General features: G+C 72.7%; 95 protein-coding genes, 1 tRNA gene, 1 rRNA gene and 1 other RNA gene (1 of these 98 only partly in view). 35 read left to right on the top strand and 63 right to left on the bottom strand.

Features of this window, described 5'->3' with window-relative positions:
* Together ACZ51S_RS14310 and ACZ51S_RS14305 are read left to right on the top strand one after the other, a co-directional pair.
* Positions 1–820, top strand: the 3' portion of a protein-coding gene (locus tag ACZ51S_RS14310) for a PTS transporter subunit EIIC (protein ID WP_388940988.1). Its footprint begins 482 nt before the window's first position; only the last 820 of its 1,302 coding nucleotides appear in the window; the start codon falls outside the window, past its left edge; its stop codon occupies positions 818–820.
* A 242-nt stretch (positions 821–1,062) separates the two neighbouring features.
* Complete coding sequence (locus tag ACZ51S_RS14305; protein ID WP_467896556.1) at positions 1,063–2,319, top strand: PTS transporter subunit EIIC; 1,257 nt, start codon at positions 1,063–1,065, stop codon at positions 2,317–2,319.
* Positions 2,320–2,423: 104 nt separating this feature from the next.
* Here ACZ51S_RS14305 and ACZ51S_RS14300 read toward each other — a convergent pair whose 3' ends face one another.
* Positions 2,424–3,176 carry an MBL fold metallo-hydrolase gene (locus ACZ51S_RS14300; protein ID WP_468475048.1) on the bottom strand — a complete coding sequence of 251 codons (753 nt, stop codon included), beginning with the start codon at positions 3,174–3,176 and terminating at the stop codon, positions 2,424–2,426.
* Positions 3,177–3,390: 214 nt separating this feature from the next.
* Between ACZ51S_RS14300 and ACZ51S_RS14295 the strand changes: the two genes are divergently transcribed.
* A complete protein-coding gene (locus ACZ51S_RS14295; protein WP_388940981.1) occupies positions 3,391–3,801 on the top strand; it encodes a hypothetical protein in 411 nt (136 codons plus the stop codon).
* Between the two features lie 239 nt (positions 3,802–4,040).
* Here the strand turns inward: ACZ51S_RS14295 and ACZ51S_RS14290 are convergent, their stop codons facing one another.
* From ACZ51S_RS14290 to clpS, 8 genes are all read right to left on the bottom strand, one after another.
* Positions 4,041–4,490, bottom strand: a complete 450-nt coding sequence (locus ACZ51S_RS14290) for a DUF7144 family membrane protein (RefSeq protein ID WP_468475049.1) — start codon at positions 4,488–4,490, stop codon at positions 4,041–4,043.
* Positions 4,491–4,713: 223 nt separating this feature from the next.
* Entirely contained in the window at positions 4,714–5,664 is a 951-nt protein-coding gene (locus ACZ51S_RS14285; RefSeq protein WP_468960871.1) for a PLP-dependent cysteine synthase family protein, read from the bottom strand.
* Positions 5,664–5,951 (bottom strand): MoaD/ThiS family protein, encoded by a 288-nt coding sequence (locus ACZ51S_RS14280; RefSeq protein ID WP_388940971.1) that lies wholly within the window; start codon positions 5,949–5,951, stop codon positions 5,664–5,666. The genes ACZ51S_RS14285 and ACZ51S_RS14280 overlap by 1 nt, the downstream gene beginning before the upstream one ends.
* An 81-nt stretch (positions 5,952–6,032) precedes the next feature.
* Positions 6,033–6,140 (bottom strand): putative leader peptide, encoded by a 108-nt coding sequence (locus ACZ51S_RS14275; RefSeq protein ID WP_311736929.1) that lies wholly within the window; start codon positions 6,138–6,140, stop codon positions 6,033–6,035.
* Positions 6,141–6,217: 77 nt separating this feature from the next.
* Entirely contained in the window at positions 6,218–6,640 is a 423-nt protein-coding gene (locus ACZ51S_RS14270) for a M67 family metallopeptidase (RefSeq protein ID WP_388940968.1), read from the bottom strand.
* 142 nt (positions 6,641–6,782) lie between these two features.
* Entirely contained in the window at positions 6,783–8,228 is a 1,446-nt protein-coding gene (locus ACZ51S_RS14265) for an amino acid permease (protein ID WP_468475050.1), read from the bottom strand.
* 351 nt (positions 8,229–8,579) lie between these two features.
* Entirely contained in the window at positions 8,580–9,182 is a 603-nt protein-coding gene (locus ACZ51S_RS14260) for a DUF2017 domain-containing protein (RefSeq protein ID WP_468475051.1), read from the bottom strand.
* A complete protein-coding gene (gene clpS, locus ACZ51S_RS14255) occupies positions 9,182–9,496 on the bottom strand; it encodes an ATP-dependent Clp protease adapter ClpS (protein WP_388940960.1) in 315 nt (104 codons plus the stop codon). Before clpS ends, ACZ51S_RS14260 begins: the two co-directional genes overlap by 1 nt.
* Before the next feature lie 81 nt (positions 9,497–9,577).
* On the opposite strand from clpS, the gene ACZ51S_RS14250 reads away from it, so the two are divergent.
* Positions 9,578–10,909, top strand: a complete 1,332-nt coding sequence (locus ACZ51S_RS14250) for a nicotinate phosphoribosyltransferase (protein ID WP_468475052.1) — start codon at positions 9,578–9,580, stop codon at positions 10,907–10,909.
* Between the two features lie 180 nt (positions 10,910–11,089).
* Entirely contained in the window at positions 11,090–11,686 is a 597-nt protein-coding gene (locus ACZ51S_RS14245) for a nicotinamidase (RefSeq protein WP_468475053.1), read from the top strand.
* Positions 11,687–11,744: 58 nt separating this feature from the next.
* Here ACZ51S_RS14245 and ACZ51S_RS14240 read toward each other — a convergent pair whose 3' ends face one another.
* Together ACZ51S_RS14240 and ACZ51S_RS14235 are read right to left on the bottom strand one after the other, a co-directional pair.
* Positions 11,745–12,059 carry a hypothetical protein gene (locus tag ACZ51S_RS14240; RefSeq protein WP_468475054.1) on the bottom strand — a complete coding sequence of 105 codons (315 nt, stop codon included), beginning with the start codon at positions 12,057–12,059 and terminating at the stop codon, positions 11,745–11,747.
* A 112-nt stretch (positions 12,060–12,171) separates the two neighbouring features.
* Positions 12,172–14,526 (bottom strand): immune inhibitor A domain-containing protein, encoded by a 2,355-nt coding sequence (locus tag ACZ51S_RS14235; protein ID WP_468475076.1) that lies wholly within the window; start codon positions 14,524–14,526, stop codon positions 12,172–12,174.
* A 465-nt stretch (positions 14,527–14,991) separates the two neighbouring features.
* Here ACZ51S_RS14235 and ACZ51S_RS14230 point away from each other — a divergent pair, with 465 nt between their 5' ends.
* On the top strand, positions 14,992–15,321 hold the full coding sequence (locus ACZ51S_RS14230; RefSeq protein WP_468475055.1) for a hypothetical protein: 330 nt from the start codon (positions 14,992–14,994) through the stop codon (positions 15,319–15,321).
* 69 nt (positions 15,322–15,390) lie between these two features.
* Here ACZ51S_RS14230 and ACZ51S_RS14225 read toward each other — a convergent pair whose 3' ends face one another.
* Both ACZ51S_RS14225 and ACZ51S_RS14220 read right to left on the bottom strand, forming a co-directional pair.
* Positions 15,391–16,116: an RDD family protein gene (locus ACZ51S_RS14225; protein WP_468475056.1), complete on the bottom strand. Its 726-nt coding sequence runs from the start codon at positions 16,114–16,116 to the stop codon at positions 15,391–15,393.
* 84 nt (positions 16,117–16,200) lie between these two features.
* Positions 16,201–17,646, bottom strand: a complete 1,446-nt coding sequence (locus tag ACZ51S_RS14220) for an RDD family protein (RefSeq protein ID WP_468960868.1) — start codon at positions 17,644–17,646, stop codon at positions 16,201–16,203.
* A gap of 288 nt (positions 17,647–17,934) precedes the next feature.
* Here ACZ51S_RS14220 and ACZ51S_RS14215 point away from each other — a divergent pair, with 288 nt between their 5' ends.
* Positions 17,935–18,417, top strand: a complete 483-nt coding sequence (locus ACZ51S_RS14215) for an SsgA family sporulation/cell division regulator (RefSeq protein WP_468802095.1) — start codon at positions 17,935–17,937, stop codon at positions 18,415–18,417.
* Positions 18,418–18,449: 32 nt separating this feature from the next.
* Here ACZ51S_RS14215 and ACZ51S_RS14210 read toward each other — a convergent pair whose 3' ends face one another.
* A complete protein-coding gene (locus ACZ51S_RS14210; RefSeq protein ID WP_468475059.1) occupies positions 18,450–19,820 on the bottom strand; it encodes an FAD-binding oxidoreductase in 1,371 nt (456 codons plus the stop codon).
* Positions 19,821–19,916: 96 nt separating this feature from the next.
* Here ACZ51S_RS14210 and ACZ51S_RS14205 point away from each other — a divergent pair, with 96 nt between their 5' ends.
* The gene (locus tag ACZ51S_RS14205) at positions 19,917–21,425 is read left to right on the top strand and encodes a tetratricopeptide repeat protein (RefSeq protein WP_468475060.1); all 1,509 of its coding nucleotides are present in this window, start codon (positions 19,917–19,919) and stop codon (positions 21,423–21,425) included.
* 292 nt (positions 21,426–21,717) lie between these two features.
* Here the strand turns inward: ACZ51S_RS14205 and hppD are convergent, their stop codons facing one another.
* Positions 21,718–22,863, bottom strand: a complete 1,146-nt coding sequence (gene hppD / locus ACZ51S_RS14200; RefSeq protein WP_388940933.1) for a 4-hydroxyphenylpyruvate dioxygenase — start codon at positions 22,861–22,863, stop codon at positions 21,718–21,720.
* Positions 22,864–22,992: 129 nt separating this feature from the next.
* Here hppD and ACZ51S_RS14195 point away from each other — a divergent pair, with 129 nt between their 5' ends.
* The 4 genes from ACZ51S_RS14195 (at position 22,993) to ACZ51S_RS14180 (ending at position 25,800) form a co-directional block, all read left to right on the top strand.
* The gene (locus ACZ51S_RS14195; RefSeq protein ID WP_125816769.1) at positions 22,993–23,463 is read left to right on the top strand and encodes an Lrp/AsnC family transcriptional regulator; all 471 of its coding nucleotides are present in this window, start codon (positions 22,993–22,995) and stop codon (positions 23,461–23,463) included.
* 77 nt (positions 23,464–23,540) lie between these two features.
* The gene (locus ACZ51S_RS14190) at positions 23,541–24,218 is read left to right on the top strand and encodes a helix-turn-helix domain-containing protein (RefSeq protein WP_468960865.1); all 678 of its coding nucleotides are present in this window, start codon (positions 23,541–23,543) and stop codon (positions 24,216–24,218) included.
* A gap of 65 nt (positions 24,219–24,283) precedes the next feature.
* Positions 24,284–24,508: a hypothetical protein gene (locus ACZ51S_RS14185; protein ID WP_468475062.1), complete on the top strand. Its 225-nt coding sequence runs from the start codon at positions 24,284–24,286 to the stop codon at positions 24,506–24,508.
* Positions 24,505–25,800, top strand: coding sequence for an MFS transporter (locus ACZ51S_RS14180; protein WP_468960863.1), 1,296 nt, complete (start codon positions 24,505–24,507; stop codon positions 25,798–25,800). The genes ACZ51S_RS14185 and ACZ51S_RS14180 overlap by 4 nt, the downstream gene beginning before the upstream one ends.
* Here the strand turns inward: ACZ51S_RS14180 and ACZ51S_RS14175 are convergent.
* Both ACZ51S_RS14175 and ACZ51S_RS14170 read right to left on the bottom strand, forming a co-directional pair.
* A complete protein-coding gene (locus ACZ51S_RS14175; RefSeq protein WP_468802098.1) occupies positions 25,730–26,527 on the bottom strand; it encodes a S16 family serine protease in 798 nt (265 codons plus the stop codon). The two genes, ACZ51S_RS14180 and ACZ51S_RS14175, sit on opposite strands and share 71 nt — an antisense overlap.
* Before the next feature lie 55 nt (positions 26,528–26,582).
* Entirely contained in the window at positions 26,583–27,224 is a 642-nt protein-coding gene (locus ACZ51S_RS14170; protein ID WP_007264382.1) for an IclR family transcriptional regulator, read from the bottom strand.
* A gap of 369 nt (positions 27,225–27,593) precedes the next feature.
* On the opposite strand from ACZ51S_RS14170, the gene ACZ51S_RS14165 reads away from it, so the two are divergent.
* The gene (locus ACZ51S_RS14165; protein WP_468475064.1) at positions 27,594–28,613 is read left to right on the top strand and encodes a hypothetical protein; all 1,020 of its coding nucleotides are present in this window, start codon (positions 27,594–27,596) and stop codon (positions 28,611–28,613) included.
* A gap of 70 nt (positions 28,614–28,683) precedes the next feature.
* Here ACZ51S_RS14165 and ACZ51S_RS14160 read toward each other — a convergent pair whose 3' ends face one another.
* From ACZ51S_RS14160 to ACZ51S_RS14145, 4 genes are all read right to left on the bottom strand, one after another.
* Entirely contained in the window at positions 28,684–30,471 is a 1,788-nt protein-coding gene (locus tag ACZ51S_RS14160) for a DEAD/DEAH box helicase (protein WP_468802100.1), read from the bottom strand.
* 157 nt (positions 30,472–30,628) lie between these two features.
* Positions 30,629–31,033, bottom strand: coding sequence for a type II toxin-antitoxin system death-on-curing family toxin (locus tag ACZ51S_RS14155; RefSeq protein ID WP_468477978.1), 405 nt, complete (start codon positions 31,031–31,033; stop codon positions 30,629–30,631).
* The gene (locus tag ACZ51S_RS14150; RefSeq protein WP_468477979.1) at positions 31,030–31,236 is read right to left on the bottom strand and encodes a hypothetical protein; all 207 of its coding nucleotides are present in this window, start codon (positions 31,234–31,236) and stop codon (positions 31,030–31,032) included. The genes ACZ51S_RS14155 and ACZ51S_RS14150 overlap by 4 nt, the downstream gene beginning before the upstream one ends.
* 31 nt (positions 31,237–31,267) lie before the next feature.
* Positions 31,268–32,800, bottom strand: coding sequence for an MFS transporter (locus ACZ51S_RS14145; RefSeq protein WP_468802101.1), 1,533 nt, complete (start codon positions 32,798–32,800; stop codon positions 31,268–31,270).
* Between the two features lie 193 nt (positions 32,801–32,993).
* On the opposite strand from ACZ51S_RS14145, the gene ACZ51S_RS14140 reads away from it, so the two are divergent.
* A tRNA-Cys gene (locus ACZ51S_RS14140) sits at positions 32,994–33,065 on the top strand.
* Positions 33,066–33,135: 70 nt separating this feature from the next.
* Here ACZ51S_RS14140 and ACZ51S_RS14135 read toward each other — a convergent pair.
* The 12 genes from ACZ51S_RS14135 to ACZ51S_RS14080 form a co-directional block, all read right to left on the bottom strand.
* Positions 33,136–33,834, bottom strand: coding sequence for a hypothetical protein (locus ACZ51S_RS14135; protein WP_468802102.1), 699 nt, complete (start codon positions 33,832–33,834; stop codon positions 33,136–33,138).
* On the bottom strand, positions 33,831–36,164 hold the full coding sequence (locus ACZ51S_RS14130) for a hypothetical protein (RefSeq protein WP_468888151.1): 2,334 nt from the start codon (positions 36,162–36,164) through the stop codon (positions 33,831–33,833). Before ACZ51S_RS14130 ends, ACZ51S_RS14135 begins: the two co-directional genes overlap by 4 nt.
* A gap of 6 nt (positions 36,165–36,170) precedes the next feature.
* Positions 36,171–36,593 carry a hypothetical protein gene (locus ACZ51S_RS14125; RefSeq protein WP_468477983.1) on the bottom strand — a complete coding sequence of 141 codons (423 nt, stop codon included), beginning with the start codon at positions 36,591–36,593 and terminating at the stop codon, positions 36,171–36,173.
* Positions 36,594–36,633: 40 nt separating this feature from the next.
* The gene (gene mycP / locus ACZ51S_RS14120; protein ID WP_468960859.1) at positions 36,634–37,836 is read right to left on the bottom strand and encodes a type VII secretion-associated serine protease mycosin; all 1,203 of its coding nucleotides are present in this window, start codon (positions 37,834–37,836) and stop codon (positions 36,634–36,636) included.
* A gap of 20 nt (positions 37,837–37,856) precedes the next feature.
* Positions 37,857–39,254, bottom strand: coding sequence for a WXG100 family type VII secretion target (locus ACZ51S_RS14115; RefSeq protein WP_468960856.1), 1,398 nt, complete (start codon positions 39,252–39,254; stop codon positions 37,857–37,859).
* Positions 39,254–39,739 carry a DUF2563 family protein gene (locus ACZ51S_RS14110; RefSeq protein WP_468802106.1) on the bottom strand — a complete coding sequence of 162 codons (486 nt, stop codon included), beginning with the start codon at positions 39,737–39,739 and terminating at the stop codon, positions 39,254–39,256. The genes ACZ51S_RS14115 and ACZ51S_RS14110 overlap by 1 nt, the downstream gene beginning before the upstream one ends.
* Positions 39,740–39,824: 85 nt before the next feature.
* Positions 39,825–42,158, bottom strand: coding sequence for a xanthine dehydrogenase family protein molybdopterin-binding subunit (locus ACZ51S_RS14105; protein ID WP_468802139.1), 2,334 nt, complete (start codon positions 42,156–42,158; stop codon positions 39,825–39,827).
* Between the two features lie 50 nt (positions 42,159–42,208).
* Positions 42,209–44,311 carry a (2Fe-2S)-binding protein gene (locus ACZ51S_RS14100; RefSeq protein WP_468802107.1) on the bottom strand — a complete coding sequence of 701 codons (2,103 nt, stop codon included), beginning with the start codon at positions 44,309–44,311 and terminating at the stop codon, positions 42,209–42,211.
* The gene (locus ACZ51S_RS14095) at positions 44,308–45,168 is read right to left on the bottom strand and encodes an FAD binding domain-containing protein (protein ID WP_468477988.1); all 861 of its coding nucleotides are present in this window, start codon (positions 45,166–45,168) and stop codon (positions 44,308–44,310) included. Before ACZ51S_RS14095 ends, ACZ51S_RS14100 begins: the two co-directional genes overlap by 4 nt.
* Positions 45,169–45,591: 423 nt before the next feature.
* On the bottom strand, positions 45,592–47,232 hold the full coding sequence (locus tag ACZ51S_RS14090; protein ID WP_468477989.1) for a beta-N-acetylhexosaminidase: 1,641 nt from the start codon (positions 47,230–47,232) through the stop codon (positions 45,592–45,594).
* A 193-nt stretch (positions 47,233–47,425) separates the two neighbouring features.
* Positions 47,426–47,710 (bottom strand): DUF3039 domain-containing protein, encoded by a 285-nt coding sequence (locus ACZ51S_RS14085; RefSeq protein WP_007264396.1) that lies wholly within the window; start codon positions 47,708–47,710, stop codon positions 47,426–47,428.
* Positions 47,711–47,738: 28 nt separating this feature from the next.
* The gene (locus tag ACZ51S_RS14080; RefSeq protein ID WP_388940877.1) at positions 47,739–48,299 is read right to left on the bottom strand and encodes a YqgE/AlgH family protein; all 561 of its coding nucleotides are present in this window, start codon (positions 48,297–48,299) and stop codon (positions 47,739–47,741) included.
* Positions 48,300–48,561: 262 nt separating this feature from the next.
* Here ACZ51S_RS14080 and murA point away from each other — a divergent pair, with 262 nt between their 5' ends.
* Positions 48,562–49,899 (top strand): UDP-N-acetylglucosamine 1-carboxyvinyltransferase, encoded by a 1,338-nt coding sequence (gene murA / locus ACZ51S_RS14075; RefSeq protein ID WP_388940874.1) that lies wholly within the window; start codon positions 48,562–48,564, stop codon positions 49,897–49,899.
* Between the two features lie 150 nt (positions 49,900–50,049).
* Here murA and ACZ51S_RS14070 read toward each other — a convergent pair whose 3' ends face one another.
* The 4 genes from ACZ51S_RS14070 to ACZ51S_RS14055 all read right to left on the bottom strand — a co-directional run bounded on the left by ACZ51S_RS14070 (position 50,050) and on the right by ACZ51S_RS14055 (position 55,939).
* Positions 50,050–50,331 carry an HU family DNA-binding protein gene (locus ACZ51S_RS14070; RefSeq protein ID WP_007264399.1) on the bottom strand — a complete coding sequence of 94 codons (282 nt, stop codon included), beginning with the start codon at positions 50,329–50,331 and terminating at the stop codon, positions 50,050–50,052.
* A 307-nt stretch (positions 50,332–50,638) separates the two neighbouring features.
* On the bottom strand, positions 50,639–52,063 hold the full coding sequence (locus ACZ51S_RS14065; protein WP_468888140.1) for an NAD-dependent malic enzyme: 1,425 nt from the start codon (positions 52,061–52,063) through the stop codon (positions 50,639–50,641).
* 507 nt (positions 52,064–52,570) lie between these two features.
* On the bottom strand, positions 52,571–54,877 hold the full coding sequence (locus ACZ51S_RS14060; RefSeq protein ID WP_468888138.1) for a HelD family protein: 2,307 nt from the start codon (positions 54,875–54,877) through the stop codon (positions 52,571–52,573).
* 534 nt (positions 54,878–55,411) lie between these two features.
* Positions 55,412–55,939 carry a GNAT family N-acetyltransferase gene (locus ACZ51S_RS14055; RefSeq protein WP_468477992.1) on the bottom strand — a complete coding sequence of 176 codons (528 nt, stop codon included), beginning with the start codon at positions 55,937–55,939 and terminating at the stop codon, positions 55,412–55,414.
* A 58-nt stretch (positions 55,940–55,997) separates the two neighbouring features.
* Here ACZ51S_RS14055 and ACZ51S_RS14050 point away from each other — a divergent pair, with 58 nt between their 5' ends.
* Complete coding sequence (locus ACZ51S_RS14050; RefSeq protein ID WP_468802110.1) at positions 55,998–56,741, top strand: TIGR04222 domain-containing membrane protein; 744 nt, start codon at positions 55,998–56,000, stop codon at positions 56,739–56,741.
* 535 nt (positions 56,742–57,276) lie between these two features.
* Here ACZ51S_RS14050 and ACZ51S_RS14045 read toward each other — a convergent pair.
* The 5 genes from ACZ51S_RS14045 to ACZ51S_RS14025 all read right to left on the bottom strand — a co-directional run bounded on the left by ACZ51S_RS14045 (position 57,277) and on the right by ACZ51S_RS14025 (position 62,276).
* Entirely contained in the window at positions 57,277–57,882 is a 606-nt protein-coding gene (locus ACZ51S_RS14045) for a CGNR zinc finger domain-containing protein (protein WP_468960851.1), read from the bottom strand.
* A 120-nt stretch (positions 57,883–58,002) separates the two neighbouring features.
* Complete coding sequence (locus ACZ51S_RS14040) at positions 58,003–58,554, bottom strand: GNAT family N-acetyltransferase (protein ID WP_468888130.1); 552 nt, start codon at positions 58,552–58,554, stop codon at positions 58,003–58,005.
* A 9-nt stretch (positions 58,555–58,563) separates the two neighbouring features.
* Positions 58,564–59,715, bottom strand: coding sequence for a uroporphyrinogen-III synthase (locus ACZ51S_RS14035; protein WP_468477996.1), 1,152 nt, complete (start codon positions 59,713–59,715; stop codon positions 58,564–58,566).
* A gap of 120 nt (positions 59,716–59,835) precedes the next feature.
* On the bottom strand, positions 59,836–61,209 hold the full coding sequence (locus tag ACZ51S_RS14030) for a nitrate/nitrite transporter (protein ID WP_468477997.1): 1,374 nt from the start codon (positions 61,207–61,209) through the stop codon (positions 59,836–59,838).
* A 98-nt stretch (positions 61,210–61,307) separates the two neighbouring features.
* A complete protein-coding gene (locus ACZ51S_RS14025) occupies positions 61,308–62,276 on the bottom strand; it encodes a LysR family transcriptional regulator (RefSeq protein ID WP_468477998.1) in 969 nt (322 codons plus the stop codon).
* A gap of 84 nt (positions 62,277–62,360) precedes the next feature.
* On the opposite strand from ACZ51S_RS14025, the gene ACZ51S_RS14020 reads away from it, so the two are divergent.
* Together ACZ51S_RS14020 and ACZ51S_RS14015 are read left to right on the top strand one after the other, a co-directional pair.
* Positions 62,361–63,686 (top strand): MFS transporter, encoded by a 1,326-nt coding sequence (locus ACZ51S_RS14020; protein WP_468477999.1) that lies wholly within the window; start codon positions 62,361–62,363, stop codon positions 63,684–63,686.
* 93 nt (positions 63,687–63,779) lie between these two features.
* Positions 63,780–65,159: an SH3 domain-containing protein gene (locus tag ACZ51S_RS14015; RefSeq protein WP_468802112.1), complete on the top strand. Its 1,380-nt coding sequence runs from the start codon at positions 63,780–63,782 to the stop codon at positions 65,157–65,159.
* Positions 65,160–65,230: 71 nt separating this feature from the next.
* Here the strand turns inward: ACZ51S_RS14015 and ssrA are convergent.
* The 5 genes from ssrA to ftsE form a co-directional block, all read right to left on the bottom strand.
* Positions 65,231–65,619: a transfer-messenger RNA gene (gene ssrA / locus ACZ51S_RS14010) on the bottom strand.
* Between the two features lie 110 nt (positions 65,620–65,729).
* Positions 65,730–66,215: an SsrA-binding protein SmpB gene (gene smpB, locus ACZ51S_RS14005; protein ID WP_388940842.1), complete on the bottom strand. Its 486-nt coding sequence runs from the start codon at positions 66,213–66,215 to the stop codon at positions 65,730–65,732.
* A gap of 18 nt (positions 66,216–66,233) precedes the next feature.
* Positions 66,234–67,427: a S41 family peptidase gene (locus ACZ51S_RS14000; RefSeq protein ID WP_468960847.1), complete on the bottom strand. Its 1,194-nt coding sequence runs from the start codon at positions 67,425–67,427 to the stop codon at positions 66,234–66,236.
* Positions 67,428–67,494: 67 nt separating this feature from the next.
* Positions 67,495–68,463 (bottom strand): permease-like cell division protein FtsX, encoded by a 969-nt coding sequence (ftsX, locus tag ACZ51S_RS13995; RefSeq protein WP_388940837.1) that lies wholly within the window; start codon positions 68,461–68,463, stop codon positions 67,495–67,497.
* Between the two features lie 16 nt (positions 68,464–68,479).
* Entirely contained in the window at positions 68,480–69,169 is a 690-nt protein-coding gene (gene ftsE, locus ACZ51S_RS13990; protein ID WP_007264414.1) for a cell division ATP-binding protein FtsE, read from the bottom strand.
* A 228-nt stretch (positions 69,170–69,397) separates the two neighbouring features.
* Here ftsE and ACZ51S_RS13985 point away from each other — a divergent pair, with 228 nt between their 5' ends.
* Positions 69,398–69,586, top strand: a complete 189-nt coding sequence (locus ACZ51S_RS13985; protein WP_468478002.1) for a hypothetical protein — start codon at positions 69,398–69,400, stop codon at positions 69,584–69,586.
* A gap of 165 nt (positions 69,587–69,751) precedes the next feature.
* On the opposite strand, the gene prfB is transcribed toward ACZ51S_RS13985, so the two are convergent.
* The gene (prfB, locus tag ACZ51S_RS13980; protein ID WP_388940832.1) at positions 69,752–70,861 is read right to left on the bottom strand and encodes a peptide chain release factor 2; all 1,110 of its coding nucleotides are present in this window, start codon (positions 70,859–70,861) and stop codon (positions 69,752–69,754) included.
* 315 nt (positions 70,862–71,176) lie between these two features.
* On the opposite strand from prfB, the gene ACZ51S_RS13975 reads away from it, so the two are divergent.
* Positions 71,177–72,217 carry an isopenicillin N synthase family dioxygenase gene (locus tag ACZ51S_RS13975; RefSeq protein ID WP_468478003.1) on the top strand — a complete coding sequence of 347 codons (1,041 nt, stop codon included), beginning with the start codon at positions 71,177–71,179 and terminating at the stop codon, positions 72,215–72,217.
* 29 nt (positions 72,218–72,246) lie between these two features.
* Here ACZ51S_RS13975 and ACZ51S_RS13970 read toward each other — a convergent pair whose 3' ends face one another.
* Complete coding sequence (locus ACZ51S_RS13970) at positions 72,247–73,512, bottom strand: serine/threonine-protein kinase (RefSeq protein ID WP_468960845.1); 1,266 nt, start codon at positions 73,510–73,512, stop codon at positions 72,247–72,249.
* Positions 73,513–73,694: 182 nt separating this feature from the next.
* Positions 73,695–75,467, bottom strand: a complete 1,773-nt coding sequence (locus ACZ51S_RS13965) for a serine/threonine-protein kinase (RefSeq protein WP_468960843.1) — start codon at positions 75,465–75,467, stop codon at positions 73,695–73,697.
* A gap of 450 nt (positions 75,468–75,917) precedes the next feature.
* On the opposite strand from ACZ51S_RS13965, the gene ACZ51S_RS13960 reads away from it, so the two are divergent.
* The 5 genes from ACZ51S_RS13960 (at position 75,918) to ACZ51S_RS13940 (ending at position 85,057) form a co-directional block, all read left to right on the top strand.
* A complete protein-coding gene (locus ACZ51S_RS13960) occupies positions 75,918–78,890 on the top strand; it encodes an FtsK/SpoIIIE domain-containing protein (protein ID WP_468478006.1) in 2,973 nt (990 codons plus the stop codon).
* Between the two features lie 105 nt (positions 78,891–78,995).
* The gene (locus ACZ51S_RS13955; RefSeq protein ID WP_468802116.1) at positions 78,996–80,381 is read left to right on the top strand and encodes an ABC transporter substrate-binding protein; all 1,386 of its coding nucleotides are present in this window, start codon (positions 78,996–78,998) and stop codon (positions 80,379–80,381) included.
* Between the two features lie 4 nt (positions 80,382–80,385).
* Positions 80,386–81,735 carry a carbohydrate ABC transporter permease gene (locus ACZ51S_RS13950; RefSeq protein WP_468888113.1) on the top strand — a complete coding sequence of 450 codons (1,350 nt, stop codon included), beginning with the start codon at positions 80,386–80,388 and terminating at the stop codon, positions 81,733–81,735.
* On the top strand, positions 81,732–82,667 hold the full coding sequence (locus tag ACZ51S_RS13945) for a carbohydrate ABC transporter permease (RefSeq protein ID WP_468960839.1): 936 nt from the start codon (positions 81,732–81,734) through the stop codon (positions 82,665–82,667). Before ACZ51S_RS13950 ends, ACZ51S_RS13945 begins: the two co-directional genes overlap by 4 nt.
* Positions 82,668–82,801: 134 nt before the next feature.
* A complete protein-coding gene (locus ACZ51S_RS13940; protein WP_468960837.1) occupies positions 82,802–85,057 on the top strand; it encodes a bifunctional glycosyltransferase/CDP-glycerol:glycerophosphate glycerophosphotransferase in 2,256 nt (751 codons plus the stop codon).
* 22 nt (positions 85,058–85,079) lie between these two features.
* Here ACZ51S_RS13940 and ACZ51S_RS13935 read toward each other — a convergent pair whose 3' ends face one another.
* The gene (locus tag ACZ51S_RS13935) at positions 85,080–85,697 is read right to left on the bottom strand and encodes a TetR/AcrR family transcriptional regulator (protein WP_468478011.1); all 618 of its coding nucleotides are present in this window, start codon (positions 85,695–85,697) and stop codon (positions 85,080–85,082) included.
* Positions 85,698–85,866: 169 nt separating this feature from the next.
* On the opposite strand from ACZ51S_RS13935, the gene ACZ51S_RS13930 reads away from it, so the two are divergent.
* Complete coding sequence (locus ACZ51S_RS13930) at positions 85,867–86,766, top strand: ABC transporter permease (RefSeq protein WP_468478012.1); 900 nt, start codon at positions 85,867–85,869, stop codon at positions 86,764–86,766.
* Entirely contained in the window at positions 86,759–87,529 is a 771-nt protein-coding gene (locus ACZ51S_RS13925) for an ABC transporter ATP-binding protein (protein WP_468478013.1), read from the top strand. Before ACZ51S_RS13930 ends, ACZ51S_RS13925 begins: the two co-directional genes overlap by 8 nt.
* A 72-nt stretch (positions 87,530–87,601) precedes the next feature.
* Here the strand turns inward: ACZ51S_RS13925 and ACZ51S_RS13920 are convergent, their stop codons facing one another.
* The 5 genes from ACZ51S_RS13920 to secA form a co-directional block, all read right to left on the bottom strand.
* Positions 87,602–92,569 (bottom strand): NAD-glutamate dehydrogenase, encoded by a 4,968-nt coding sequence (locus tag ACZ51S_RS13920; RefSeq protein ID WP_468478014.1) that lies wholly within the window; start codon positions 92,567–92,569, stop codon positions 87,602–87,604.
* Positions 92,570–92,936: 367 nt separating this feature from the next.
* Positions 92,937–93,605 (bottom strand): HAD family hydrolase, encoded by a 669-nt coding sequence (locus ACZ51S_RS13915; protein ID WP_468478015.1) that lies wholly within the window; start codon positions 93,603–93,605, stop codon positions 92,937–92,939.
* On the bottom strand, positions 93,602–94,102 hold the full coding sequence (locus ACZ51S_RS13910; protein WP_468478016.1) for a DUF6912 family protein: 501 nt from the start codon (positions 94,100–94,102) through the stop codon (positions 93,602–93,604). The genes ACZ51S_RS13915 and ACZ51S_RS13910 overlap by 4 nt, the downstream gene beginning before the upstream one ends.
* Positions 94,103–94,196: 94 nt before the next feature.
* Positions 94,197–94,646, bottom strand: a complete 450-nt coding sequence (locus tag ACZ51S_RS13905; protein WP_468478017.1) for an Rv3235 family protein — start codon at positions 94,644–94,646, stop codon at positions 94,197–94,199.
* 1,569 nt (positions 94,647–96,215) lie between these two features.
* Entirely contained in the window at positions 96,216–99,011 is a 2,796-nt protein-coding gene (gene secA / locus ACZ51S_RS13900) for a preprotein translocase subunit SecA (RefSeq protein WP_468171627.1), read from the bottom strand.
* Between the two features lie 226 nt (positions 99,012–99,237).
* Between secA and ACZ51S_RS13895 the strand changes: the two genes are divergently transcribed.
* Together ACZ51S_RS13895 and ACZ51S_RS13890 are read left to right on the top strand one after the other, a co-directional pair.
* Positions 99,238–99,819, top strand: a complete 582-nt coding sequence (locus ACZ51S_RS13895) for a GNAT family N-acetyltransferase (protein ID WP_468802122.1) — start codon at positions 99,238–99,240, stop codon at positions 99,817–99,819.
* A gap of 15 nt (positions 99,820–99,834) precedes the next feature.
* A complete protein-coding gene (locus tag ACZ51S_RS13890) occupies positions 99,835–100,995 on the top strand; it encodes a winged helix-turn-helix domain-containing protein (RefSeq protein WP_468961138.1) in 1,161 nt (386 codons plus the stop codon).
* 18 nt (positions 100,996–101,013) lie between these two features.
* Here the strand turns inward: ACZ51S_RS13890 and ACZ51S_RS13885 are convergent, their stop codons facing one another.
* From ACZ51S_RS13885 to mtrA, 6 genes are all read right to left on the bottom strand, one after another.
* A complete protein-coding gene (locus ACZ51S_RS13885) occupies positions 101,014–101,748 on the bottom strand; it encodes a response regulator (protein ID WP_468171621.1) in 735 nt (244 codons plus the stop codon).
* Positions 101,749–101,934: 186 nt separating this feature from the next.
* Positions 101,935–102,630 carry a ribosome hibernation-promoting factor, HPF/YfiA family gene (hpf, locus tag ACZ51S_RS13880; RefSeq protein WP_007264438.1) on the bottom strand — a complete coding sequence of 232 codons (696 nt, stop codon included), beginning with the start codon at positions 102,628–102,630 and terminating at the stop codon, positions 101,935–101,937.
* A 363-nt stretch (positions 102,631–102,993) separates the two neighbouring features.
* Positions 102,994–103,752, bottom strand: a complete 759-nt coding sequence (locus tag ACZ51S_RS13875) for a ComF family protein (protein ID WP_468960835.1) — start codon at positions 103,750–103,752, stop codon at positions 102,994–102,996.
* Positions 103,753–103,828: 76 nt separating this feature from the next.
* Positions 103,829–105,709, bottom strand: a complete 1,881-nt coding sequence (locus ACZ51S_RS13870) for an LpqB family beta-propeller domain-containing protein (protein WP_468478020.1) — start codon at positions 105,707–105,709, stop codon at positions 103,829–103,831.
* Entirely contained in the window at positions 105,696–107,663 is a 1,968-nt protein-coding gene (gene mtrB, locus ACZ51S_RS13865) for an MtrAB system histidine kinase MtrB (protein ID WP_468478021.1), read from the bottom strand. Before mtrB ends, ACZ51S_RS13870 begins: the two co-directional genes overlap by 14 nt.
* 1 nt (position 107,664) lies before the next feature.
* Positions 107,665–108,354, bottom strand: a complete 690-nt coding sequence (gene mtrA / locus ACZ51S_RS13860; protein WP_189747360.1) for a two-component system response regulator MtrA — start codon at positions 108,352–108,354, stop codon at positions 107,665–107,667.
* Positions 108,355–108,587: 233 nt separating this feature from the next.
* Here mtrA and ACZ51S_RS13855 point away from each other — a divergent pair, with 233 nt between their 5' ends.
* From ACZ51S_RS13855 to ACZ51S_RS13830, 6 genes are all read left to right on the top strand, one after another.
* Complete coding sequence (locus ACZ51S_RS13855) at positions 108,588–109,847, top strand: hypothetical protein (RefSeq protein WP_468802125.1); 1,260 nt, start codon at positions 108,588–108,590, stop codon at positions 109,845–109,847.
* 7 nt (positions 109,848–109,854) lie between these two features.
* Entirely contained in the window at positions 109,855–110,535 is a 681-nt protein-coding gene (locus ACZ51S_RS13850; RefSeq protein WP_468888091.1) for a DUF4129 domain-containing protein, read from the top strand.
* Positions 110,532–111,773 carry a DUF4350 domain-containing protein gene (locus ACZ51S_RS13845; RefSeq protein WP_468960832.1) on the top strand — a complete coding sequence of 414 codons (1,242 nt, stop codon included), beginning with the start codon at positions 110,532–110,534 and terminating at the stop codon, positions 111,771–111,773. Before ACZ51S_RS13850 ends, ACZ51S_RS13845 begins: the two co-directional genes overlap by 4 nt.
* On the top strand, positions 111,770–112,732 hold the full coding sequence (locus ACZ51S_RS13840; protein WP_468802127.1) for an AAA family ATPase: 963 nt from the start codon (positions 111,770–111,772) through the stop codon (positions 112,730–112,732). Before ACZ51S_RS13845 ends, ACZ51S_RS13840 begins: the two co-directional genes overlap by 4 nt.
* A complete protein-coding gene (locus ACZ51S_RS13835) occupies positions 112,732–114,042 on the top strand; it encodes a DUF58 domain-containing protein (RefSeq protein ID WP_468802128.1) in 1,311 nt (436 codons plus the stop codon). The genes ACZ51S_RS13840 and ACZ51S_RS13835 overlap by 1 nt, the downstream gene beginning before the upstream one ends.
* Before the next feature lie 62 nt (positions 114,043–114,104).
* Positions 114,105–114,701 carry a Uma2 family endonuclease gene (locus ACZ51S_RS13830; protein ID WP_468478027.1) on the top strand — a complete coding sequence of 199 codons (597 nt, stop codon included), beginning with the start codon at positions 114,105–114,107 and terminating at the stop codon, positions 114,699–114,701.
* Positions 114,702–114,800: 99 nt separating this feature from the next.
* Here ACZ51S_RS13830 and rrf read toward each other — a convergent pair.
* Positions 114,801–114,882, bottom strand: a 5S ribosomal RNA gene (rrf, locus tag ACZ51S_RS13825); the annotation flags it as partial.

The following is a 114,882-nucleotide window of genomic DNA, read 5'->3' as shown; positions in this document are numbered from 1 at the left end:
GTTCTGGCAGCGCTACCACCGGGTGAAGCTGGTCGACTGGCTGGGCTTCTTCAACGGGCGCCGGCTGGTCCCGATCATCATGTCGTTCGTGGCGATCGCCTTCGCGGCGCTGTGCCTGTGGGTGTGGCCGCCGGTCGGTGACGCGCTGGAGGGCTTCTCGGACTGGCTGGTGGGCCTGGGTGCCTGGGGAGCGGGGATCTTCGGTGTCGCGAACCGGGCGCTGCTGGTGATCGGCCTGCACCAGTTCCTGAACGTGCCGGTGTGGTTCCAGTTCGGCAGTTACACCAAGCCGGACGGGGCGACCGTCCATGGCGACATCAACATGTTCCTGGCGGGCGATCCGGATGCCGGGCAGTTCCTGAGCGGGTTCTTCCCCATCATGATGTTCGCCCTGCCGGCGGCGGCGCTGGCGATCGCGCACTGCGCGAAGCCGCAGCGGCGCAAGGAGGTCGGCGGGCTGATGCTGTCGGTGGGCCTGACGTCCTTCGTCACGGGGATCACGGAGCCCCTGGAGTACTCCTTCCTCTTCGTGGCGCCGGCGCTGTACGTGGTGCACGCGGTACTGACGGGCGTGTCGATGGCGGTGACGTGGGCGCTGGGGGTGCACGACGGGTTCAGCTTCTCGGCCGGTCTGATCGACTACGTCATCAACTGGGGGCTGGCGACGAAGCCCTGGCTGATCATTCCCATCGGGCTGGGTTTCGCGGTCGTCTACTACGCGGTGTTCCGCTTCGCGATCACGAGGTGGGACATCCCCACGCCGGGCCGGGAGTCGGACGAGGAGATCGCCGCGATGCAGGCGGAGAACACCAAGGCGTGACGCACCCCGCGACACGGGGCCGGGGCCTTCGGATCCGTTGATCCGGAGGCCCTTCCTCTTGTGGCGCAGGCCACAGGAAATCGAAGGTTCCTTATCTAACCCCGACCGTGCTACAACTGGTCTACACCACCCAATGGTGTAGACCATGCGGCTGCCGAGCGGCCTGTGGTCCCCCTTTTCCGAGACGCCGCCACCCCCGTTTTCCATGTCCCCAGGCAGCGCCTTGTCCTCTGGAGGAACCCATGTCCACAGCGACCGCTGCGGAGAAGAAGAAGGGCGCTGGCGTGATGGCCGTCATGCAGCGCATCGGCCGGAGCCTCATGCTCCCCGTTGCCGTGCTGCCCGCCGGCGCTCTGCTCATCCGCCTCGGCCAGGACGACATGCTCGGCAAGGCGTCGCTGCCGGACTTCATCAACAAGATCGCCACATACATGGCGGCCGGTGGTGACGCGATCATCGGCAACATGGCGCTGCTGTTCGCCGTCGGCATCGCGATCGGCTTCGCCAAGAAGTCCGACGGTTCGACGGCCCTGGCCGCCGTCACCGGTTACCTGGTCTTCCAGAAGGTGCTCGCCACCTTCACCGACTCCAGCCTGCCGAAGATCGCCAAGGTGGTCGACGGCAAGGTCGCGATGGTCGAGGCGCCCGTGGACGCCAAGGTCCTCGGCGGTGTCGTGATGGGCCTCGTCGTCGCCCTGCTCTACCAGAAGTTCTACCGGACCAAGCTGCCGGACTGGGCGGGCTTCTTCGGCGGCCGCCGTCTGGTCCCGATCCTCTCGGCCTTCGCGGGCCTGTTCATCGGCATCCTCTTCGGTCTGATCTGGCCGGTCCTCGGCAAGGGCATCCACGGCTTCGGTGAGTGGCTGGTCGGCTCCGGCGCCGTCGGCGCGGGCATCTTCGGTGTCGCCAACCGCGCGCTGATCCCGGTCGGCATGCACCACCTGCTCAACTCCTTCCCGTGGTTCCAGGCGGGCGAGTACAACGGCAAGAGCGGTGACATCGGCCGCTTCCTCGCCGGCGACCCGAGCGCCGGACAGTTCATGACCGGCTTCTTCCCGATCATGATGTTCGCCCTCCCGGCCGCCTGCCTGGCGATCGTCCACTGCGCCCGCCCCGAGCGCCGCAAGGTCGTCGGCGGCATGATGTTCTCCCTCGCGCTCACCGCGTTCGTCACCGGTGTCACCGAGCCGATCGAGTTCACCTTCATGTTCATCGCCCCGGTGCTGTACGCGGTCCACGCGGTCCTGACCGGCGTGTCCATGGCTCTGACCTGGGCGCTCGGCATGAAGGACGGCTTCGGCTTCTCCGCCGGCGCGATCGACTTCTTCCTGAACCTGGGCATCGCCACCAAGCCGTGGATGCTCGTCCTGGTGGGTCTGTGCTTCGCGGCCCTCTACTACGCGATCTTCCGCTTCGCGATCACCAAGTGGAACCTGCCCACCCCGGGCCGCGAGTCGGACGAGGAGCTCGCCGAGCTGGCGAAGGCCGAGGCCAAGTAGGACGCCCCGGGGCCCCTGCGGCCCCGCGGCCCGTAGGCGGCACCGCGCGACGCGGCCCCCGCTCTCCCGGAAGGGAGGCGGGGGCCGCGTCGTACTCCCGTGCGTCAGACCTCGTACTCGGCGCCCGCGTACGCGAGGTCGACCGGGCCGCCGTAGACCGCCCGGGCGTCCGCCAGGTTCTGCGCGGCGTCCGTCCACGGCGGGATGTGCGTCAGCACGAGCCGGCCGACCCGCCCGTCGCGCGCGTACTCGCCCGCCTCGCGGCCGTTGAGGTGGAGGTCCGGGATGTCCTCCTTGCCGTGCGTGAAGGACGCCTCGCACAGGAACAGGTCGGCGCCCTCCGCCAGCATGCCCAGCTCCGGGCAGACCCCGGTGTCGCCGGAGTACGCCAGTACGCGCCCGCCGTGCTCGACGCGGATGCCGTACGACTCGACCGGGTGGCAGACCTTCTCCGTGCGGACCGTGAACGGGCCGATCTCGAAGACGGCGGACTTCAGCGTGCGGAAGTCGAAGACCTCGCTCATCGAACGCTCGTCGGGGACGTCCTCGTACGCCGTGGTCAGGCGCTGCTCGGTGCCCTCGGGGCCGTAGACGGGGATGGTTCCGCAGCGGCCGCCCTCGTGCCGGTAGTAGCGGGCGACGAAGTACGCGCACATGTCGATGCAGTGGTCGGCGTGCAGATGGCTCAGGAAGATCGCGTCGAGGTCGTAGAGACCGCAGTGGCGCTGGAGCGCTCCGAGGGAACCGTTGCCCATGTCGAGGAGCAGCCGGAAGCCGTCGGCCTCGACGAGATAGCTCGAACATGCCGAATCCGCGGCCGGGAAGGACCCCGAACAGCCGACGACGGTGAGCTTCATGGAGCGTGAACCTCCGTGGACGGTCCGTGGACGGAATGCGGGCCGTGCGTGGGTCGAGCGTAAGGCGCGAAACCTCCGGTCGCTCCTCCGCGGCGGGCCGTTGTGGGGGGAATCACCTGCCGTGTCACCCAGGGGAGCGACGCGGGGTACGCGCGTTGCCGTTCCGCCGTGCCGTTGCCGCGCCGGGCGCCGCCCGCACGGCTACGGTCGGAACATGGACACGTCGTGGTGGCCCGCTGTGCTCGCGGCGGTCGCCGTGGCGGTGGTGGTGCTGCTCCCCCGGCGGCGCACGGCGGTGACGGTGGCGCCCCCGCCCCGCGGAACGGCGCCGCCGCCGCGGGTGCGGCCGGGCGAGCTGTGGCGCCTGGCGGACGGCCGGACCTGCCTGGTGCTGGCGGTACGGGCGCACCGGGCGCGGGTGGCCTGGATCGTCGGGAAGTACGACGACCGGCGGGCCGGGGTGATCCCGCTGCCGCCGGGGACGGCCGGCGCGCACGGCAGGGGCGGGTTCCTGGAGGCGGACCGGCCCGAGGAAGTGTCGCTGTGGGAGTTCCGCAGCCCGCTGGGGACACTGGACCCGGTGCTGTGGGACGAGGCCAAGGGGCTGGGAGGCGGTGCGGGGTGATCCGGCTGCGGCGCGTCTACGATCCTCCCGAGCCGGGGGCGGACGGCGTGCGGTCCTCGTGGACCGGCTGTGGCCCCGGGGGTTGTCGAAGGCGGCGGCCGCGGTGTGGGGGCACCTCCCAGCGGTAGCAGTTGCTGGGCGACGCCGGCGGGGCGTGACGGCGCGCCGCACCCGCCGCGGGAACGCGGGGATGCGGCGCGGAGCCGGGGCCGGGGCCGGGGCGGCGGCCGGACGCCGCGTCAGAGGCGGGCGCCGGGCCTGTCCGTGCACAGCGCCCAGATGACGAACACCCCGACGGCGATCGCGATGAGCGCCCACAGGGGCTGGTAGGGCAGCCACAGGAAGTGGAACAGCACCGAGAGGGCGGCCACGACGACACCGGCGGTCCGGCCCCACGGGGCGCCCTTGAGGATGCCGACGCCGACGACGAGGACGACGGCGCCGAGGACCAGGTGGATCCAGCCCCACGCGGTGAGGTCGAACCGGAAGGTGTAGTCGCCGACCGGCAGGTACACCTCGTCCCGGGCGAGGGCGGCGATGCCCTCCAGGACGCTGAACAAGCCGCTGACGGCCATCAGGACACCGGCGAAGGCGGCACCGCCGCCGGCCCACGCGGCGGCGGGGCCCGGTCCCGGGCCGGCGGCGCCGGCCGGGGCCGAGGGGGAGGTACTGCCCGGGGTGGTGGTCATGTCGCCACCTTCCTGCTGGGGGAACCGGTCGTACCGAGCGTGCGCGCGGGGGACCGGCCGGGCGACCCGGCGGGGCCGGCCGGGTGAACCGCCGTTCCGCCGCCGGCCCCGGACCCCGGGGCCGGGGCCGCGGCGGGCCGGGACGCGGGACGCCGCCGGGGCCGCGTACCGCGGTCCCGGCGGCGTCATCGGGCCGTGCCGTTGCGTGCCGTGCGTACGGGCCTCAGGCCCAGAGCTGGCCCTGGAGGACCTCGATGGCCTCTTCCGTGGTCGCCGCCGTGTAGACGCCGGTCGACAGGTACTTCCAGCCGCCGTCGGCCACGACGAAGACGATGTCGGCGGACTCCCCGGCGGCGACCGCCTTGCGGCCCACGCCGATCGCCGCGTGCAGCGCGGCTCCGGTGGAGACGCCCGCGAAGATGCCCTCCTGCTGGAGGAGTTCCCGGGTGCGGGTCACCGCGTCGGCCGAGCCGACCGAGTAGCGGGTGGTGAGCACCGAGGCGTCGTACAGCTCGGGGACGAAGCCCTCGTCGAGGTTGCGCAGGCCGTAGACGAGGTCGTCGTAGCGCGGCTCGGCGGCGACGATCCGCACTCCGGGGACGTTCTCGCGGAGGTAGCGGCCGACGCCCATGAGGGTGCCCGTCGTGCCCAGGCCCGCCACGAAGTGGGTGATCGACGGGAGGTCGGCGAGGATCTCCGGGCCGGTCGTGGCGTAGTGGGCGCCCGCGTTGTCCGGGTTCCCGTACTGGTAGAGCATCACCCAGGCGGGGTTCTGCTCCGCCAGCTCCTTCGCCACCCGTACGGCGGTGTTCGAACCGCCCGCGGCCGGCGACGAGATGATCTCGGCTCCCCACATCGCGAGAAGGTCGCGGCGCTCCTGCGAGGTGTTCTCCGGCATCACGCACACGATCCGGTAGCCCTTGAGCTTCGCGGCCATCGCGAGCGAGATGCCCGTGTTGCCGGAGGTGGGTTCCAGGATGGTGCAGCCGGGGGACAGTCGGCCGTCCTTCTCCGCCTGTTCGACCATGTGGAGCGCGGGGCGGTCCTTGATCGAGCCGGTCGGGTTGCGGTCCTCCAGCTTGGCCCAGATGCGGACGTCGGCCGAGGGGGACAGTCGCGGCAGGCGCACCAGCGGGGTGTTGCCGACCGCCGCGAGGGGGGAGTCGTACCGCATTACTTCGAGCCGCCGGCCACGGCCGGGAGGATGGTGACGCTGTCGCCGTCCTTGAGGGCGGTGGAGATGCCGTCGATGAAGCGGACGTCCTCGTCGTTGAGGTAGACGTTCACGAAGCGGCGCAGCTGGCCGCCGGCGTCCTGGTCGACGAGTCGCTCTCGGATGCCCTTGTGGCGGGTCTCCAGGTCCGCGAACAGCTCGGAGAGGGTGGCGCCCTCGCCGTTGACGGCCTTCTCGCCGTCGGTGTAGGTGCGGAGGATGGTCGGGATGCGGACCTCGATGGCCATGGCAGGCTCCAGTGTCGTGAAAGGGGCGAAGGAGTGTGCGGGCGCGCGTTCGTGCTGCCCCGCGCGGAGGGGGCCGGGTGCTCAGGCGGCAGGACAGATGGCGCTGGCGAGGCGGCACAGGTCGACGTGCAGCCGCGCCACGAGCAGCAGCCTGCCGGGCGTCTCGATGCTCACGTCGTGGGAAACCATGCGGTCATGTTAACGATTCCCGGTCCCCCGTTTGGAGTGTGATCCCGCATCGTGGACGCCATCGGCTCACATGGTGGTCAGTAGGCGGCCACGACCTGTACTTCTTCCTCCGTGATCACGCCGTCGACGATCCGGTAGGAGCGGAACTGGAACTCGCCGAGGCCGTCCTGGTCGGCCGTGGATACCAGGACGTAGTGCGCGCCGGGCTCGTTCGCGTACGTGACGTCCGTGCGCGAGGGGTAGGCCTCGGTGGCGGTGTGCGAGTGGTAGACGATCACGGGGTCCTCGTCCCGGTCGTCCAGTTCGCGGTAGAGCTTCAGCAGATCCTTCGAGTCGAACTCGTAGAACGTGGGCGAGCGGGCCGCGTTGAGCATCGGGATGAACCGCTCGGGGCGGCCGGTGCCCGCCGGGCCGGCCACCACGCCGCACGCCTCGTCCGGGTGGTCCTTGCGGGCGTGCTCGACGATCTGGTCGTACAGGGCCTGGGTGAGGGTCAGCATGGGCCACAGGATAAGCAGACGGGCCCTCTCGTACCGAGGAGTGGTACGGGAGGGCCCGAATGGTGGACACGATGCCCCGGGCGCGGGGCCCGGGGCGTGTTTCCCGGCCGTGACGGCTGCCGGGGGGCTCGGATTCCGCGGGTCAGCGGGTGACCTTGTTGAAGGCGGCTCCGCGCGGGTTGCGGGCCTTGAGGACCAGGTAGGAGACCCCCAGGACCAGGCCCCACAGCGGGGCGCAGTAGAGCGAGACGCGGGAGTCCTTGTCGACGCCCATCATCACGATGACCATGCCGATGAACAGCAGGGCGAACCAGCTGGTCCAGGGGGCGCCGGGGGCGCGGAAGGAGGACTGGGGCAGCTCGCCGCGGTCGGCCTTGGCGCGGTAGCGGATCTGGCAGACCAGGATCATGACCCAGGCCCACATGCCGGAGATGGTGGCGAAGGAGACGACGTAGTCGAAGGCCTTGCCCGGGGCGACGTAGTTGATCCAGACGCCGACCAGCATCAGGGCGGCGGAGAAGGTGGTGCCGACCAGCGGGGTGCCGTTCTTCGTGAGCTTGGTGAAGAACTTCGGGCCCTGGCCGTTGAGCGCGAGGTCGCGCAGCATGCGGCCGGTGGAGTACATGCCCGAGTTGCAGGAGGACAGGGCGGCGGTCAGCACGACGAAGTTGACGATCGCGGCGCCGACGCCGAGGCCCATCTTCTCGAAGGCGAGGACGAAGGGGCTCTCGCCGGCCTTGAAGTTGGACCACGGGATGACCGACATGATCATAATGAGCGCGCCGACGTAGAAGACGGCGATGCGCCACGGCACGGTGTTGATGGCCTTGGGCAGGGTCTTCGCGGGGTCCTTGGACTCGCCGGCGGTCACGCCGACCAGCTCGACCGCGAGGAAGGCGAACATCACGATCTGCAGGGTCATCAGCGTCTCGCCGATGCCGTGGGGGAAGAAGCCGCGGTCGCTCCACAGGTTGGAGACGGAGGCGGTGGCGGCCGCGTCGGAGAAGCCGATGGTGAGGATGCCGGCGCAGATCAGGATCATGCCGACGATGGCGGTGACCTTGACCATGGAGAACCAGAACTCCAGCTCGCCGAAGAGCTTCACGGAGATCAGGTTGGCGGCGTAGAGGATCACCGTGAAGATCAGGGCGTACGCCCACTGCGGGAAACTGTCGTCCGTCCAGTACGCCATGTACTTCGCGGCGGCGGTGACCTCGGTGATGCCGGTGACCACCCAGAACAGCCAGTACGTCCAGCCGGTCGCGTACCCCCAGAACGGGCCCAGGAACTCGCGGGCGTAGTCCGAGAAGGAGCCGGAGACGGGGCGGTACATGAGCAGTTCGCCCAGGGCCCGCATGATGAAGAAGATGACCAGTCCGGCGATGGCGTAGGCCAGGATCAGGCTCGGTCCGGCCTTGGAGATCGCCTTGCCCGCTCCGAGGAACAGGCCGGTGCCGATGGCTCCGCCGATCGCGATCATCTGGATCTGGCGGGCTCCGAGCGCCCGGTGGTAACCCTCCCCGTCGCCCTCGCCCCGACCGCCCTCGCCGGGCGTCCTGTCGTGCTGCTCGACCTGCACAGAGGTCATGTTTTGGTGCGCCTTTCTCCACGCCGACCCGCGCCTGGAACGGCTGCGGATCGGGTCCTCGATCCCCCCGGATACGGATGGAGTTGCACGCCGGCGGTCAGCCGGTTCGAGCGGGCCGGGGGACATGGGTGGCGTCCCGTCGGCGATCGTGAAGATTTATCACGGGCTTAGGGGTGGGAAAAGGGCGCAGAAGCGGCCTTCGGCCCGGTCATACCGGGACATGGGCGCCGAAATGGATCAGATCACCGCATGGCGGTGATCTGATCGTTATCCGGATTTGAGCGTCCGCTGAGCGAACGCGAAGGTGCATTTGACGTTCGCCGACCGTCGGCCCCGGCCGCCCGCGCGCGGTCAGAGGGTCTCGATGAGCGTCTCCTGGAGCCCTCCCAGCCAGAGGTACGCCATCACCATCGGCTTGCGCGGGTCGTCGTCCGGGAGCCGGAACAGCATCGCGCTCTCGTCGTCCTCGGAGATGTCGAGCCGGGCCGCGATGGTCAGCCGCAGGTCGTTGAGCGCGCCGAGCCAGCGCAGCGGCAGCTCGCCGGTCAGCTCCAGCACCGCCGCCCCGTCGCCGGCCGGGGTGAGGGCGTCGAGGCTGCGCACGACGGCCAGCGCGTCCTCCCGCTTGCGGGTGCGCAGGTCGTTCTCGGTGAAGCGGCGGAACTCCGCCGAGCGGGCCCGCAGCTCCTCGGCGTCCTGCCCCGGACGCGGGCCGTCGGGGCCCCCGTAGGCGTCGGGGAAGAGCCGGGCCAGCGCCGGGTCGGACGGGGGCTCGGTGGGGCCGTCGGAGGCGAACAGCGCCGCCAGCGGGTCGGCGTCCTCGGCGGGTTCCGGCCCGCCCGGGCCGATCAGCTCCAGCAGCTGCACGGCCAGCGAGCGCAGGATGGAGATCTCGATCTCGTCCAGGGCCACGGCGGCCCCGCCGCCCTTCAGCGGCTCGAACACGCCGCCCATCAGCCGCGGTCCTGCGAGAGGGTCGCCCAGAGCCCGTATCCGTGCATGGCCTGCACGTCCCGCTCCATCTCCTCGCGGGTGCCGCTGGAGACGACCGCCCTGCCCTTGTTGTGGACGTCGAGCATCAGCCTGGTCGCCTTGTCCTTGGGGTATCCGAAGTACGCCTGGAACACGTACGTCACGTAGCTCATGAGGTTGACCGGGTCGTTGTGCACCAGGGTCACCCACGGGACGTCCGGTTCGGGGACCGCGAAGGTCTCCTCGGCGGATTCGGTGCGTTCGATCTCAATAGGAGCAACACTCACTCGTCCCATGCTGCCACTGTGGCGGGCCGGTCGCACAAACGGACCCCCACATCTCGTCAGTTTGACGAAATGTGCGCTAGCATCCGTGACATGAACCCTGCGGACCTGGGCCTGCCGGTGGACGTGCCGTCGACAGCGCTCTTCACGGATCACTACGAGCTGACGATGCTCCAGGCAGCCCTGGCGAACGGCACCGCCGACCGCCGCTCGGTCTTCGAGGTCTTCACCCGGCGGCTGCCCGAGGGGCGCCGCTACGGGGTGGTGGCGGGCACCGGGCGCGTCCTGGACGCCGTCGAGAACTTCCGGTTCGACAGCGCGGTACTGGAGTTCCTGCGGGACCGGGCCGTGGTGGACATGCGGACGCTGGACTGGCTCGCCTCGTACCGCTTCTCGGGTGACATCTGGGGTTACCCCGAGGGGGAGGTCTACTTCCCCGGATCGCCGGTCCTGCGGGTCGAGGGCAGCTTCGCCGAGTGCGTACTGCTGGAGACGGTGATCCTCTCGATCCTCAACCACGACTCCGCCATCGCGGCGGCCGCCTCCCGGATGGCCTCGGCCGCCGGCGACCGGCCGCTGATCGAGATGGGGGCGCGCCGGACGCACGAACTGGCGGCGGTCGCGGCCTCGCGGGCCGCGTACGTGGGCGGCTTCAGCTCCACCTCGGACCTCGCGGCCGGCTTCCGGTACGGGATCCCGACGGTCGGCACCAGCGCGCACGCCTTCACCCTCGTGCACGACAGCGAGCGGGACGCCTTCACCGCGCAGGTCACCTCGCTGGGCAGCGGGACCACCCTGCTGGTGGACACGTACGACGTCGCGGAGGCGGTCCGCACGGCGGTGGACGTCGCCGGGACCGGCCTGGGCGCGGTGCGCATCGACTCCGGCGACCTGCTGCTGGTGGCGCACCGGGTGCGCCAGCAGCTGGACGAGCTGGGCGCCACGGGCACCCGGATCGTGGTCACCTCCGACCTGGACGAGTACGCCATCGCCTCGCTGGCGGCCGCGCCCGTGGACGCGTACGGGGTGGGCACCCAGCTGGTGACCGGCAGCGGGCACCCGACGTGCTCGATGGTCTACAAGCTGGTCGCACGGGCGGCGTCGGCCGACCCGAAGGCGCCGCTGGTGCCGGTGGCGAAGAAGTCCTCGGGCGGCAAGACCTCCGTCGGCGGGCGCAAGTGGGCGGCGCGCCGGCTGGACTCCGAGGGGGTCGCGGAGGCGGAGGTCGTCGGCACCGGACCGGTCCCGGCCGCGCTGGCCGACGCGCAGCTGCTGGTCCAGCTGGTGAAGGGGGGCGAGGTGGTGGCCCGCGAGCCGCTGGAGGCCGCCCGCGACCGCCACCGCACGGCCCGCGCCGGGCTGCCCCTCTCGGCGACCCAGCTCTCCCGCGGCGAGGCCGTGCTCCCGACGGAGACCCTTTACTGAGGCCCCCTCGCGCGGCCCGGCCCCGGCGGGCCCGCTGCGCGGAGCGGGGCGCCCGCCGGCCCCCGCGGCCTTCCCCGGGGGTCGGTCCCGCAGTTTCGGGAAGGGGCGGGGTGGGGCAAGAGCCCCCGCGGGGCCCGCCGCACCGCACGACCACACACACCGACCCGAAGGACACGCGACATGCACCGCGCACTGATCGTCGTCGACGTACAGAACGACTTCTGCGAGGGCGGCAGCCTCGCGGTCACCGGCGGGGCCGACGTCGCCGCCGCGATCACCGAGCTGATCGGGCAGACCACCCCCGGCTACCGGCACGTCGTCGCGACGCGGGACCACCACATCGACCCCGGCTCGCACTTCGCCCGGCCCCCGGCCGAACCGGACTACGAGACTTCCTGGCCGGTGCACTGCGTCGCCGGGACCGAGGGCGTCGGTTTCCACCCGAACTTCGCCCCCGCCGTCGCCTCCGGGGCGGTCGCCGCGGTCTTCGACAAGGGCGCCTACGAGGCCGCGTACAGCGGTTTCGAGGGCACCGACGAGAACGGCCGGGGCCTCAGCGAATGGCTGCGGGAGCGGCACGTGAGCGAGGTCGACGTGGTCGGCATCGCCACCGACCACTGCGTGAAGGCCACCGCCCTCGACTCCGCCCGCGCCGGCTTCACCACCCGCGTCCTGCTGGACCTGACGGCCGCCGTGGCCCCGCACACCACCGAGAAGGCGCTGGAGGAGCTCCGGGCGGCCGGCGTGACCCTGGTCGGCGGCCACCGGAGCCGCTGAGACGGCCGGCGAGGCTGCGGCGGCCGGGCGCCGACGCCCGGAGCGGCCCGAGCCCGGCTCAGCCGCCCAGGAGGGCGCGGATCGGGTGCCAGAGCTCCTGCTCGCGGTCCGGGGCCCCGCGCCACAGCAGGCCGTCGGGGTGGTGGAGGACGGCGGTGACCTCGTCCGGGGTGGGGGGCTGCGCGTTGCCCCGCAGGTACACGGCCCGCATGCCGAGGTTCCGCAGCCTGGTCAGGGCGCGGGCCCGGTTCGCCGCGTGTACCAGTACGCGTACGTTCCCGTCGTCGCCGCCCTCCGCGGAGGGCGGCCTCGGCAGCGTGAGCGCGACCACCACGCTGCCGCCTGGCAATCTGACGAAACCTCCACCGGGCATGATCTTCAGCTCCCCCGTCAACAAGAACAGTCGCCCACGCATCTAAACGCGATCGGCCGCCGCCCGCTAGGGGGCGACGGCCGATCATGCTTTGACCTGCGGCTTTACCTAATCACTTGACAGCGGGGCCGACCTCGATCGTCATCTGGAGGCCGTCGTAGGTCTCCTTCGCGATCTTGATCTTGGTGTTGGTGTCAGTGACCTTCACCGAGCCGGTCGGGTTCTCCTCGTAGTAGTACTTGCCCTTGTGGTCGTCGAAGACCATGTTCGCGGGCTTCGGCTTGACGAAGAGCGACTCGCCGTTCTTGTGCAGGGTGAACGCGTCCGTGGAGTACGCGCTGAAGGTGGCGTCGTACGGCTGGATCTTGTTCCGCAGCAGGGTGCCGTCCGACCACTTCATCGGCTTGGCGTTGGCGTCCACCGGCAGGATCAGGCCCTGGCCCGGGTGCTGGCTGGTGTTGTTGTCCTTCTGGGACTTGTCCCACAGCCAGATCAGCAGACCGTCCTGGTAGGGGTAGTGCTCGACCCAGCCCGGCTTGGTGTTGGCCCAGCCGAAGTTGTACGGGCCCACCTTGAGGGTGGAGTCGTACGAGACGTAGCGGCGGTTCTCCACGATGTAGTACTGCGGGTACTCCTTGGTGAAGCCCGCGCCGATCCGCTCGAAGCCCTTGCCGGTCCAGCCGTTGTCGCCGTTCTCGGCGCCGTCGGTGAACAGCGCGGCGCCGTCCGCGGTCAGGGTGACGGCGTCGGCCGTGAAGCCCTTGCCGCCCGCGCCGCCGTCCGTCTGGTAGCGGAAGCGGAGGTCGACCTTCTTGCCCGCGTAGGCGTCCAGCGGGAAGTTCAGCGCCTTCCAGGCGCCGGAGGTGCCGGTCAGCGACGGGCTGCCGGAGGCGTCGGCCGGGATGGCCGCACCGTCGGCGGTGCCGGCAAGGGCGGTCCAGGTGGCACCGCCGTCCGTGGACACCTCGGTGTAGAGGAAGTCGTAGTCGGCCTCGATGTCCCACCAGCCCTTGAGGGAGAGGGCGGCGGACTTCTTGCCGGTCAGGTCGACCGAGCGGGTCAGGGTGTTCTTGAGGTCGTCACCCATCTGGCTCCACCACTGCGAGGAACCCTCGGCGGGGGCGACGATGTCGGTCTTGACCTGCTTCTTCGGCAGCTCGACGACCAGCGCCTGCTTGTCCTTGGTGTTGTACTCGGCCACGCCCAGCTTGTGGGTGGACTTCGTCGCGGCCTTGGCCGTGTCGTAGTTCAGCCAGCCCAGCTGGAGCTTGTCCCAGGCGGTCATGTCGCCCGGGAGGTCGCCTATGGAGTCCTTGCCCTGGCCGAGCCAGGAGCCCGCGGACATCAGGGACCAGAAGCCGACCGAGTTCTCGCCGCCACCGGAGGTGTCGTAGAGGTCCGGCAGGCCGAGGTCGTGGGCGTACTCGTGCGCGAAGACGCCCAGGCCGCCGTTCTCCGGCTGCACCGTGTAGTCGCCGACCCAGATGCCGGTGTCGCCGATCTGGGTACCGCCGGCCTTGTTGTTCGCCGGGCCGGTCTTGCCGACGTCCGTGCCGTACGCGTACCAGCGGTGCGCCCACAGCGCGGTCTTGCCCTGCGCGCCGCCGCCGGCCGACTCGTCCTCGCCCGCGTGGACGATCTGGAAGTGGTCGATGTAGCCGTCGGGCTCGTTGAAGTTGCCGTCGCCGTCGAAGTCGTTGCGGTCCCACTGGTCGTACTGCGCCAGCTGGGCCTTGATCTGGGCGTCGGTCTTGCCGGCCTTCTTCTGGGCCTCCGTCCACGCGGTGACGCCGTCGCGGACGGTGTCCCACACGTTGGAGCAGTTGGACTGGCCGCAGAAGTTCGAGCCGTAACGGGCCTCGTTGTACGGGACCTTGACCCAGTCGGAGACCTCGCCCTCGACCGAGTAGCGGCCCGAGGAGGTCTTCTCGTAGTAGGTCTTCAGCGACTCCTTGCCCTGGCCCGTACCGAAGTACAGGTCCTGGAAGTACTCGCGGCTGAAGTCCTTGCGCCAGGCCGTGCTGTTGTTGGTCGCGCGGTCGGGCTGCGCGATCGTGTTGTGCAGCGGGCCGGGGGTGCCCCCGTACTTCGGCTCGGCCGGCTTCGGGCCCTCGGGGCCGTCGGGGTCGTGCATGGTCGTGTTGTCGACCTGGTCGCCGAACTCCACGAGGATCGTGAAGATCTTGTCGGTCTTCTCGCGGCCCAGCTCGACGTACTTCTTGTCGTCGAGCTTGACGACCTTCGAGGCACCGCGCTGCTCGACGTTCTTCTTGCCCGCCAGCACCTGGTCGAGGGCTGCCTCGCGCGCCTGCGCGTTCTGCTTGCTGAACGGGGTTTCGAGGTTGTGCTGGACCTGCTCCTTCGCGGGCGAGCTCGGGTCCTGCTTGTCGACAGCCGGAGCGTTGCCCCAAGCGGTGGTGGCCTGGGCCGTGGTGAAGAAGGCGCCCGAGGCCGCGGTGGCGGCCATGGTCACGCCGACGGCGGCGGCGCGCAGCGCGCGACGCCTGGTGGAGTTTCCGGTCACTTGATGTCGTTCCCCTCCCGCGGCCGCAACGTGGGTCGGAACGTCTCCATAGGAGCGGGGGGTTCCGCGCGGCGCGCGTCTCAAGTGACGACATTTGACCGGAGAGTCTAAAGAAAAGACAGACCTTGACTTCTTCCTTACAACTGCACTATGCGGTCAGCGAGTTCCGCTATTCGGACGTTCCGTCGCCATACCGCCCCATCCGGGGCGAAGACCTCCCGCCGGCCCGGGCATTCCGGGTATTGCGACCAGGCGTGCGACGCCGTGCGCCCCCTCCGTGCCCCGGCACCGTGGGTAAGTTCACGCTTACCTGTCACTCCGTCCGGGCAAGCCCTGGGGGAGTCACTTGACGCGTGCGCGATCTGTTGAGGCGACTCCCCCCTCCATGCCTCGAGGACGGAAGAAGCCATGCCGCGTCCGACTGCCGCACAGCTCGTCTACGGCTCCGCCACCGTCGTCGTGTCGACGATCGCCCTGCTGCTGCTCTCGCGGACGAGCACCGGGATCGGAGTCGCGGTCATCTCGGCCGCCGCGCTCGCCCTGGGACTGCTGGTCGCGCTCACGGTCGCGGTCCCCCGCCGGCGCCGCGGCCGGCACGCGGCGCGGCGGCCCGGCGGGCAGGGCGCGGGGGCGTCCGCCGGACGGGGGGCCGCGCCCTCCGGGACGGCCGCGGGGGCGGACGCCTCCCGGGTGCCCGGGCCCCGCACGGCCTCCGCGGACCACCGCGTCCACCACTGACCGGACACCGGCGCGGGCGGCCGCCCCCACCGGGGTCGGCCGCCCGCGCGTGTCCTCGTACCACTCGGTTCAAGAAGAGCTGACCACCACCGTCTTGGCGACCTTGTCGTGGAGCCCCTGCCGGTACGGCTTGTCGACGAGCATCGACACGATCAGCGCGAGCGGCCACAGGCAGAAGCAGCACACCAGCGTCGGCAGCCAGAGCACCACCGCGCGGCCGAGCGCCGGACCGGAAGGGGGCACGCTGCCGTCGTTGAGCATCGCGACGCGCAGACCCATCACCCTCTTGCCCAGGGTCCGGCCGTTCTTCCGCGTGAACCACCAGTCGTAGCCGATGTACGCGACGATCGCGATCAGCGTCCACACCAGACCCGTGCCGCCGTACGACTTCGAGATGACGGCGGTGACGTCCTCGCCCTCCTCGGTGTCCACGACGTAGCGCCTGTTGCCGAAGGGCAGTTGGATGAGGAACAGCGGCACCGCGATGATCAGCGTGTCGAGCACGCGTGCGACGAGCCGCTTCCCGAAGTCGGCGAGCGGGGGCATCCCGGCGAGCGGGTCGGGCATGCCGTAGCCGCCTCCTCCGCCGCCGTACGGGTCTCCGGGTCCGCCACCGCCGTACGGGGGCGGCGGCGGGGGGTAACCGCCGGGAGGCGGGGGCGGGGGGTAGCCGCCGCCACCGGGGGGCGGCGAGCCGTACGGCGAACCGCCCGACGGAGGTGTCGGTTCCTGGGGCTTCTTGAGGAACGGGTCGTCCTCGGGCGGCTGGCCCGGCGGCGGCTGATCGGTGCTCATGGCCCGAGTCGAACCCGGCTCCGCCCGCCCCGCAACGCGGCCGCGTCCGTCCGGGGCACGGCCCCGGCACGCCCTCCGGACCGGTCAGCGGGTCACGTACGTCCCGGCCGCCCGGTCGTGCCAGGCCCGCCGGCGCGGCCGGTCCACCAGGCACCACAGGCTGCCCGGCAGCCCCAGGAACGCGAACACGAGCCAGCGGCGCAGGGCCGCGCCGAAGGTGGGCGGGCGCAGGGTGGCGGCGGCCAGCACGCGCACGCCGAACAGCTTCTTGCCCGGGGTGCGGCCCCAGCGGGCGGTGGGCAGGGCCTCGTAGAGGACGCCGAAGAGCAGGACCGCACCGAGTACGAGGCCCAGGTGCCCGGCGGTGGTGGCGTCGAGCAGGTACACGGTGGTGGTGCGCCCGCTCGCCCGGGCCGCGTCCACCTTCGCCTCCAGATGGGCCGTCACCCGGGGTACGAGGGGCAGCGCCACGGCCGCGGCGACCCCGGCGTGCACGAGGGCGTCCACCAGCCGGGCCGCCCCCCGCCGCCCCAGCCCGGCGGGCCGCGCGGCCCGCTCCGCCATCCGCTCGAAGACGGCCCGGGTGTCCTCCCGGACGGGGGCGGGCGCGTCGGCGGCGGCGGGCTGCGGGGCGGGCGGCTCCGGGGCCGCGGGCTGCGGGGCGGGCGCGGAGGCCGTGGGGCGGGGCCGGGCGGTGGGCTCCGGGGCCTCGCGCGTCGCCGGGATCCTGCGGTCCGGCGCCGGCGCCGGCGCCGGCGTCGGTTCCGGTTCCGGCTCCGGTTCCGGCTCCGGTTCCGGTTCCGGTTCCGGCCGCCGGGGCGGGGCGTCCGGTACCGCCTCCGGCCAGCTGGAGGTGAGGCCCGAGGTACCGGCGCCCGGGGCGTCGGGCCAGGCCGGCGGGCGGGCCGAGAGGATGCCCACGCTCTCGGCGGCGGCCTGCGCCGGGAGCCTCTGCGCGCCGGCCGCCGCCGCTGCGGGCCGGGCCAGGGAGATCCCGGCGGCGGGCCGGACGGGCTCGGACTCCGCCGGCTCCCCCCACGAGACCCGCGCGTCGCGGGGGCCGCCGAAGCCGGCCTGGTGGACGGGGTCGACCTGCCACCCCGCCTGCCCCCGTCCCGCAGCGGGACCGGCCCCGGGACCGGCCCCGGCCTCGGGCTCCGGCGCGGGCCACCCGGCGCCGGCCGGACGGCCCGCGCCGCCCGGGGCCGCGCTCCGGGCCCGGTCCGCTTCGGCGGCCCGTACCGCGCCCGCGTAGCCCCCGTCGGGCCCGGGGGCGGGCGCCCGGCCGGACGGGGGCGGCGGCTGCCGGTTCGCCGCGGGGCGCGGGTCCCGCAGGGCCGCCGTCATCGAGGTCTCGTCCAGGAACACCGGCCCCGTCTCCTCCACGCGAGCGGCGGCGGGAGCGGCAGGACGGCTCGTACCCGGAACCCAGGACGTTCCGTTCCAGTACCGGACGTACCCGGGGATGGACGGGTCGGGGTAGTAGCCCTCGCGGGCCGCGTGCTCTCCGTCACCAGGGGAGGCCGTCAATGTCCCCAACTCCGATCGTGGCTCGAGGCTTGTGCAGGGGAGGACCAAGGGGAGGACCATAGCCAAGAACCCCCTGTCGGCAGGTCCGGTAACGGGAGATTCCAAGCCTTCGGGCGAACCTCACCCCGCCTCCGCCCCCGACGACGGGTTTCGGTCAGCCGACAGATTCCGGCCAACCTGACATTCGTCGCGGAAACCCGCGTCATACCCGGGCACGAGGGTGCTCTCTCCTCGTGCGGGGCGACGACCGCCCCGCGTCCGCCTGCGAACGCCCGAAGTGAGGCCGCCATGCACCACCACCCCGTCGTCGAGCGCGAACTGGAACTCAAGCTGGTCCTGTCACCCGAGCGCAGCATCCCCGTCCCCGCCAAGCTGCTGTACCTCACCGACGACCCCTACGCCGTGCACGTCACCTTCCACTCCGGCTCCAGCATGCCGGTCAACTGGACGTTCGCCCGCGAGCTGCTCGTCGAGGGGGTGTTCCGCCCGTGCGGCCAGGGAGACGTCCGGATCTGGCCCACGAAGATCGGCGGCGAGTCCGTCCTGTGCATGGCGCTGAGCTCCCCCGACGGCGACGCCCTCCTGGAGGCCCCGGCCGGTGCGGTGTCGGCCTGGCTGGAGCGCACCCTGCGCATGGTCCCCCCGGGGACGGAGGCGGAGCGGCTCGGCCTGGACGACGCCCTGGCCGCACTGCTCACCCCCACCCCCGCCGACGAGCTGTGGCTGCGCGACCCGTGGCCCTCCGACGAGCCCGCGGACGGCGACCTGTGACCCGCCGCGTCCCGCCGCGCACGGGGCGGCCGTCAGAAGAGCTTGCCGGGGTTCAGCAGCCCGAGCGGGTCGAAGGCCCGTTTGACGGCGCGCTGCATCTCCAGGCCGACCGGCCCCAGTTCCCGTGCCAGCCACTCCTTCTTCAGCACCCCGACTCCGTGCTCCCCGGTGATGGTCCCGCCCAGGGACAGCCCCAGGGCCATGATCGCGTCGAAGGACTCCCGGGCGCGCCGCGTCTCGTCCTCGTCGGCGGGGTCGAAGCAGACCACCGGGTGGGTGTTGCCGTCGCCGGCGTGCGCGCAGACGCCGATGAGCAGGTCGTGTTCCGCGGCGATGGCGGCCGTCCCGTCCAGCATCTCGGCGAGCCGCGACCGCGGGACGCACACGTCGTCGATCATCGTCGCGGGCCGCAGCGCCTCCAGGGCGGTGAGGGACATCCGGCGGGCCCGGAGCAGCAGTTCCGTCTCCGCCTCGTCCTCGGCGGGTACGACGGCGCTCGCCCCGGCGGCGGCGCAGAGCCCGCCGACGGCCGCCAGGCCGGCGGGCGCGTCCGGGGTGTCGAAGGCGGCGAGCAGCAGTGCCTCCGTGCTCTCGGGCAGGCCGATCTTCCCCAGGGCGTTGACGGCGCGGACGGTCGTACGGTCCATCAGCTCCAGCAGCGAGGGCGTCAGGCCGGCCTCCATGACGGCGCAGACGGCCTCGCAGGCGGCCGCCACCGAAGGGAACTCGGCGGCGAGCGCCAGCTGCCGGGGCGGCGCCGGCCGCAGCGCGAGGACGGCTCCGACCACCACGCCGAGGGTGCCCTCGGAGCCGACGAACAGCCGCGTCAGGTCGTACCCGGCGACGCCCTTGGCGGTACGCCGTCCCGTGCGCAGCAGCCGCCCGTCGGCCAGCACCACGTCGAGGCCGAGCACGTACTCGGCGGTGACCCCGTACTTCACGCAGCACAGCCCGCCGGACGCGGTGCCGATGTTGCCGCCGATGGTGCACTGCTCCCAGCTGGAGGGGTCGGGCGGGTAGTACAGGCCCTGTTCGGCGACGGCCCGGGAGAGGACCGCGTTGACCACGCCCGGCTCGACGACGGCGATCCGGTCGACGGCGGACACCTCCAGGATCCGGTCCATCTTCACCAGGGACAGCACGATGCAGCCGTCGGAGGCGTTGGCACCCCCGGAGAGGCCCGTGCGGGCGCCCTGCGGGACCACGGGGACCCGTAGGGCGGTGGCGGTGCGCATGACGTGCCGGACCTGCTCCACGGTCCGGGGAAGGACGACGGCGGCCGGGGTGCCGGCGGCGCAGAAGCCGGCCGTGTCGCGGGCGTAGGAGGCGGTCACCTGAGGGTCGCTCAGCAGTGCCTCGGGCGGAAGTCCTTCGCCGAGCCGGGCCATGAGATCGTCATCCATGGGGCCACAGTGGCAGCCGGGGCCATCGGTGTGAACACGGCCGCGACCGGCTTCGGACACCTCGGCGCGCTCTTCATATTGACGCACAGTGAGCGCATGCACGGTTTCGACGAGCAATCCCAGCAGCCCGCGCCACCCGTGAACTTCACCGGCCGCAAGACGGTCGTGGCGGCCGCGGTAGCGGTGGTCCTCATCGCCGGGGCCCTGCTGATCCGCCCGGCCCGCACCGGTGACGACGCACGCCCTCCGGGGCCGAGCGAACGGGCCGCGTCGGCGGTGGGGATGGGCGCGCCGGCGGCGGCGGTGGACCTGACGGCGCTGGTCGCGGACCGGGAGAAGTGGGTCGCCGCGCACCCGCGGGACGACGCTTCGTGGGCGGTGCTCGGCTCGGCGTACCTGGAACAGGCCCGGCGGACGGCCGATTCCGGGTGGTACCCGAAGGCGGAGAAGGCGCTCAAGCGGTCGCTGGAGGCCCGCCCCGCCGAGAAGGGCAACCTCGACGCGATGACGGGCATGGGCGCGCTGGCCGGCGCCCGGCGGGACTTCGGGACGGCGAGGAAGTGGGGGGAGCTGGTACGGGCGCAGGCGCCGCGGCGCTGGACGGCGTACCCGGTCCTCGTGGACGCGTACACGGGCCTCGGCGACTACAAGGCCGCGCAGCGGGCGATGGACCGGCTGATGGAGCTCCGGCCGGGCCTGGCCGCGCACCTGAGGGCCGCTCAGGTGTACCGCGACCGGGGCTGGCGCGAGGACGCGGTGGTGGCGCTGGAGGCGGCGGGCGGGGAGGCGAAGTCCCCGGCGGAGAAGGCGCACGTGCTGTTCCGGCTCGGGGAGCTGGCATGGGAGCGGGGCGACCCGGGCGAGGCACTGCGCCAGTACGAGGGCGCGCTGCGCACCGATCCGGCGCAGGGCGAGGCGCTCGGCGGCCGGGCCAGGGCGCTGGCCGCGCTGGGGCGGGGCGGGGAGGCCGTACGCGACTACCGGCTGGCGCTGGGACGCACCCCGGTGCCGCGGCTGGCGCTGGAGCTGGGGGAGCTGCTGGAGTCGCTGGAGCGGCCGGAGGAGGCGCGGGCGCAGTACCGGTCCCTGGCGGCGCTGGCGGCGGCGGGCGAGGCGAACGGGGTCAACGAGGAGGTGGTCCTCGGCCTGTACGAGGCGGACCACGGCGATCCGGCCCGGGCCGTACGCCGCCTGTCGGCGGAATGGGCCCGGCACAAGAGCGTGCAGGTGGCCGACGCCCTGGGGTGGGCGCTGCACCGGAACGGCGAGGACGAGCAGGCCCTGGAGTACGCGAAGAAGGCGACCGACCTCGGGCTGCGGAGCGCGGAGTTCTCCTACCACCGGGCGGTGATCGAACGCGGCCTGGGCGACGAGGCGGCGGCCCGCCGGAGCCTGCAGACGGCGCTGCGCACGAACCCGGTCTTCTCTCCGCTGCGGGCCCCGCTGGCGCAGGAGGCCCTGTCGGCCATCGGCCAGCCCCCGGCGGGCGGCCCGGAGAACATGCGGCCCCGCACTCCGTGGGTGGCCCCGGACCTCCCGGAACCGAACCCGCCGAAGCCGAAGCCGAAGCCGGCGACGGCCAAACCGAAGCCCGCCACCACCTGAGCCGCCCGGCCGGCGCCTGAGCCGCCCCCGAGCCCCGCAGCCCCCTCCCGCCCCCGCAGCCCCCTTCCAGCCCCGCCGGCGCTTGAGGCCCCCCAGCCCCGCCGGCGTTTGAGGCGCGGGGGTCTGGGGGCGGAGCCCCCGGAACGGGGGTCCGGGGCACAGCCCCGGGGAACGGGCGAAGGGCGGGGCGGGGAGCAGCCCGCGCAGCGGCGCCCCCCGCCCCGGGCCGGACAGGCCAACGGCCCCGCCGGAGACAACCGGCGGAGCCGCATCACCCCCGGGGGCGAACAACCTAAAGGTTGCCCCGCTTCTCCTGCTCCCGCTCGATCGCCTCGAACAGCGCCTTGAAGTTGCCCTTGCCGAAGCCCATGGACCCGTGCCGCTCGATGATCTCGAAGAACACCGTCGGACGGTCCTGCACCGGCTTGGTGAAGATCTGCAGCAGGTAGCCGTCCTCGTCACGGTCGGCGAGGATCTTCAGCTCGCGCAGCTCGTCGATCGGCACGCGCGTGTCGCCGACCCACTCGCCCAGCGTGTCGTAGTAGGTGTCCGGCACGGACAGGAACTGGACGCCCGCGGCCCGCATGCTCCGCACCGTCGCGACGATGTCGTTCGAGGCGAGCGCGATGTGCTGCACGCCCGGCCCGTTGTAGAACTCCAGGTACTCGTCGATCTGCGACTTCTTCTTCGCGATCGCCGGCTCGTTGATGGGGAACTTCACCTTCTTGGTGCCGTCCGCGACCACCTTCGACATCAGCGCCGAGTACTCGGTCGCGATGTCGTCGCCCACGAACTCCTTCATGTTCGTGAAGCCCATGACCTTGTTGTAGAACGAAACCCACTCGTTCATGCGGCCCAGCTCGACGTTGCCCACGCAGTGGTCGATCGCCTGGAAGGTCCGCTTGGCGGGCGGGGCCACCATCGGCTCCACGGCCACGTAGCCCGGCAGGTAGGGGCCGGTGTAGTCGACGCGCTCGACGAGGGTGTGGCGGGTCTGGCCGTACGTGGCGATCGAGGCGAGCACGACGGTGCCGTTCTCGTCCTTGACCTCGTACGGCTCGTCCAGGCCGCGCGCACCCTGCTCGACGGCGTACGCGTAGGCCGCGCGGGCGTCGGGGACCTCGATGGCGAGGTCGATGACGCCGTCGCCGTGCTCGGCGACGTGCTCGGCGATGAAGCGGCCGTGGTCGGTGGTCGCCTTGATGACCGAGGTCAGGACGAACCGCGCGGAGCCGTTGGTCAGGACGTAGCTGGCGGTCTCACGGCTTCCGTTCTCCGGTCCGGAGTAGGCCACGAGCTTCATGCCGAAGGCGGTCGAGTAGTAGTGCGCGGCCTGCTTGGCGTTGCCGACGGCGAAGACGACCGCGTCCATGCCCTTCACCGGGAAGGGGTCTGCCTCACGCGCGGTCTGCGGGGTGGTGTCCAGGGTCTCAGTCATAAGCGCAGATTCCCGCCCTTCCACAAGCTGCGCAATAGTTTCCTTTTCCGCTGTACAGATTGCCCAGCGCGGCCCCAGCATGACTGAAGGATCTGTGCAGTATGCGCAGCCGATCGAGGAAGGGTTCCCATGGGTATCGACGAGCTCGACGGCCGTCTCATCGTCCTGCTGGCGCGCGAGCCCAGGATCGGGGTCCTGGAGGCGTCGCGCCGGCTCGGCGTGGCGCGCGGCACGGTGCAGGCGCGCCTGGACCGGCTCCAGTCCAACGGGGTCATCCGCGGCTTCGGGCCGCAGGTGGACCCGACCGCGCTGGGGTATCCGGTGACCGCCTTCGCCACGCTGGAGATCAAGCAGGGCCAGGGGGCGGACGTACGGGCCCACCTGTCGGGCGTCCCCGAGGTGCTGGAGCTGCACACGACGACGGGGCACGGGGACATGCTGTGCCGGCTCGTGGCCCGGTCCAACGCCGACCTCCAGCGGGTGATCGACCGGGTGGTGGGCTTCGAGGGGATCGTCCGCGCCTCTACGGCGATCGTCATGGAGAATCCGGTCCCCCTGCGGATCATCCCGCTGGTGGAACAGGCGGCGGCGGACGGCTGATCCCCGCGGCAGAGTTCCAAAGAAGTGGTTGCAAAGAAACCCTTGCACAGAAACCTTTGCAACCCTACGCTTGGGGCATGCCCGAAAAGAACGCCACTCCCGAACCCAGCCCCGCACCCCGCCCCGCCCCCGAACCCCCTCCCGAAAGCGAGCCCGCGGCGGCGACACCCGCACCACCCCCGGAGCCCAAGGTCCGGACGCTGGACTCCCGCTCCCTGCGGGGCCTCGCCCACCCCCTGCGCATGCGGCTGCTCCGCGCCCTGCGCATGAGCGGCCCGGCCACCGCTTCACAGCTGGCGGAGCGGCTCGGAGAGTCCAGCGGGGCCACCAGCTACCACCTGCGCCAGCTCGCCGCCCACGGGTTCATCGAGGAGGCGCCCGAGCGGGGCAAGGGCCGTGAGCGCTGGTGGAAGGCCGCGCACGACGGCACGCGCCTCGACGACTCGCTCGCCCTCGACGACAACCCCGAGACGCGAGGGGCGGCCGAGGTCTTCCTGGCCGAGATCATGAAGATCCACACGCAGGAGCTGACTTCCTGGCTCGGCGAATCGGTCGACTGGTCGCCGGCCTGGCGCGGTTCCAGCGACCTCAGCGACTTCACCCTCCGTCTGACCGCCGGGCAGACCCATGAACTGGTCCACAAGCTCCACGAGCTGATCAACAGTTACCGGGACCTGCCGCCCGCCGGGAACGCGGAGGAGGTGGAAACGGTCCGCATCCACACCCACGCCTTCCCGCGCCGCACCACCGAATAGCCCCTCCCCTCCCCTCTCCCCCTTCGCTCCGCCGCATCCGCCGCATCCGCAGAAGGAGTCCTGCCATGCACGCCTTCACGCACGCCCAGATCCACGCCGCCCGCACCGCCGCCCTCGCCGCCGAGGCCGCCGCCTGGCACCTCGCCCGGGAGGCCGCCCCCAGCCCCTCCCCGGTCCTGCCCGCCCTGCCGGCCCTGCGCAACCGCCTCGGCGAGGCCCTGGTCGCCGCCGGCATACGCCTGATGCAGCCGGCCCACGTCCACCACCGGATCCGGCAGCACGCCGCATGAGCCGGCGGCCCTTCGCGGCGGTCCTGGCGGCCAACACGATCTCCATAGCGGGGAGTTCCCTGACCCTGATCGGCGTCCCGTGGTTCGTGCTCCAGACCACGGGCAGCGCCGGACGAGCCGGCGTCGTCGCCTTCTGCGCCACCCTGCCGGTGGTGATCGCAGCACTCGTCGGCGGCCCGGTCATCGACCGGATCGGCCGCCGCCGGGTCTCCGCCGCCTCGGACGTGATCTGTGCCCTGTCGGTCGGCGCGATCCCCCTCCTCCACTCCGCGGACCTGCTCGAGTTCTGGATGCTGTGCGCGCTGATGGCCGTCGGCGGTCTCGTGCACACCCCCGGCCTGACCGCCCGCTACGTCCTGCTGCCCAGCCTCGCCGAGCACGCGGGCACCACCATCGCCCGGGCGGCGAGCCTCTACGACGCCGTCTCGCGCGGGGCCCGGATGATCGGCGCCGCGGTGGCGGGCGTACTGATCTCGGTGTTCGGAGCCGAGACCGTCCTCCTCCTGGACGCGGCCACCTTCGCCGCGTCCGCACTCCTCGTCTCCGCCTTCCTGCGCGGCGTCCCGGCCGCGGAACCCCAGCGCACCCGGGAGAGACCCTCCTTCGCCGCCTACCGCGCCGAGCTCGCCGAGGGCTGGCGGTTCCTGATCCACTCACGGCTCCTGATGGGCATCACCCTCATGGTGATGACGACCAACGGGCTGGACCAGGGCTGGTCCTCCGTCCTCCTGCCGGTCCACGGCCGCGAGGACCTCGGCGGCGCCACCACCCTCGGCCTGATGGTCTCCCTCTTCGGCGGCTTCGCCCTGCTGGGCGCCCTCCTCTACGGCGCCTGGGGCGAACGCTTCCCCCGCAGAGCCGTCTTCGCGGGAGCCTTCCTCGCCTCCGGGGCCACCCGCTACGTGGTCGCCGCCGTCACCGACACCCCGCTGCCCCTCGCGGTCACCATGGCCCTGGCCGGCCTGGGCGCGGGCGTACTCAACCCGATCCTGACCACCGTCGTGGCCGAGCTCGTACCGGAGGACCTGCGCAGCCGTGTCTCCAGTGTGAGCATGGCGGGCGGCGAGCTGGCCATGCCGATGGGCGGCCTCGCGGCGGGCCTCCTGGTCGACGGCTTCGGGGTGACCACGGCCCTGCTCCTGTTCGCCGCCGTCTACCTCCTGGCGACCAGCGCCCCGCTGCTCTTCCCCGCCTGGCGCGGTCTGAACGCGAAGCCGTCCGTCAGCAGGACGGCACGTTCTCACTCCGGTTCAGCGCCCGAAGCGAGTTCACCGCGTCCGTCAGCGAAGTGACGGGGATCAGCTGAAGCCCGTCGGGGAGTTCGGACTTCGCGTCCGAGCACTCCGCCTTCGGCACGAGGAACACGGTCGCCCCGTCGCGCCGCGCGGCCTGCGTCTTCAGGCCCACTCCGCCGACCGCGCCGACCGTGCCGTCGGCGCTGATGGTTCCCGTGCCGGCGATGCTGCGGCCTCCGGTGAGGTCGCCGCCGCTGCCGTCGCCGACGAGCTTGTCGACGATGCCGAGGGTGAAGAGGAGCCCGGCGCTCGGGCCGCCGACGTCGGCGAGGTCGAGCCGGACCTTGATGTCCTTGGGGTCCTTGCGGAGGTAGCCGAGGGCGGCGGTCACGGCGGCCGACTGCGACTGGGCCATTTCCTCCAGGTTGTGCTCCTCGATCTGCCGGTCGCTCCCGCCCGAGGGATAGACGGACTCCCTGGGCATGACCGCCTCGTCGCCCTTGAACCAGTGGTCGATCAGCTCGTGCAGCGTCATCGTCGAGGAGGGGCCGGTCGCCCGGATGGTGGTCATCCGGAGCTGGCCCTTGGTGTCCCGGACCGGGGCGCCGGTGACGGTGATCACCGGCTTGCCCTGGTCGGTGCCCAGCACGTCGGCCGTGGGGCCGGGCACGGCCACCACGAAGGGCAGCGGCGCGAGGGCCGCGACGGCGAACAGTCCGAGGACGGGCGCGGCGCAGACGGCCAGGGCGGCGGGACGCGGCAGACGTGTGAGGCGTGAGAGCACCCGGTCAATCTACCGACCCGGACCGCCCGGCCCGCGCCGCCCGTGTCCGCGCCCCTCAGCGCAGGGCGTCGGCGACCTCGCGGGCCGCGTCGACCACGCGGGGCCCGACCCGCTCCGGCACGGCGTCGGCCAGCATCACGACGCCGACGCTGCCCTCCAGTCCGGTGATGCCGACGAGCGGAGCGGCGGCACCGCTGGCGCCCGCCTCCAGCTCCCCGTGGGTCAGGGTGTAGCCGGGCTCGATCAGCGAGCCCTGGCGGGCGGCCAGGATGGCCCGGCCGGCCGCGCCTCGGTCCAGCGGGTGGCGGAAGCCGGCCCGGTAGGCGACGTGGTAGTCGGTCCAGGTGGGCTCGACGACGGCCACGGCGAGCGCCTCGGTGCCGTCGACGAGGGTCAGGTGCGCGGTGGCCCCTATGTCCTCGGCGAGCGAGCGCAGCGCGGGCAGGGCCGCCTCGCGCACCAGCGGGTGGACCTGCCGGCCCAGGCGCAGCACGCCGAGCCCGACGCGGGCCCGGCCGCCGAGGTCGCGGCGGACCAGGGCGTGCTGCTCGAGCGTGGCGAGCAGACGGTAGACCACCGTGCGGTTGACACCGAGGCGGTTGGAGAGCTCGGTGACGGTCAGACCGTGGTCGGTGTCGGCGAGCAGCTTGAGGACCCTGAGCCCTCGGTCGAGAGTCTGGGAGGTTTCCGCGGTCACGACGCCTCTCCCTCTGTTTTAGGTGGGCGGCGGTGACTCTCATGCGGTGCGGTGCTGCCGGTCCCACGGCGACGCATGGAGAGGCCGCCGGTAGCGGCCATGGCACCGGCTGCGCTCCCGCGGCGGCGCTGCCACGGGGCGTTCGATGCGGGGACAGTAGCGAGCGAGTCCGCTGAGCGAAAGGCCTCGTCCAGAATCCGGTCGCCTACTGCCGGTTTAAGCCGTTTTCTTCGCGCAGCTGTATCGATTCGTAATGTCCATTGACCGAAAACCGGTTTACACGGGCCTTACTCTGATCGTGTTCAAAAATGATGTTGGGGGGAGCGGGCAACGCAAGCCTCGAACGCTTATCAGGGGAGAGAAGCAACAGTGAAGCTGAAGCGCATGGCCGTCGTGGCCGCTGCCGCCGTGGTGGGCCCGACGGTCCTCATGGCCACGCCCGCGATGGCGGACGAGGCCCAGAACCCGGCCGTCACCACGCCGGACGCGGCTCCGAAGGACGACGCGGCGCCCGCCGCCGAGACCCCGGCCAACGACGCGGCGCCGGCCGTCGAGACCCCTGCCAAGCCCGCCGCCGAGAAGCCGGCGCCCGCGCCCGCCCCTGCCAAGCCCGCCGCCGAGAAGCCGGCCCCGGCGCCGGCCCCGGCCCCGGCCGCCCAGGACGAGGAAGAGGAAGACCTCGTCGCCACCGGCCCGGTCCTCGACGTCAACGGTGTCCCGAGCGCCTTCAAGGCGGGCGGCGACTGGACCAACCTGACGTACACCGTGGACAACTCGAAGGGCAAGGCGCAGGAGAGCTACGTGCTCGTCCTGGCCGTCGCCGACCAGGCCGCCGAGCTGGAGGCCTCGGACGTCAAGATCCAGATCTTCCACCAGGGCGCCTGGCACGACGTGGAGATCATGGGCGAGGGCGGCTCCGTGATCGCCCTGCTGACGGACGACATCGAGATCCCGGCCAAGAAGGTCAGCCTCCAGGTCCGCGTCAAGTTCACCACGGGCGCCCCGGCGGGCGAGATCGCCGTCATCGCCGCCGGCGGCAGCAACGTGGACGACGACGTCTTCTCCGACACCGCCGTGGTCGAGTCGAAGATCGTCAAGGGATCCAACGGCGGTGGCAACACCGGCGGTAACACCGGCCACAACAACGGTGGCAACACCGGTGGCGGCAACAGCAACACCAAGCCGAACGGCGGCAGCAGCACCACGCCGATCGTCGACACCAGCACCGGCTCCGGCAACACCGGCGGCGGCACCCACACCGGCGGCGAGCTCGCCGAGACCGGTGCCGACGCGGCCACCAGCTGGGCGCTCGGCGCCGGCGGTGTCGCGCTCGCCATGGGTGCGGCCCTGGTCGCCGGCACCGGCCGTCGTCGCCGCGTCTCCGCCTGACGCACAGCACACGGGAACGGGGTCCGCGCGCAGCAGCGCACGGACCCCGTTCCGCGTACTCAGGAGCGGCTCACCGCATCCGCGTGGCCCACTCCTGCACCTTCTTGATCCGCTCCTTCAGCTGCCCCGCCGTGGCCTCCGCGCTCGGCGGCCCGCCGCACACCCGGCGCAGCTCCGTGTGGATCACCCCGTGCGGCTTGCCGCTCTGGTGGACGTACGCGCCCACCATCGTGTTCAGCGACTTCCGCAGCTCCAGCAGCTCCTTGTGCGAGACCACCGGCCGCCGCTCGGCCGGCAGCTCCAGCAGGTCCGCCTCCGCGTCCGGCCTGCGCCGGCTGTGCGCGATCTGCCGCGACTGCCGCTTCTGCAGCAGCAGCTGCACCTGGTCCGGCTCCAGCAGCCCCGGGATGCCGAGGTAGTCCTGCTCCTCCTCGCTGCCCGGGTGCGCCTGCATGCCGAACTCGGCGCCGTCGTACAGCACCCGGTCGAAGACGGCGTCGGACTCCAGCGCCTCGAAGGACATCTGCTCGTCCTCGCCGGTGTCCTCGTCCTCCTGCCGGTTCGCCTCCTCCATCTCCTTCTCGGACTCCGCGTACGGGTCCTCGTCCTCGCCCGCCTTCTTCGGCCGGTCGAGGACGTGATCGCGCTCGACCTCCATCTCGCTCGCGAAGCCGAGGAGGTAGGGGATCGTCGGAAGGAACACGGAGGCCGTCTCGCCGCGCCTGCGGGACCGCACGAAACGGCCGACCGCCTGCGCGAAGAACAGCGGGGTCGAGATCGTCGTCGCGTACACGCCGACCGCGAGGCGCGGTACGTCGACGCCCTCGGACACCATGCGGACCGCGACCATCCAGCGGTCGTCGCTCGCGCTGAACGTGTCGATGTTCTTCGAGGCGCCGGTGTCGTCGGAGAGCACGACGGTCGGCTTGGTCCCGGTGATCTCCCGGATCAGCTTCGCGTACGCGCGCGCCGCGTCCTGATCGGCGGCGATGACGAGACCGCCCGCGTCCGGGATGCCCTTGCGGACCTCCGTCAGCCGCTGGTCGGCGGCGCGCAGCACGTTCGGCATCCAGTCGCCGCGCGGGTCCAGCGCCGTGCGCCAGGCCTGCGAGATGGCGTCCTTGGTCATCGGCTCGCCGAGGCGGGCCTCGATCTCGTCGCCCGCCTTGGTGCGCCAGCGCATGTTGCCGCTGTAGGACAGGAAGATCACGGGCCGGACGACGCCGTCGCCGAGGGCGTTGCCGTAGCCGTAGGTGTAGTCGGCGGAGGACCGTCGGATCCCGTCGTTGCCCTCCTCGTACGTGACGAAGGGGATCGGGTTGGTGTCGGACCGGAAGGGCGTACCGGTCAGCGCCAGGCGCCGGGTCGCCGGGTCGAAGGCCTCCAGGCAGGCCTCACCCCAGGACTTCGAGTCGCCCGCGTGGTGGATCTCGTCCAGGATCACCAGGGTCTTGCGCTGCTCGCACCGGTTGCGGTGCAGCATCGGGCGCACGCCGACGCCCGCGTAGGTGACGGCGACCCCGTGGTAGTCCTTGCTCAGCGGCCCGGCCGAGTACTCCGGGTCGAGCCGGATGCCTATCCGGGCGGCCGCTTCGGCCCACTGCTTCTTCAGGTGCTCGGTCGGCGCGACGACGGTCACCTGCTGCACCACGTGGTGGTGCAGCAGCCAGGAGGCCAGGGTGAGCGCGAAGGTCGTCTTGCCGGCGCCGGGGGTGGCGACCGCGAGGAAGTCCCGCGGCTGGGTCTGGATGTACTTGTCCAGCGCTCCCTGCTGCCAGGCTCGCAGCTTGCTGGCGGTACCCCACGGGGCACGGCCGGGGAAGGCGGGTGAGAGGTGGTGGGAGGCGGTAGTAGTCACGGTCTCCGGTTCGTTGCTCTCGGCGGTCGTGGCAGTCGTGGTCGTCCTGGTCGCCCTGATTCTCGTGGTCGGACGCAGGACAACCGGGCCACCCTACCGGTGCCGAGCCGCCCCTCGAGGAGGGACAGGCCCGTGACCTCGGCGGGTGCGGTGAGCGTCACACCGGGAGCAACTCCCGCAGCCTGGCGGCGATCACCGCCACCTCGGTCTCGGTCCCGGACGCCACCGCGACGACCAGCCGGTACGCGGCCTCCTGGTCGGCGGCCGCGGGATCGACCCCGTTCACGGCGAGGAAGGTCGCGGCGGCGAGCCAGGCGGTGCGCTTGTTCCCGTCGACGAGGGGATGGTTCACCGCGATCCCGTGCAGCAGCGCGGCGGCCTGTTCGTACGGGTCCTCGTAGGCCGGGGTGCCGTACATCCGCGCCCGCGGCCGGTGCACCGCCGACTCCAGCAGCCCGGGCGCACGCAGCTCCACGGACTGGTCCCGGGCCAGGCAGGCGTGCCGGGCGACGTCGAGGACCTCGGCGAGGGTCAGGTGCCGGACCTGGCCGGCGGCGCTCACTCCCCGAGCCGCTTCAGCAGCCCGGCGTGCCGCCGCGCCAGCCGCGCGGCCTGCGCCCCGACGCGCTCACGCTCCCGCCGCAGGTGCTCGCGTACCGCTTCCCGCGCGAGCGCCTCGGCGGTGGAGCCGGTGGCGTCGGCGAGGTCGGCCAGCTCGGTGTGCTCGGCGGGGGACATCCGCAGGGTCAGCTCGTTCACGGTCATCCGCGGAGCCTAGCCAGCGGTGCGGGCGGGCTCACGCCGTTTTCGGGGGCGTGCGGGGCGTGCGGGGCGTGCGGGCGGCCTCGTCCTCCGCGTCAGCGTCCGCATCCGCATCCGCCTCGGCCGGCGGCGGGTCGAGGCGGGTCGCCACCCATGCCCCCACCAGCGCCACGCACGCCATCGGCAGGAACACCACCAGGAACGCGGCCGGGTGCGAGGCGGACCCGTCCGCCGCGGCGGCCACGTGCCCCGTGCCCACCGCTCCCCCGCCCAGCGCGGCGAACGCCGCACCCCCGGCCGCGAGCAGCACCACATTGGCCAGCGCGTCCGAGATCTGGAGCGCGGCCGAGTTGGCGCCCGCCTCCTCCGGCGCGGACAGCTTCAGCAGCAGCACACTGGTCGAGCCGATCACCAGGCCCATCCCGAGCGAGCCCACGGCCCAGGCGAGGGCCAGCGTCCACACCGGCACCGCCTCGATCAGCACCGCCGGGGCCGCGGCGATGGCCAGGGCCACCATCACCATCCCGGAGACCATCAGCCGCTCCCGGTAGGGCGCCGTCCGCCCCTGCGACTGCACCCAGGAACCGGCCGCCCACGTCACCCCGCCGAGCGCGAGCGAGAAGCCGGCCCAGGTCGGGCTCAGACCGCGCTGGGTGACCAGCATCAGCGGCACGAAGCTCTCGGCCCCGATGAACGCCCCCGCCGCCACCCCGCGCAGCAGCACCACCGACGGCAGCCCGCGCCGCGCCCGGTAGGTGCCGCGCGGCAGCAGCCCCAGCACCGCCGGCACCAGCAGGGCCGCGCCGACGACGCCGGGCAGCAGCGACAGCCACCGCAGGTCCTGGGCGGCGTACTGGAGCAGCCCGGCGCCCAGCGAGATCCCGAGGGCCAGCCGGATACGCCGCCGGTCGAACGCGACGGGCGCCCCGGGGTCCACGGGGCCGGAGGCGGTACGCCGGATCGCGGGCAGCGCCACCAGCAGCGGTACGACGACCAGCGCGGGGATCCCGAGGAACACCCACCGCCAGCCCAGGTGCTCGGTGACCGTACCCGCGGCCAGCGGACCGACGATCGACGGCACCACCCAGCTCGCGGCGAAGGCGGCCATGATGGCGGGCCGCAGCCGCTCCTCGTAGGCCCGGCTGATCACCACGTACAGGGCGACGATCACCAGCCCGCCGCCGAACCCCTGCACGGCCCGCCCCACGACGAACACGCCCATCAGCTGCGCGGTCCCGGAGCACACCAGCCCGGCGGCGAAGGCCCCGATCCCCACCGTCAGCGGCCGCAACGGGCCCTGCCGGTCGGCCCACTGGCCGGACAGGACCATGGCGAAGAGGCTGGTGGTGAAGTAGGCGGAGAACCCGAAGGCGTAGAGCCCGATCCCCTCCAGCTCCCGCGCGGCGACGGGCATGGCCGTCCCGACGGCGGTGGCCTCGAAGGCGATCAGGAAGATCACGGAGATGATCCCGACGCTGAGCGTCCGGTACGCCGGCCCCAGAATGCCGCCCTGCGGCGGCGGGGCGGCGTCGGCGGCCTCGGATATCCCGGGTTCAAGGGCACTCATCGCCCCAGAGTAAGGCCCACAGCCCACCCACGCCCCTGTCATTTGGACCGATCCCACCTCAGCCGCCGGACCTAGTCCCCCGCGCGCCGCGCCCGCCGCCTGTGAACGCGGCATGGCAGTCACATTGCAGCCCCCACACCCCCCTTCCCGACCCCACCGGCACCCCGTACGTTCGTACTCGCACCCCACACCCAGCCGTGTGCCCGAGTGGTTGAGGGACTCGCCTGCAAAGCGAGTTACGCCGGTTCGATTCCGGTCACGGCTTCCCCGACGCCGCAGGCCGTCCGTCAGCGAAAGCCCGGACGGCCTTCGGCATGTCCGGGGCCGCCCGTCGCCTACGGGGCGTCCACGTACCGCTCGAGGTCCTTGAACTGCGCGGGCAGGCCACCGTCGTCCCGGCAGCCCAGCTCGGCGGCGACAGACCGTGCGGCGGAGTGGACAAGGGCGAGGTAGTCATCTGCTCTGCTGGGATCCTTGCGGTTCTCACCGGCCGACCTGCCGTCGAACCGGGCGGTGATCCTCACGGGAACGTCAGCCGTGGACCCGACCCGGGAGCTGACGCAGTCGAACACGACCGAGTGGTCCGTGATCCCGCGGTCAACGCGCACGCCAGTCCCCTCCGCGCCCACTAGGTCAGCCGGTCCCGCGTGCTTGCTGCGGGCGATGAAGGTCATGCTCGCCTTCGGGATCCGCCCGCCCCTCTCCTTCTGCACTCCCTTGATCCTGCAGGTCCCATTCGACATGTTCTCGATATCGATCCCCGCCCGGTAGGCGTTCTCCACAGCCTGCGCGATGTCCGCAGCACCGCGATCGTCCTCGGGCTTGCGGATGACGAATGCCGTTCCATCCATGATCCTTTCCAAGGCTCGGCCGGCCTCCGGAGAGAAGAGGGTCCCCCCACAGACCTGCGCGGTGGAGACCGTCCTCGGCTCCACCCCCTCCGGTTCCGGCTCGTGCTCCCTCGGCAAAGCGACACAGGCGGCCGTAACCAGGCTCAGCCCCATGACTCCCACGACCGGGCGTATGAGCCTCACGACGTCTCTTCCGTCTCTGCCTCATGTCCTTGCTGACCGGCCCGCGAATTGCCCTTCGCGTACCCGATCACCATCGCGTCGTGGAGGTTGTTGCCGAGCACGCTCGTGTCGCTGATCGCGTGCCGCGCCTGGAACTGCTTGAGCGGCGTCTCCGCGCTGCGTTCCCCAGCCTGGTACAGCGCCTTCGTAGTGGCGTGCGTGGCCTCGTCGAGTTCTCCCTTCTTCTTCTCAACTGCTTTGTCCGACCACTCGGTGATCGCGGAAGAGGCCGCTTGTTCCACCGCACCGCTACCCACGTCGATGGCGATCGGCACGGCTACCGCAGCCACTCCGGCACCGGCGACCGTCGCCGGCAGGAGCGCGACAGCGCCGCCGATGGCCGCCGAAGTGCCGAATTCGATCCACGCACTGCGTTCCTCGATTGCCTTCTCGAACGCCTCGTGCTTGTTTGCCGTCTCCGCGCCGAGCTGCCCGGCGCGAGAGTCGTCGAGCATCCCCTGGACCTCTGCCGTGACCCGGATCGTGGATCGGGCGCGCCCTTCGTCGATCTGACCGTCGTGAAATCCCTGCGACTCCAGGACGGTGGCACCGTAAACGCGTTCCGCGGTGGTCACGGTGGCGTACGAATCGGGGTGCTGCCCGAGAGCGCTGAGCAGGTCGCGCGCCGTCTCCCGGTCCAGCTCCACATGTCCGTCCCGCGCGTTCTTGGGAGGGGCGAACACACCGTCCTCGTCGCCTTCGCTGAGGGCCCAGTTGACGTCGTCGATGTATCCGGCCGTCATCCGGCCCAGGCTGTCCGCGAGGGCCTCGTGGTGTTTGAGCAGCCCTGCGTCACGCCCGTACTTCGCGACTACCGCCTCCATGACCTCGGCCGTGCCCTCGGTCCGTTTCAGCTCCGGCGCCCTATCGTCCCAGGCATGGCCGAGGGTCGCGGCTTCCAGTGCGTGCCCGAGGGCATCGGGCATGTACTGCTTCGCTGCGGCCACGCCCTTCGCGTCCAGGTCATTGGAGTCGGTCGGGCTCGCGTACTTCTCGTGGGCGAAGTAGTCCAGGTAGTTCGTGACGTCGTTGCCGAGCTGCGGCACTCCCGCCTTGACCGTGCCGTCCTGGTTGTATGCGACCAGATCCGAACCGTCGCGCTTGAAGAACTCCGTCGCGGCCTCCGGGCTGTGCCCGAGTGCCTCCAGGAAGCTGTTCACAGGGTCGAAGCCAGCGCCGCTCCCGCCGGAGGGATTGAACTGGGTTTGTGTCCAGCCGTTGATCGGCTTGTTCTGGAAGAAGAAGTTCTTGTCCTGCTCCTGAACTTGGATGGCATGGTCCGCGATGGGCACCAAGAAGCGCGGGTCGTAGTTTCCGTAGCGCATGATGCCGCCGAGCAGTTGGTATCCGAAGGGCGGATTGCCGTCGTACTTCGAGAGCGCGATCCGCTCCGTTCCCAGGCGCCGCAGGTCCTGGGCGAACCGGTCCGGCAGGTGCTGCGGATTGTCCGGGTCGGTGGCGGTGGCGAGGTTGAGTCCCAGGTTCTTCTGGAGGTCCTGGATGTCCTTCAGACGCTGCTCGTCGAAGTCGCGGGCGCCTGTGTCGGTGGTGAGCTGCCCGAAGAACTGGAGTGCGCCCTTGGGGCCGAGGTTGCCGTAGAAGGCGGTAGAGAACTCCGGCAGCTTGGCGTTGTCGGCCAGCAGTTCGTTGAGTTCCGTGAGTTCGGCGTGGGAGAGGTCCCGGCCCTTCCGCGCGAGGTCGGTCGCCCGTCCGGCCTGTTCGGCGGTGAGGCCGGCGTATTTCGGGGCGCTGAAGTTGTGGTCCTCGGCGACGTTCGCGTTCAGCAGCCGGGCCAGCGACTGGTCGACGTCGTCGCAGGCGTCGACGGCGGCGTCGATCTTGGCCTGCCACAGCGGCCGGTTGACGCGGAGGGACTCCTGGTAGTCGGGGTCGTGGCGGGCCGCGTACCGGTCCGCTTCGGTGGTCAGGGGTAACGCCTCGACCTTCCCCTTCGCGTCGACCCGGAAGCCCGCGGCCGGGGCCTCCTCCTCGGCGAGCTTCCTCAGCCGGTCGCGGGAGGCCTTGAAGGTGTCGCGGGCCTGGGTGAGGGCTTGGTGGATGCCCTTGGCCGCTTTGGCGGCGTCCTCGAACTCCTTGGCCGTCTTGTCCACGAACGGCCGTGCCACCCCTGCGGTGACCCCGCTCCATTCGGCCTTGTCCGACTTGGCCTTCATGCCGTTGCGGGCGGCCTCGGCCAGTTCCTCCAGCTTGGTGACCACGGCCCGCCAGTCGCGGACGGCGGTGGAGAGCTTGTCCACCGGGGCGTTCAGCACGTTCTCGTACGTCAGCACGGGCGCCTACTTGAGGTATTCGGCGAGCTTGGAGGTCGTGAACTCGGCGTACAGCCGCTGCTCTTCCCTGGCGTGCGAGGTGAGCGAGTAGTTCAGCCCGTTGGAGATCTGCGCGCAGGCGGCGACCAGCGTCTTGACCTGGCTCTCCCAGCGGGAGTTCGCCTTGGCGAGCGCGGCGCCGCTGACGAAGCCGGCCTTCGAGAGGGCGCCGGCCGCCTCGGCGGAGGCGGTGGCGGCGTGCTTGCCGTCGGTCTGGAGGCGGGAGTGCAGCTTGTACGCCTCGCTGCCGATGGCGCCGATGTGGTCCTGGTTGAGCGCGAGGTCGGCGCCGCCGTCGGGGGCCGCCGGGGGCGGGGCCTGGTTGAGCCGCATGGAGGCGTTGGCGGCGGCCGTGGCGCGTGCGGCGGACCATTCCTCTTCGAAGGACACCCGGTGCGCTCCACTCCCGTGCGGGCCGGGTCAGGTCAGTTCAGCGCCTGGTCCGGCGTACGAAGACTGCGGCGACGGCCCCGCCGATGAGGACGCAGGCCCCCAGCCCGAGGGCGATCCAGGGCAGGCCGTCGCCGTCGCCCTTGTCTACCGCAGCCGCGGCCTCCGGCGCAGGGGATGGCGTGATCTTTCCCCCGGGGGAGGGAGCGTTGGCCGGTGCGGATGCCGATGCCGATGCCGATGCGGATGCGGCGGCGGCGGCGAGATCGGGGAGCGGGAACACGTCCGCCGGGCCGGGGTCCCCGGGGGTGGGGAGGGCGACGCGGGGGCGGACGACGCCGTAGCCGATGTAGTCGTTGCGCTCGGCGCCGTCGACGGGCTTGCCGGCGGTGTTCAGGAGTACGCGGAGGATCTGGTTGTTGGTCCAGGTGGGGTGGGCGGACCAGAGGAGGGCGGCGGAGGCCGAGGCTAGGGCGGTGGCGTCACTGGTGCCGTGGCTGGTGCAGAGGCCTGTTTCACGCTTACAGGCGGCCACGATTTCAGTGCCTGGGGCTGACAGATCTACCTGCGGACCATGCTGGGACTCCTTCGTAGCCACCCCATCGCGGTCTACGGCTCCGACGCCGACCACTCCCGGCGTGGCCGCGGGGTAAAGGACCTCATTCGTTGAGCCCCCATCATTGCCGACACCCGCGAAGATCAGCTTCCCCTTCGAAAGGGCATACTTCACAGCATCCGCCCGCTCCGGATCGTCCTTCTCAGTAGCCATCGAGATGCTGATGACTCGAGCGTCCGAGTCGGCCGCGAACCGGATCGCCGCCGTCCACGAAGGCCTGGTCTTGTTGAACTCGTGCGGTACCCGGATCGGCAGGATCTTCACAGCGGGCGCCAGGCCATACGCCCCGTCTCCCCTCGGATGCCGCCCAGAACCGGCGATCAGCGCCGCCATCGAGGTGCCGTGGCCGTCATAGTCGTTTCGCTCGTCGCCCTTATAGCTTTTTACCCCTGCCGCATAATCCTTTCCGGGCAGAACCTGCCCTTCCAGTTCAGGAACCCGCGCAACACCGGAGTCAATCACCGCGACGGTGATGCCCTTGCCGGTACTGATCTTCCAAATGTCGTCGGCTTTCATGGCATCGAGATGCCACTGCTGCTCTCGAATGGTCTCTGCATGCGCTGGGGTCGCAGCGACCCCAGCCACCAGCAGGCCGACCAGGACCGAGGTCGGCTTTCGCGTGCGCATCTAGTACAACGTCCGATCGCTCAGTCGATCACCGGCGGAACAACACGACGGTTACCCAGCCAAGTCTCTTCTTCCTCAGCCAAGTAGCCGGGGCGGCCGCCCCCCTGGTCTCCACGCCGCCTGCTCGGCGCCTGGGATGCAGCGCCGCTATGGCCCACCACGCCGGCACTCGCCCCATTACGCCCGAGCCCTGAGCCGCCCTGCGTGAACGAATGACCACCGGCAGGCACCGGGCGGCCTCCTACAATCCCGCCCGGCTCCGTGGCCAGCCTCCGACCGGATGCCTGAGCGCCAGGGACGGTATGCGAGCCGCCAAGGCCACCACCCATCACACTGGGCATTGCACGACCACCGGCTTGGGAACCTTCTTCGCCGATGACCATGCCTCGAGAGAGGCCCGCGCTGGGACCCGCAGTAGGGATCGGTCGGCCACCCACGATCCCTGGATCGGGCGGCGAGGGAAGCTGACCACCACCGACTTTGCCGCCAATGCCAACAGGAGGGCGCGTGATCGGCGTCGACCCACCCGCGGGGGGAAGCATCACCGGCGGGAGGGGTCCACTCGTAGGAGTCCAGCCGCTACCAGGCGTACTAGGTCCCGTCCCACCGGGCAGCCCAGGGAGCACCGGCTGGGCCTTGTCTGGAAGCGTCGCAACATGGTCCAGGTCTACGTCCACATAACGGTCAGGGAATCCGGCGGACGAAGTCGTTGGCCTTGCCACTGGTGGCAGCCCGCTTTCGGACGAAGGATGACGCCCCGTTGACCAACCAGCTTCGCTGGTGCTGCCCGGGGTCGGCGGGACCGGCGAGTACCCGCTCGGATCCGAGCCACCAGCAGATGCACCAGTCGGCCGGACGCGGGCCATGTCCTCGTGAACCCGGGGCGGGTTGAAATCCCCCGGCGGTGGCGGAAACGTAGGGGGTTCCGCCTTGTTCATCTGGGCCGTCGACGCCTCGTACGACTGCGCCAGCTTCGTCAGCTGCTGTACCGCCTGCGCGTGGTCCGTGGTCAGCTTCGTGTGGGCCGTGCGGGCCAGTTGCTGGGCGTCCGGGTCGTGGTGGTGCTTGCGGGCCGCCTCCAGGTTCTCCGCCGCCGACGCGTCGTACTTCGGGGTGTTGGCCTTGACCTCCACCATCGTCTGGGCGGCCTCGGTCATCCACTTGCCGCCCGCCTCGCCGTACGCGCCCAGCTTCAGCGTCGCGCTGCCCGCTCGGCTCACCCAGTCCTGGAAGGCGTGCGCGGCCTCGCCCTCCCAGCCCGTGACCCGGTGCCGTTTGAGGCTTTCGCCGATCTCCTTGATGGCGGCGGCCGCCTCCGACAGCTGCGTGCCGCGCGCCTTGACCGTCTCCGGGTCGAGGGAGGCGATCATCCCGAGCAGCTGTTCGTGCGTGTAGCCCTCGAAGTCCGTCGTCGCCATCAGATCGTGCCCTTGCCCGGAACCCGGGTGGCTTCGTTTTCCTGCCGCGCCAGCGGGTCGCGGTCCCGGACGTAGGCTTCCTTCGAGCTCTTGATGAGGGCCCGCATGCGGGCCTGCGTCTCCTCGTCCACGCCGCCGTAGCCCTTGCCCGCCGTCAGGACGGCGATGCCCAGTGCCTCGATCTGGCCCGCGAGGCCCTGGGACAGCTTCTGCAGTTCGGCGTGGACCGTCGTGTACGCCTTGAACAGCGCGTCCGCCTCCGCGAAGCCCTTGCCCAGGGTACCCGCCGGGAGGGTGCCGTGGGCGAGTCTGCCGGCGTCGGCCTCGGAGCCGTCGAGGGTCTTCAGCAGCGCGTCCACGCGGTTCTTGTACGCGGTCATCGACTCGTACTCGACCTCGAGCGCCTTCGCCTGGGCCCTCACCGCGTCCGCCACGCTCCCGGCGACGTTCACCCCCAGCAGACCCGGACCGTTGTCCACCGCCACGATGCCCTCCCCCGTTGACCGTCCCCGTCCCCGTCCGCACACGCTCGCGTCACTCTAACGACCGGCGCCGAAAGGGCCCAAGCCGTCAGGAGTTGGGCACACCCGGCACACCCGGCACCCCGGGCGTTCCCGCCACCACGGCCGCGGACGGCCGGATCGGGATCCTGTTCACGGGACGGCCCGTCGCCGCGCGGACCGCGGAGGCCACCGCCGCCGGGGTGGTCACCACCGGGACGGCGCTCGCGGCCTTCGCGCCGAACGGGGCCACCACGTCCCGCTCCTCGACCAGCCGGACGATGCGGACCGCCGGGGCGTCCAGGGACGTCGGAAGGGCGTAGCCGGTCAGGTCGGGGTGGCGTACCAGGCCCGCGACCGAGCGGAGGTTCTCGGTCAGTGCCGCGCCGACGCCCTGGGTGACGCCCGCTTCGATACGGGCCTCCAGCTGGCGGGGGTTGAGGACGCGGCCGACGTCTTGGGCCACGGCCAGTTCCACGACCCGCACCGAGCCGAGCTCGATGTCCACGTCGACCACCGCGCGGATGGCGCAGAAGGCGAGGCCGACGAAGGCGTCGCCCTGCCCGTCCGCGTCCAGCGGTTCGGTCGGGTGGGGGCGGCACTGGGCCGTTGCCCAGAGCTCCTTGCCCTGTATGGCCTCCGCGACCGTCATGGAGAAGGCGCCGTCGTACGACGTGATCCGGCCGTCCGCGATCTGCAGCAGCTCGATGGACATGCCGAGCTTGTGGGCCATGGGCTGGAGGAGCTGCGTGCGGACCATCTTGGCGGCCCGCTCGACGGCTCCGCCCGAAACCCAGGTGTGGCGGCCGTGGGCGGAGGGGCCTGCCGGCGGTTGGTCGGTGTCGACGGGGGCCGTCGACACCTCGTCGATGCCCAGGACTTCCTGGACGATCTGGCGGGCGAGGGTGGCGAAGCCCTGGCCGGTGTCGACGGCCGCGCAGATGACCGTGGCCGTGCCGTTCACGACCTTCACCGTCGCGGTGGAGACCTCGTCCGCGCCCTCGGCGCCGAGCATGTGGACCATGCCCACGCCGTAGCCGACGCCGCGCCGCACCGCGCCCGGTTCGCCCGCGCCCTCGGGGCCGCCGGGCAGCAGCCACTCCTCCTCCGGGGTGTCCTTGGGGAGGGCGGGCAGCGGGTAGTCGCGGACCGCGCGCAGCAGTTCGGCCACGGGGGCCGGGCAGGTGACGGTCTGGCCGGTGGGGAGCAGGTCGCCGGTGGCCAGGACGTTGCGCATGCGCAGTTCCGCGCCGTCGATGCCGAGGGCGGCGGCGAGTTTGTCCATCTGGCCCTCGTAGGCGGCGCAGACCTGCATGGCGCCCTCGCCCCGGACGTGGCCGGAGGGCGGGTTGTTCGTACGGACGGCCCAGCCCTCGACGAAGGCGTGCGGGACGACGTACGGGCCGCAGGCGAAGGCCACGGCCGCCGCGAGGGACTCGGCGGAGGCGTCGGCGTAGGCGCCGGCGTCCATCAGGATCTGGGCCTCGACCTTGACCAGCCGGCCTTCGGCGTCGGCGTGGTGGCGGTAGCGCAGCAGGGTCGGGTGGCGGTGGGCGTGGCCGAGGAAGGACTCCTCGCGGGTGGCGGCCAGCTTCACGGGGCAGCCCGTGCGCAGGGCCAGCAGGCCGAGCGGGAGCTGGAAGGCGGCGTCCTCGCGGTCGGCGGTGGCGCCGGGGACGCCGGTGACGACGACCCGTACGCGGTCCGGTTCCAGGCCGAAGCAGGCGGCGGCGAGGTCGCGGTCGGTGTGCGGGTCGGTGGAGGCGGTGTAGAGCTCCACGCCGCCGTCGGGCCGGGGCACGGCGAGGCCGGCTTCGGCGCCGATGGGCGCGGGGTCCTGGCGGCCGATCCGGTAGAGGCCCTCGACGACCACCTCGCCCGTCGCCTCCGGGTCGCCGTAGCGGAGCGGGATGTGCCGGATCAGGTTGCCGTCGGGGTGCAGCGGGGGCGCGCCGAAGGACTGCTCGGGGTCGGTGACGGCGTCCAGGAGCTCGTACTCGACCGTGATGGCGGCGGCGGCGAGGCGTGCCGTGTCGGGGTGGTCGGCGGCCACGGCGGCGATGGCCTCGCCGTGGTGGCGTACGACGTCGTGGGCGAAGACCGGCCGGTCGGCGATGCGCCGGCCGTGGGTGGTCGCGCCGGGGACGTCGGCGTGGGTGATGACGGCGCGCACGCCGGGCATTTCGGCGGCGGCCGAGGTGTCGATGGAGCGGATGCGGGCGTGGGCGTGCGGGGAGCGCAGTACGGCGGCCCACAGCAGGCCTTCGGCCCACAGGTCGGCGGCGTAGGGGAAGGTGCCCTCGGCCTTGGCGCGGGTGTCGGCGGGGGGGACGGAGACGCCGATTCCGCGCAGGGGGCGCGGCTGTTCGGTGTCGCCGTCGGTGCCGAGGCTCACCGTCGCCATGGTGGTGGTCGTGGTGGTGCCGGCCGTCGCCGTGGCCGCGTCCTGGCCGCTCACGCCATGCCTCCGTTGTGCTGGTCCCCGCCGAGTCCGGTCGGGCCGTTGGGTCCGGTCGGGCCGGTCGTCTGGCCGTCGAAGCCGGTCGGGCCGCCCTGGCCGTCGAAGCCGGTCGTCTGGCCGTCGAAGCCGGGCTGGCCGTCGAAGCCGGTCGGGCCGCCCTGGCCGTCGAAGCCGGGCTGGCCGTCGTAGCCGCCCTGGCCGTCGTAGCCGCCGGTCGCGTCGTAGCCGTCCTGGCTGTCGAACACGCCGGAGCCCGGGTTCGCGCCGAAGGGGTCGAAGCCGTCCGTGGTGTGCGCCGCCGGGTGGATCCCGCCCTCGCCGGGCTGGGCCTGGTGCGGGATGAGCGCGTCGGACTGCGCCGCGTTCGCCTCGCGCTCGGCGACGACCTCGCGGACCGCCTCGATGACGCCCTTGTAGCCCGAGCAGCGGCAGAGGTTGCCGCACAGCGCCTGGCGGGTCTCCAGGTCGCTGGGGGCGTGGTTGCCCTCCAGCAGGTCATGGATGGTCATGGCCATGCCGGGCACGCAGAACCCGCACTGCACCCCGCCCGACCTGCACAACGCCTGCTGCACGTCGGAGAGTTCCCCGCCGCTCGCGAGGCCCTCGACGGTCCGCACCTCGCTGCCGGCCGTCGTCGCCGCCGGGACCAGGCAGGAGGCGACGAGCCGCCCGTCGACCTGGACCGCGCAGGCCCCGCACTCGCCCTGCGAGCAGCCGTCCTTGGCGCCGGCCAGGCCGAGGCGCTCGCGCAGCACGTACAGGAGGGACTCGCCGATCCACGCCCCGGTGACGGGCCGGTCGGCGCCGTTGACGCGCAGGACGTAGGAAGCCGCCGGATGCTCGTGATGGGCGACGGCGGGGGCGCCCTCTTGTTCGTACGCGTTCTCCCGCACCGGGAAACTTCCGGTGTCGCCCTCGCCCGGAGGTGTCACACCGCTGTCGGCACCGCCGTCACCCGGCACGGGCGCGGCTTCCGCTGCGGCCGGAGCCGCCGCCGGGGCCTGCGCGAAGCCGTGTCCGGTGCCCTCGGCGCCCTCGGCGCCGCCGTCCCCGGCCGGACGCGGCCGCTCGCCCTCGACCGGCATCTCCGCCGGGCCGTGGGAGGCCTCGATGTCCGGGGCGGCGGCGGGCACGGCCTCGGGCTCCGGCCCGGCCGCCTGGAGGTAGCCGTCGGGCAGCGGGGTGCCCACACCGGGGCCGCCCAGCACCCTCGGACCGCGCCCGGGTGAGCCGGGCCCCGCGGGCGCACCCGCGGCCCCGCCCGGGAGCACGCCGGAGCTCAGCGGCACGCCGGGGCCCGCCTCGGCCGCCTCGGGCGGGGCCCAGGGGGCGGAGGCGCCGCCGGGCAGCGTCGCGGGCGCGGCCGGGGCCCAGCCGCCGTCCAGGGCGGGGTCGCCCGCACCGCCGGGCAGCGTCCACTGCCCGGTGGCAACCGGGTCCTCGGAGCGGTGTACCGCCTCGGGGAAGTGCCACTCGGCGGTCGAGCCGGAATCCTGGTCGGCGTGCGGCTCGGCGTACGGGTCCGCGTACGGGTCGGCATGCGCAGCCCCGCCCGGCGACTCCACGCGCAGCCCCCCGCCGAGCGTGCCGTGCGGCCCGCCCTGCTGGTCGGCGTGCGCAGCACCCGGCGCCCCGCCCGGCGACTCCGCGTACGGGGCACCGCCCTGCGGTTCCGCCTCGGGCTCCCCCGCCGGCCCGGCCGACGCGAAGGCGGCGGCCACCGATGCCGGGAGCGGGATCGACGCCGGGATCGGCGCCCGGGCGGGCGCCTGCGGGCCGGGGCCGGCGCCCGCGCCGGGGCCCGTCCCCGAGCCCGCGTCCGGCCAGTGCACCGGCATCGTCCAGGTTCCGGTGGCGGAGGGGTCCGCACTGCCCGACCCGAGCGGCAGGATCATCGGCGGCGGCACGAAGCCGTGGCCGGGCGCCGCCAGCGGTTCCCCGCTGTCGAGCGCGTCCAGCATTTCCTGCGGCAGCTGCACGAAGGCCGTGGCCTCGTTGTCGTACTCGCCGCCCTGTGGCACCGGCTCCCAGCCCCAGCCGTTCCCGGCCCCGGCAGCGTTCCCCGTCGTTCCGCTCACGTTCTCGTTCTCGCTCATGAGGTCAGCGCCCTCCCCAGGGCCCTGCGCGCCAGCACGGCCACCGTCCGCCGCAGATGGAGTACTCCGGAGGACGTCTGTTCCCCCTGGTCGGGCACACATGCGGCCGCGACGTACTCGCCGAAGGCCTCCAGCGCCTCGGGGGCCAGGCCGCGTTCCCCGTCCCAGTCGATCAGCGAGGCCACCCACTGCTCGGCCTCCAGCGGCCGCAGCGGCATCGGGGCCACCGCGCCGATCGCGCACCGCACGCCCCGGCGCGCGGGGTCCAGGACGAGCCCCACGGACGCCAGCGCGCGCCCCGGTCCCGTGCGGCCCGTGGCCTTCAGGAACACCTGCGGGGCGTGCAGCAGCGGCACGCGCACGAAGCCGATCAGCTCGCCCGGCCGCAGCATGTCGCGCCCGGCCAGCAGGTGGGAGACGGGGATCTCGCGCTGCGAGCAGCCGGAGTCACCGAGGCTGCCGGGTCCGACGATCACCAGCTCCGCCTCCAGCGCGGCCAGCACCGGCAGGGCGTCACCGGTCGGCGCGGCCGAGGCGATGTTGCCGCCGAGGGTGCCGGCGTTGCGGATCTGCGGGGGGCCCGCGGCGCGGGCGGCGGCGGCCAGCGCCGGGATGAGGGCGGCGAAATCCGGCCGTCCCATCCGGGCGTGGGTGAGCCCGGCGCCGAGGAGCGCGTGCCCGTCCTGGTACTGCCAGCCGCGGATCTCGTTGATCCGGCCGAGGCCGACCAGGGCGGCGGGGCGCAGCAGCCCGGCGTTTACGGCGGCCATGAGGTCGGTGCCGCCCGCCACGGGCACGGCCGCGGGCATGGCGGCGAGTGCCGCGACGGCCTCGTCGAGCGAGGCCGGCAGCGTCACGGACTGCGCCCGCTGCGCCTGCGGCTCCTGAGCCGGATGCGGTGCGTGCGGCCCCTGAGCCGAATGCGGTGTGTGCGGTGCGTGCGTGGTCAACCCGGCTGCCCCTTCCCGATGTCCCGGTCCCGGCGCTCACGCCTGTCCGCCGTACGGTACGTGCTCACCGCCGGGACGTGGCAACTCTGGCACATCTTCGGGGCCGCCCGGCGCGAGGGTCGCCCGTGTACCGGGCGCCGGCCCGCGCCCCGCCGCCGCCCGTACGCAGCCGGGGCGCGGCGTGCGGGCGGGGCCGGGCACCACCCGCACACGATCCGCCCTGACGTCCGCTTTCCCCCGTATACGGCTTGTTTGAGGCAGAGTTCCCGCGGTTCCCGAAGAGTTCCGCTTCCGGACGGCCGGCAGGGGAGCGCCCCCCATGCCCCCGGGTCACACGATCGGGGGCGCGCCTTCGATCGGGCGTCCGGACACTCCGGGCCGCCGCTGCCAGGGCAGCGGTCCGGCCGGTGGCCGGTAGTCGACCCCGAGGGCGTCCAGGCGGGCCAGGTGGGCGGTCGCGCGCGTCTCGAAGCCGGTCCAGTCGCGGGATTCCGGTTCCGGCAGTCGCGACCACACCGTCTCGGCGAAGGCGGCCAGCCGGGGGAACACCTGGTAGTCGACGCGGGCCTGGCTCTCCATCACCTCGGTCCACACGTTGGCCTGGGCGCCCAGCACGTGTGCGGCGGCCTCCGGCGACAGTTCCGGCGGCACGGGCTCGAAGCGGTAGACGTCCTCCAGCGTGCGCACGTACCCGATGGGCACCGGCTCGTCGGGGCCGTGCGCCTGACGGTGGTCCAGGTACACCTGCTGTTCGGGACACATCACCACGTCGTGCCCGGCCTCGGCGGCGGCGATGCCGCCCGCGTAGCCGCGCCAGGAGGACACGGCCGCGCCGTCGGCGAGGCCGCCCTCCAGGATCTCGTCCCAGCCGATGAGGCGCCGGCCGCGGGCCGCGAGCCAGCCGTCGAAGTGCCGGACGAACCAGGCCTGGAGGCCGTCCTCCCCGTCCACGCCCAGTTCGCGGATGCGTGCCTGCGCGGCCGGCGAGGCCCGCCACTGCGCCTTGGGACACTCGTCGCCGCCGATGTGCACGAACGGCGAGACCTCGGCCGGGAAGAGGTCCAGCAGTTCCTCGAAGACCCCTTCGTAGAAGCGCAGTACGTCCTCGGTCGGCGCGAGGACGTTCTCGCTGATGCCCCAGTCCTCCCACACGCCGAGCGTCCGGGTGTCCACGACATCGGTGTTGCCGAGCCAGGGGTAGGCGGCGATCGCGGCCTGGGAGTGCCCGGGGACGTCGATCTCGGGGACGATCCGTACGTGCCGCTCCGCCGCGTACGCGACGATCTCGCGGATGTCGTCCCGGGTGTAGAAGCCGCCGTGCGGGGTCTCGTTCCACAGCGGGGAGGCGCGGTGGCCCCACCGGCTGCGGGCCCGCCAGGAGCCGGTCTCCGTGAGCCGGGGGTGGCGCTCGATCTCGACGCGCCAGCCCTGGTCGTCCGTCAGGTGCAGGTGCAGGACGTTCAGCTTGTGGGCGGTGAGCAGGTCGATGTGGCGCAGCACCCCGTCCTTGGGCGTGAAGTGCCGGGCGACGTCGAGCATCATGCCGCGCCATCCGAAGCGGGGGGCGTCGGTGACCGCCGCGTACGGCAGGCTCCATGCGCGTCCGGGGCGCAGCGGCGCCCGGCGGTACGCGTCGGGGCCGAGGAGCTGACGCAGCGTCTGGGCGCCCCAGAACAGCCCGGCCGCGTCCCCGCCGGTCAGTTCCACTCCGTCGGCGCCGATGCCGAGCCGGTACGCCTCGGGGCCGAGCCCGTGCGCTCCTCCGGCTTCGATCCGCAGCCGTACGTCGCCCCGCGCGCCGGGGGCGGGCGCAGGGAGCGTCCATCCGGTGGCGGCGCCGACCTCCCGGCGCAGCCAGCGCGCGACGCCCTCGGTGCCGGGCCCGGCGCCGAGCACCGGCTCGGGACCGAAGGAGTAGCGGCGCCCCTCGGGGTCGGGAACGGCGTTCTGGGGCAGCGGGATCAGGTCCATGGGTCAGCCTTCCGAGGCAGCCGGCCTGTCGCCCCCGGGGCGGCGGCAGCCGGCCCGGGCGTGCCGCGCGCGACTCCCGTTCCGCGGGGCGACGCTCGTCGCGCCGACCCTAACCCGGCCCGCCCGCACGGCGAAGGCCCCCGGGCGCTCTCGCGCGCACCGGGGGCCTTCGACGGCGGGGGTCAGGACCTTCCTACTTGTCCTTGCCGCCCTTGTCCTTGTCGCCGCCGGCGCCCATGGACTCGTAGATCTCCTTGCACATGGGGCAGACGGGGTACTTCTTCGGGTCGCGGCCCGGGACCCACACCTTGCCGCACAGCGCGACGACGGGGGTGCCGTCGAGCGCGCTCGCCATGATCTTGTCCTTCTGGACGTAGTGGGCGAAGCGCTCGTGGTCGCCGTCGCCGTGGGACACCTGCGGCGTCGGTTCTACGAGGGTCCCCGTACCAGTCCCGCGCTCGGGCTCAAGAGTGCTCATAAATCCAGGGTACTGAACGCCGCCGGTGTCAGTTCAGCGACGGGTCGTCCAGATAGGTGGCGACCATGGCGAGCTCGCTGCGCTGGCGGCGCAGCACCGCCCGCCACAGCCGTTCGGGGTCGGGGTGGGAGACGTCGCCCGGTTCGGAGTCCACGACGTACCAGGCGCCGTGGGCCAGCTCGTCCTCCAGCTGGCCGGGACCCCATCCGGAGTAGCCGGCGAAGATGCGCAGGGCGCCGAGGGCCGCGGCGAGCAGCTCGGGCGGGGTCTCCAGGTCGACGAGGCCGATCGCCCCGTGCACCCGGCGCCAGCCGAGCGGGCCCTCGTCGCCGGGGATGACCGCGACCCCGAGGGCGGAGTCGAGCGCGACGGGCCCGCCCTGGAACACCACTCCCGGGTCGCCGGCCAGCGGGGCCCAGGGGAGCAGGATGTCGCGGACGTCCACGGGGGTGGGCCGGTTGAGGACCACGCCGAGGGAGCCCTGCTCGTCGTGGTCGAGCAGCAGTACCACCGCGCGGTCGAAATTCGGGTCCGCGAGGGCGGGGGTGGCCACGAGCAGCCGCCCTGTGAGGGAGGACACCTCGGTCATGCGCACATGATCTCGCACAATCGCCCCTCGGGGGGAGCGGGCTGCGGTACCGGATCAAGCGCAGCTCAGGGCGCACGGCGGCAGAGAGGAGCGCGTGGCGCCCCGCACGCCGGAACACAACGCTCCGCTACATGGCGGACACCCAGGGTGCTGTGCCGTATTCATGACAGTCCTACGGCCCCGTCACCCATACAAACATGGGGGTGGTGGCCCTTACCCTTACGTCTGGTCCCCTGCCCATCCACTCCGGAACGCGAGATCCATGACCGGCAACGATGTCCTGCTTGTCCACGGCGGAACCCCGCTCGAGGGCGAGATCCGTGTCCGCGGTGCGAAGAACCTCGTGCCGAAGGCCATGGTGGCCGCCCTGCTCGGCAGCGAGCCGAGCCGGCTGCGCAATGTTCCCGACATCCGTGACGTGCGGGTCGTGCGCGGTCTGCTCCAGCTGCACGGTGTGACCGTGCGCCCCGGCGAGGAGCCGGGCGAGCTGATCCTCGACCCGACCTACGTCGAGAGCGCGAACGTCGCCGACATCGACGCGCACGCGGGCTCCTCCCGCATCCCGATCCTCTTCTGCGGCCCCCTGCTGCACCGCCTCGGCCACGCCTTCATCCCGGGCCTGGGCGGCTGCGACATCGGCGGCCGGCCGATCGACTTCCACTTCGACGTGCTCCGCCAGTTCGGCGCGACCATCGAGAAGCGCGAAGGCGGCCAGTACCTGGAGGCGCCGCAGCGCCTGCGCGGATGCAAGATCCGCCTGCCCTACCCCTCGGTCGGCTCGACCGAGCAGGTCCTGCTGACGGCCGTCCTGGCCGAGGGCGTGACCGAGCTCAGCAACGCCGCCGTCGAACCGGAGATCGAGGACCTCATCTGCGTACTGCAGAAGATGGGCGCGATCATCTCCATGGACACCGACCGGACCATCCGGATCACCGGTGTCGACCGCCTCAGCGGTTACAACCACCAGGCGCTCCCGGACCGCCTGGAGGCCGCCTCCTGGGCTTCCGCGGCCCTGGCGACCGGCGGCAACATCTACGTCCGCGGGGCGCAGCAGCGCTCGATGATGACCTTCCTGAACACGTACCGGAAGGTCGGCGGCGCCTTCGAGATCGACGACGAGGGCATCCGCTTCTGGCACCCGGGCGGCCCGCTGAAGGCGATCGCGCTGGAGACGGACGTGCACCCCGGTTTCCAGACCGACTGGCAGCAGCCGCTGGTCGTCGCCCTGACGCAGGCCACGGGCCTGTCGATCGTGCACGAGACGGTGTACGAATCGCGGCTGGGCTTCACCTCCGCGCTCAACCAGATGGGTGCTCACATCCAGCTGTACCGCGAGTGCCTGGGCGGCAGCGCCTGCCGCTTCGGCCAGCGCAACTTCCTGCACTCGGCGGTCGTTTCCGGCCCGACGAAGCTGCAGGGCGCCGACCTCGTCATCCCCGACCTGCGCGGCGGGTTCTCGTACCTGATCGCGGCGCTGGCGGCCGAGGGCACCTCTCGCGTCCACGGCATCGACCTGATCAACCGCGGCTACGAGAACTTCATGGAGAAGCTCGTGGAGCTCGGCGCCAAGGTCGAGCTGCCGAACGGCGACCTGGTCTGACGGACCGGTCCGGACTTCCCCTTCCGGGGCCCCTGCGGGGGCCCCGGAAAGGCCTGAGGGCGGCCACCCCGTACGGGGTGGCCGCCCTCGGCCGTTCTACGTACCACTGCCGTCCCGAGGGCCTGTGCGGCCCTCGGCACAAGGGCGGTACTACTTGCCCTTGGCGGCTTCCTTGAGCTTGGAGCCCGCGGAGACCTTCACGCTGTAGCCGGCCGGGATCTGGATGGGGTCGCCGGTCTGCGGGTTGCGCGCGGTGCGAGCGGCACGGTGGGTGCGCTCGAAGGTCAGGAAGCCGGGGATGGTGACCTTCTCGTCGCCCTTGGCGACGATCTCGCCGACGGTCTCGGCGAGCGCGGCCAGAACGGCGTCGGCGTCCTTGCGGGTCACCTCGGCGCGCTCGGACAGAGCGGCCACCAGCTCACTGCGGTTCATGTTGTACTCCCGTGTTCAACTTGCCTTAGAGGCGTGAGATCGAAGCCGATGCTGCCAGGGCCCTAGGACAGTCCCCGGACCCGGGTCTGAACGTCAGACCCTCTCGCCCGGATACGCATCCTGCCCCCACCAGCGGCGGGAAAGCCAATCCGGCACCCGCCAGGGTCACACGAAAAGCGCCACAGTCACGCCGCGGTGACGCTCCGTCCGCACCAGGGGTTCCGGTGGATGCGGACCGCGGGCCACGCGGGCATCGCCGCAACCCTATGGGCGCCCCGCCGGGCCCGCATCCCGCGACGCGCCGGGATCAGACCGTGTGCCCCGTCACAGCGGGGGCCTGGGCGGCCTTGCGGACGGCGCCCGCGACGGCTCCGGCGACCTTGTCGTTGAAGACGGACGGGATGATGTAGTTCGCGTTCAGCTCGTCCTGGCCGACGACGTCGGCGAGGGCGGACGCGGCGGCCAGCATCATGTCGGTGTTCACGGTGCGCGACTGGGCGTCGAGCAGACCGCGGAAGACGCCCGGGAAGACCAGCACGTTGTTGATCTGGTTCGGGAAGTCCGAGCGGCCGGTGGCCACGACGGCGGCGGTCTGGCGCGCGATGGCCGGGTCCACCTCCGGATCCGGGTTCGCGAGAGCGAACACGATGGCGCCCTCCGCCATGGCGGCGACGTCCTCGCCGGAGAGCACGTTCGGGGCGGAGACGCCGATGAAGACGTCGGCTCCGACCACGGCCTCCTTGAGGGTGCCGGTGTAGCCCTCGGGGTTGGTGTTGTCGGCGATCCAGCGCAGCGGGGAGTCGGCGTCCGCGTCGACGAGGTCGGGGCGGCCGGCGTGCACGACGCCGTGGATGTCGGCGCTGACGGCGTTCTTGACGCCCGCCGCGAGGAGCAGCTTGAGGATGGCCGTACCGGCCGCGCCGGCGCCCGACATGACGACCTTCACATCGCCAACTTCCTTGCCCACGACGCGAAGTGCGTTGGTCAGGGCGGCGAGGACGACGATGGCGGTGCCGTGCTGGTCGTCGTGGAAGACGGGGATGTCGAGGGCCTCGCGCAGGCGGGCCTCGATCTCGAAGCAGCGCGGCGCGGAGATGTCCTCCAGGTTGATGCCGGCGAAGCCCGGGGCCATCGCCTTGACGATGGCGACGATCTCGTCGGCGTCCTGGGTGTCGAGGCAGATCGGCCAGGCGTCGATCCCGGCGAAGCGCTTGAAGAGGGCAGCCTTGCCCTCCATGACGGGCAGCGCGGCCATCGGGCCGATGTTGCCCAGGCCCAGGACGGCGGAGCCGTCGGTCACGACTGCGACGGAGTTGCGCTTGATGGTGAGGCGGCGCGCGTCCTCGGGGTTCTCGGCGATGGCCATGCACACGCGGGCCACGCCCGGGGTGTAGATCATCGAGAGGTCGTCGCGGTTGCGGATGGGGTGCTTGGACGACATCTCGATCTTGCCGCCGAGGTGCATCAGGAAGGTCCGGTCGGAGACCTTGCCGAGGCTGACGCCCTCGATGCCGCGGAGCTTCTCGACGATCTCGTCGGCGTGCGCGGTGGAGGTGGCGGCGATGGTGACGTCGATACGGAGCTTCTCGTGCCCCGAGGCGGTGACGTCGAGGCCGGTGACCGACCCTCCGGAAGACTCCACGGCGGTGGTGAGCTGGGAGACCGCGGTTCCGCTCGCGGGCACTTCCAGGCGGACCGTCATCGAATACGAGACGCTGGGCGCCGTTGCCATGGCCGTGTTTCCTCTTCTGTCCCTGGTTTCGCTGTACCTACAGGGCCCGCGCGTCCCGCCCGGTGGGGGCGGGTGCGGCAGGCCTGTTGTCCGATCGTCCCACCTACCAGCCGGTACAAGGTAACCAGCTACAAATTTCGGAAAGACTCTTCCACCATACGAGATATCCCTGCCGCCCGGAATGGCGGGTCGGCACAAAAACAGGTCCGCGCCCCCCACTGGGTGGAGGGCGCGGACCTGAACTGGACTAAGACACCGACCCGCCATGCTCGCCTCGCGGCAAGTGGTCGCTCTAAGCGACGAAGGTTGGGCCCGGGGGCTTGGATCGAGCCGGTGTCCTCACCAGGCTAACAAAGGATCGCCGGAAGCGGTCCCCCTCCCGCGACTTGGACACCCCGGATCACGCGCCTGGCCGCGGGCCGTCCGGGGAGGGTCGGAATCCGGTCACGCGGCGGTCAGGCGGCGGTCAGGCCCGGACGGGGCACGGGCGCCCCGTCCTCGCCGTCGTCACGGGCGCAGGAGCTCCGGGACGCCGTCCGCGCCCGGCTTGTCGCCCGCCGCCGACACCACCGTCAGCTGCTGCGTCGCGCGGGTCAGCGCCACGTACAGCACCCGCAGGCCCGCCGGGGACTCCTCGGCGATCTCCGCCGGGGAGACGACCACGGTGGCGTCGTACTCCAGCCCCTTGGCCTCCAGGCTGCCCAGCGCCACCGCCCGCTCGCCCAGGTCCGCCAGCCAGCCCGCCGCCTCCGCGCGCCGGTCCATGGCCACGACCACACCGACGGTCCCGTCCACCTGCGCCAGCAGCCGGCGGGTCTCCTCCAGCACCGTGGCACCCAGGTCCTCGCCGGCCGCCGTGAAGCGGGGCTCCAGGCCCGTGGAGCGCACCGCCGTCGGCGGCTCCATGCCCGGCATCGCCCGCTCCAGCACCCGGGCGGCCACCTCGGCGACCTCGGCCGGGTTGCGGTAGTTCACCGTCAGCGTGAACCGCCTGCGCGGCCGGCTCCCCAGGGCCTCGTCGCGGGCGGCGGCCGCCTCGTCGGGGTCCGTCCAGGAGGACTGCGCCGGGTCGCCGACCACCGTCCAGGTGCCCGTACGGCCCCGCCGGCCGACCATCCGCCACTGCATCGGCGTCAGGTCCTGGGCCTCGTCCACGATCACGTGCGCGTACTCGGTCCGCTCGGCCGCGATCCGCTCGGCCCGCTCCCACTGGGTCTCCTCGCGGGTCGGCATCAGCTCCTCCAGCCCGCTGAGCTGGTCCAGCGGGTCCATCTCCCGCTTCCGCTTCGGCCGCGCGGGCGCCCCCAGGAGCTGCTGGAGCTCGTCCAGCAGCGCCACGTCGTGCACCGAGAGGGGGCCGGAGCCGTCCGGGCCGACCCGGCGCAGCGAACGCGCCAGCTGGCGGGCCTCGCGCGGGTTCAGGTCCCGGCGCGACCAGCGGCCCAGCCGCCGCTCGTCCGCCATGGCGGCCAGCACCCGGCGCGGGGTCAGCTCCGGCCACCAGGCGTTCAGGAAGCCGAGGAAGTCGTCCTCGGTGGAGACGTCCTCGTCGAACGCGCTGCGCAGCTCGGCCGCCAGCTCCGGGTCGCTGTGCCGGCCGGACGCGCCCGTCTTCGCGTACAGGGCGTCGAGCAGCAGCTTGCGGGCGCGCGGGCGCAGCAGGTTCACCGGGGCGGTCCCGCCGAGCACGTTCTGCCGGATCCGGTTCAGCTCCGGGGCCTCCAGCTCGACGCGCCGTCCGAAGGCCACCACGCGCAGCCGCTCGGGCGCGTCGCCGAGCTCCAGGGCGCCCCGTACGGCCTTCCGGAGCACCTTGAGCATCCGCGAGGAGCCCTTGATCCGGGCCACGGGCGGCTCGTCGTACGTGCTCGCCTCGGCCCCGTCGACGAGGGAACCCAGCGCCCGGATCGCGACCTGGCCCTCCTCGCCGAGCGAGGGCAGCACGCCCTCGGTGTAGGCGACGAGGAGCGGCGTCGGGGAGACGATCAGGATGCCGCCGGAGTAGCGGCGCCGGTCGTGGTAGAGGAGGTACGCGGCCCGGTGCAGGGCGACGGCGGTCTTCCCGGTGCCCGGCCCGCCGGCCACCTCGGCGACGGAGGCGGCGGGAGCCCGGATGACCAGGTCCTGCTCGGCCTGGATGGAGGAGACGATGTCCCGCATGGTGTGCGTACGGGCCCGGCCGAGGGCGGCCATCAGCGCGCCGTCGCCGATGGCGGGCAGCTCCCGGCCGTCGAGGGAGGCGGTGACCTCCGGACGCATGAGGTCGTCCTCGACGCCGAGCACCTTGCGGCCCTTGGAGCGGATCACCCGGCGGCGGATGACGCGGCCGGGGTCCTTGGGCGTGGACCGGTAGAACGGCGCGGCGGCCGGGGCGCGCCAGTCGATCACCAGCGGCGAGTAGTCGGAGTCGAGCACGCCGATGCGCCCGATGTGCAGGGTCTCGGCGATGTCGGCGGTGAGGTCGTCGCGGATCGCGTCGTCGGCGGGCTCGACGGAGGTGTACGCCCCGTCCGGGCCGCGCTCCCCGTCCTTGCCGAGGACGAGGTCGATACGGCCGAAGAGGAAGTCCTCGAACTCGTTGTTCAGCCTGTTGAGGTGGATCCCGGCGCGGAAGACCTGCGCGTCCCGCTCGGCGAGCGCGCCGGGCGTGCCGACCTGTCCGCGCTGGGCGGCGTCGTTCATGAGGAACTCGGCCTCGTGGATCTTCTCCTCAAGGCGTCGGTACACCTGATCGAGATGCGTCTGCTCGACCGCGATCTCCCGATCGCGGACGGAATCCGCCGTGCTGTCGACAGCGGCATTCTGCGCGGCCACCAAGGCCCCCTTCTGACGTGCATGGGCGACCGTCAACCGTACGCGAATCCGCCCCCTCTCCGCACGCCGGTCCCGGGACCCGGGCGGAGCGGGGGCGGAAGGGCCGTGTCCCCCGGCCGGGGCCGGGGAGGGTCCGGGGGGTTCCCGTCAGTCCCATCGTCCTTCCGGTTCGTGCCGGTCCCTCAAGGGCGCTCACTTCGTTCGCGTCGCTACGCGATGGCCTTCGGCCACCCTTGACAGACCAGCCCGCCCCGGAAAGACAAGGACTGCCGGGAACCCCCCGAAAGAACGGCACGGTCCGTGGTCGAAGGACGGCCGTCTCAGCGATGAGACGGGCGGCCGGGCGTCGGTCCGCCGGGCATCCGGGCCCCGCAGATCCCCGGCGGTCCACCCCCGCGCGTCAGATCGCTACGCGCTCCTCCCGGCTTGGCGTCCGGCGACCGTCCGTGGCTGACACCCGCACGCAATGACGATCAGGGTCCCTTTCGGGACCGGTGGGAGACGCGTCAGATCGCATGGTGACGAGGGCGGGGATCAGAGCCGGCGGGCGAGGACCTGGCCCGGCCAGGTGTCGGACAGGAAGGTGTCGGTGCGGGTGAAACCGTTGCGCTCGTAGAAGGCGACCAGTTCACCCCCGCCGCCCGCCCAGCAGTCGACGCGGAGGAGGTCCAGGCCGGCGCGGCGGGTCTCGTCGGCGGCGTGCGCCAGCAGGGCCGCCCCCACGCCCAGACCCGTGTGGCGGCGGTCGGAGACGAGCAGGCGGACGTACCGCTCGGGTTCCCCGGCCGGAGCGATCGGCATCTGGGGGCTGGGGCCGGAGTCCAGGACCATGGCTCCGACGGGGATCCCGTCCAGCTCCGCGACGTACGGGCTGTTTTCGGTCAGGTACCGGTCGACCCGCTCCACCCCGCCGGGCTTCTGCGAGTACGGGGTGGTTCCCCACTGCTCGGTGTTGCCCCGGGCGTTCATCCAGGCCACAGCGCCGTCGAGCATGCCGAGGACGGCGGGCGCGTCGGCCGGGCCGCCCGGTCGGATCCGTATGCCGTGTGTGGTGTCGTTCACGGCTGAAGCCTAGGGTCTGGCAGCAGCCGGCGAAGCGGCGCGGGAGGAGATGGTCCGGATGCTCGTGATCATGACGGGAGCGGCGTGGTTCCTCCTGCTGACCGGTGCCGCTCTGCGCCTTCGCCCCGGCCCCGACCGCCTCGGCCGTCCGCTCTCCCCCGCCGAGGCGGCCCTGCTGCGCGGGGGCGGGCGGGCCGCGGCACAGACGGGGATGGTCGAGCTGTATCTGGCCGGTTCGGTCGAGGCCGGATGGCAGCAGACCGTCCGGCCCGCCAAGGCCCTTCTGCCCCGGCCCTGTTCGGAGGTGGCCCGCGCCCAGTACCACGCGCTGTACGGGGCACGGCACCCGCGCCGCCTGCTGCGCGACAGCGAGCGGGTGCAGGAGGCCGTCCACGCCATGTCGGCGGAACTGGAGCGGGCGCGGCTGATGGTGTCCCGCAGACGGGTGTGGTGCGTACGCGTCCTGCTGCTCCCGGTCTTCGCCGCTCCGCTCGGCTCGCCGCGGTGGCTCGGCCTCCTCGCCGCCCTCGGCGCGGCGGCGTTGTGGACATGGCCCCGGCGCACCCTGCGCGGTTCGGCGCTGCTCGCCAAGATGCGCCTCGACCACGCGGGCGCGCGCGAAGCAACGGAGCGCCAGCCGGACCAACTACTGCTGAGCGTCGCCCTGTTCGGCACGCCGGCACTCCGTGCCCAGCTCCCCAGGTTCGCCGAGGAGAGCGGCCTGCTGACCCGCCCCCCAAGGGAGCCCATGAACCGAGGCGGCAGTGGCTCCGGCGAACCCTTCGCGAGCTGCGGCGGCTGAGGAAAGCGGCCCCCTGCTCCGCAACTCGCCCGTCCCGGGCCCCGTCGGGGACCACCCCCAGACGACGGCCGGACGCCGGGACCAGAGAGGCGCGTAGCGATCTGACGCGCCCACCCGCTTCCCTCGCCGCCCTGGTCAACATGTGGTGCGGGTATCAGCCCCGGACGGCCGCCGGACGCCAAGCCGGGAGGAGCACGTAGCGATCTGATGCGCTTGGGTGCTCCGCAGGGGCCTGGCTGGCCCCGGATCCGGGACATGGCCGACGCCCGGCCGCCCGCCTCACCGCTGAGGGACCCGCCCCTCCCCTTCTCCTGCCCCGTGACCGTTCCTTTGGGGGCTTCCCGGCAGTCCTTGTCTTTCCGGGGCGGGACGGTCGGTCAAGGGTGGCCGAAGGCCATCGCGAAGCGACGCGAACGAAGTGAGCGCCCTTGACGGGCCGGCACGAACCGGAAGGACGATGGGACTGACGGGAACCCCCCAACCAGCCCTGACACCGCCCCACAGCACCCCGCCCCCCGCAGCCCCGCCCCTCCCCCTACGCCTCCACCACCTCCACCACCTCCACCGCCTCCCCCACCCGCACCCGGCGCCGGTGGCGGGCCACCCGTTCCCGGTTGCCGCACAGTTCGCTCGAGCACCACCGCCGGCGGTGGCCGCGGGAGGTGTCCAGGTAGAGGCGGGCGCAGCCGTCGCGCTCGCAGGTGCGCAGGAGGGCCAGGTCGCCGGGGTCGGTGAGGAGTTCCACCGCGTCCCGGGCCACCGTGGCCAGCATCCCCGCGCACTCCACCCCGCCGCACAGTTCCCGGACGAGGTGGCCCTCCTGGTCCCGTACCGCGCACACGCCCGGGGGTGGTCCGGCGGCGGCGGCGTTCACCCGGGCCAGGGCGTCCTCCTCCGGGCCGGTGCCGGCCAGTTCGGCCCGTACGAGGGTGGCCACGTCGTGGCGCAGGGCGCGGAAGGCCTCCACCCAGTCGGGCCCGAGCCGGCCGAGCGGGGTCCGGTCGGGGACCAGCCCGGCGCCGACCAGCCACAGGCGCAGCTCGTCGCCGTCGCGGATGCCCTCCCGGCATCCGGAACCGGCCGTCTGGGACGCGTGGGTGGCCAGCAGGTCGAGACAGACCCGCCCGGAGTCGAACCACATGCCCGTCACCGCCTCGTCGCCGTGGGACTGGGTCGCCTCCCCAGAGTGCCGTCGGCGGCCGCGAAGCGGAAGCCCCCGCGCGGGCCCCGTGGGCCTTCTCCCTGGGCCTGCCCCCTCCCCCTACACCCTCCCCGGTGCCTCGTCGTGCAGCACCCGCTGGAAGAGGCGGTGGTCGCGCCAGGCTCCGTTGATGTGGAGGTAGCGGGGGGCGAGGCCGATCTCGGTGAATCCGGCCTTGGCCAGGACCCGCATGGAGGCGTGGTTGTCGACCAGCGTCTGGGCCTCGATGCGGTGCAGCCCGAGCTCGTCGCGGGCGGTGCGGCAGAGCTCCTCCAGCGCGGCGGTGGCCAGCCCCCTGCCGTGCCGGCGCGGGTCGGTCCAGTAGCCGACGCCGCCGCTGCACAGCGGCCCCCGGGCGATGCCGCCCAGGTTCATCGCGCCGACGACCGCGCCACCCGCCACCTCGACGAGCACGTACGGCACGAGCCGTCCCCCGTCGCGCTCCTCGAGCATGCTCTCGATGCGGGCCCGCTGCCCCGCCTCGGTGTAGTACTCCTCGGGCCGCGTGGGCTCGTACGGCGCCATGTGCGCGCGGCTGCGCAGCAGTGCGTCGGCCAGCCCGGCGGCGTCCTCGGCCGCGAGCCCCCTCATCTCCACCCCGTCAATGATCATCCGGGAACGCTAACGGACCCCCGCGCCCGGGTTCCAGCCCTCGCCCTCCCCCGCGTCGAGGGAGAGCCGGTATCCCCGCTTGACCACCGTCTGGATCAGCCGGGGCATCCCCAGGGCCGCCCGCAGCCGGGCCATCGCGGTCTCCACGGCGTGCTCGTCGGTGCCCGCTCCCGGCAGCGCCCGCAGCAGCTCGGCCCGGGACACCACCCAGCCGGGCCGCCGGGCGAGTGCCGCCAGCAGGGCCATCCCGGCGGGCGGGACCGGGCGCAGCCCGTCGTCGACGAGGACGGCGTGCCCCCGGATCTCCAGCCGGTGTCCGGCGACGGGCAGCACCCGCGCCCGGCCGGGGAGTTCCTTGCACAGCACCTGCACCAGCGGCCCGAGCCGGAACCGCTCCGGCTGTACGGTCTCCACCCCCTCGGCCTGGAGCGGCAGCGCCGTGACGGGCCCCACGCACGCCGCGAGGACCGGCCCGCGCAGCGCCTCCAGTACGGCTTCACGCAGGCCCCGTTCCGCCGCCCGGGACAGCAGGGAGGCCGCGGCCGGCGCCGAGGTGAAGCTGACGGCGTCCACCGCCCCGACGGCCACCGCGTCCAGCAGCCGGTCCAGCGGGGCGGGGTCCTCGGGCGGCATCCACCGGTACACCGGTACCGGCACCACCTCGGCCCCGCCGTCGCGCAGCGCCTCCACGAACCCGGGCAGCGGTTCCCCGTGCAGCTGGAGCGCGATCCGCCGCCCGGCGACGCCGCCGGACAGCAGCCGGTCCAGTACCTCGGCGAGGGATTCGGACTGCGGGGACCAGGTCTCCACGAGGCCGGCGGCCCGTACGGCGCCCTTGACCTTGGGGCCGCGCGCCAGCAGTTCGGTGGCGCGCAACCGCTCCAGCAGTTCCTCGCCGACGCCCCAGCCGTCGGCGGCCTCGATCCAGCCGCGGAAGCCGATGGCGGTGGTGGCGACGACGGCGTCCGGCGGGCTGTCGACGAGTTCCTTGGTGGCGGCCATCAGTTCCGTGTCGTCGGCGAGCGGCACGATCCGCAGGGCCGGGGCGTGGATGACGGCGGCTCCGCGCCGGCGCAGCAGGGCGATCAGTTCGTCCGCGCGCCGGGCGGCGGTGACTCCGACGGTGAATCCGGCGAGGGGACCGTGCGTAGCGTCGTCCATCGTGGTGACCTGCCTTGCCCTGGGGGGTTCGTGCGTCGGGGATGTGCCGAGCCTGCCAAGGCGTCGTGTCAGGCTCGGTTCCACCGTATTTCAAGCCAGTTAACCGGCCTGACCACCGCCTCACACCGAGGTGAGCTGCGCCTTCTCCTCGTCCCCGGCGACGGCGGGGGACGGTGCGGTCGCGGGGCGGCGAAGGTATACCGCCCAGGTGACCGCGCAGCACACCGCGTAGAAGCCGAGGAAGGTGGTGAAGGCGGCGGTGCCGGAGCCGGAGCTGGTGAAGGCTTCGCGGAAGACCAGGTTGATGGCGAGGCCGCCGAGGGCGCCGACGGCTCCGATCAGTCCCATGGAGGCTCCCGACAGGCGCCGTCCGTGTGCGGCGGCCGCCTCGCCGTCCAGGCCCCGGGCGAGGGCCTTGGCCTGGAAGATGCCGGGGATCATCTTGTAGGTGGAGCCGTTGCCGAGCCCGCTGAGCGCGAACAGGGCGACGAATCCGACGAGGAACACGGGCAGGGACTCCTGTACGGAGGCCAGCAGGACCACTCCGGTCGCCGCGGCCATCGCCACGAAGGCGGCCAGGGTGATCCGGGCGCCGCCGAAGCGGTCGGCGAGCGCGCCGCCGACGGGCCGGACGAGGGATCCGAGGAGGGGGCCGATGAAGGTGAGGGAGGCGGCCTGGAGCGGGGTCCGGCCGAACTGGGTCTGGAGGACGAGCCCGAAGGCGAAGCTGTAGCCGATGAACGAGCCGAAGGTGCCGACGTAGAGGAAGGCCATGATCCAGGTGTGGGCGTCCCGGGCGGCTTCGATGACGGCGCCGCCGTCGTTCCGTACGGGCGCCAGGTTGTCCATGCGTACGAGGGCCAGTGCGGCGGCCGCCACGATCAGCGGGAGGTAGACCGCGAGCAGCAGCCGGGGGTGTCCGGCTCCGGCGGTGCCGATGACCAGCAGGGCGACGAGCTGGACCACGGGGACGCCGATGTTCCCGCCGCCCGCGTTGAGGCCGAGCGCCCAGCCCTTCTTGCGCAGCGGGAAGAAGGCGTTGATGTTCGTCATCGAGGAGGCGAAGTTGCCGCCGCCGACGCCGGTGAGCGCGGCCACGGCCAGGAAGGTGCCGTACGAGGTGCCGGGCTCCATGACGATCAGCGCGGCGACGGTCGGCGCGAGGAGCAGCAGGGCGCTGACGACGGTCCAGTTGCGGCCGCCGAAGCGGGCGACGGCGAAGGTGTAGGGGATGCGTACGAGGGCCCCGACGAAGGTGGCGGTGCCGATGAGGAAGAACTTCCCGGCCGGGTCGATGCCGTACTGGGGTCCCATGAAGAGCACCATCACGGACCACAGCGACCAGATGGAGAAGCCGATGTGCTCGGAGAGCACGGAGTAGAGGAGGTTACGGCGGGCGATCCGCTCGCCGGTCTCCCTCCAGAACGTCTCGTCCTCGGGCTCCCACCGCTCGATCCAGCGGCCCCCCTTGCGCGGTGCGGTCGTACCGGTCATCACACGCCTCCACAAGCTGTCGCGTCCGTGGGGACGAGGCTAGGAACGGCGCGTTTCGGCCCCGGTCCCCGCCGGATGACCGGCGGGAAACCTTGCACTCACCCGCCGTCCGGGCCGGGTGTGAGCGCTGCCGGGAGCCAGCTGTCCGGGGGGACTTCCAGCCAGCCGCCGGCGGTCTGGAGTTCGGCGGCCGCGCGGTCGAGGGCGTCGAGGCCGGGGTGGCGCATGCCCTTGCGCCACACCATCGACAGCGGGGACAGCGGTACGGGGTCCACGAGCGGCCGTTTCACGCAGCCGGGCATGTCGAGGAAGCCGACGGTCGCGAGGACGGGGTTGCGGGTCTTGGTCATGACCCGGCGGAACTCCTCCTTGCCGATGGCGACGGGGGCGGGCGGGGCGAGGGCGATGCCGCGCCCGGCGAACAGTTCGCGGGCCAGCCCGGTCCACTCCAGGGTCCGCGGGTTCCCCGCCCCGGCGTACACGGTCTCCCCGGCGAGCGCGGCCAGCGGTACGGCGTCCGACGCGGCCAGCGGGTGGTCCTCGGGCAGCACCACGGCGAGGGGTTCGTAACGGACGGGGCGGTGGGCGAGCCGGGCGCGCAGCGCGGGTTCGAGCCCGGCGGCGTACCCGAAGGAGACGTCGAGCCGCCCGGCGGCGATCTCGGTGGCGGCGTGGGTGAGGCCGCTTTCGAAGCGGGCCATCAGCTCGCAGCCGGGGGCCAGTTCGCGGGCCCGTTCCAGGACCCGCCGGCTGGTGCTGGGGCCGTCGGTGTTCGTGTCGACGAGCAGGGCACGGGGCGGTCCCGCGAAGGCGGCGGCGAGTTCCTCGTGGGCGCGCAGCACGTCGCGGGCGTGGGGCAGCAGCCGCTCCCCGTCGGCGGTCAGCTCCACCGCGCGGGTGGTGCGCAGGAACAGCGGTGCGCCCAGGGCCTGTTCGAGCCGACGGACGTCGCGGCTGAGGGCCTGCTGGGCGATGTAGAGGCGGGCGGCGGCGCGGGAGAAGTGCAGCTCCTCGGCGACCGCGAGGAAGCCGCGCAGCAGCCGGGGGTCGACGTCACGGGCGGTCATCCCCGGAGATTAACAACAGGAGGGTGTGAATGGTCCCGGAAGAGGTGTTGGACCGCCGCCGGGGACGGGCCGCAGGCTCGTGACATGCCGTACGAATCCCCGCTCATGGCCGTGACGGGCAGCACCCTGGTCCTGGCCGCCCCCGCCCCCGCCCCCACCCCCGGGCCGACGCCGGCCCGCGCCCGCGCCGCCGCCCCGGAAGCCGCCCCCGCCCGCGCGGCCGCCGCCCGCACCCGCGGCCCGTACGCCCGCCTGTTCACCCGCCCCGGTACGCGCGGGTTCACCGCCGGGAACCTGCTGGCCCGGCTCCCCATGGGCATGTTCGGGGTCAGCGCCGTGATGATGATCGCCGGGCAGCGCGGCTCGTACGCCCTCGCCGGCGCGGTCACCGCCACCGGCCTGGCCGCCACCGCCCTGGCCGCGCCCTGGACGGCCCGGCTGATCGACCGGCACGGGCAGGCCCGGATCGCCGTGCCGGCCACGGTGATCGCCGTGCTCGGCTCGCTCTCCCTGATCGTGTGCGTGCGTACGCAAGCCCCCGCCTGGACCCTCTTCGCCTCGTACGCGGCCACCGCGACGACCCCCAACATCGGCGGCATGTCCCGGGCCCGCTGGACCCACCTGCTGCCCCCGGCCGAGCACCACACCGCGATGTCCCTCGAACAGGCCGCCGACGAGCTGTGCTTCATGCTCGGGCCGGTCCTCGCGGCCTTCCTGTGCACCGCCGTCTTCCCCGAGGCGGGCACCCTGACCGGGGCGGCCCTGCTGCTCACCGGGATGCTGGTGTTCACCGCGCACCGGGCCACCGAACCCCCCGCCACCGGGACACCGGCCGCCGCGCACGGCCCGTCCCCGCTGCGCGCCCTGCTCCCGCTGCTCGGCCTGCTCCTCGCCACCGGGGCGGTGTTCGGCTCGATGGAGGTCGCCTCCATCGCCCACCTCGCCGTCCTGGGCCTCGGCGGCGCCTCCGGCGCGGTACTGGCCCTCCAGGCGGCCGGCTCCTGCGCCGCCGGCCTGCTGTACGGCACCCGGCGCCCCCGGAGCCTGCGCGTGTGCCTGCTCGCGCTGGCCGCGGCGATGACCCTGCCCTGGGCGGCGGCCGCCGGCGGGTCCCTGCCGCTGCTGGCCCTGGCGCTGCTGCTGGCCGGCATGGCCACGGCGCCGGTGATGGTAAACGCCATGGCGCTGGTGCAGCGGGCCACTCCGCCCGGCCGCCTCAACGAGGGCATGAGCCTCGCCGTCACCGCGATCATGGCCGGGATCGCCGTCGGCTCCGCCGGAGCCGGGCAGGCCGTCGACCGCCTGGGCTCCACGGCGGCCTACGCCCTCCCGGCGGCCGCCGCCCTGCTCGCACTGTCCGTATCGGCCGCAACCTCCAGATTTATCCGTATTGTTCCGGCGGGTGGGTGACACGCCCGCGTGGTTGCGCACCCCGCCTCCGCGTGATCCCCCATAACTGGGGGTGCTTTCCCCAGCGCCCTTCCTTTCGCGGAGGAACTCCCCTTGCCTGCTTCACGTTCCGTCTCCTCGGCCCTCGTCGTCGCGGCCGTCACCGCGTCCTGCCTGGTGCCGGCCGTACCGGCCCTGGCCGACGCGTCCCCCCTGCGGTTCTCCCAGCCGTACGTCCCCTCCATCGCCCCCGGCAAGACGGGCCGCGTCGTCATCGCGGCCCTGAACGGCCAGGACCCGGCCCGCAGCAGCACCTTCCGGATCACCGCCCCCGAGCGGACCACGTTCCCCGAGGCCCGCTTCTACTGGAACGGCCAGCGGGCGGGAGGCTCGTGCACCCGTTCCACGGACGCGCGCCTGTTGACCTGCGACGCCGGAACCCGCGCCGGCTTCGCCTTCCCGGCGAACACCCAGACGCGACTGGCGGTGACCGTCCGGGTCGACCCGCACGCCCCCGAGGGCACCACCCTCGACGGCGGCGAGTGGGCCAACGGCCAGGACGCCCCGGCCCTGTTCGCCGTGGCGACCCCGGTCAGGGGCCCCAAGGGCGACGACGGGCGACCGGGTCACGACGGGCGACCGGGCCACGACGGCCACGACGGCAGGCCCGGCCACCACGGCAAGCCGGGCCGCCCGGGCCCGAAGGGCGAGAAGGGCGACAAGGGAGACAAGGGCGACAGGGGCGAACGCGGCCCGAAGGGCGACCGCGGCGACGCCGGCCCTCAGGGCGTCCAGGGTCCCAGGGGCGACACCGGCCCGGCGGGCGGCCCGCAGGGCCCCAAGGGCGACAAGGGCGACCGGGGCGACCGCGGCCCGCGGGGCGAACGCGGCGACACCGGTGAGCGCGGCCCCAAGGGCAACACCGGCGACACCGGCGCTCCCGGCGTCCGGGGTCCCAAGGGCGACACGGGTCCGGCCGGCCCCCGGGGCCCGCAGGGCGTGCGCGGCCCCCAGGGCGTCCAGGGTCCCAGGGGCGACACCGGCCCGGCGGGCGGCCCGCAGGGCCCCAAGGGCGACCGCGGCGACACCGGCCCGGCCGGCCCGCAGGGCCCCCGCGGCCCCAAGGGCGACACCGGCAAGCCCGGCCACTGCAAGAAGTGCGGCGGCCACCACGGCAAGGACGATCACGGCAAGGACCACCACGGGAAGGACCACCACGGGAAGGACCACCACGGCAAGGGCGATCACGGCCAGGGCGGCGGCAGCCCGAAGGCCCGTGTCGTCACCTCCGGCAAGGGCCTCGGCATCCGCTCCGGCCCGGGCACGCACCACACGAAGACCGGCAAGCTCCCGGACCGCACCGTGGTGAACCTCCAGTGCAAGGTCAAGGGGGAGACCGTGGGCGACAACGCGATCTGGTACAAGCTCGCCGACGGCCGCGGCTGGATCCCCGCCCGCTACGCCCTGAACCTCAACAAGATCCCGTACTGCTGACGGAAACCACCCGCCGGGCATGACGAAGCCCCCGCAGCCGATCGGCTGCGGGGGCTTCGCCCACATGGGATGAGTGGAGATGGCGGGAATCGAACCCGCGTCCAACGGTGCAGAAGCAGGGCTTCTCCGAGCGCAGTCCGCTGCGCTTTTCTCAGCCCCGGAGATCACACGGACAAGTCTCCGACGGGCTCAGTCACTGTTTGGTTTCCCTCCAACCCCCGTGACCGGGGCTAGAGGTTTAGATCCCTTGTTGACGCCAGGATCCGGACCGGGACCACTTCCGGGCTGACGCTCCTCACAGAGGCTTCAGCTCACTGTTATTAGGCAGCGAGGGTGAAGCGGGAGTTATCGCTCTTGGAGTTGGCGATTATTTTTTGCGACATGTGGTTAGCGAGATCATTGCCGCTTCCTCGGCTCGCTTCCCCTGCATCGACAGCCGCTGTCGAAACCGATCATCCCCATGTTCACTGTTCAGTTAGGTACTGCTGGGTACTGCTCCAAGCAGCGCCGCCCCCGGAGGGGTGGTGCTCACGCCATGGTACGCGAAGTGGACCACCGCGTGCCAGGAGATTAAACCGTGCCCCGCTGCTTGCGGCGCACCGCCGAGATCGCGCGCTGCGTCTCGCGCGTGTCCTGCTTCTCGCGCAGGGTCTGGCGCTTGTCGAACTCCTTCTTGCCCTTCGCCAGCGCGATCTCGACCTTCGCGCGGCCGTCCTTGAAGTACAGGGACAGCGGGACGACCGTGTGGCCCGACTCCTCCGACTTGCGCCCCAGCTTGTCGATCTCCTCGCGGTGCATGAGGAGCTTGCGCTTGCGGCGGGCGCTGTGGTTGGTCCAGGTGCCCTGGCTGTACTCCGGCACGTGCACGTTGTACATCCAGACCTCGCGGCCCTCCACCGACACGAAGCCGTCCACCAGCGAGGCGCGGCCCTGGCGCAGGGACTTGACCTCGGTGCCGGTCAGGACGATCCCGCACTCGTAGGTGTCGACGATCGTGTAGTCGTGCCGGGCCTTCTTGTTCTGGGCGATCAGCTTGCGCCCTTTTTCCTTAGCCATAGTGCGGTCATTTTCGCACTACGAACCCACCCCGAGGCCACTCAATACCGTACGGGCCCGCTCCTCCGCCCCGTCGCCGGCCGGCAGGTCCGGGGTGATGCCGTCGCCGTCGAGGCTGCGGCCCGCCGGGGTGCGGTAGGTGCCCACGGTCAGCTCCGCCACCGCGCCGCCCGGAAGCTCGGTCGGCATCTGGACCGAACCCTTGCCGAAGGTGCGGGTGCCGACCGTCACCGCGCGGCCCCGGTCCTGGAGGGCTCCGGCCACCAGCTCGGCCGCGCTCATCGTGCCGCCGTCGACCAGCGCCACCAGGGGCCGGGCGGTGTCCCCGCCAGGATCCGCGTACAGGGCGCGCTCGGAGCCCCGTACGTCGTACGTCGTCACGAGCCCGCCGTCCAGGAACGCGGAGGCCGCCGTCACCGCCTCGGTGACCAGACCGCCCGGATTGCCGCGCAGGTCCAGCATCAGCCCGCCGCCGGGCGGGGCCTCGCGGACGGCCGCCCGGACGCGCTCCCCCGAGCCCCGGGTGAAGGAGGTCACCTTGATCAGGGTGATGCCGCCCGCGAGGCGGCGTACGGTCACCGGTTCGGTACGCAGCTGCTCGCGCCGGACGGTCACGGTGCGGTCGGCGCCGTCCCGGCTGAGGCCGAGCACCACCGCGGTGCCCGCTTCCCCGCGCAGCAGGGCCACCACGTCGGCCACGGCCAGGCCGGTGACGCTCCGGCCGTCCACGCTGAGCAGCCGGTCCCCGGCGCGCAGTCCGGCCCGGTCGGCGGGGCCGTCCGGCTGGACGCGCTCGACCTCGACCCGGCCGTCGCGGCGGCGCCCGGCCCAGAGGCCGACCCCGGTCCAGCGGCCGTCGAGGTCCTCGGCGAAGGCGGCGTACTCGCCCCGGTCGTAGACGGTGCCCCAGCGGTCGCCGCTGCGGCTGACCACCTCCTGGGCGGCCTTCTTGCCCGACTTGCCCTCGGCGACGGCCTCGGCGGCGGCCCGGGCGACGGCCTCCCGGTCGGCGGTGCCCGCGCCGGCACCGGCGGGCGGGTCCTGGCCGGTGGTGCCCGTGAGGGCGGCGGCCGCGCGCGTCCCGTCCGCTTCGCGCGGCACCCAGCACCCCGCACCGGCGGCGGTGCCCACGCAGACGAGGAAGACCAGCGTCAGGACGGCCCCGCGACGCGGGTCGCGGGGCCGGAGACAGAAGGCGGGCAGACCCGGCATGCCGCCGAGTCTAGGACAAGCCCGGCTGCGGCAAGCCGTGTTGGCGACAGGTCGCAGGAGGCGTTCGTCATACCTTCAGATACTTGCGCAGCGCGACGAACGCGGCGAGCGAGGGCATCAGCAGCCCGATGACCAGCACCAGCGGCAGCTTGGCGAGGACCGCGTCCCAGCCGATGAAATTGATCAGTTCGAGCTTCTCGCGGAGCGCGATGCCGTGGTCGATCACGAAGTACTGCCCCGTGCCGAGCATCAGGCAGGCGAATACGGCACCGATGAGACCCGCGACGGCGGCCTCCATGATGAACGGCACCTGGATGTAGAAGCCGGAGGCGCCCACCAGCCGCATGATGCCGGTCTCGCGCCGGCGGCTGAACGCGGAGACGCGCACCGTGTTGACGATCAGCAGCAGTGCCACGATCAGCATGACCAGCATGATGCCGAGGGCCGCCCAGTTGAGGGTGCCGAGCAGGGCGAAGAGGTTGTCCAGCTCCTGGCTCTGGTCGGCGACCGACTGGACGCCGTCGCGCCCGGCGAAGGCGGAGGTGATGACCTCGTACTTCTCGGGGTTCTTCAGCTTGACCCGGAAGGAGTCGGGCATCTGGTCGGGCGTGACCACGGCGGCCAGGGCGGTGTGGCCGAAGCGCTCCTTGTAGTGCTTGTAGGCCTCGTCCGCGGACTCGTACATGACGGTCTGCACGAGGTCCATCTTCTTGAGCTCGGACTCGATGCCCTGCTTCTGCTCGGGGGTGACCGCCCCCTTGGAGCAGGGCCGGCCGGTGGCGGCCGGGGCTCCGGCGGCCGCGCCCGGGGCGGCGGCGCCCGCCGCGTCCAGGGCGTCGTTCTTGGTGCAGAGGTAGACGGTGACGTTGACCTTGTCGTACCAGTACCCCTTCATGGCGCTCACCTGGTCGCGCATGAGCAGGGAGCCGCCGAACAGGGCCAGGGACAGGGCCACGGAGATGATGACCGCGAAGGTCATGGTGAGATTGCGGCGGAGGCCGACGCCGATCTCCGACATGACGAACTGGGCGCGCATGACGTCTCAGGGCCTTTCAGTGCTGGTAGCCGTAGACGCCGCGCGACTGGTCGCGCACGAGCCGGCCCTGTTCGAGTTCGATGACGCGCTTGCGCATCTGGTCCACGATCTGCTGGTCGTGCGTGGCCATGATGACGGTGGTGCCGGTCCGGTTGATCCGGTCCAGGAGCTTCATGATGCCGACGGAGGTCTGCGGGTCGAGGTTGCCCGTCGGCTCGTCGGCGATCAGCAGGGCGGGGCGGTTGACGAAGGCGCGGGCGATGGCCACGCGCTGCTGCTCACCGCCGGACAGTTCGCCCGGCATGCGCCCCTCCTTGCCGCCCAGACCGACGAGCTCCAGGACCTGCGGGACGGCCTTGCGGATCTCCCCGCGCGGCTTGCCGATGACCTCCTGGGCGAAGGCGACGTTCTCGGCGACGGTCTTGTTGGGCAGGAGGCGGAAGTCCTGGAAGACGGTCCCCAGCTGGCGCCGCATGTGCGGGACCTTCCAGTTGGAGAGTTTCGCGAGGTCCTTGCCCAGGACGTGCACCTGGCCGTGGGTCGCCCTTTCCTCGCGCAGGACCAGCCGCAGGAAGGTGGACTTGCCGGAGCCGGAGGAGCCGACCAGGAAGACGAACTCGCCCTTGGCGATGTCGAGGGAGACATCTCTCAGTGCGGGCCGGTTCTGCTTCGGGTAGGACTTGGAGACGTTGTCGAATCGGATCACGGGAGCACCACGGTCGCCGGGAGTAGGTGACGGTGACCATACGCGACCGGACGCCGGGTGGGGACCCGTCATCCGGAGTTGCCCGATTTATCCGCGGGTGGGGAAGGAGCCCGACCGTGATTGCCCGGACGGGCCGCGCCGAATGCCGATGGAGCTGGCACAGTGGTGGGGGGAACGTACTCCGTCCCCGCGCCGTTGACCCTGACGAGGGGACGAGAGGAGGAGCGCATGACATATGACCGGCTCGTGTGCGCGAACTGCGCCGCACCCGTCAGCCAGGGCCGCTGCCCGGTGTGCCGGGCGAACCGGGAGCGCCTCCAGCAGGAGGGCCCCTTCGCCGGGATGAACCCGGCGGCACTCGTAGCGCTTCTGGTGGTGCTGGTGGCCGCGCTGGCGCTGGTGGCCCGGACCGCGTAGGGCGCGCCGCGTCCCGATCGAGACGATCGCGGTGATCACAGCGGATCACCGGCCACAGGCGGATCAGGCGTCATGGATCACGCGTGAACGGATCACACGTAATGGGGAAGGGCCTGGACACCAGCTGGTGTCCAGGCCCTTCCGCGTCATCACGCGCCGCGCGTGCTACGCGGTCTGCTCCTGCTGCTTGCGCCAGCGGATGCCGGCCTCCAGGAAGCCGTCGATGTCGCCGTCGAGCACCGCCTGCGGGTTGCCGACCTCGAACTCCGTGCGCAGGTCCTTGACCATCTGGTACGGGTGCAGGACGTAGGAGCGCATCTGGTTGCCCCAGGAGCTGCCGCCGTCCTTGAGGGCGTCCATCGCGGCCTGCTCCTCCTGGCGGCGCCGCTCGAGCAGCTTGGCCTGGAGGACGTTCATGGCGCTGGCCTTGTTCTGGATCTGCGAGCGCTCGTTCTGGCAGGAGACGACGATGCCGGTCGGGATGTGCGTGATGCGCACGGCCGAGTCGGTGGTGTTGACGCCCTGGCCGCCGGGGCCGGAGGCGCGGTAGACGTCGATGCGCAGCTCGCCCTCGTCGATCTCGACGTGGTCGCTGGACTCGACGACGGGCAGCACCTCGACACCCGCGAAGGAGGTCTGGCGGCGGCCCTGGTTGTCGTAGGGCGAGATGCGCACGAGGCGGTGGGTGCCCTGCTCGACGGAGAGGGTGCCGTAGGCGTACGGGGCCTTGACCACGAAGGTGGTCGACTTGATGCCGGCCTCTTCCGCGTACGAGGTCTCGTAGATCTCCGTCGGGTAGCCGTGGCGCTCCGCCCAGCGCAGGTACATGCGCTGGAGGCGCTCGGCGAAGTCGGAGGCGTCGACGCCTCCGGCCTCGGCGCGGATGTTGACCAGGGCCTCGCGCTCGGCGTACTCGCCGGAGAGCAGGGTCCGGACCTCCATCTCGTCCAGCGCCTTGCGCACGGACACCAGCTCGGCCTCCGCCTCGGCGAGGGTGTCCGCGTCGTCCATCTCCTGGGCGAGCTCGAACAGCACCGCGAGGTCGTCGATGCGGCCGCGCAGGGTCTCGGTCTTGCGGACCTCTGCCTGGAGGTGCGAAAGCTTGCTCGTGATCTTCTGGGCGGCTTCCGGGTCGTCCCACAGGGACGGCGCGGCGGCCTGCTCCTCGAGCACGGCGATATCTGCCCTCAGCTTGTCGAGGTCCAGGACGGCCTCGATCGACCCCATGGTCGAGGAGAGGGACTTCAGCTCTTCGGAAACATCGACGACTGCCACGGGTCAAGCCTAGCCGGTCCTCGGACGGCACTGTCCGGCCAGGCCGGATCGGACCGTACAGAGGAGCGTTGGTACGGGCGTACGCTCCTCGTATGACCGTTCCCCTCGTGAAGCGACGCCATGTGGACCACATGCGTGTGACCACGACGAGCTGTCTGCCGCCGGACCCCGCACAAGCCTGATCCACCCCGATCCGACTTAGGTCCTGTACGCGGCCACACCGCCCCGGCGCCATCCCTGCCGGCGGCGTGCTCCCTCCGCCTGCCCCGCCATCTCTGGGGCACAGGACCCCGTGACATCCGAAACGGAGCCGTCATGCCGTCCGCGCACCCTTCTTCTTCCACCACCTCCGCCGCCTCCGCCGCGCCCGCCCTCGCCGTGATCGACCTCTCGCGGGCGGACGACCCCGCCGAGCGGCCCGGCTTCCTGGAGCAGCTGCACGCCGCGGCCCGGGACACCGGCTTCCTGTACCTGACCGGCCACGGAATATCCGAGGCGGAGACCTCCCGCATCCTGGAGCTGACCAGGGCCTTCTTCGCTCTGCCGGAGGCCGACCGGCTGGCCGTGAGCAATCTGAACTCCCCGCACTTCCGGGGCTACACCCGCATCGGGCACGAGCTGACGGGCGGCGCCTCCGACTGGCGCGACCAGCTGGACGTGGGCGCGGAGCGGCCGGCGCCGGTGCTGGGGCCGCAGGACCCCGCGTACCTGTGGCTGGAGGGCCCCAACCAGTGGCCGGCGGCGCTGCCGGAGCTGAGGGAGGCGGTCCTGGGATGGCAGGAGCGCCTGGCGGGGGTGGCGCACCGGCTGCTCCAGGAGCTGCTGGCCTCGATCGGCGCACCGCCGGACTTCTTCGACGCGGCCTTCGCGGACCGCCCCCACCTGCACACGAAGCTGATCCGCTACCCGGGGTCCGCCCCGTCGGGCGCCGACCAGGGCGTCGGCGCCCACAAGGACTACGGCTTCCTGACGCTGCTGCTCCAGGACTCGGTGGGCGGGCTCCAGGTCGTCCGGGACGGCGGCTACGTCGACATCGCGCCACGGCCGGGGGCGTTCGTGGTCAACCTGGGCGAGCTGCTGGAGATCGCCACCGAGGGGTACCTGCGGGCCACCGACCACCGGGTGGTCAGCCCGCCGGGGGCGGTGGAGCGGTTCTCGGTGCCGTTCTTCTACAACCCGAGGCTGGACGCGGTGGTGGAGACCGTCCCCGGGGAGTACCTGCGCTCGGCGCCGGGCGTCGCGCACGACGCGTCGAACCCGCTGCACGCGGAGTACGGCCGCAACGAGCTCAAGGGCTGGGTCCGGGCCCATCCCGAGGTCGCCCGCCGCTGGCACCCGGACCTCACCTCCGTGTAGTCCGGGCGCGAGGGGCGCCGCGGCGCGGCCTACCGGGGGTGGGGCGGGGCCGACCGGCCGCCCTTGCCGTCCTGCGGCGGGGGCGCCGGGTCGTCGCCCGATACGGCGAGCCAGCTGCCCAGGCCCACCGCCGTCACCAGGGCCAGCGCCGCCGCGGAGAGCACCAGGCGCCGCTTGCGGGCGGCCTCGGCCCGGTGCCGGGCGGAGCCGGGGCGGTGTCCGCCGGCGGGGCGCGGGACGCGGGCGGTGCCCCGTGCCCCGCCCGCCAGCTCCTCCGGGCCCGGGACCCGCATGGAGGTGTGGGTGTCCCGGTTGGAGTCGGTGGCGGAGCCCGGGACCAGCGGGACCACGCCCCGCCTGCGCACCGGGTCGGCGGCGGTGTCGGGCTCCCGCTCGGGCTCGGGCTCCGGGTCGGCGTCGTCCGGCTCGTCGACGTCGAGCGGGGGCATCCCGGCGAGCAGCGGCAGCAGGTCCCGCAGCCGGACCGACAGCTCGGAGGCGCGCAGCCGCGAGGCGGGGGCCTTGGCCAGGCACTGGACCATCAGCTGCCAGAGCTCGTCGGGGATGCCGGGCAGCGGGACCACGGTCTCCGTGACGTGCCGGCGCAGTACCGCGCCCGGGTGGCCGCCGCCGAAGGGGGTGAAGCCGGCCAGCAGCTCGTACAGCACCGTGGCCAGGGCGTATATGTCGACGGCCGCCCTAGGCGGCAGGCCCTCCACTATCTCCGGGGCCAGGTAGTCGGGTGTTCCGATGATCCGGGTGGTCGGGGCGGCGCTGCGGCCGCCGGTGGCCCGGCGCGGGGAGTCGATGAGCTTGGCGACGCCGAAGTCGGTGAGCAGCGCGGGGTGCGCGCCGCCGGGGCCGAGCGGTCCCTGCATGTCGAGCAGGACGTTCTCCGGCTTGACGTCGCGGTGGACGACACCGGCCGCGTGGGCGGCGGCGAGCGCGTCGGCGACGTCCGCGACGATGGCCACGGCCGCCTCGGGGGCGAGCCGGCGTTCGCGGTCGAGGCGCGTGCGCAGGTCCGTTCCGCGTACGAGGTCCATGACGAGGGCGAGGTCGTTGCCGTCGACGACGAGGTCGCGCACGGAGACGACGTGCGGGTGCTCCAGTCCGAGGAGCGCGCTGCGTTCCTGGACGAATCGTCCGACCAGTTCCTGGTCGGAGGCGAGGTCCTCGCGCAGCAGTTTGACGGCGACGGGGCCGTCCGGCCCTTCGCCGAGCCACACCGTGCCCGCGCTGCCGCGCCCCAGGATCTGGTGGGCGGTGTACCGGCTGCCGATCTTCCGTGCCACGACTGCTCCCTCAGCGGCTGGCGTAACGGACCAAAGCTACGCGGCCGAGCGGGGGTTGGGGTCGCCGGATCGCGGCGACCTTCACTTCTGCGGGCGAAATCACGTCCTGGATGTCGACAAATCAACAAGGTCGGCGCTACGGGGCGTCCCGGGGCCCCCGGACGGAGTCCGGGGGGAGGCCCTCAGGAGGTCCCGCCGCCGCTGCCCGTCGAGCCTCCGATGGAGCCGATGAAGTCGGCGACCTCGGTGCCCCAGCTCCAGATCTGGTCCCACCATCCCTTGCCGGTGCCCACCCATTCCTGGAGCGGGGTGAGCTCCCAGATCAGCCAGCCGCCCACGAAGAGCAGCAGGATCATCACCAGGCAGCCCTTGAGGCAGCCGAGGCCGGGGATCCGGACCGGGTTCGCGCTGCGGCGGCGCGGCTCGCGCGGCGGGCGGGGCTCGCGCGGGGCTTCCTGCTGCGGCCGGCGCTGCTGCCGCGCGGGCGGAGGCTGCGGCGGCTGCTGCTGGGGCTGGCGGTACTGCGGCTGCTGCTGGGGCGGCTGCTGCTGGTACGGCTGGGGCTGGTAGTGCTGGGGCGGCTGCTGGGCGTACTGCTGCGGCGGGGGCTGCTGCTGGTACTGCTGCTGCGGCGGTGGGGCCGGGCGGTACTGCTGCCGGGGCGGCTGCTGGGGGGGCGGCGGCATCTGCGGTGCCGGGCGCTGGGGACGCCGGCGCAGCGGGTCCTCGGCGGGGTCGAGGTAGTGCATCTGCGTCTGCTCGTTGCGGTCGCGCGCGGCCCGCATCTGCGACTGCCACGGGTGCGGCGCGTCGGGCTGCTGCACCGGGGGCATGACGGAGGTCGGGTCGGGAGCGCCGGGGCCGCCGGGTGCTCCGGTGGCCGGCAGCACGGTGGTGGCGTCGGCCCCGCCGACCGGCGGGAGCACGCTCGTCATGGCGTTCGGGTCGTACGCGTCGGCGGGGGCGGCGGCCGGGCGGCCGGGCAGCACCTGCGTCGGGTCGGCGTTGCCGGGGTTCCCGGGACCGGCCGGGACCGGGGCGGGCGAGGGGTCGGGCGCGAGCAGGGCGGCGACCCCGAGGGCGGCCTCGACCTCGTCGGGCGAGGAGTGGACGCGGATGCCGGCGGCGACCACGCGCAGGCCGCGGGCCAGGCTCTCGGCGCTGGGCCGCTCGTCGGGCTCCTTGCGCAGGCAGTGCTCGATGACGATCCACAGCGCCTCGGGCACGGCGGGGGGCCGCTGCGGCTCCTCGCTGAGGTGGCGGTGCAGGACCTCGAGCGCGGTGCCGCCGGCGAAGGGCGGGCGGCCGGTGACCAGCTCGTAGAGGAGGATGCCGGCGCCGTAGATGTCGACGGCGGAGGTCTGCGGGCGGCCCTCGGCGGACTCGGGAGCCACGTAGGCGGGGGTGCCGACGAACTCGTGGGTGCGGGTCAGACCCGGGGAGTCGGCCAGGCGCGCGATGCCGAAGTCGGTGAGCATCGGCTTCATCTGGCCGTTGCTCTCGTCCAGCAGCACGTTGGCGGGCTTCAGGTCGCGGTGGACCACGCCGTCGGCGTGGCTGGCGGCGAGCGCGTCCGCGATCTGGGCGGTCAGCAGGCTCGCGGCGACCGGGCTGAAGGGGCCGTTCTGGCGGATGTACTTGTGCAGGTCCGGGCCGTCGACGAGGTCCATGACCAGGGCGAGCAGATCACCCTCGACGACGAGGTCGCGGGTGCGCACGATGTTGGGGTGGGTCAGGCGCAGCAGGACGGAGCGCTCGCGCAGGAAGCGCATGACGATGTCCGCGTCCTGGGCCAGCTCCTCCTTGAGGACCTTGATGGCCACGGTCTCGCCGGGCTGGCCGGCGACGGCGGCCTCCGCGCCGGCGGTCTCCCGCTGGCGGGCACGCCAGACGGTGCCCGTGGCGCCGCGCCCGAGCGGCTCCTCGAGCAGGTACTTGCTGCCGACTGGCCGCACGTCTCGCGCTCCCTGCTGTCGTCTTTCCGGCTGATTCCACCGGGTGGGTTTCCGGCCCAACTCTAGGGGGTGTCCCGCTGGAAGACGCGGGTCGGCGGAGGTTGGTTGCCGCACATATGTGCGAAGGGTGAGTTTTGTGGGGTATGCCGGGGGCGCATTTCCCTGTGTTTCCCCCGCCGGAGTGGCGCGTTCCTACCGGTGGGCGAACCGCGCCACCACGATCCAAGATCATTTATCGGCGGGTGCCGGGCGTGTTGCGGGCGACAGGTGCGAGGATGCACCCGTACGGAACGGCCGGGACGGGAGCCCTGCCTTCCGGCAGACCTGAACGGACGAGGCGTCCGTGCCGGGCGGGGGTGTCGATCGGGCGGGCAGGTCCCGCCGCTGCCCCTGCCGGGCGCACGCACGCACCGCGCACTGCGCTCCGCGCAGAAGGGACCGCTGACGGCGATGCAGATCCGGCTGACCGTCCTCGGGTCGCGCGGCGGCCACCAGGCCGCCACCGCGCCCGCCGGCTGTGACGTGCTCGTCACCGCGCCCGCCGGGACCCCGCTGGCCGCGGTGGCCTCCGGACTCGCGGCGACCGCGGGCGGCCCCGACACCGGCGGCACCGTGGTGCTGTACGCCGGTTCCCGCCGCCTCGACCCCCAGCGCGCCGTGCTCGGCGAGCCGCCCCTGGTGGACGGGGCCGTACTGGCCCTGCACACCCCCGGGCCGGACACCGCCGCCGTCCCGGCCGGGGACGGGCCGGGCACGCCGCAGCTGCACGTGGTGGCCGGACCGGACGCGGGCGGGGTCCACCTGCTGCACCCCGGGGCCGTGCGGATCGGGCGCTCGGCCGACGCCGACGTACCGCTGGACGACCCCGACGTGTCGCGGCTGCACTGCGCGGTGACCGTGCTGCCGGACGGCCGGGTGACCGTGGCCGACCTCGGCTCGACGAACGGCACCACGCTGGACGGCGCCGAGGTCGGGGCGGGCGCCGTCCCGCTGGCGCCGGGCGCGCTGCTGCGGATCGGCGAGTCCACCCTCCGGCTCGCCCCGCCGGGCGGCGATCCGGCGCTGGCGGTCGTCCCGGACCTGGAGGGCCACCTCGGACTGGCGGGCCCCTCCCCCGACGGGGACGCCGCCCCCTCCCCGGCCCCCGCCCCCGGGGCGGCCGCGGAGCACCCCGCGGCCGGGGACGCCGGTGCCGGCCCGGGCTCGGGCTCCGGCTCCGTCGAGGGCCTCTCCCCGCACCCCGACGGCACCGCCGGCGAGGAGCCCGGCGCTGCACGGCGCCGGCGCGGCGGGATCGGCGCCTGGGCCCGCAAGTGGGTGCGCGGAGAGGAGGAAACCCCCGGGCAGCCGGCCGGACCGGAGGCGCCCGCGGTCGCCGGGCCGGACGAGGACGACCCCGCGGCGCTGCTGCTGGCGGCGCTCGGGCCCACCGGGCGGCTGTGGTCGCGCGGCGCCGGGCACCCCCGGTTCCTGGAGGCGGGGCTCGGCGCGGGCTGCCGGGTCTCCCTGCCCGAGTGCGGCTCGCTGGGCATCGCGGGGCCCCGGGCACGGCTGACGGGGGTGGCCCGGTCGGTGGTCGCCCAGCTCGCGGGGCTGCACGCGCCGACCCGGCTGGAGGTCGTCCTGCTGGCCGCCGACCGCGCCCGCCCCCTCGCGGAGCGCCGCCGCGACTGGGGCTGGCTCGGCTGGCTGCCCCACGTACGGCCGGCGCACGGGCAGGACTGCCGGCTGCTGCTGGCGTACGACCGCGACCAGGCGGCCGCCCGCACCGCCGAACTGACCCGGCGGCTGGACGACAGCCCGCTCGGCGCCGGCTGGGCCTCCGCCGGCCCGGCCGCGCTGCGGCAGGCCGCCGCCGCGTACGAGGGCCCGCGCACGCTCGTGGTGCTGGACGGCGACCCGGGCACGGCGGCCCTGCGCGACCTCACCGGACGGCTCGCCTCCCACGGGACCGCGGCGGGCGTCCACCTCCTGGTGCTCGCGGAGACCCCGGCCGCCACCGCCGCCTCCCCGGTGGCGGCGACGTACGAGGCGGCCTGCGCGGCCACCCCGGCGTTCCGCGACTGCGGCCGGATCGCCCTGCTCAGCGGCGATGTGGCCACGGCCGTACGGAGCTTCGCGGTGAACGGCGGCCACCCGGTCGCGGCGGGCCGTACGGCGGTGGCCGACGGCGTCTCGGCGGCCTGGGCGGAGCGGTTCGCCCGGGCTCTGGCCCCGCTGCGCGCGGACGGCACCCCGACCGAGGGCGGCGCGTCCCGCCCGGCCGCGGCCACCCTCCCGGCGGCGTCCCGGCTCCTGGACGAGCTCGGGCTGGCCCGCGCCACCCCGGCGTCCCTGATGGCCCGCTGGGCGGAGGCCACCGACCAGGGCCAGGGCGTCGGCGGACTCGCGGAGATCGTCCTGGGCACGGGCCGGCGCGGGGCGGTCGGCGCCGAGCTGGTCCACGACGGCCCGCACCTGCTGGTGGAGGGCCCCGCCGGGAGCGGCCGGACGGAGCTGCTGCGCTCCATCGCCGCCTCCCTGGCCGCCGCGGCGCGCCCCGACCGCCTCGGCCTGCTCCTCCTCGACGGCGCCGGCGGCGAGCGCGGCGACGGTCTCCAGCCGTGCACGGAACTCCCGCACGTGTCGGCCCACCTCGTGGCCTCCGACCCGCTGCGCATGCGGGAGTTCGCGCAGGCCCTCGGCGCCGAGCTGAAGCGCCGCCACGAGCTGCTGGACGGCGTCCCGTTCACCGAGTGGCACGCCCGGCGCGAGCTGTCGGAGCGGATGGTCTCGCCCCGCCGGCCCTCCCCGGGCGAGCTGCGCGGGGACCTCGACCCCTCCCCCGGCACCGCCGGCTGGGGGGACCCCGTGCGCACCGGCACCCTGCGGCTGCGGGCGGCCGCCACGCGTACGGAGCCGGCGGGCGGGCCGACGCCGCTGCCCCGGCTGGTGGTGCTGGTGGACGACTTCGACGCGCTGGTGGCCCCGGCGCTGGGCAGTCCGGGCCGGCAGGCCGCCGGTTCGGTGGTGCGGATCCTGGAGGGCGTGGCCCGCGAGGGCACCCGGCTCGGGGTGCACCTGGTGGTGGCCAGCGCCCGCCCGGAGCGGACCGCCGACACCGAGCCGGCCCGGCTGGCGACGCTGCGGGTGGAGCTGGACGCCCCGGACCAGCCGGGGCCGGGCCGGGGGCGGCTGCTGTACGCCGACGGCCGTGCGGTGCCCTTCCAGGCGGGCCGGGTCACCGGCCGGATCCCGCGCACGGCGACCCTGAGGCCGACCGTGGTGCCGGTGGAGTGGGAGCGGATGGGAGACCCTCCGGCCCGCCGTCCGGTGCGCGAGCTGGGCAACGGTCCGACCGACCTCGCGCTGCTGGCCAGCGCCCTCGACCGGGCCTCCCACCTGGTCTCGGCGATACCGGTGCCGTTCCCGCCGGCCCCCTGACGCTCCGCGGCTCCCCCGCCACGCGGTATTGCGGGGGTGCGCGGGTCGGCGTAGACCTTGTGGCACGCAGCACACCACGGGCACGACGGCATCGGGGGCGAGAGCATGCGCGTACAGCACGGAACCGGCCACACGAAACGCACGGCGGTCAGAGCCTGGACGGCGCTGGCCGCGGCGGGCGCGCTGGCGCTCACCGCCTGCGGCGGCGGGGGCGGTGACGGCGGCGGCACGGGCGGGCCGTCGCAGGCCGGCCGGCAGGACGAGCGCACCGTCGAGTTACCGCGGCTGCCCGGCGAGAAGCTGTCGGTCGCGGCGGTCTGGACGGGACCGGAACAGGCGAACTTCACGAAGGTGCTGAAGGAGTTCGAGAAGCGGACGGGGGCGAGCGTCACCTTCGTCCCGGCGCAGGACCCGATCGTCACCTTCCTCGGCACCAAGATCGCGGGCGGTCAGCCGCCGGACGTGGCGCTGCTGCCGCAGGTCGGGGCGCTGGTGTCGGCGGTGCGCAACAAGTGGGCGCAGCCGCTGGGTCCGGAGGCCGGGGCGCAGCTGGAGGCGAACTACTCGCCGGGCTGGCGCGCGCTCGGCGCGGTCGACGGCACCCAGTACGGCGTCTACTACAAGGCGGCCAACAAGTCGCTGGTCTGGTACAACGCGAAGGCCTTCGAGGCGGCGGGCGTGAAACCCCCGGCGACCTGGAAGGACTTCCTCTCGGTGGCCGACACGCTGTCCGCGTCGGGCACCGCGCCGGTGTCGGTGGCGGGTGCGGACGGCTGGACCCTGACGGACTGGTTCGAGAACGTGTACCTCTCGCAGGCGGGTCCGGAGAAGTACGACCGGCTGGCGCGGCACGAGATCAAGTGGACGGACGACAGCGTCCGGCAGGCGCTGACCACCCTCGGGCAGTTGTTCGGCCGCAAGGACTTCTTGGCGGGCGGTCCGAGCGGGGCGCTGTCGACGGAGTTCGCGAAGTCGGTGACGCAGACCTTCACGGGCGGGGACCGGCCGGGGGCGGCGATGGTCTTCGAGGCGGACTTCGTGGCGGTGACCATCGCGCAGACCGGGGCGAAGGTGGGCGAGGACGCCTTGGTCTTCCCTTTCCCAGCGGTGGGAGCGAAGGCGCCGGTGGTGTCGGGCGGTGACGTGGCGGTGGCCCTGAAGCCGGGGAAGGGGGCGCAGGCGCTGCTGACCTTCCTGGCGTCGGCGGACGCGGCCCGGATCCAGGCCCGGGAGGGCGGGTTCGTGTCGCCGAACAAGGCGGTGGACTTCGCGGTGTACCCGAACGACATCCAGCGGGGCATCGCCAAGGCGCTGATCGCGGCGGGCGACGACTTCCGTTTCGACATGTCGGACCGGGCTCCGGCGGCCTTCGGCGGGACTCCGGGCGCCGGCATGTGGAAGGCGCTCCAGGACTTCCTGGCGAACCCGTCGGACGTGGCGGCGGTGCAGGAGAGGCTGGAGGCGGAGGCGGCCAAGGCGTACGGGAACTGACGCCGTGACGGTGAAGACGGCGGCGCGGCCCGGAGCCGCGGCCGGGGCGGGGGAACGGGCCCGCCGCAAGGACGTCTCGCGCCGGCGGCTGGTGGCCGCGGCGTTCCTGCTGCCCGCCCTGGTGCTGCTGGGCGCGCTCGTGGTGCAGCCCATCGGCTACTCCCTCTACCGCAGCCTCTTCGACCGCTCCGGCGACGCCTTCGTCGGGGCGGGCAACTACCGGCGGATCCTGGACGACCCGGTGATCGTCACGGCCCTGCGCAACACGGCGGTGTGGGTGGTGCTGGCCCCGGCCACGGCGACCGCCCTCGGGCTGGTCTTCGCGGTGCTGACGGAGCGGGTGCGCTGGGGGACTGCGTTCAAGCTGCTGGTGTTCATGCCGATGGCGATCTCGATGCTGGCGGCGGGGATCATCTTCCGGCTCGTGTACGACCACGATCCGCAGCGGGGCGTCGCCAACGCGGTGTGGGTCGGGGTGCACGACACCTTCGCGCCGTCCTCGGCCTTCCCGGGGGCCCGCCCGGGCCGGGACTCCCCGCTGGAGCCCGCCGCGGGCGGGGACCTGGTGACGCGCGGCCCGGTACGGGCGGGCGTGCCGGTGCTGCTGCCGCTGGTCGGGGTGGCGCCGGAGGCCCTGCCGGCGGGGTCCGGGGCGGCGGGGAACGCCGGGGCGGTGCCGGGGAAGGTGACGGGGACCGTCTGGCAGGACTTCGCCCGGGGCGGCGGCGGGCGGGTGAACGTGGTCGACCCGGCGGAGCCGGCCCTGTCCGGGATGCGGGTGGAGGCGGTGAAGGACGGCCGGGTGGTGGCTTCGGCGAAGGCCGCGCCGGACGGCACCTTCACGCTGCCCGGCGAGGCGGACGGCGCGCTGCTGCGGCTGCCCGCGGCCAACTTCCGGGCGGCGTACGCGGGGGTCGAGTGGCTAGGGCCGGTGCTGGTGACCCCGGCGGTGATCGGGGCGTACGTGTGGATGTGGGCCGGGTTCGCGATGGTGCTGATCGCGGCCGGGCTGGCGGCGGTGCCGCGCGAGCTGCTGGAGGCGGCGCGGGTGGACGGGGCGGGCGAGTGGCAGGTGTTCCGCCGGATCACGGTGCCGCTGCTGGCGCCGGTGCTGGTGGTGGTCCTGGTGACGCTGGTCATCAACGTGATGAAGATCTTCGACCTGGTCTTCGTGATCGCGCCGGGGGCGGTGCAGGACGACGCGAACGTGCTCGCGCTCCAGCTGTACCGCACGTCCTTCGGGACGGACGCCGATCCGGGGCTGGGCAGCGCCATCGCGGTGCTGCTGCTGGTGCTGGTGGTGCCGGTGATGCTGCTCAATATCCGCCGGCTGCGGAAGGAGTCGTCCCGATGAGCGCCCCGGACGCCGGCGCGAAGGCCACCGACGCGAAGAGAGCCGACGCAAAGAGAGCCGACGCGAAGGCCGCCGGCGCCGGGAGCCGGATCGCCGGCCGGATCGCGGCGCGCGCCGCGTCCGGCGCCGTACGCGTCTTCCTGGTCCTGGCCGCCCTGTTCTGGCTGCTGCCCACGCTCGGGCTGCTGGTCTCCTCCTTCCTGGCCCCGGCCGACCTGGGCCGGGGCGGCTGGTGGCGGGCGCTGACTGAGCCGTCCCGGCTGACGGTGTCGAACTACGCGCGGCTGCTGGCCAACGAGACGATCACCGGCTCGCTGCTGAGCACGGCGGCGATCGCGGTGCCCGCCACGCTGCTCGTCCTCGTCCTGGGCGCGTTCGCCGGGTACGCCTTCGCCTGGCTGGAGTTCCCGGGCCGGGACTGGCTGTTCCTGGTCGTGGTGGGACTGCTGGTGGTCCCCGTCCAGGTGGCGCTGATCCCGGTGTCGGAACTGTTCGGCTCCATCGGCCTGTTCGAGACGACGGCGGGGGTGGTCCTGTTCCACACCGCGTTCGGGCTGCCCTTCGCGGTGTTCCTGCTGCGGAACTTCTTCGCGGAGATCCCGGCCGAGCTGCTGGAGGCGGCCCGGCTCGACGGCGCCGGGGAACTGCGTCTGTTCGCCCGGGTGGTGCTGCCGCTGGGCGGCCCGGCGATCGCCTCGCTCGGCATCTTCCAGTTCCTGTGGGTGTGGAACGACATGCTGGTGGCGCTGGTCTTCGCCGACTCGACGCACCCTCCCGTCACGGTGGCGCTCCAGCAGCAGGTGCGGCAGTTCGGGAACAACATCGACGTCCTGGCGCCCGGCGCCTTCCTGTCGATGGTGGTACCGCTGCTTGTCTTCTTCGCCTTCCAGCGGCAGTTCGTGACGGGGGTGATGGCCGGAGCCGTCAAGTAGCCCACGGCCGGCGGGGAAACCCGCTCCGACATGGGGCGTTGACGCTGCGTAACCCGAATGCCGTACGGGGCGTAACCCGATCGCCGCGCGCGGGGTTCCTGGGCCATATGCCCGCGCCGACCCCTGGATGTGCCGTGCCCCGGTTCAGCGTCATCGTGCCCGCGTACAAGGTTCAGGCGTACCTCCAGGAGAGTCTGGACTCGGTCCTGTCCCAGTCCTATCCGGATCTGGAACTGATCGCGGTCGACGACGCCTCCCCGGACGCGTGCGGCTCGATCATCGACGAGTACGCGGCCCGCGACCCCCGGGTCACCGCGGTGCACCTGGCGCACAACCTGGGCCTGGGCCCGGCCCGCAACGCGGGCCTGGCCCGGGCGAGCGGCGACTACCTCGTCTTCCTCGACGGCGACGACACCCTCGCGCCGGGCGCCCTCCAGGCCATCACCGACCGGCTCAAGGCCACCGGCTCCCCCGACGTCCTGGTGTACGACTACGCGCGCACCTTCTGGACGGGCGAGACCGTCCGCAACCGCCTCGCGCACCGGCTGTCCGAGGAGGGCCCCGCCAGTTTCCGGCTGGCCGACCGTCCGGCCCTGCTGGGCATGCTGATGGTGGTGTGGAACAAGGCGTACCGCCGCGAGTACGTGGAGCGCGAGGGCCTCGAATTCCCGCCCGGCTTCTACGAGGACACCCCCTGGACGTACCCGGCGCTGCTGTCCGCCGAGTCCGTGGCCGTCCTCGACCGGGTCTGCGTCCACTACCGCCAGCGGCGCACCGGCTCGATCCTGACCACCACCAGCCGGCGCCACCTGGACGTCCTCGACCAGTACGAGCGGGTCTTCGGCCACCTCGCCTCCCGCCCCGAGCTGGAGCGCTGGCGCCCCGCGGTGCACCGGCGGATGGCCGAGCACTTCTGCGCCGTGTACGCGGACCCGCGCCGCCTCCCGCGCGCCGCGCGCGCCGAGTTCTTCGCGCGGGCCTCGGCCCTGCTGCGCCGCCACCGCGTCCCGGGCGGGTCCGGGGCGCTGCCGCTGTCCCTGACCCGCACCGACCGGCTCCGGCACACCCTGATGCGGCTCGGGCTGCGGCGCTGCTACCGGCTGGGCTCCGTCCTGCGCGCGGCCGCCCTGTCGGCGGGCCGCACCGGCTCGGCGCTGGGGCGGGGGCTGCGCGAGAGCGCCCTGCGCCTGCACTACCGGGTCCAGCGGCTGCTCCCGCTGCGGCCCGAACTGGCGGTGTTCTCCGCGTACTGGCACGGCGGCTACGCCTGCAACCCGGCGGCGATCGAGGCGAAGCTGCGCGAACTGGCCCCGCGCATGCGCACGGCGTGGATCTGCGACCCCCGGTACGCCTCCACCCTGCCGCCCGAGACCACCCCGCTGCGGCCCGGCTCGGCCGCGTACTGGAGCGCCCTGGCCCGGGCCGGGTACCTGACGACGAACGTCAACTTCGACCGCGCCCTGGTCAAGCGGCCGGGTCAGGTCCTGCTCCAGACGCAGCACGGCACCCCGCTCAAGCGGGTGGGCCTGGACCTCCAGGACCGTCCGGCGGCCACCCCGACCACGGACTTCGAAGGGCTGCTGCGCGGCGCGGACCAGTGGGACTACCTGCTGTCCTCCAACCGCCACTCCACCCTGGTGTGGGAGAAGGCCGTGCCCGCCTCCTACACCACCCTGGAGTACGGCTACCCGCGCAACGACGCCTTCCACCGGGCCGGCCAGGCCGAGGTCCTCGCGCTGCGCGAGCGCCTGGGCATCGCGCCGGGCACCATCGCGGTCCTGTACGCCCCGACGCACCGGGACTACCGCCGCAGCCGGCCCGTGCACCTGGACTTCGAGCGGGTGCTGCGGGATCTGGGCCCTCGCTTCACCCTGCTCACGCGCACCCACCTGACGTACGCGGGCAGCCCCGGCGGCTGGGAGCCGCACCCGCGCCTGCTGGACGTCTCGGACCACCCGTCGGTGGAGGAGCTGTGCCTGGCCTCGGACGCGCTGGTCACGGACTACTCGTCCCTGATGTTCGACTACGCGGCGCTGGACCGGCCGATCGTGATCCACGCGGGCGACTGGGAGGCGTACGAGGCCGCCCGCGGCACCTACTTCGACCTGCGTTCCTGTCCCCCGGGCGCGATCGCCCGCACCGAGGACGAGCTGGTGGACATCTTCGCCACCGGTCACTGGCGGGGCTCCCGCTCGGCGCAGCTGCGCGCCGCGTTCCGTTCTCGCTTCTGCTCGTACGACGACGGCCACGCCGCCGAGCGGGTGGTGCGCCGGGTCTTCCTGGGCCAGCCCGTCGCGGTCCCCGCGGTGGTCCCGCTGGAGGAGCGCCGGCCCGCGCCCGCCGCGCCGGCGCCGGACCTGGCCCCGCTGACGGCGGGGCTGTGGCCCTGAGGCGGGGGCGGGGGCCGGGGGGTCAGCCGGCGCGCAGGCCGGCCACGACGGAGCGGGCGAGCTCGTCGAGGTAGCCCGCCGGGACGGCGTCCCGTACCACCACCTGCCGCCAGTACAGCGGCCCGATCGCCAGGTCGAGGGCCCGCTCGGGGGAGGCGGAGCCCGGCAGCTCGCCGCGGGCGACGGCCTCGGAGACGATGCCCTCGGCGAGCCGGCGCTGGCCTTCGAGCAGGGCGCCGCGCACCGCGTCGGCGATCTCCGGGTTCCGGGCGGCCTCCACCAGCAGGTCGGGGATGACCGCCGAGGCCACCGGGTGCCGCAGCACGTGTGACATGACCTCCAGCAGGGCACGTACGTCCCCGTAGAGGGAGCCGGTGGCGGGCACGGGGATGCCGTCGGCGGCGACCGCCCCGATCAGGTCGAGCACCAGGTGCAGCTTCGACTTCCAGCGCCGGTACACGGCGGTCTTGCCGACGCCGGCGCGGCGCGCGATGCCCTCGATCGACATCCGGGCGAAGCCCACGGCCGCCAGCTCGTCCAGCACGGCCGCGCGGATCGCCCGGGTGACGTCCTCGCGCAGGACGGCGGCGCCGGCGGGGGCGCGGCGGGCGGCGGGAGCGGCGGGGGGCTCGTTGGTCATGCCCAGAGCATAGCGGCGAGGACAGCACCCGCACGTCACGACGATACGGTTGCGTTCCAACGCGCGGCACCCTACTGTCGACGTCACGACGATACGGACCCGTCCCGTCGTCGCCCCGCTGGTAAGCCCCTAGCAGGCGACGCCCCCGACCCCCGTCGAAAGCGATCCCGTGACCACCGTGACCCTCGCGGACCCCGCGCCGCCCTCCGCCGCCGAGCTGGCGGCAGCCCACGGCCTGACCGTCAGCGGCGCCCGCCCCTCCCTCCCCCGCTACGCAGCGCAGCTGTGGAACCGCCGCCACTTCGTGACGGCGTACGCGACCGCGCGGATGCACGCCACGTACAGCACGGCCAGACTCGGCCAGGTCTGGCACCTGATGACCCCGCTGCTCAACGCGGCCGTCTACTACTTCGTCTTCGGCATCGTCATGCGCGCCAGCCACGGCGTCCCCGACTACGTGCCGTTCCTGATCACCGGCGTCTTCGTCTGGGACTTCATCGGCAGCTCCGTCAACGCCGGCACCCGCGCCGTCCACGGCAACCTCGGCCTGGTCCGCGCCCTGCACTTCCCCCGCGCCAGCCTGCCCGTCTCCTCCGTGGTCCAGCTCTTCCAGCAGCTGCTCGTCACCATGGCGGCCCTCGTCGTCCTGCTCCTGGCCTTCGGCCAGACCCCCTCCGCCTCCTGGCTGATCGCCGTCCCGGTGCTCTTCCTGATGGCCCTGTTCTGCGCGGGCTGCGCGATGGTCATGGCCCGCATCGGCAGCAAGAACCCGGACGTCAGCCAGCTGATGCCGTTCGTGCTGCGCACCTGGATGTACTCCTCGGGCGTGATGTGGTCCATCGACTCCATGCTCAGCACGGACCACCTGCCCCAGTGGGTCTCGCTGGTGCTCAAGACCAACCCGGCGGCCGTCTACATCGACCTGATGCGCTTCTCCCTGATCGACAGCTTCACCGCGGACTCGCTCCCGCACCACGTGTGGCCGATCGCCATCGGCTGGGCGCTGCTCGCCGGCGTCGGCGGCTTCGTCTACTTCTGGAAGGCAGAGGAGGAGTACGGCCGTGGCTGACACCGACACCCGCGTCCCCACCGTCATCGCGGACGGGGTCCACGTCGTCTACAAGGTGCACGGGAGCGGCCGCAAGGGCGGCGCGACCGCCGCGCTCAGCCGGATCGTCTCGCGCCGCCCGGCCCCCGGCGTCCGCGAGGTCCACGCCGTCAAGGGCGTCAGCTTCACCGCGTACAAGGGCGAGGCGATCGGGCTGATCGGCTCCAACGGCTCGGGCAAGTCCACCCTCCTCAAGGCCATCGCCGGCCTCCAGCCGGTGGCCCGGGGCGCGGTCTACTCGCACGGCCAGCCGTCCCTCCTCGGAGTGAACGCCGCCCTGATGAACGACCTCACCGGCGAGCGCAACGTGGTCCTCGGCGGGCTCGCGATGGGCATGACCAAGCAGCAGATCCGCGAGCGCTACCAGGACATCGTCGACTTCTCCGGCATCAACGAGAAGGGCGACTTCATCTCCCTGCCCATGCGCACGTACTCCTCCGGCATGGGCGCCCGGCTGCGGTTCTCCATCGCCGCCGCCAAGGACCACGACGTCCTCATGATCGACGAGGCCCTCGCCACCGGCGACGCCGCCTTCCAGCGCCGCAGCCAGGCCCGCATCGAGGAGCTCCGCGCCCGCGCCGGCACGGTCTTCCTCGTCAGCCACGGCATCGGCACGGTCCGCGAGACCTGCGACCGGGCCATCTGGCTGGAGTCGGGCGTGCTGCGCATGGACGGCCCCTCCCAGGAGGTCTGCGACGCGTACGAGGCCTTCACCCGCGGCTGACACCGCGACGGGCCGGGCCCGGAACCCCACAAGGGGGGTCCGGGCCCGGCCCGTGTCCGGCCTCGCCGGCGACTACGCGTGCGAGCGCAGCAGCGAGCGCATCGTCCGCATCGCCACCGACAGGTTCGCCAGGTCGAAGTCGTCCGAACCCCGGATCTCGTCCAGGGTCGTCCGGGCCCGGCCGAGGATCGCCGCGTTCTTCTCCTCCCACGCCTTGAAGCGCTCCGCGGGAGTGGAGGAACCGTCGCCCACGGCCAGCACGTCGGCGGTCAGCGCCGCGTGCGCCGCGAACAGGTCCTCGCGGATGGACGCGCGGGCCATCGACTGCCAGCGGTCGGACCGCGGCAGCTCGATGATGCGGTCCATCAGCTGCGTGATGTCCAGACGGTCCGCGAGGTCGTAGTACACCTCGGCGACGGACAGCGGGTCCACGCCCGTCCGGTCCGCGATGGCGACGACGTCCAGCGTCGGGAAGGCGGACGAGAAGCCGGCCACCTTCGCCGCGAGCTCCTCCGGCACGCCCTCACCGGTCAGCTCGTCCATGATCGACTGGTACCACTCCAGGTCCGCGCCGCGCACCAGCTTCGGCAGCTGCGCCCAGACCTCCGACACCCGGGCGCCGAAGAGCTCGATGGTCTCGGTGATCTGCAGCGGCTGCGGCCGGTTGTTCAGCAGCCAGCGCGTACCGCGCTCCACCAGGCGCCGCGAGTGCAGCCGCACCCGGGTCTGGACGTCGGCGGCGACCTGGTTGTCCAGCGCCTCCACCGCATCCCACACCTCGGCCAGGCCGAAGATCTCGCGGGCCGCGAGCTGCGCCCGGACGATCTCCTCCGTGGAGGCGCCGGTCTCCTCCCGCAGACGGTGCAGGAAGGTCGAACCGCCGGTGTTGACGGTGTCGTTGACCAGCAGGGTGGTGATGATCTCCCGGCGCAGCGCGTGCGCGTCGATCTGCTCGGGGAACTTCGCGCGCAGGGCGGCCGGGAAGTACGCGTGCAGCAGGCGGCGCAGGTACGGGTCGTCCGGCAGCGCGGTGTGGATGAGCTCGTCCGCCACCGTGATCTTGGTGTAGGCGAAGAGCACGGCCAGCTCCGGCTGGGTCAGGCCCTTGCCGGCGTTGAGCAGCTCGCGGATCTGCCGGTCGTTGGGCAGGAACTCCAGCTGGCGGTCCAGCAGTCCGTCCCGGCCCAGGCGGCGCATGAAGCGCTGCTGGGCGTGGAGCAGGCTCGGGGCCTGGGCGGAGCCGTTGGCCAGGGCCGTGTTCTGCGCGTAGTTGTTGCGCAGCACCAGGGAGCCGACCTCGTCGGTCATCTCGGCGAGCAGCTTGTTGCGCTGCTTGACGGTCATGTCGCCGTCCGCGACCACCGCGTTCAGCAGGATCTTGATGTTCACCTCGTGGTCGGAGGTGTCCACGCCCGCGCTGTTGTCGATGGCGTCTGTGTTGACCTTGCCGCCCTCGCCGCCGGCGCCGACGCGGGCGAACTCGATGCGGCCGAGCTGGGTCAGGCCCAGGTTGCCGCCCTCGCCGATGACCTTGGCCCGTACCTCGGAGCCGTTGACGCGGATGGCGTCGTTGGCCTTGTCGCCGACGTCCGCGTGCGTCTCGGAGGTCGATTTGACGTACGTGCCGATGCCGCCGTTCCACAGCAGGTCCACGGGGGCCTGGAGGATGGCCTGCATCAGCTCGGCCGGGGTCATCTTGGTGATGCCCGCCTCGATGCCGAGGGCTTCGCGCATCTGCGCGTTCACCGGGATGGCCTTGGCGCTGCGCGGGTGGACGCCGCCGCCCGCCGACAGCAGGGCGGTGTCGTAGTCCGCCCACGAGGAACGCGGCAGCTCGAACAGGCGCCGGCGCTCCGCGTACGAGGTGGCCGCGTCCGGGGTCGGGTCGATGAAGATGTGCCGGTGGTCGAAGGCGGCGACCAGGCGGATGTGCTCGGAGAGCAGCATGCCGTTGCCGAAGACGTCGCCGGACATGTCGCCGACGCCGACGACCGTGAAGTCCTGGGTCTGGGTGTCGTGGCCCAGCTCGCGGAAGTGCCGCTTGACGGACTCCCAGGCGCCGCGGGCGGTGATGCCCATGCCCTTGTGGTCGTAACCGGCCGAGCCGCCCGACGCGAAGGCGTCGCCCAGCCAGAAGCCGTACGACTCCGCGACGCCGTTGGCGATGTCGGAGAAGGTCGCGGTGCCCTTGTCGGCGGCGACGACGAGGTAGGTGTCGTCCTCGTCGTGACGGACCACGCCCTTCGGCGGCACGACCTCGCCGCCGACCATATTGTCCGTGATGTCGAGCAGCGCCGAGATGAAGATCTTGTACGAGGCGATGCCCTCGGCGAGCCACGCGTCGCGGTCCACCGACGGGTCCGGCAGGTTCTTGGCGACGAAGCCGCCCTTGGCGCCGACCGGCACGATCACGGTGTTCTTGACCATCTGCGCCTTGACCAGGCCGAGCACCTCCGTACGGAAGTCCTCACGCCGGTCGGACCAGCGCAGACCGCCGCGGGCGACCTTGCCGAAGCGCAGGTGGACGCCCTCGACGCGCGGGGAGTACACCCAGATCTCGAAGGCGGGGCGCGGGGCCGGCAGGTCGGGGATGGCCTGCGGGTCGAACTTCATCGACACGTAGGAGTGCTGGCGGCCCTCCTCGTCGAGCTGGAAGAAGTTGGTCCGCAGGGTCGCCTTGATCAGCGTCAGGAAGGAACGCAGGATGCGGTCCTCGTCCAGCGAGGCGACCTGGTCCAGGGCCCCGTCCAGCTCCTCCAGCATCGCGTCGATCAGCTCGGTGCCGGCGGCCTGGCGGCCGGGCGACAGCCGCGCCTCGAAGAGCGAGACCAGCAGCCGGGTGATGTGGACGTTGTTGCGGAGGGTGTCCTCCATGTAGTCCTGGCTGAAGGTGGACTTGGCCTGGCGCATGTACTTGGCGTACGCGCGCAGCACCACGGCCTGACGCCAGGTGAGGCCGGCGCCCAGGACGAGGGCGTTGAAGTTGTCGTTCTCGGCCTCGCCGGTCCACACGGCCGCGAAGGCCTCCTGGAACCGCTCGCGCGCGTCGTCGCCGAGGTACGCGTCGCCGTTGCCCGTGGACAGCGGCATCCGCAGGCCGAAGTCGTAGATCCAGGCGCTGACCCGGTCGGCGCGGCGCAGCTCGTACGGCCGTTCGTCGGTCACCTCGACGCCCAGGCGCTGGAGGACCGGGAGGACCGCGGAGAGGGAGACCTGCTCACCGGTGCGGTAGATCTTGAAGCGGCGCTCGCCGGGGCCCGCGCCCACGGGCTCGTAGAGGGAGAGCGCGAAGGGACGGTCGCTGGCGGAGAGCTTCTCCAGGTGGCACAGGTCCGCCACGGCGGCGCGCGGCGAGTGGTCCGCCTTGTAGCCCTCGGGGAAGGAGGTGCCGTACTTGCGCATCAGCTCGGCGGCCCGCTCCTCGCCCAGCTCGGCCGTCAGCGCCTCGCCGAAGCCGTCGGCCCAGGAGCGGGCGGCCTCGACCAGACGGGCCTCGACGCGCTCGACGTCGGCGTCGGTCAGCAGCGGCAGCTCGGTGCCCTGCGGCACGCGGACGACGAAGTGGATGCGGGAGAGGATCGACTCGGTGTTCCAGGCGGTGAAGTCGACGCTGGTCCCGCCGAGCTCCTCCTTCAGGATGTCCATCAGGCGCAGCCGGACACCGGTGGTGAAGCGGTCGCGCGGCAGGTAGACCAGCGCCGAGTAGTAGCGGCCGTACTCGTCCTGGCGCAGGTACAGCCGCAGCCGGCGGCGCTCCTGCAGGTACAGCACGGAGGTGGCGATCTCGCGGAGCTTGTCGACCGGGGTCTGGAACAGCTCGTCGCGCGGGTAGGTCTCCAGGATCTGGAGCAGGTCGCGGCCGTCGTGGCTGGACGGCGCGAAGCCGGCGCCCTCCAGGACCTCGCTGACCTTGCGGCGGATCACCGGGACGCGGCGCACGGACTCGGTGTACGCGGCGGAGGAGAACAGGCCGAGGAAGCGGCGCTCGCCGACGACGTTGCCGTTGGCGTCGAACTTCTTCACGCCCACGTAGTCGAGGTACGAGGGGCGGTGCACGGTGGCGCGGCTGTTCGCCTTGGTCAGCACCAGCAGACGGTGCTCGCGCGCCTTGGCGCGGGCGTCGGCGGGCAGCCGGTTGAAGGACGGCGAGACGGGGTGCGCGTCCTCCTGGCCGTGGTGGAGCGGGTCGGAGCGCAGGATGCCGAGGCCGGTGCCGGGCACGGCGGACAGGGCGTCGCCGTCGACGAGGTCGTACTCGCGGTAGCCGAGGAAGGTGAAGTGGTCGTCGGCCAGCCAGCGCAGCAGCTCGCGGGCCTCTTCGAGCTCGTACTCGCGCAGGTCCGGAGCGGTGGGCTCGTTCGGCAGCTCGTCGGCGATGCGCAGCGCGGCGTCGCGCATCTTCTCCCAGTCCTCGACGGCCTCGCGGACGTCGGACAGGACGCGCAGCAGATCGCCGGTGATCTGCTTGAGGTCGGCCTTGTCGGTCTCGCGGTCGATCTCGACGTGGATCCAGGACTCGACGAGGGAGTCGTGCGGGCGCGCGGTCCGGGGGCCGTGGGCGTCGCAGTCCGGGCCCAGGATCTCGATCAGCTTGCCGGTGACGTCACGGCGCACGACGACCTGGGGGTGGACCACGACGTGGATGCCGCGGCCCTGGCGGGACAGCTCGTTCGTCACGGAGTCCACGAGGAAGGGCATGTCGTCGGTGACCACTTCGACGACCGAGTGGCTGGAGGTCCAGCCGTTCTCCTCGACCGTGGGCGTGTGCACGCGGACGCTGGCGGTGCCCTGCGGCCGGTTCTCGGCGAGCCGGTAGTGGGAGAGCGCCGCGCCGAACACGTCGACCGGGTCCCGGTCGGCGAGGTCCTCGGGGGCGGTGTGCAGGTAGTAGCGCTGGAGGTAGGCGAGCGTCGCGCCCTGGCCAGGACGCTCCCCCTGCTCGGACCCAGTCGGAAGTAGCCCCCCGGCCGGGCTGTTCTCAGCTACCCGTGCCGCCCGCGCGAGCAGCTCGGCCTTTGCTTCGTCCAGCTTGGTCTGCATGTCCTCTGGCTCCCTGTCAACGCGCCATTGCGTGACGTAGGTGGTGAAGGAAGGAATGACAAAGCGCCGCTATGAGGCGGGATGTCCGTCCGGATCGGATGTGACGCCGTGGCGTCGGAAGAGCCGCCCGGGAAGGCTTCGACCATGATCGACAGGTCCCGGCGGCGGGGATCAGCGAGGGCCCGGCCGCGAGGACGCGCCGGGCGCGGGCCGGGGGCATCAGTGCCCCCGAGGACTATCGCGCTGATCACGGGTACAAGGCTATCTCGCCCCACCCCCCGGTCGTCATTCACTGCATCTGTACAAATCCGGGGTCAAAACCTGGACAGTGTGGCCAGCCGCGTGGCCGGATCCTCCCGCCCACCGCCTATCCGGCCAGCTCACGGGCCATCGCCACGGCCTCGGCCAGGCTGTCCACCACGGGCACCCCGGCCGACTCCAGGCTGGCCCGGCTGTGCGAGCCCCCCGTGTACAGGACGGCGTGCGCCCCCACGTGCTGCGCGGCCGTCGCATCGTCCACGGCGTCTCCCACGAGGACCGTACGGCTGACGGTCACACCGGCTGCTTCCAATGCCTCCATATGGCGTACGAGATGCCCCGCCTTGGAGGTGTGCGAGGGCCCGGTACGCCCGTCGACGCGCAGGAAGTGCTCGTGTATGCCGTGCGCGCGGACCAGGGGCACCAGCTTCTCGTGGGGCGCGAGGGACAGCAGGGACTGGGTGAGCCCGTCCGCCCGCCAGTCCCGGAGCAGCTCCAGCGCACCCTCGGCGAGCCCCGCGTCCTCGGCGGCGGTCCAGTAGTGGCGGTGGAAGGCCTCGTCCATGACGACCCACTCGGCGTCGGTGGGCAGCCTGCCCATCATCCGCTCGTAGAACTTGGGCACGGGGACGACGTACAGGTCGCGGTAGCGCTCCAGCGTGATCGGGGGGAAGCCGAGCTCCGCGAAGGAGGCGTTGGTGGCGACCATGACCGCGTCGATGTCGTGCAGCAGCGTCCCGTTCCAGTCCCACACGATGTGGGCCGTACCCGTTCTCATGCCAGCAGCCCGGGGATCTCCTGGATCCCGAACCAGAGCAGCTCGTGGTCCTCGGCGCCGTCCACGGTGAACCGCGCGTCGTCGTCCCCCGCGTCGGCGGCCTCCAGCGCCGCGGCGGCCGCGGCGACGTCGCCCTCGGCGTCCTCGGCGTCGACGTGCACGGCCGCGGCCGCCGCGAGGCGCACGGGGGCGGCGAGGGTGACCTGCCCGAGGGCGGCCTCGTCCGTCCCGGGCACGGCGGTGACGGCCTTGTCGTCGACGTCGAGCGCGACGACGACCCGCCTGCGCGGAGCGGCCGGGTCCGCGGCCAGCATCCGCAGCGAGGCGAGCGCGGCGCGCCCGAGGGCGGCGTACTCCAGCTCCTCGATGTCGTCCGACACGTACCACTCCCGCAGCGCGGGGGTCACGGCGTACGCACGGACCGGGGCGGGCCCCAACTGCCCCGCCTTGTGCGCCTCGGCGAGCCCGGGGAGGGTCTGGGGGACGTACAAGCGCATGGCCGGCTGCTTTCGGTAGTCGGAAACGCCCTCAGGATACGACTGGCGGGACCGTCGGCGGGGAGGGGTACCGGCGAGGGCGGCCCGGCGGGCGCTACGGCCGCGGGCCGCGGATCTCGACGGCGGCGCAGCGCCAGCGGCGGTCGGGGCCCTGCTCCAGCCGGAAGGCCATCGCCGAGACCCGGTCCCCCGTCGCGATGCGGGCGAAGGCCTCGATCACCCCGGGGCCGGGGTGGAACCGGCCGCAGTGGCGCAGCACCGGGCGCAGCCGGTCGCGCAGCGGTCCGGCGGGCGCCAGGGCGACCAGCTGTTCGTACGCCTCGCCCACGGTGAGACCGAGCAGCGAATGGACGGGGCGCTGACCGCTCAGCACGGCCAGCAGGCGCTCCGCGAACCAGTCGTGCGGGGCGAGTCGGCGCACCTGCCGCGGCACCCCCGCCGGACGCCGCTGGTCGCGCCGGCCGGCGGGCCGGCTCCGGCTCCCCCCTCCGGGCCTGCTGCGGCTGCCCTCGCCGCCGATGGTGCCGCGCGTGGTGGTGTCCATGGCGATTCCCCCGATCAGACCGAGCCCGGCGGTACCAGGCGGTAACTTGATGCGGGATTTCTACGACCGCCGAACACGCTCCGCAACCGCCCGCGGGCCCCGGTGAAAACCCCGCCCGGGTTCACCTATCCGTGCGACGGCCCCCCACCGCGAAGCCCCGGACCCCTGCCGGAAAGGGCCCCGGGTGGACGCCGGAACCCGCCGCCCGGGCCGCCCGATGGGGGACGGCCGGTCACCCTTGCGGCGGCAGGGGGGGTGGGGTGGGGTTCCGGCGGGCGGGGTTCCGGCGGGGCCGTCTCAGGGCCGGTGCGGGGGTTCCCGTCAGTCCCATCGTCCTTCCGGTTCGTGCCGGTCCCTCAAGGGCGCTCACTTCGTTCGCGTCGCTTCGCGATGGCCTTCGGCCACCCTTGACCGACCGACCCGCCCCGGAAAGCCGAAAGACTGCCGGGAAGCCCCCGAAGGAACGGTCACGGGGCAGGAGAAGGGGAGCAGCTCCCTCAGCGACGAGACGACGGGTCGGGCGCCGGCCTGTCCCGCATTCGGGCCCGTGCCCTGCCCGGCCAGGCCGGGAGCCCGGCTACCCGCACCACATGCCCACCAGACCAGCACAGGAAGCCGGTGGGCGCGACAGATCGCTACGCGCTCCTCCCGGCTTGGCGTCCGGCGACCGTCCTGGGCTGATACCCCCACCACATGACGACCACAGCCCCATCCGGGCGCGGCGGGCGCGTCAGATCGCTACGCGCTCCTGCCCGAGAGGCGTCTGCGGGCCGCCTCTGGTGACCATGAGCCGCCAGCGCGGGGGATTGTCCCTATTACTCACCTTTGTTAGGCGTGGCCGAGACCTGAACGGCTCTTGTCGGAGTCTGCGGTTGAGAAAGGCATCCCCAGACTCCGACAGACGGTCGAGAGGCCTGGAGAGGCCCACGAGATGCCTTGGGGACGGTCCGTTTCCGCCTCGAAGGACCCCCAAAGCTCCTGCGACGACCATCTCAGCCCCGGACGGCCATCAGCCGCCGAGAAATGAGGAGCACGTAGCGATCTCACGCGCCCACCGGTCCCGAAAGGGGCCCTGATCGTCATGTGGTGCGGGTATCAGCCACGGACGGTCGCCGGACGCCAAGCCGGGAGGAGCACGTAGCGATCTGACGCGCGGGGGTGGACCGCCGAGGGTCTTTGGGGGCCCGGATGCCCGGCGGACCGACGCCCGGCCCCTCGCCTCATCACTGAGGGACCCGTCCCTCCCGCTCCTGCCCCGTGACCGTTCTTTTGGGGGTTTCCCGGCAGTCCTTGTCTTTCCGGTTCGGGACGGCCTGTCAAGGGTGGAGCGAAGCGACATCGCGAAGCGACGCGACGAAGGAGCGCCCTTGACGGGCCGTCCCGAACCGGAAGGACGATGGGACTGACGGGAAACCCCCAAACCAGCCCTGACACGGCCCCGCCGGAACCCCGCCCCCGAAACCCCCACCGACCCCCACACGCAACCAGGGCCGGACACCCAAGGTGCCCGGCCCCGACCGCCTACTACCTGCTACCTGCTACCTGCTGCCCCTACTACCTACCTACCGGCTACTTCTTACGCCGCCGACCGCCCGAGGCCTTCTGCGCCTTGCGGCGCTCCGCGCGGGTCATGCCGTCGCCGCCCGCGGCGTCCGCGTCGAAGTCGCCCTCGATGACGCCGCCCTCACCGTCGACCGTCGGGGCGGAGAAGTGCAGCCGGTCCGGGCGCTGCGGGGCCTCCAGGCCCTTGGCGCGGATCTCCGGGCGCGCCGCCGGGACCGGCTCCTTCACCATGGACGGCGCCGCGGCCTGCACCGGGAGCTCCTCGACCTGCTGCTCGACCTGGACCTCCAGGTTGAACAGGTAGCCGACGGACTCCTCCTTGATGCCTTCCATCATGGCGTTGAACATGTCGAAGCCCTCCCGCTGGTACTCGACCAGCGGGTCCTTCTGGGCCATCGCCCGCAGGCCGATGCCTTCCTGCAGGTAGTCCATCTCGTAGAGGTGCTCGCGCCACTTGCGGTCCAGCACTGACAGCACCACGCGGCGCTCCAGCTCGCGCATGACCTCGGATCCGAGGGTCTTCTCGCGCGCCTCGTACTGCTCGTGGATGTCGTCCTTGACGGACTCGGCGATGAACTCGGCGGTGATGCCCGCGCGGTCGCCGGCCGCCTCCTCCAGCTCCTCCACCGTCACCTTGATCGGGTAGAGCTGCTTGAAGGCGCCCCACAGCCGGTCGAGGTCCCACTCCTCGGCGAAGCCCTCGACCGTCTCGGCCGCGATGTAGGCGTCGATGGTGTCGTCCATGAAGAAGCGCACCTGCTCGTGCAGGTCCTCGCCCTCCAGGACGCGGCGGCGCTCGCCGTAGATGACCTCGCGCTGGCTGTTGAGGACCTCGTCGTACTTCAGGACGTTCTTGCGGGTCTCGAAGTTCTGGGTCTCGACCTGCGACTGGGCGGACGCGATCGCGCGCGTCACCATCTTGTTCTCGATCGGGACGTCGTCCGGCACGTTGGCCATGGACATGACGCGCTCGACCATCTGCGCCTTGAACAGGCGCATCAGGTCGTCGCCGAGCGACAGGTAGAAGCGGGACTCGCCCGGGTCGCCCTGTCGGCCGGAGCGGCCGCGGAGCTGGTTGTCGATGCGGCGCGACTCGTGGCGCTCGGTGCCCAGCACGTACAGCCCGCCGAGCTCCTTGACCTCCTCGAACTCGGCCTTCACGGCCGCCTCGGCCCTGGCGAGCGCCTCGGGCAGGGCGTGCGCCCACTCCTCGATGTGCTCCTCCGGGTCGAGGCCGCGCTGGCGCAGCTCCGCCTCGGCGAGGTCGTCCGGGTTGCCGCCGAGCTTGATGTCGGTACCGCGGCCGGCCATGTTCGTGGCGACCGTGACGGCGCCGCGGCGGCCGGCCTGGGCGACGATCTGGGCCTCGCGCTCGTGCTGCTTGGCGTTGAGCACCTCGTGCGGGATGCCGCGCTTGGAGAGCTGCTGCGAGAGGTACTCGGACTTCTCGACCGAGGTGGTGCCGACGAGGATCGGCTGGCCCTTCTCGTGCTTCTCCGCGATGTCGTCCACGACGGCGGCGAACTTGGCGACCTCGGTGCGGTAGATGAGGTCGGGCTGGTCCTTGCGCTGCATCGAGCGGTTGGTGGGGATCGGGACGACGCCGAGCTTGTAGATCTGGTGGAACTCGGCGGCCTCGGTCATGGCCGTACCGGTCATGCCGGAGAGCTTCGAGTAGAGGCGGAAGAAGTTCTGCAGGGTGATCGTGGCGAGGGTCTGGTTCTCGTCCTTGATGTCCACCCCTTCCTTCGCCTCGATCGCCTGGTGCATGCCCTCGTTGTAGCGGCGGCCGGCGAGGATGCGGCCGGTGTGCTCGTCGACGATCATGACCTCGCCGTCGATGACGACGTAGTCCTTGTCGGCCTTGAAGAGTTCCTTGGCCTTGATCGCGTTGTTGAGGTAGCCGACGAGCGGGGTGTTCACCGACTCGTAGAGGTTGTCGATGCCGAGCCAGTCCTCGACCTTGGCGACACCGGCCTCGTGGATGGCGACGGTGCGCTTCTTCTCGTCGACCTCGTAGTCGCCGGTCTCCTCGATGCCCTTGAGCGGGTTGCCCGCCTCACCCTTGGTCAGGCGGGTGACCAGCTTGGCGAAGTCGGCGTACCACTTGGTGGCCTGGTCGGCCGGGCCGGAGATGATCAGCGGGGTGCGGGCCTCGTCGACGAGGATCGAGTCGACCTCGTCGACCACGGCGAAGTTGTGGCCGCGCTGCACCAGCTCGTCCTTCGACCACGCCATGTTGTCGCGCAGGTAGTCGAAGCCGAACTCGTTGTTCGTGCCGTACGTGATGTCGCAGTCGTACTGCTCGCGGCGCTGGGCCGGCGACATGTTGGCCAGGATGCAGCCGACGTTCAGACCGAGGAACTTGTGGACCCGGCCCATCATCTCGGAGTCGCGCTCGGCGAGGTAGTCGTTCACCGTGATCAGGTGGACGCCCTTGCCCGAGAGGGCGTTCAGGTAGGCGGGCAGGGTGCCGACGAGGGTCTTGCCCTCACCGGTCTTCATCTCGGCGACGTAGCCGAGGTGCAGCGCCGCGCCACCCATGATCTGCACGTCGTAGTGCCGCTGGCCGAGGACGCGCTTGGCGGCCTCGCGGACCGTCGCGAAGGCCTCCGGCAGCAGGTCGTCGAGGCTCTCGCCGTCCTGGTAGCGCTGCTTGTACTCGTCCGTGAGCGCGCGCAACTCGGCGTCGGAGAGGTTGACGAAGTCCTCTTCGATGGAGTTGACCTGGTCCGCGATGCGGTGCAGTTTGCGCAGGATCTTGCCTTCGCCTGCACGCATGAGCTTGTTGAAGACGGACACTGAGGCTGGTCTCCTTGCCGGTCGGGCCTGGGCACTTTACGTAGCCGGGCACGGCAGGTGGGCCCCACCGCAACGGCCATCGTAAGCGAGGACGTGGTCGCGTCGGGAGGTCCGCCGTGTCCGCAGGGCACGGGCGCCCGGAATGAGAACGTACGGGGACCGCATTCGGTGCCGGTGCGAACGAAAACCCCTCGCCCGGGTTACCCCCCTCCGCCACACTCCGTTCATGGAGCCCGTCACGCTGACCACCGAACGCCTCCTGTTGAGGCCCTTCGCCCCCGACGACGCGGAGGAGGTGTACGCCGCCTGCCAGGACCCCGACATCCAGCGCTGGACGGTCGTGCCCTCCCCGTACGAGCGGGCGCACGCGCGCGCCTGGGTGGACGAGATCTCCCCCGGCGGCTGGCGCGAGGACCGCGAGTACGGCTTCGCGGTGCGGCTCGGGGCGCAGGGCCCGCTGGTCGCCGCCGTGGGCGTGCACGTGCGCGGCCCCCAGGCGTACGAGGTCGGCTACTGGGCCGCCGCCGAGCACCGCGGCCGCGGCTACATGACGGAGGCCCTCGGCGGGGTCGCCCGCTGGCTGTTCACCGAGGTCGGCGCCGGCCGGCTGGAGTGGCGCGCCGCCGTGGGCAACGCGGCCTCGCGGGCCGTCGCGGAAAAGGCCGGTTTCCGCGTCGAGGGCACCCTGCGCGCCGCGCTCGACCTGCGCGGCACCCTGCGCGACTGCTGGGTCGGCGCCCTGCTGCCCGGCGACCTCGGCCTGCCCTCGCCCCTCCCGTACCTGCCCGCTGTCAGTGCCGCCCCCTAGGCTCGCGGCATGACGATGCTCTCGCTGTCCGCCGACGAGGCGCGCCGGATCGCCCTGCGTGCGCAGGGGTTCCTCGGGGCGCCCGACCGCCGGGGCGGCGTCCGGGGGGTGCTGCGCCATCTGGGCGCCGTGCAACTGGACACCATCTCGGTACTGGCCCGCTCGCACGAGCTGATCCCGTACGCGCGCCTGGGCGCGGTGGGCCGGGAGGCGGTGGAGAAGGCGTACTGGAGCGACAGTCACGCCTTCGAGTACTGGTCGCACGCGGCGTGCATCCTGCCGATCGAGGAGTGGCCGCACTTCGCGTTCCGCCGCCGGGAGCGGCGGGCGCGCGGCCACCGCTGGCACGTGCTCCAGGACAAGGAGCTCTCGACGCGGGCGGTCCTGGACCGGCTGAAGGCGGACGGTCCGCTGACCTCCACCGAGCTGGGCGGCGCGAAGAACGGCGGCGAGTGGTTCGAGTGGTCCGAGACCAAGATCGCCGTGGAGTGGCTGCTCGACACCGGTGAGGTGGTCTGCTGCGAGCGGCGCGGCTGGAAGCGGGTCTACGACCTGGCCGAGCGGGCCGTGCCGGACGCCCTGCTCCACGACGACCTGGACGACCGCGAGTGCCTGCGCCGCCTGGTCGCGCTGGCCGGGCAGTCCCTGGGGGTGGGCACCCGCGCCGACATCGCGGACTACCACCGGCTCAAGGGGGAGCAGGTCGACGCGGTGATCGCGGACTCCGGGCTGGTGCCGGTGACGGTGGAGGGCTGGGGCAGGCCCGCCTGGGCGGATCCCGCCGCGTTGGCCACCGCCCCGCGCGGCCGCCACCGCACGACGCTGCTGTCCCCGTTCGACTCGCTGGTGTGGGACCGTCCCCGCACCGAGCGGATCTTCGGGTTCACGCACCGCCTGGAGGCGTACGTCCCCAAACCGAAGCGGATACACGGGTACTTCGCGATGCCGCTGCTGGCCGGCGGCCGGCTCCAGGGGCGCGTCGACCCGGGCCGTGAGGGCCGCACGCTGGTGGCCCGCCAGCTCTCGCTGGCCACGCCCGGGGCGGCGGGCGCGATGGCCGAGGCCCTGTGGGAGGCCGCCCGGTGGGTGGGGTGCGAGGAGGTACGGGTGGAGCGCGCGCAGGACGCCCGGGAGGCGGCGGCCGTCTCGGCGGAACTGGCCGCCCGGCGGCCCTGAGGGCTGGGCCGGCGGCGCCTAGCGGATCTCCAGGATCTTCTCCCGCATCGCGTACACGACGGCCTCCATCCGGGAGTGCAGCTGGAGCTTCTCCAGGATGTTGCGCACGTGGTTCTTCACGGTGTTCTCGGAGATGAACAGCTGTTTGGCGATGTCCCGGTTGTTCATCCCCGTGGCCACCAGCTTGAGGACCTCCAGCTCCCGGTCGGTCAGCCGCGGTGCCGGGACCAGCCGCCGTTCGTCGGTGCGCTGGATCATCGACTTGAACTCGGTGAGCAGCTTCGACGCCATGGAGGGGCTGATCTGAGACTGCCCGTCGGCGACCGCGCGGATCGCCGTGGCGACCTCGTCCGTGGAGATCTCCTTGAGCAGGTACCCGGTGGCGCCCGCCTTGATGGCGTCGTACAGGTCCGCTTCCTCGTCGCTGATCGTCAGCATGATGATCTTCGCGGAGGGGGCGACCTCCTTGATCGAGGTGCACGCCTCGATCCCGCCGCGCCGCGGCATCCGTACGTCCATCAGCACGATGTCCGGCAGCAGGTCGGCGGCCTTGTCCACGGCCTCCGCCCCGTCCCCGGCCTCGCCGACGACCTGGATGTCCTCCTCCTGGGCGAGGACGATCTCCAGTCCGCGCCGGAAGAGGGCGTGGTCGTCGACCACGAGCACCCGGATCGGCTCACCGGCCGGGTCCTGCGCGCCACGGCAGCCGGCACCGTCGTCGTCACCGCGCGCCGGCCCGAAGCTGTCCGCCATCGTTCCTCCCCCTGCATGTGCTGAGCTGCTGGGCCAACCCGGCGGGGTCGGCCGCCGGTTGACTGCCCGACATGATTCCATGCCCGCGCTGCGGGTCGGGGTTCTGGCGAAATCCGTATGGCTCATACGAGTCATACGGGCGCCCCCGCGGAACGCCGTGCGTTCCGCGGGGGCAACGGTTGATTTTCAGCCTCCGAGCGCGCCGCCCGCGCCCGCTCCGGAGGGCTCCGAGCTCGACGCGCCGTCGGGGTCCACGTGGATCACGCCGTAGTCGTAGGCGTGGCGGCGGTAGACGACGCTGGGCATCTTGGTCTCGGAGTCGACGAACAGATAGAAGTCGTGGCCGACCAGTTCCATTTCGTACAGAGCCTGGTCGAGCGACATCGGCCGGGCCGAGTGGGTCTTCTCCCGGACGATGAGCGGGCCTTCGCCCTGGACCTCGAGGGAGCCGATCCGCTTGACCGGAACCCCTTCCTCCATGTCCTCGTAGACCGGCTCGCCGTTGCTGTTGAGGGTGGCGACGCCCGGCACGCGGTCGGCGACCTCGGCCGCCGAGAGCCGTCCGGTGCCACGGCGGGTGAAGCGCTTGTCGTGCTGCTTGCGCAGCCGGGCCTCCAGCTTGTCCTGTGCCAGGTCGAGCGCCGCGTACGGGTCGGCGGCGGCGGCCTCGGCACGGATCACCGGGCCCCGCGAGTGCAGAGTGATCTCCACGCGGTCGGAACGGTCGGCCTGCCGCGGGTTGTGCTCCTTGGACACCTCGACGTCCAAGCTGATCACCTTGGCGTCGAGCTTCTGGATCCGCTCCGGATTCAGCTTCTCGGCCACGTGCTTGCGGAACCGCTCGGGCACCTCGGTCTTGCGGCCCTTGACGACGATGTCCACGCAGAACTCCGTTCCCGGAGACCTCCGCCACCAACGGCGAAGCGTCTCCCTTTCGCACCAAGCTCCGGTGAACACCGGAGCCTCGGACTTGGCGACTTTCACCTCCTCCTCCCCCATCGGCAAGATCTACATCCCACCGACTTCGGAGTAGAGAGAGCCCCCCTCGCAGGTACCGATACGAAGATTCCAATAAACAGACGGACTGGTGCTCCGATACCCGGGGCCGAAGGTTCGCCAGTTCCTCACAACCGAACATATCTCTCAAAGGCGGTTCTCGGCACCCGCTACCGGAACGTACCTCCGATCAGGTGGGCGTTCCCTCTTACTACCTGCAACGATGCGCATTCCCCCGGGGTTCCAAATCTATTCACGGGTTTGTGCTCTGTCCGGGTTGCCGTCCGGGCCGCGGCCGCCCGGGACCTCCGGGAAGGACCGCGCGGGCGCCGCCACCACGGCCGCCGCGTCCCCCCGCAGCCCCGCCGCGCGCAGCGCCCGGGCCGCCTCCGCGAGCGTCGCTCCGGTGGTGATCACGTCGTCCACGAGGACGATCCGAGCGCCGGCGGCCAGCGCGGCCCCGCCCGGACGGACCTCCAGTGCGCCCGCGAGGTTCTCCTGCCGCTCCCGCGCACCCAGCCCCGCCTGGTCCGCGACGGCCCGCCGCAGCCGCAGTACGGGCGCCACGCGCGCGGGCGCCCCGGCCCGGCGCAGCCGCGCGGACGCGGCCAGGGCGATCCGCCGCGCCGGGTCGTGCCCGCGCGCCCGCACCGCCCGCCGCGCGGACGGCACGGGGACCAGGACGAGCTCCGCCCCGCGCGCCCCGCCGTCCCCCGTACGGGCCACGGCCGCCGCGAGGGCGGCCCCGAGCGGGCCGGCCAGGGGCAGTGCCCCGCGCTCCTTGTGGGCCAGTACGACGGCCCGTACGGCCCCCTCGTAGCGGGCCCCCGCGTACACCGCGGGCAGCCCGGCCGGGCCCTGGCGGCGCTCCACCGGACGCACCCTCCCCGCGCCCGTCCCGCTCAGGGCGTACCGGCACGCCCCGCACAGCACCACGCGCCCGGCCCCGCAGCCGGCGCACTCCGCCGGCAGGACCAGCCCGGCCAGCTCCCGCCACCACTCCCGCACCCGTCCACCCTGACGGGCCGCGCGCGAGCCCGCGACCCCTGTGGACGGCCGGCGCGGCGGGGTTCCGCCCCGGACGTCAGCCCGGGTACACCGGAGCCCGGGCTCCCGCCGCCACGGTCCGCCACTGGGCGCCCGACGGCAGCCACACGATGCCGTCCTCGCTGGAGGCGGCGACCACGGGCTTGCTCTCGTCCTCCGAGGCCGCGATCGCGCTCAGCCCCGTGGCCCCGGGCAGGCTCGCGGCGACCATCGACCCGTCGGCCAGCATGTAGCGGGCCTGGTCGACGCCGCCGCTCTCGCGGCCCACCACCAGCAGCCGGCCGTGCGGCGCCCAGCTCATCGCCGTCACCTCCGCCATCTGGGGAGCCGCGGGGCGCAGCTCGCGCACCGAGACCCGCGAGGAGTCCCCCTTGCCCTCGGGCCGCTCGATCCGCCCGATGAACAGGTTCTTGCGGCCGCCCTCCTTCTCCACGAGCAGCGCGATGCGCACCCCGTCGGAGGAGGCCTTCAGCCCGCTGATCCGGCCGCCGTCGAGCCCGGTGACGTCCACCTTCTGCGGGGTGCCGGTACCACCCGGCACCCGCCACAGGCCCTGGCTCTGCGGGTCGAGGTCCGCGATCCACAGGTCGCCCCGCGCGTCCCAGCTCGGCGCGGTGAGCTTCCCGGACTTGCTGGACAGCAGCGGCTGCTGCGGCATGGGGCCCGCCGTCGTCAGGGTCACCACGAACAGGTTGTGCCCGTCCCGGGAGACGACCGCGGCACGCTTCTCGTCGTACGTCACGGCCGCCGACCCCACCTTGAAACCGGCGGCGGTGGCCAGCGGACCGGGGGCCGGCTCCGGCTTGTCCTGCTGCTGCTCCTCGCTGTTGGCGTCGAGCATCAGCCGCACGAGCCTGTCGTCCTTGTCGACGTAGTACTGGTGCTCGGGCGCCGGCGGGCGGTTGGCGATGCCCGCGGCCGCCGAGCCGGTGACCCAGCACGCCGATGCCTTGCCGTCGGGGCGCAGCAGTTCGACCCGGTCCAGCTTGGAGCTCGTCAGGTCCCGGACGGTGTAGAGGATTTGGGTGGCCATCTTCTGGCACTGCGGCTGCGCGACGTTCGCGGCGATGGGGTTGAGCGGGACGCGCAGGGTGTTCTGGCCGTCGTACGAGAGGGACTTGGTGCCCTCGCGCAGTTCACTGCCGGTGGGGAAGGCGGTGGAGACGACCGGGCCGAGCCACTTGGAGGGCCCGGCCAGCAGGGACTGGACGGTCTGGGTGGTCGGGTCCCGGCGGGAGTCGGGGTCGGTGCGCTGGCGCACGTACACCGGGTCGGTGACGAGCGAGTTCCCGGCGAAGTAGTACTTGTTGACGGGCTTGTAGATGCGCTGGAAGTCGGACTCGCTCAGGACGAGGCCGCTGGGCGGGGTCGCGATCCGCCACTGCTTGTTGACCTGGACCAGCTGGAGGTACTCCTCGTAGCGTCCGCCGCCGGTCTCCGGCTGGTACGCGCTGCGCTCGTCCACGGTCGCGAGCTTCTTGCCGTAGATCTTCCAGCGCGGTTCCTCGGATTCCTTGTCCCCCGGGGCGGGGACCCGGCCGAGGCCCGCCGAGAGCACGGTGACGGCCGAGCCGGGCCGCCAGTTGTCCGCGGCGTCCTGGGTGAGGTACTTGCGGGCGGTCGCCAGCTGCGGGTCGTCGCTGGTCATGGCCTCCAGGAAGCCGTCGACGATGTCGGCCGGGCTGGCCTTGTCGGCCGGCGGCACACCGAAGACGCGGACCTGCGAGTCGACGCCCTGGGAAGCCTCGACCCGGCGGATCTCGCCCCGGTCGGGCATGGAGGCGCAGCCGCCGATCAGCAGTCCGACGGCCGCCAGGGCCAGCGCGACCAGGGCGCCCCGGTGCCGCCGGGCCGTCCCGGCCCGTTCGCCCCGTACGCGGCCCCGTACGCCTGCCGGCGCGCGCTCAGCGTCCTCCACCGGATCCATCCTCCTGTGCTGCGCTCTGATCGGCGGGCCTGGCCACGACCCGGGAGCCGTTGCCGGGCAGCGCCGTGGGGTCGGCGGGCACCGGCTGGGCGGTGGCGACCGCCGGCCTGGGCGGTATCGGGTCGCGGTCGGGCCGCTCGGTGCGGCCGTCGGGCTTCGTGCCGGGACCGCCGGGCCCGCCCGCGCGTCCGGGGTCGCCGGCGGCGGCCTTGGCGCGGTTGGCCCGGGAGTCCTCGGGCTCCAGCGGGATCGGGGATCCGCGCAGGGGCTCGTCGGCGGTCCGGGGCAGGGTCAGGCGGAACTGGGAGCCCCCGCCGGGCTCGCCCCAGGCCTGGAGCCAGCCGCCGTGCAGGCGGGCGTCCTCGACGGCGATGGACAGGCCGAGGCCGGTGCCGCCGGTCGTGCGCGCCCGCGCCGGGTCGGCCCGCCAGAAGCGGTTGAAGACGCGGGTGGCCTCGCCGGGCTTGAGCCCGACCCCGTAGTCGCGGACGGCGACGGCGACGGCCCCGCCGGCCGAGGCCAGCCGCACCACCACGTCGCGGCCCTCGCCGTGCTCGACGGCGTTGACCACGAGGTTGCGCAGCACCCGCTCCACGCGCCGGGCGTCGGCCTCGGCTATGACGGGCTGGGTGTCGCCGAGGACCCGGATCCGGGTGCCCTTGTGCTCCGCGAGCGGTTCGGCGCCGTCGATGACGCGGCGGACGACGTCCCGCAGGTCGATGGGCTCGGCCTGGAGGTCGGCGGCGCCCGCGTCGAAGCGGCTGATCTCCAGCAGGTCGGCGAGCAGCGACTCGAACCGGTCGAGCTGTCCGGCCAGGAGTTCGGCGGAGCGGGCGGTGACGGGGTCGAAGTCGACCCGGGCGTCGTGGATGACGTCGGCGGCCATCCGGACCGTCGTGAGGGGGGTCCGCAGCTCGTGCGAGACGTCCGAGACGAACCGGCGCTGCAACCGGGACAGGTCCTCCAGCTGCTGGATCTTGCTCTGGAGGTTCTGCGCCATCTTGTTGAAGGCCTCGCCCAGACGGGCGATGTCGTCCTCGCCGGTGACCTTCATCCGCTCCTGGAGCCGCCCGGCCGAGAGCCGCTCGGCGATCCCGGCGGCCATCCGGACCGGAGTGACGACCTGGCGCACCACGAGCCAGGCGATGGCGCCGAGCAGCACGACCACGAAGACGCCGGCCGTGGCGATGGTGACCTTGACCAGGTTGAGGGACTCCTCCTCCTGGGTCAGCGGGAAGAGGTAGTACAGGTCGTACGGGTCGCCGTTGATGTCGGTGAGCCGCTTGCCGATGACCAGCGCGGGCGCCGGGGGCTTCTCCCCGGCCCCGGCGGTGTACCGGATCTGCCAGAACGTCTTGAAAGTGCCGGTGGCGTGGTTGACGGAGCGGCGCAGCGCCGGCGGGACGCTCGCGGTCGGGTCGACGTTCCCGGAGGCGCGGGCGCCCTTGACTCCCTGGGCGCCCGGTGCGGCCTGCTCACCGGTGCCGGCGCCGAGCGCGACCACCTCGAAGGCGGTCTGGCCGCCGCTGGCGAGCTGTTTGACGAGCGAGTTCATCCAGGTACTGGCGTCCCTGCCGACCTTGTTGTCGGTGGCGTCGGGCCCGTCGGCGGCGAAGGGGGTGTTGGCCTTCTCCTGTGCGACCGCGAACCCTCCGGCGGCCTGGCTCTGGGCGGCTTCCTCCTTGGCGTCGAGGAGCCCCTTGGAGACCTGGGCGATGACGACGAAGCCGAGCGCGAGGACCACGGCGAGCGACATCAGCAGGGTGGCGGCGACCACCCGGAGCTGGATGTTGCGCCGCCAGATCCGGACAGCCGGAAGCAGCGGCCGGCGTACGAGGCGTACGCACAGCCGCAGGAGGGGGCCGCCGGGTGCTCCGTCCTGGAGCAGCCGGGCGCCCCGCGGGACTCCCCAGCGGGAGCCGCCCCGGGCCTTGCCGGGCTGCACGTCAGCTGGGTCCGGCCTTGTAGCCGACACCGCGCACCGTCACGACGATCTCGGGGCGCTCCGGGTCCTTCTCGACCTTGGAGCGCAGGCGCTGCACGTGCACGTTGACCAGGCGGGTGTCCGCCGCGTGCCGGTAGCCCCAGACCTGCTCCAGCAGCACCTCGCGGGTGAAGACCTGCCAGGGCTTGCGGGCGAGGGCGACCAGCAGGTCGAACTCGAGCGGAGTCAGCGCGATGGAGGCGCCGTCGCGCTTGACCGAGTGCCCCGCCACGTCGATGACCAGGTCACCGATGGCGAGCTGCTCGGGCGCGGGCTCCTCCGACCGGCGCAGACGCGCCCTGATACGGGCCACCAGCTCCTTCGGCTTGAACGGCTTGACGATGTAGTCGTCGGCGCCGGACTCCAGGCCGACCACCACGTCCACCGTGTCGCTCTTGGCGGTGAGCATGACAATAGGCACGCCCGACTCGGCCCGGATCAGCCTGCACACCTCTATGCCGTCCCGTCCGGGCAGCATGAGGTCGAGCAGGACGAGGTCCGGCTTGGCCTCCCGGAAGGCAGCCAGTGCCTTGTCACCGTCCGCTACGAACGACGGCTCAAAACCTTCTCCACGCAGCACAATGCCGAGCATCTCGGCCAGCGCGGTGTCGTCGTCGACGACAAGGACGCGTCCCTTCATGGTTGACATCATCCCATTAGCTAATCGTTACCCGGCGGTGAGCTGCCCCACAGCCAAAAGGGCTGGAAATCGCCCCTCGGACCTGCGTGGAGATCAGGACGCCCAGTCTGCCCCGGATCCGCGCGACAATTGAAGGGCGGGCGGCGCGGGATCCGGGGGACGGCCGGTCCCCTCGGAGCGCCCCCATGGCACGATGGCAGCCGACCAGCGCGCCCGCCACGGCAGGTGCACGTGAAGGAGCGACGATGAACGACTCTCCGGGCTGGGCCGCGCCCGGATCCCCGTCCGACGGCCAGGGCTCCGACGCCGGCCGGCCGGCCGCCCAGCCGTCCGGCACCGCCCCCGGCGAGGGCACCGGCTCCGGCGAGGGCACCGCCCCCGGCGCCGGCAGCAAGTGGTCCGCCGCCCAGCCGCCGCCCGGCCAGTGGTCGAGCCCCGCGCCCGGCCCCGCCCCGCAGCCCGCCCCGAACCCGCAGCAGCCGCAGAACCCCGGCTGGGGAACGCAGCCCGGCAGCCCGTACCCGGGCGGCTGGGACAGCACCCCGCCCGCCGCCAAGCCCGGCGTGATCCCCCTGCGCCCCCTGGGCCTGGGCGAGATCCTCGACGGCGCGGTCAGCACCCTGCGCGGCCACTGGCGTCCCGTGCTCTCCGTCAGCCTGGTCGTCGCCGCCCTCACCCAGATCGTCCTGCTCCTCGTCCAGCGCGCCTGGCTGGACGGCCTCCCCGTCGCCGACGAAGACCTCACCCGGGCCCAGGCCACCGAGGTCATGGGCAACACCGCCCTGTTCTACGCCCTCCAGTACTTCCTGGAAATCCTCGGGCTGCTCCTGATCACCGCCCTGCTGGCTCCCGTCGTCAGCCGCGCCGTCCTCGGCCAGGCGTCCACCGTCTCCGGCACCCTGAAGGCCGTACGCCCGCTCGCCCCCCGCATGCTCGCCCTGACCGGCCTGCTGCTCCTCGGCTCCGTCGCCGCCGTCCTGCTCCCGACGCTCCCGGGCATCCTCGCGGGCAGCGCCCTACTGACCGCCCTCGGCGTCCCCTTCGGCTTCGTGCTCCTGGCCTGGTTCTACGTGACCTTCGCGCTGGCCCCGCCCGCGCTGATGCTGGAACGCGGCTCGGCGGTCGCCGCCCTCAAACGGTCCACGAAGCTGGTCAAGGGCTCCTGGTGGAGGATCTTCGGCATCAGCCTGCTGATCTGGGCGATCCGCACCATCACCGCCATGGTGATCGTGACGCCCTTCGTGGGCGTCGCCCTCCTCGCCGCTCCCGAAGGCCTCACCAGCCTCTTCAACGGCTCCGCCGCACCGAGCTGGGCCTTCCTGATCATCAGCGCGATCGGCGGGGTCGTCGGCGCCACCGTCACCGTGCCCATGCAGACCGGCGTCACGACCCTCCTCTACATCGACCAGCGCATCCGCCGCGAGGCCCTCGACCTGGAGCTCGCCCGCGCCGCCGGCCTGGACGGCTACGGCGCCACGAGCCCCGCCGACCGGCCCGCGGGCTGACCCACCGATGAGCACGGGGGGACTCATCACCACCAGCACCGCGGCCCTGCTGCCCGCCGCCGAGACACCGCCGCTGACCACCCCGCGCGAGGCCGCCCGCGAGGCGGCCGAACGCGAGCTGGCCAAGCCCGCCTACCACCAGGAGGAGCCCGGGCTGCTGGAGCGCGCCCTGGACCGCTTCTGGGAGTGGCTCGGGGACGTCATCGACGGCGCCTCCGGAGTCGCCCCCGGCGGCTGGGCCGGCCTCCTCGCCATCGCCGTGGTGCTCGTCCTCCTCATCGCCGCCCTCTGGTGGCGGCTCGGCACCCCCCGCCGCACCGCCACCGGCCCGGGCACCCTCTTCGACGAAGGCCCGCGCAGCGCCTCCGACCACCGCACCGCCGCCGATGCCCACGCCGCGGCCGGCCGCTGGAACGAGGCCGTCCAGGAACGCATGCGCGCCGTCGTCCGCTCCCTCGAGGAACGCACCCTCCTCGACCCCCGCCCCGGCCGCACCGCCGACGAAGCCGCCGCCGAAGCCGCCCGCTCCCTCCCCGAGCACGCCGCCGCCCTCCGCTCCGCCGCACGCGCCTTCGACGACGTCACCTACGGCGGCCGCACCGCCGACGCCGACGCCTACGCCCGCCTGCGCACCCTCGACCTCGCCCTGGAACGCGCCAAGCCGCTCCTGACGGGACCCACCGCATGACCGGCCCCACGAACCCCACCCCGGCCCCCGCCACCCCGTACGGGCCCGGCAGGGGCGACGGGCGGACCTCCACCGCCCCCACCGCCGCCCAGCTCTGGGCCCGCGCCCGCGGCCCGCTCCTCATCCTCGGCGTCCTCCTCGCCGCCGCCGTGCTCCTCGCCGGGCTCCAGGCCGGCGACCACCACGGCCGCCTCGACCCGCGCTCCGCCGACCGCGACGGCAGCCGCGCCATCGCCCAGCTCCTCGAGGAACGCGGCGTCACCACCCGCGTGGTCACCAGCGCGGCCGACGCCGCCGCCGCGGCCGGCCCCGGAACCACCCTGCTCATCACCGACCCCGACCTCCTCGGCGAACCCCAGCGACGCGCCGTCCGCTCCGCCATGGACCGCTCCGGCGGCCGCACCGTCCTCATCGCCCCCAGCGGCCCCGGCCTCCCCCACCTGGCCCCCGCCACCCACACCCAGTCCTCCGCCCACGGCGACGACCTCGACCCCGCCTGCGCCCTGCCCGCCGCCACCACCGCCGGCCGCGCCGGCACCGGCGGCGGCCTCAGCTACGGCACCGGCCACCCCGGAGCCACCGCCTGCTACCCCAGCGACGGCCACCCCACCGTCCTCGTACTCCCCGGCACCACCAAGGGCGGCGACACCGTCCTCCTCGGCTCCGAGCGGATCCTGCTCAACCGGCACCTCGCCGAGGAAGGCAACGCCTCCCTCGCCCTCCAGCTCCTCGGCTCCCGCCCCGACCTCGTCTGGTACCTGCCCACCCTCGCGGACATGCCCGCCGACGGCCCCGCCGAGGAGAAGAGCCTCCTCGACCTCGTCCCCTCCGGCTGGCTCTGGGCACTGCTCCAGCTGTTCGTCGCCGCCGCCCTCACCGCCCTCTGGCGCGCCCGCCGCCTCGGCCCCCTCGTCACCGAGAACCTGCCCGTCGCCATCCGCGCCTCCGAGACCACCGAGGGCCACGCCCGCCTCTACCGCAAGGCCTCCGCCCGCGACCGCGCCGCCACCGTGCTGCGCGCCGCCGCCCGCGAACGCCTCGCCGCGCTGGTCGGCGTACCGCCCGCCCAGGCCCACGACCCCGCCGCCCTGGTCCCCGCCGTCACCGCCCGCCTGACCCGCACGGCCGGACCCGACACGGCCACCACCCTCTTCGGCACCACCCCCGCAGACGACGCGGCACTCGTCGCGCTCGCCGACCACCTCGACGCCCTCGAAAGAGAGGTCCGCACCTCATGACGGCCACCACGGACAGCGCCCGCTCCTCCCTGGAAGCGCTCCGCACCGAGATCGCGAAGGCCGTGGTCGGCCAGGACTCCGCCGTCACCGGCCTCGTCGTCGCACTCCTGTGCCGCGGCCACGTCCTCCTCGAAGGCGTCCCCGGCGTCGCCAAGACCCTCCTCGTCCGCGCCCTCGCGGCCTCCCTCGCACTCGACACCAAGCGCGTCCAGTTCACCCCCGACCTGATGCCGAGCGACGTCACCGGCTCCCTCGTCTACGACGCCCGCACCGCCGGGTTCTCCTTCCAGGACGGCCCCGTCTTCACCAACCTCCTCCTCGCGGACGAGATCAACCGCACGCCCCCCAAAACCCAGTCCTCGCTCCTCGAGGCCATGGAGGAGCGCCAGGTCACCGTCGACGGCACCCCGCGCCGGCTCCCCGAACCCTTCCTCGTCGCCGCCACCATGAACCCCGTCGAGTACGAGGGCACGTACCCCCTCCCCGAAGCCCAGCTGGACCGCTTCCTCCTCAAGCTCACCGTCCCCCTGCCCTCCCGCGAGGACGAGATCGGCGTCCTGACCCGGCACGCCGCCGGCTTCGACCCGCGCGACCTGCACGCCGCGGGCATCCGCCCCGTCGCCGGCGCCCAGGAGCTCGAAGCCGCCCGCAAGGCCGTCGAGGAGACCACCGTCTCCCCCGAGATCACCGCCTACGTCGTCGACATCTGCCGCGCCACCCGCGAATCGCCCTCCCTGACCCTCGGCGTCTCCCCCCGCGGCGCGACCGCCCTCCTGGCCACGTCCCGCGCCTGGGCCTGGCTCACCGGCCGCGACTACGTCACCCCCGACGACGTGAAGGCCCTCGCCCTGCCCACCCTGCGCCACCGCGTGCAGCTGCGCCCGGAAGCCGAAATGGAGGGCGTCACCGCCGACGCGGTCATCTCCGCGATCCTCACCCACGTCCCCGTCCCCCGCTGATGGCCCTCACCGGACGCGCCGCCCTGCTCGCGGCACTCGGCAGCCTCCCCGTCGGCATCCTCGAACCGAGCTGGACGGGCCTCCTCGCCGTCAACGGCACCCTCGGCCTGGCCTGCGCCGTCGACTACGCCCTCGCCGCCCCCGTACGCGGCCTGCGGCTCACCCGAACGGGTGCCACCACGGTCCGCCTCGGCGACACCGCCGACGTCCACCTCACCGTCACCAACCCCGGCACCCGCACGCTGCGCGCCCGTCTCCGCGACGCCTGGCCCCCCAGCAGCTGGCACCCCGGCACCGAATCGGCCGCCTCCCGCCACGCGCTGACCGTCCCCGCGGGGGAACGCCGCCGCCTCACGACCCGCCTGCGCCCCACCCGGCGCGGCGACCGCAAGGCCGCGCTCGTCACCGTCCGCTCGTACGGCCCGCTCGGCCTGTGGGCCCGCCAGGGCTCCCACGACGTCCCCTGGACGGTCCGCGTCCTGCCGCCCTTCACCAGCCGCAAGCACCTCCCGTCCCGCCTCGCGCGCCTGCGCGAACTCGACGGCCGCACCAGCCTGCTGACGCGCGGCGAGGGCACCGAGTTCGACAGCCTGCGCGACTACGTCCCGGGCGACGACACCCGCTCCATCGACTGGCGCGCCACCGCCCGCCGGCAGGAGGTCGCCGTCCGCACCTGGCGGCCCGAACGCGACCGCCACATCCTGATCTGCCTCGACACCGGCCGCACCTCGGCCGGACGCGTCGGCGACGCGCCCCGCCTGGACTCCGCCATGGACGCCGCCCTGCTGCTGGCCGCGCTGGCGACGCGCGCCGGTGACCGCGTCGACCTGCTGGCCCACGACCGCCGCCCCCGCGCCCAGGTCCAGGGCCGCTCCGCCGCGGACACCCTCCCGGCCTTCGTGAACGCCATGGCCGGCCTCGAACCGGAACTCGTCGAGACCGACTCCCGCACACTGGTCTCCACCATCCTCCGCAGCGCCTCGCGCCGCTCCCTGGTGGTCCTCCTGACGAGCCTCGACGCGGCCCCCGTCGAAGAGGGCCTGCTGCCGCTCCTTCCCCGGCTCACCCAGCGCCACACGGTCATCCTGGCCTCGGTGGCCGACCCCCACATCGCCGCGATGGCCTCCGCACGCGGTTCCCTGGACGCCGTCTACGAGGCCGCGGCCGCCACCCAGACCCAGTCCCAGCGCCGCCGCACGGCGGAGCAGCTCACCCGCCACGGCGTCCACATCGTCGACGCCACCCCGGACACCCTGGCCCCCGCCCTGGCGGACACCTACCTCGCCCTGAAGGCCGCCGGCCGCCTGTAGCCTCCGGTGGTGTTCGGTGACACGGCTGGACAGGCTGGTCGGGCACCCCCCAGGAGGACACCATGGCCGACCTCACCCCGGAGCAGATGCGCCGTCTGCACGATTTCGCGGAGCAGCTCTCGGAGCTGGCCGAGCACCAGGAAGACCGGTGGAAGGTGCAGACCACCGACGGTCAGATCTTCCTCACGATGATGAGCCCCACGGCTCCCCACGGCTTGAACGTGGTGCGCCTGCGCCGCCAGGTCGAGGCCCAGACACCCGAGGTGATGGCCCTCAACGACACGAACATGGGGGATCCGGTGACCGGCCTGACCAAGGTCCCGGACCTGATGGTCATCGCCGAGGAGGACGCCGACGACAGCGCCAAGGTCGTCAACTCCCGCGACGTCCTCATGGTGGTGGAGGTCGTCTCCCGTACGAACTCCCTGACGGATGTCCGTGACAAGCTGCACGACTACCCGAGGATGGGCGTCCCGCTGTACGTCGTGGTGGACCCCCGCAGGGACAAGAAGACAGTGACGGTGCACAGCGAGCCCTCGGAGGGACCGGACGGCATCCGCTACCGCAAGAAGGTGCCGTATGCCTTCGGCGACGTCGTCACCGCCGGCCGCTGGACGCTCGACACGAGCAGCCTGAAGGACTATCCGGCCGACTGGTGAAGCGGGCCGGCCGCTCCGACGCCGGTACGGCGGCCGGAAAACGGCCCTGAACGCAGAAAAGCCCCGCACCAGAAGGTGCGGGGCTTTCCCACAATGATTGTTCGGCGGCGTCCTACTCTCCCACAGGGTCCCCCCTGCAGTACCATCGGCGCTGAAAGGCTTAGCTTCCGGGTTCGGAATG

This window comes from Streptomyces sp. NPDC034043 (genome assembly GCF_055575675.1).
The sequence above is the reverse complement of the archived record's forward strand: the minus strand, read 5'-3'. Positions and strand labels throughout refer to the sequence as shown.

Coding starts and splice junctions, on each gene's coding strand:
- ACZ51S_RS13835 (WP_468802128.1), top strand. CDS start 112,732: ATGGCCCTCACCGGACGCGCCGCCCTGCTCGCGGCACTCGGCAGCCTC.
- ACZ51S_RS14040 (WP_468888130.1), bottom strand. CDS start 58,554: ATGATCATTGACGGGGTGGAGATGAGGGGGCTCGCGGCCGAGGACGCC.
- ACZ51S_RS14245 (WP_468475053.1), top strand. CDS start 11,090: ATGCACCGCGCACTGATCGTCGTCGACGTACAGAACGACTTCTGCGAG.
- ftsX (WP_388940837.1), bottom strand. CDS start 68,463: ATGCGCGCCCAGTTCGTCATGTCGGAGATCGGCGTCGGCCTCCGCCGC.
- ACZ51S_RS14000 (WP_468960847.1), bottom strand. CDS start 67,427: ATGCCGGGTCTGCCCGCCTTCTGTCTCCGGCCCCGCGACCCGCGTCGC.
- ACZ51S_RS14280 (WP_388940971.1), bottom strand. CDS start 5,951: ATGGCCATCGAGGTCCGCATCCCGACCATCCTCCGCACCTACACCGAC.
- ACZ51S_RS14025 (WP_468477998.1), bottom strand. CDS start 62,276: ATGACCGCCCGTGACGTCGACCCCCGGCTGCTGCGCGGCTTCCTCGCG.
- ACZ51S_RS14105 (WP_468802139.1), bottom strand. CDS start 42,158: ATGGCGACGGTGAGCCTCGGCACCGACGGCGACACCGAACAGCCGCGC.
- ACZ51S_RS13945 (WP_468960839.1), top strand. CDS start 81,732: ATGAGCGCCCCGGACGCCGGCGCGAAGGCCACCGACGCGAAGAGAGCC.
- ACZ51S_RS13895 (WP_468802122.1), top strand. CDS start 99,238: ATGGAGCCCGTCACGCTGACCACCGAACGCCTCCTGTTGAGGCCCTTC.
- ACZ51S_RS14290 (WP_468475049.1), bottom strand. CDS start 4,490: ATGACCACCACCCCGGGCAGTACCTCCCCCTCGGCCCCGGCCGGCGCC.
- ACZ51S_RS14215 (WP_468802095.1), top strand. CDS start 17,935: ATGCACCACCACCCCGTCGTCGAGCGCGAACTGGAACTCAAGCTGGTC.
- ACZ51S_RS14065 (WP_468888140.1), bottom strand. CDS start 52,063: ATGGCAACGGCGCCCAGCGTCTCGTATTCGATGACGGTCCGCCTGGAA.
- ACZ51S_RS14285 (WP_468960871.1), bottom strand. CDS start 5,664: ATGCGGTACGACTCCCCCCTCGCGGCGGTCGGCAACACCCCGCTGGTG.
- ACZ51S_RS14250 (WP_468475052.1), top strand. CDS start 9,578: ATGAACCCTGCGGACCTGGGCCTGCCGGTGGACGTGCCGTCGACAGCG.
- ACZ51S_RS13885 (WP_468171621.1), bottom strand. CDS start 101,748: ATGGCGGACAGCTTCGGGCCGGCGCGCGGTGACGACGACGGTGCCGGC.
- ACZ51S_RS14045 (WP_468960851.1), bottom strand. CDS start 57,882: ATGTGGTTCGACTCCGGGCGGGTCTGTCTCGACCTGCTGGCCACCCAC.
- ACZ51S_RS13915 (WP_468478015.1), bottom strand. CDS start 93,605: ATGAGAACGGGTACGGCCCACATCGTGTGGGACTGGAACGGGACGCTG.
- ACZ51S_RS13845 (WP_468960832.1), top strand. CDS start 110,532: ATGACCGGCCCCACGAACCCCACCCCGGCCCCCGCCACCCCGTACGGG.
- mycP (WP_468960859.1), bottom strand. CDS start 37,836: ATGCGCACGCGAAAGCCGACCTCGGTCCTGGTCGGCCTGCTGGTGGCT.
- ACZ51S_RS13920 (WP_468478014.1), bottom strand. CDS start 92,569: ATGCAGACCAAGCTGGACGAAGCAAAGGCCGAGCTGCTCGCGCGGGCG.
- ACZ51S_RS14145 (WP_468802101.1), bottom strand. CDS start 32,800: ATGAGTGCCCTTGAACCCGGGATATCCGAGGCCGCCGACGCCGCCCCG.
- ACZ51S_RS13905 (WP_468478017.1), bottom strand. CDS start 94,646: ATGGACACCACCACGCGCGGCACCATCGGCGGCGAGGGCAGCCGCAGC.
- ACZ51S_RS14275 (WP_311736929.1), bottom strand. CDS start 6,140: ATGGTTTCCCACGACGTGAGCATCGAGACGCCCGGCAGGCTGCTGCTC.
- ACZ51S_RS13855 (WP_468802125.1), top strand. CDS start 108,588: ATGAACGACTCTCCGGGCTGGGCCGCGCCCGGATCCCCGTCCGACGGC.
- ACZ51S_RS14210 (WP_468475059.1), bottom strand. CDS start 19,820: ATGGATGACGATCTCATGGCCCGGCTCGGCGAAGGACTTCCGCCCGAG.
- ACZ51S_RS14185 (WP_468475062.1), top strand. CDS start 24,284: ATGCACGCCTTCACGCACGCCCAGATCCACGCCGCCCGCACCGCCGCC.
- clpS (WP_388940960.1), bottom strand. CDS start 9,496: ATGGGACGAGTGAGTGTTGCTCCTATTGAGATCGAACGCACCGAATCC.
- ACZ51S_RS14295 (WP_388940981.1), top strand. CDS start 3,391: ATGGACACGTCGTGGTGGCCCGCTGTGCTCGCGGCGGTCGCCGTGGCG.
- ACZ51S_RS14100 (WP_468802107.1), bottom strand. CDS start 44,311: ATGAGCGAGAACGAGAACGTGAGCGGAACGACGGGGAACGCTGCCGGG.
- ACZ51S_RS13985 (WP_468478002.1), top strand. CDS start 69,398: ATGACATATGACCGGCTCGTGTGCGCGAACTGCGCCGCACCCGTCAGC.
- ACZ51S_RS14150 (WP_468477979.1), bottom strand. CDS start 31,236: ATGACCGTGAACGAGCTGACCCTGCGGATGTCCCCCGCCGAGCACACC.
- ACZ51S_RS14205 (WP_468475060.1), top strand. CDS start 19,917: ATGCACGGTTTCGACGAGCAATCCCAGCAGCCCGCGCCACCCGTGAAC.
- ACZ51S_RS14235 (WP_468475076.1), bottom strand. CDS start 14,526: ATGGCCGCCACCGCGGCCTCGGGCGCCTTCTTCACCACGGCCCAGGCC.
- ACZ51S_RS13955 (WP_468802116.1), top strand. CDS start 78,996: ATGCGCGTACAGCACGGAACCGGCCACACGAAACGCACGGCGGTCAGA.
- ACZ51S_RS13850 (WP_468888091.1), top strand. CDS start 109,855: ATGAGCACGGGGGGACTCATCACCACCAGCACCGCGGCCCTGCTGCCC.
- ACZ51S_RS13830 (WP_468478027.1), top strand. CDS start 114,105: ATGGCCGACCTCACCCCGGAGCAGATGCGCCGTCTGCACGATTTCGCG.
- ACZ51S_RS14260 (WP_468475051.1), bottom strand. CDS start 9,182: ATGGGCGGCGTGTTCGAGCCGCTGAAGGGCGGCGGGGCCGCCGTGGCC.
- ACZ51S_RS14080 (WP_388940877.1), bottom strand. CDS start 48,299: ATGACCGAGGTGTCCTCCCTCACAGGGCGGCTGCTCGTGGCCACCCCC.
- ACZ51S_RS14270 (WP_388940968.1), bottom strand. CDS start 6,640: ATGCTGACCCTCACCCAGGCCCTGTACGACCAGATCGTCGAGCACGCC.
- ACZ51S_RS14195 (WP_125816769.1), top strand. CDS start 22,993: ATGGGTATCGACGAGCTCGACGGCCGTCTCATCGTCCTGCTGGCGCGC.
- smpB (WP_388940842.1), bottom strand. CDS start 66,215: ATGGCTAAGGAAAAAGGGCGCAAGCTGATCGCCCAGAACAAGAAGGCC.
- ACZ51S_RS14115 (WP_468960856.1), bottom strand. CDS start 39,254: ATGGCGACGACGGACTTCGAGGGCTACACGCACGAACAGCTGCTCGGG.
- ACZ51S_RS14035 (WP_468477996.1), bottom strand. CDS start 59,715: ATGGACGACGCTACGCACGGTCCCCTCGCCGGATTCACCGTCGGAGTC.
- ACZ51S_RS14070 (WP_007264399.1), bottom strand. CDS start 50,331: ATGAACCGCAGTGAGCTGGTGGCCGCTCTGTCCGAGCGCGCCGAGGTG.
- ACZ51S_RS14030 (WP_468477997.1), bottom strand. CDS start 61,209: ATGACCGGTACGACCGCACCGCGCAAGGGGGGCCGCTGGATCGAGCGG.
- ACZ51S_RS13935 (WP_468478011.1), bottom strand. CDS start 85,697: ATGACCAACGAGCCCCCCGCCGCTCCCGCCGCCCGCCGCGCCCCCGCC.
- hppD (WP_388940933.1), bottom strand. CDS start 22,863: ATGACTGAGACCCTGGACACCACCCCGCAGACCGCGCGTGAGGCAGAC.
- ACZ51S_RS14230 (WP_468475055.1), top strand. CDS start 14,992: ATGCCGCGTCCGACTGCCGCACAGCTCGTCTACGGCTCCGCCACCGTC.
- ACZ51S_RS13975 (WP_468478003.1), top strand. CDS start 71,177: ATGCCGTCCGCGCACCCTTCTTCTTCCACCACCTCCGCCGCCTCCGCC.
- ACZ51S_RS13840 (WP_468802127.1), top strand. CDS start 111,770: ATGACGGCCACCACGGACAGCGCCCGCTCCTCCCTGGAAGCGCTCCGC.
- ACZ51S_RS14085 (WP_007264396.1), bottom strand. CDS start 47,710: ATGAGCACTCTTGAGCCCGAGCGCGGGACTGGTACGGGGACCCTCGTA.
- ACZ51S_RS14225 (WP_468475056.1), bottom strand. CDS start 16,116: ATGAGCACCGATCAGCCGCCGCCGGGCCAGCCGCCCGAGGACGACCCG.
- ACZ51S_RS14180 (WP_468960863.1), top strand. CDS start 24,505: ATGAGCCGGCGGCCCTTCGCGGCGGTCCTGGCGGCCAACACGATCTCC.
- ACZ51S_RS14190 (WP_468960865.1), top strand. CDS start 23,541: ATGCCCGAAAAGAACGCCACTCCCGAACCCAGCCCCGCACCCCGCCCC.
- ACZ51S_RS14240 (WP_468475054.1), bottom strand. CDS start 12,059: ATGCCCGGTGGAGGTTTCGTCAGATTGCCAGGCGGCAGCGTGGTGGTC.
- ACZ51S_RS13960 (WP_468478006.1), top strand. CDS start 75,918: ATGCAGATCCGGCTGACCGTCCTCGGGTCGCGCGGCGGCCACCAGGCC.
- ACZ51S_RS14020 (WP_468477999.1), top strand. CDS start 62,361: ATGCCGTACGAATCCCCGCTCATGGCCGTGACGGGCAGCACCCTGGTC.
- ACZ51S_RS14300 (WP_468475048.1), bottom strand. CDS start 3,176: ATGAAGCTCACCGTCGTCGGCTGTTCGGGGTCCTTCCCGGCCGCGGAT.
- mtrA (WP_189747360.1), bottom strand. CDS start 108,354: ATGATGTCAACCATGAAGGGACGCGTCCTTGTCGTCGACGACGACACC.
- murA (WP_388940874.1), top strand. CDS start 48,562: ATGACCGGCAACGATGTCCTGCTTGTCCACGGCGGAACCCCGCTCGAG.
- ACZ51S_RS13910 (WP_468478016.1), bottom strand. CDS start 94,102: ATGCGCTTGTACGTCCCCCAGACCCTCCCCGGGCTCGCCGAGGCGCAC.
- ACZ51S_RS14305 (WP_467896556.1), top strand. CDS start 1,063: ATGTCCACAGCGACCGCTGCGGAGAAGAAGAAGGGCGCTGGCGTGATG.
- ACZ51S_RS14265 (WP_468475050.1), bottom strand. CDS start 8,228: ATGACCTCTGTGCAGGTCGAGCAGCACGACAGGACGCCCGGCGAGGGC.
- ACZ51S_RS14050 (WP_468802110.1), top strand. CDS start 55,998: ATGCTCGTGATCATGACGGGAGCGGCGTGGTTCCTCCTGCTGACCGGT.
- ACZ51S_RS13890 (WP_468961138.1), top strand. CDS start 99,835: ATGCTCTCGCTGTCCGCCGACGAGGCGCGCCGGATCGCCCTGCGTGCG.
- ACZ51S_RS14090 (WP_468477989.1), bottom strand. CDS start 47,232: ATGGACCTGATCCCGCTGCCCCAGAACGCCGTTCCCGACCCCGAGGGG.